Source organism: Prochlorococcus marinus str. MIT 9401, from assembly GCF_000760095.1.
GTDB classification, from domain to species: domain Bacteria; phylum Cyanobacteriota; class Cyanobacteriia; order PCC-6307; family Cyanobiaceae; genus Prochlorococcus_A; species Prochlorococcus_A marinus_I.
The window spans coordinates 1-84355 of sequence record NZ_JNAR01000004.1 but is presented as its reverse complement, the minus strand read 5'-3'; the positions used below and the strand labels follow the sequence as shown (position 1 = coordinate 84355).

118 protein-coding genes, 2 tRNA genes and 1 pseudogene are annotated in these 84355 nt (G+C 29.9%); 68 read left to right on the top strand and 53 right to left on the bottom strand.

Annotated features, from left to right (window positions below):
• From EV01_RS0108790 to EV01_RS07185, 4 genes and pseudogenes are all read left to right on the top strand, one after another.
• Nucleotides 1-224 (top strand): annotated as a pseudogene (locus tag EV01_RS0108790) (ketol-acid reductoisomerase); the annotation flags it as partial.
• Nucleotides 212-1234, top strand: coding sequence for an adenosylcobinamide-phosphate synthase CbiB (gene cbiB / locus EV01_RS07175; RefSeq protein WP_032518223.1), 1023 nt, complete (start codon nucleotides 212-214; stop codon nucleotides 1232-1234). The pseudogene EV01_RS0108790 and the gene cbiB, both read left to right, overlap by 13 nt.
• A gap of 51 nt (nucleotides 1235-1285) precedes the next feature.
• Entirely contained in the window at nucleotides 1286-1531 is a 246-nt protein-coding gene (locus EV01_RS07180) for a chlorophyll a/b-binding protein (RefSeq protein ID WP_032518222.1), read from the top strand.
• A gap of 2 nt (nucleotides 1532-1533) precedes the next feature.
• Nucleotides 1534-1746 carry a hypothetical protein gene (locus EV01_RS07185; RefSeq protein ID WP_032518221.1) on the top strand — a complete coding sequence of 71 codons (213 nt, stop codon included), beginning with the start codon at nucleotides 1534-1536 and terminating at the stop codon, nucleotides 1744-1746.
• Here the strand turns inward: EV01_RS07185 and EV01_RS07190 are convergent.
• From EV01_RS07190 to EV01_RS07205, 4 genes are all read right to left on the bottom strand, one after another.
• The gene (locus EV01_RS07190; RefSeq protein ID WP_032518220.1) at nucleotides 1741-1998 is read right to left on the bottom strand and encodes a hypothetical protein; all 258 of its coding nucleotides are present in this window, start codon (nucleotides 1996-1998) and stop codon (nucleotides 1741-1743) included. The two genes, EV01_RS07185 and EV01_RS07190, sit on opposite strands and share 6 nt — an antisense overlap.
• Nucleotides 1999-2054: 56 nt before the next feature.
• Entirely contained in the window at nucleotides 2055-2300 is a 246-nt protein-coding gene (locus EV01_RS07195) for a hypothetical protein (protein WP_032518219.1), read from the bottom strand.
• A gap of 54 nt (nucleotides 2301-2354) precedes the next feature.
• Complete coding sequence (locus EV01_RS07200) at nucleotides 2355-2717, bottom strand: hypothetical protein (protein WP_241433415.1); 363 nt, start codon at nucleotides 2715-2717, stop codon at nucleotides 2355-2357.
• Between the two features lie 87 nt (nucleotides 2718-2804).
• Nucleotides 2805-3080 (bottom strand): HU family DNA-binding protein, encoded by a 276-nt coding sequence (locus EV01_RS07205; RefSeq protein WP_011132955.1) that lies wholly within the window; start codon nucleotides 3078-3080, stop codon nucleotides 2805-2807.
• Nucleotides 3081-3704: 624 nt separating this feature from the next.
• Here EV01_RS07205 and EV01_RS07215 point away from each other — a divergent pair.
• Complete coding sequence (locus EV01_RS07215; RefSeq protein ID WP_032518217.1) at nucleotides 3705-5738, top strand: glycogen debranching protein; 2034 nt, start codon at nucleotides 3705-3707, stop codon at nucleotides 5736-5738.
• 1 nt (nucleotide 5739) lies between these two features.
• On the opposite strand, the gene EV01_RS07220 is transcribed toward EV01_RS07215, so the two are convergent.
• Nucleotides 5740-5810: transfer RNA gene (locus EV01_RS07220), tRNA-Gly, on the bottom strand.
• Between the two features lie 112 nt (nucleotides 5811-5922).
• Here EV01_RS07220 and EV01_RS07225 point away from each other — a divergent pair.
• Genes EV01_RS07225 through plsY form a run of 5 tightly spaced genes read left to right on the top strand, consistent with a single transcriptional unit; the run spans nucleotide 5923 to nucleotide 10088 of the window.
• Nucleotides 5923-7269: an MFS transporter gene (locus EV01_RS07225; protein ID WP_032518444.1), complete on the top strand. Its 1347-nt coding sequence runs from the start codon at nucleotides 5923-5925 to the stop codon at nucleotides 7267-7269.
• Nucleotides 7270-7278: 9 nt separating this feature from the next.
• Complete coding sequence (locus EV01_RS07230; protein WP_032518216.1) at nucleotides 7279-8034, top strand: MlaE family ABC transporter permease; 756 nt, start codon at nucleotides 7279-7281, stop codon at nucleotides 8032-8034.
• Nucleotides 8035-8038: 4 nt separating this feature from the next.
• Entirely contained in the window at nucleotides 8039-8443 is a 405-nt protein-coding gene (locus EV01_RS0108785; RefSeq protein WP_032518443.1) for a DUF3119 family protein, read from the top strand.
• A gap of 35 nt (nucleotides 8444-8478) precedes the next feature.
• Nucleotides 8479-9489, top strand: coding sequence for a DUF3086 domain-containing protein (locus EV01_RS07235; RefSeq protein ID WP_032518215.1), 1011 nt, complete (start codon nucleotides 8479-8481; stop codon nucleotides 9487-9489).
• A gap of 5 nt (nucleotides 9490-9494) precedes the next feature.
• Nucleotides 9495-10088, top strand: coding sequence for a glycerol-3-phosphate 1-O-acyltransferase PlsY (gene plsY, locus EV01_RS07240; RefSeq protein ID WP_032518214.1), 594 nt, complete (start codon nucleotides 9495-9497; stop codon nucleotides 10086-10088).
• Here the strand turns inward: plsY and pyrF are convergent.
• From pyrF to EV01_RS07255, 3 genes are read right to left on the bottom strand one after another with little or no spacing between them, the layout of a single operon-like run.
• The gene (pyrF, locus tag EV01_RS07245) at nucleotides 10072-10800 is read right to left on the bottom strand and encodes an orotidine-5'-phosphate decarboxylase (RefSeq protein WP_032518213.1); all 729 of its coding nucleotides are present in this window, start codon (nucleotides 10798-10800) and stop codon (nucleotides 10072-10074) included. The two genes, plsY and pyrF, sit on opposite strands and share 17 nt — an antisense overlap.
• Nucleotides 10801-10806: 6 nt before the next feature.
• Entirely contained in the window at nucleotides 10807-12045 is a 1239-nt protein-coding gene (tyrS, locus tag EV01_RS07250) for a tyrosine--tRNA ligase (protein WP_032518212.1), read from the bottom strand.
• Between the two features lie 19 nt (nucleotides 12046-12064).
• A complete protein-coding gene (locus EV01_RS07255) occupies nucleotides 12065-12388 on the bottom strand; it encodes a DUF1825 family protein (RefSeq protein ID WP_025937526.1) in 324 nt (107 codons plus the stop codon).
• A 151-nt stretch (nucleotides 12389-12539) separates the two neighbouring features.
• Here EV01_RS07255 and EV01_RS07260 point away from each other — a divergent pair, with 151 nt between their 5' ends.
• Both EV01_RS07260 and EV01_RS07265 read left to right on the top strand, forming a co-directional pair.
• Nucleotides 12540-13151 carry a hypothetical protein gene (locus EV01_RS07260; protein WP_032518211.1) on the top strand — a complete coding sequence of 204 codons (612 nt, stop codon included), beginning with the start codon at nucleotides 12540-12542 and terminating at the stop codon, nucleotides 13149-13151.
• A gap of 24 nt (nucleotides 13152-13175) precedes the next feature.
• On the top strand, nucleotides 13176-14648 hold the full coding sequence (locus EV01_RS07265) for a leucyl aminopeptidase (protein ID WP_032518210.1): 1473 nt from the start codon (nucleotides 13176-13178) through the stop codon (nucleotides 14646-14648).
• A gap of 12 nt (nucleotides 14649-14660) precedes the next feature.
• Here EV01_RS07265 and msrA read toward each other — a convergent pair whose 3' ends face one another.
• Genes msrA through purC form a run of 7 tightly spaced genes read right to left on the bottom strand, consistent with a single transcriptional unit; the run spans nucleotide 14661 to nucleotide 21522 of the window.
• Complete coding sequence (msrA, locus tag EV01_RS07270) at nucleotides 14661-15263, bottom strand: peptide-methionine (S)-S-oxide reductase MsrA (protein ID WP_032518442.1); 603 nt, start codon at nucleotides 15261-15263, stop codon at nucleotides 14661-14663.
• Nucleotides 15264-15279: 16 nt separating this feature from the next.
• Nucleotides 15280-16458 carry a lipid-A-disaccharide synthase gene (gene lpxB, locus EV01_RS07275; protein ID WP_032518209.1) on the bottom strand — a complete coding sequence of 393 codons (1179 nt, stop codon included), beginning with the start codon at nucleotides 16456-16458 and terminating at the stop codon, nucleotides 15280-15282.
• Nucleotides 16455-17297, bottom strand: coding sequence for an acyl-ACP--UDP-N-acetylglucosamine O-acyltransferase (lpxA, locus tag EV01_RS07280; protein ID WP_032518441.1), 843 nt, complete (start codon nucleotides 17295-17297; stop codon nucleotides 16455-16457). The genes lpxB and lpxA overlap by 4 nt, the downstream gene beginning before the upstream one ends.
• A gap of 4 nt (nucleotides 17298-17301) precedes the next feature.
• On the bottom strand, nucleotides 17302-17760 hold the full coding sequence (fabZ, locus tag EV01_RS07285; protein WP_032518208.1) for a 3-hydroxyacyl-ACP dehydratase FabZ: 459 nt from the start codon (nucleotides 17758-17760) through the stop codon (nucleotides 17302-17304).
• 17 nt (nucleotides 17761-17777) lie between these two features.
• Entirely contained in the window at nucleotides 17778-18614 is an 837-nt protein-coding gene (lpxC, locus tag EV01_RS07290) for a UDP-3-O-acyl-N-acetylglucosamine deacetylase (RefSeq protein ID WP_032518207.1), read from the bottom strand.
• Nucleotides 18615-20747: a BamA/TamA family outer membrane protein gene (locus tag EV01_RS07295; RefSeq protein ID WP_032518206.1), complete on the bottom strand. Its 2133-nt coding sequence runs from the start codon at nucleotides 20745-20747 to the stop codon at nucleotides 18615-18617.
• A 46-nt stretch (nucleotides 20748-20793) separates the two neighbouring features.
• Complete coding sequence (gene purC, locus EV01_RS07300) at nucleotides 20794-21522, bottom strand: phosphoribosylaminoimidazolesuccinocarboxamide synthase (RefSeq protein ID WP_032518205.1); 729 nt, start codon at nucleotides 21520-21522, stop codon at nucleotides 20794-20796.
• Nucleotides 21523-21658: 136 nt separating this feature from the next.
• On the opposite strand from purC, the gene purD reads away from it, so the two are divergent.
• Together purD and EV01_RS07310 are read left to right on the top strand one after the other, a co-directional pair.
• Nucleotides 21659-22990, top strand: a complete 1332-nt coding sequence (gene purD / locus EV01_RS07305) for a phosphoribosylamine--glycine ligase (protein ID WP_032518204.1) — start codon at nucleotides 21659-21661, stop codon at nucleotides 22988-22990.
• Nucleotides 22991-22994: 4 nt separating this feature from the next.
• On the top strand, nucleotides 22995-25064 hold the full coding sequence (locus tag EV01_RS07310) for a HAMP domain-containing sensor histidine kinase (protein ID WP_032518203.1): 2070 nt from the start codon (nucleotides 22995-22997) through the stop codon (nucleotides 25062-25064).
• Here EV01_RS07310 and kaiC read toward each other — a convergent pair.
• Together kaiC and kaiB are read right to left on the bottom strand one after the other, a co-directional pair.
• Nucleotides 25061-26590 (bottom strand): circadian clock protein KaiC, encoded by a 1530-nt coding sequence (gene kaiC / locus EV01_RS07315; protein ID WP_032518202.1) that lies wholly within the window; start codon nucleotides 26588-26590, stop codon nucleotides 25061-25063. The two genes, EV01_RS07310 and kaiC, sit on opposite strands and share 4 nt — an antisense overlap.
• A gap of 85 nt (nucleotides 26591-26675) precedes the next feature.
• Entirely contained in the window at nucleotides 26676-26984 is a 309-nt protein-coding gene (gene kaiB, locus EV01_RS07320) for a circadian clock protein KaiB (protein ID WP_032518201.1), read from the bottom strand.
• A 143-nt stretch (nucleotides 26985-27127) separates the two neighbouring features.
• On the opposite strand from kaiB, the gene rplU reads away from it, so the two are divergent.
• Both rplU and rpmA read left to right on the top strand, forming a co-directional pair.
• On the top strand, nucleotides 27128-27568 hold the full coding sequence (gene rplU / locus EV01_RS07325) for a 50S ribosomal protein L21 (RefSeq protein WP_032518200.1): 441 nt from the start codon (nucleotides 27128-27130) through the stop codon (nucleotides 27566-27568).
• A 9-nt stretch (nucleotides 27569-27577) separates the two neighbouring features.
• Nucleotides 27578-27838 (top strand): 50S ribosomal protein L27, encoded by a 261-nt coding sequence (rpmA, locus tag EV01_RS07330; RefSeq protein WP_032518199.1) that lies wholly within the window; start codon nucleotides 27578-27580, stop codon nucleotides 27836-27838.
• On the opposite strand, the gene EV01_RS07335 is transcribed toward rpmA, so the two are convergent.
• Nucleotides 27831-28505 (bottom strand): class I SAM-dependent methyltransferase, encoded by a 675-nt coding sequence (locus EV01_RS07335; protein ID WP_080725748.1) that lies wholly within the window; start codon nucleotides 28503-28505, stop codon nucleotides 27831-27833. The genes rpmA and EV01_RS07335 overlap by 8 nt on opposite strands.
• A gap of 142 nt (nucleotides 28506-28647) precedes the next feature.
• On the opposite strand from EV01_RS07335, the gene truB reads away from it, so the two are divergent.
• Entirely contained in the window at nucleotides 28648-29565 is a 918-nt protein-coding gene (truB, locus tag EV01_RS07340; protein ID WP_032518198.1) for a tRNA pseudouridine(55) synthase TruB, read from the top strand.
• 3 nt (nucleotides 29566-29568) lie between these two features.
• Here the strand turns inward: truB and EV01_RS07345 are convergent, their stop codons facing one another.
• Nucleotides 29569-30744, bottom strand: coding sequence for a SpoIID/LytB domain-containing protein (locus EV01_RS07345; RefSeq protein ID WP_032518197.1), 1176 nt, complete (start codon nucleotides 30742-30744; stop codon nucleotides 29569-29571).
• 89 nt (nucleotides 30745-30833) lie between these two features.
• Between EV01_RS07345 and rnz the strand changes: the two genes are divergently transcribed.
• Both rnz and EV01_RS07355 read left to right on the top strand, forming a co-directional pair.
• Complete coding sequence (gene rnz / locus EV01_RS07350; RefSeq protein ID WP_032518196.1) at nucleotides 30834-31772, top strand: ribonuclease Z; 939 nt, start codon at nucleotides 30834-30836, stop codon at nucleotides 31770-31772.
• A 74-nt stretch (nucleotides 31773-31846) separates the two neighbouring features.
• Nucleotides 31847-32407, top strand: a complete 561-nt coding sequence (locus EV01_RS07355) for a pentapeptide repeat-containing protein (RefSeq protein WP_080725747.1) — start codon at nucleotides 31847-31849, stop codon at nucleotides 32405-32407.
• A 9-nt stretch (nucleotides 32408-32416) separates the two neighbouring features.
• Here EV01_RS07355 and EV01_RS07360 read toward each other — a convergent pair whose 3' ends face one another.
• The 4 genes from EV01_RS07360 to serA form a co-directional block, all read right to left on the bottom strand.
• Entirely contained in the window at nucleotides 32417-32785 is a 369-nt protein-coding gene (locus EV01_RS07360) for a hypothetical protein (protein WP_032518195.1), read from the bottom strand.
• 77 nt (nucleotides 32786-32862) lie between these two features.
• Complete coding sequence (locus tag EV01_RS07365) at nucleotides 32863-33162, bottom strand: ferredoxin (protein ID WP_011376994.1); 300 nt, start codon at nucleotides 33160-33162, stop codon at nucleotides 32863-32865.
• A gap of 134 nt (nucleotides 33163-33296) precedes the next feature.
• Nucleotides 33297-34208: a 50S ribosomal protein L11 methyltransferase gene (gene prmA / locus EV01_RS07370; RefSeq protein WP_032518194.1), complete on the bottom strand. Its 912-nt coding sequence runs from the start codon at nucleotides 34206-34208 to the stop codon at nucleotides 33297-33299.
• Nucleotides 34209-34226: 18 nt separating this feature from the next.
• The gene (gene serA, locus EV01_RS07375) at nucleotides 34227-35813 is read right to left on the bottom strand and encodes a phosphoglycerate dehydrogenase (RefSeq protein WP_032518193.1); all 1587 of its coding nucleotides are present in this window, start codon (nucleotides 35811-35813) and stop codon (nucleotides 34227-34229) included.
• Between the two features lie 99 nt (nucleotides 35814-35912).
• On the opposite strand from serA, the gene EV01_RS07380 reads away from it, so the two are divergent.
• The 6 genes from EV01_RS07380 to EV01_RS09690 all read left to right on the top strand — a co-directional run bounded on the left by EV01_RS07380 (nucleotide 35913) and on the right by EV01_RS09690 (nucleotide 38868).
• Complete coding sequence (locus EV01_RS07380; protein ID WP_032518192.1) at nucleotides 35913-36479, top strand: hypothetical protein; 567 nt, start codon at nucleotides 35913-35915, stop codon at nucleotides 36477-36479.
• The gene (locus EV01_RS07385) at nucleotides 36480-37271 is read left to right on the top strand and encodes a photosystem II S4 domain protein (protein ID WP_032518191.1); all 792 of its coding nucleotides are present in this window, start codon (nucleotides 36480-36482) and stop codon (nucleotides 37269-37271) included.
• 48 nt (nucleotides 37272-37319) lie between these two features.
• A tRNA-Val gene (locus EV01_RS07390) sits at nucleotides 37320-37391 on the top strand.
• 67 nt (nucleotides 37392-37458) lie between these two features.
• Nucleotides 37459-38076, top strand: coding sequence for a methyltransferase family protein (locus EV01_RS07395; protein WP_032518190.1), 618 nt, complete (start codon nucleotides 37459-37461; stop codon nucleotides 38074-38076).
• The gene (locus EV01_RS07400; protein WP_032518189.1) at nucleotides 38069-38620 is read left to right on the top strand and encodes a pyridoxamine 5'-phosphate oxidase family protein; all 552 of its coding nucleotides are present in this window, start codon (nucleotides 38069-38071) and stop codon (nucleotides 38618-38620) included. Before EV01_RS07395 ends, EV01_RS07400 begins: the two co-directional genes overlap by 8 nt.
• Before the next feature lie 74 nt (nucleotides 38621-38694).
• A complete protein-coding gene (locus tag EV01_RS09690; protein ID WP_179852410.1) occupies nucleotides 38695-38868 on the top strand; it encodes a hypothetical protein in 174 nt (57 codons plus the stop codon).
• Here the strand turns inward: EV01_RS09690 and EV01_RS07405 are convergent.
• Together EV01_RS07405 and EV01_RS07410 are read right to left on the bottom strand one after the other, a co-directional pair.
• Nucleotides 38860-39411: a DoxX family protein gene (locus EV01_RS07405; RefSeq protein ID WP_032518188.1), complete on the bottom strand. Its 552-nt coding sequence runs from the start codon at nucleotides 39409-39411 to the stop codon at nucleotides 38860-38862. The genes EV01_RS09690 and EV01_RS07405 overlap by 9 nt on opposite strands.
• 135 nt (nucleotides 39412-39546) lie before the next feature.
• Complete coding sequence (locus tag EV01_RS07410) at nucleotides 39547-40701, bottom strand: FAD-binding domain-containing protein (RefSeq protein WP_032518187.1); 1155 nt, start codon at nucleotides 40699-40701, stop codon at nucleotides 39547-39549.
• 277 nt (nucleotides 40702-40978) lie between these two features.
• On the opposite strand from EV01_RS07410, the gene EV01_RS07415 reads away from it, so the two are divergent.
• Both EV01_RS07415 and EV01_RS07420 read left to right on the top strand, forming a co-directional pair.
• Nucleotides 40979-41728: an NAD-dependent DNA ligase gene (locus tag EV01_RS07415; RefSeq protein ID WP_032518186.1), complete on the top strand. Its 750-nt coding sequence runs from the start codon at nucleotides 40979-40981 to the stop codon at nucleotides 41726-41728.
• A gap of 108 nt (nucleotides 41729-41836) precedes the next feature.
• Entirely contained in the window at nucleotides 41837-42766 is a 930-nt protein-coding gene (locus EV01_RS07420; RefSeq protein ID WP_032518185.1) for an oxidoreductase, read from the top strand.
• On the opposite strand, the gene EV01_RS07425 is transcribed toward EV01_RS07420, so the two are convergent.
• A complete protein-coding gene (locus tag EV01_RS07425) occupies nucleotides 42761-43027 on the bottom strand; it encodes a hypothetical protein (RefSeq protein WP_032518184.1) in 267 nt (88 codons plus the stop codon). The two genes, EV01_RS07420 and EV01_RS07425, sit on opposite strands and share 6 nt — an antisense overlap.
• A gap of 100 nt (nucleotides 43028-43127) precedes the next feature.
• Between EV01_RS07425 and murD the strand changes: the two genes are divergently transcribed.
• Together murD and EV01_RS07435 are read left to right on the top strand one after the other, a co-directional pair.
• Nucleotides 43128-44558, top strand: coding sequence for a UDP-N-acetylmuramoyl-L-alanine--D-glutamate ligase (gene murD / locus EV01_RS07430; RefSeq protein ID WP_032518183.1), 1431 nt, complete (start codon nucleotides 43128-43130; stop codon nucleotides 44556-44558).
• 86 nt (nucleotides 44559-44644) lie between these two features.
• Nucleotides 44645-44959, top strand: coding sequence for a hypothetical protein (locus EV01_RS07435; RefSeq protein WP_032518182.1), 315 nt, complete (start codon nucleotides 44645-44647; stop codon nucleotides 44957-44959).
• Nucleotides 44960-44973: 14 nt separating this feature from the next.
• On the opposite strand, the gene EV01_RS07440 is transcribed toward EV01_RS07435, so the two are convergent.
• The 6 genes from EV01_RS07440 to EV01_RS07460 form a co-directional block, all read right to left on the bottom strand.
• Nucleotides 44974-45705, bottom strand: coding sequence for a pirin family protein (locus EV01_RS07440; RefSeq protein WP_072013474.1), 732 nt, complete (start codon nucleotides 45703-45705; stop codon nucleotides 44974-44976).
• 87 nt (nucleotides 45706-45792) lie between these two features.
• A complete protein-coding gene (locus EV01_RS10005; RefSeq protein ID WP_011863480.1) occupies nucleotides 45793-45921 on the bottom strand; it encodes a hypothetical protein in 129 nt (42 codons plus the stop codon).
• 82 nt (nucleotides 45922-46003) lie between these two features.
• Nucleotides 46004-46540: a DUF1643 domain-containing protein gene (locus EV01_RS07445; RefSeq protein ID WP_032518181.1), complete on the bottom strand. Its 537-nt coding sequence runs from the start codon at nucleotides 46538-46540 to the stop codon at nucleotides 46004-46006.
• A complete protein-coding gene (locus tag EV01_RS07450) occupies nucleotides 46537-47022 on the bottom strand; it encodes a DUF2214 family protein (RefSeq protein WP_032518180.1) in 486 nt (161 codons plus the stop codon). Before EV01_RS07450 ends, EV01_RS07445 begins: the two co-directional genes overlap by 4 nt.
• An 88-nt stretch (nucleotides 47023-47110) precedes the next feature.
• Entirely contained in the window at nucleotides 47111-47860 is a 750-nt protein-coding gene (locus tag EV01_RS07455; RefSeq protein WP_025922563.1) for a GAF domain-containing protein, read from the bottom strand.
• A 120-nt stretch (nucleotides 47861-47980) separates the two neighbouring features.
• On the bottom strand, nucleotides 47981-49225 hold the full coding sequence (locus EV01_RS07460) for an NAD(P)/FAD-dependent oxidoreductase (RefSeq protein ID WP_032518437.1): 1245 nt from the start codon (nucleotides 49223-49225) through the stop codon (nucleotides 47981-47983).
• Nucleotides 49226-49403: 178 nt separating this feature from the next.
• Between EV01_RS07460 and EV01_RS0108780 the strand changes: the two genes are divergently transcribed.
• Together EV01_RS0108780 and EV01_RS07465 are read left to right on the top strand one after the other, a co-directional pair.
• Nucleotides 49404-49640, top strand: coding sequence for a hypothetical protein (locus tag EV01_RS0108780; protein WP_032518179.1), 237 nt, complete (start codon nucleotides 49404-49406; stop codon nucleotides 49638-49640).
• 146 nt (nucleotides 49641-49786) lie between these two features.
• Nucleotides 49787-50659 carry a DMT family transporter gene (locus tag EV01_RS07465; protein ID WP_032518178.1) on the top strand — a complete coding sequence of 291 codons (873 nt, stop codon included), beginning with the start codon at nucleotides 49787-49789 and terminating at the stop codon, nucleotides 50657-50659.
• A 197-nt stretch (nucleotides 50660-50856) separates the two neighbouring features.
• On the opposite strand, the gene EV01_RS10000 is transcribed toward EV01_RS07465, so the two are convergent.
• Entirely contained in the window at nucleotides 50857-50991 is a 135-nt protein-coding gene (locus EV01_RS10000) for a hypothetical protein (protein ID WP_275040834.1), read from the bottom strand.
• Nucleotides 50992-51109: 118 nt separating this feature from the next.
• On the opposite strand from EV01_RS10000, the gene EV01_RS07470 reads away from it, so the two are divergent.
• Nucleotides 51110-51385 (top strand): cupin domain-containing protein, encoded by a 276-nt coding sequence (locus tag EV01_RS07470; protein ID WP_032518177.1) that lies wholly within the window; start codon nucleotides 51110-51112, stop codon nucleotides 51383-51385.
• A gap of 91 nt (nucleotides 51386-51476) precedes the next feature.
• Nucleotides 51477-51647, top strand: coding sequence for a hypothetical protein (locus EV01_RS09685; RefSeq protein WP_193741423.1), 171 nt, complete (start codon nucleotides 51477-51479; stop codon nucleotides 51645-51647).
• A gap of 66 nt (nucleotides 51648-51713) precedes the next feature.
• Here EV01_RS09685 and EV01_RS09995 read toward each other — a convergent pair whose 3' ends face one another.
• The gene (locus tag EV01_RS09995) at nucleotides 51714-51845 is read right to left on the bottom strand and encodes a hypothetical protein (RefSeq protein WP_257008698.1); all 132 of its coding nucleotides are present in this window, start codon (nucleotides 51843-51845) and stop codon (nucleotides 51714-51716) included.
• Nucleotides 51846-52125: 280 nt separating this feature from the next.
• Here EV01_RS09995 and EV01_RS07475 point away from each other — a divergent pair, with 280 nt between their 5' ends.
• The 3 genes from EV01_RS07475 to EV01_RS07480 all read left to right on the top strand — a co-directional run bounded on the left by EV01_RS07475 (nucleotide 52126) and on the right by EV01_RS07480 (nucleotide 53346).
• The gene (locus EV01_RS07475) at nucleotides 52126-52305 is read left to right on the top strand and encodes a hypothetical protein (protein WP_032518175.1); all 180 of its coding nucleotides are present in this window, start codon (nucleotides 52126-52128) and stop codon (nucleotides 52303-52305) included.
• Nucleotides 52306-52778: 473 nt separating this feature from the next.
• Entirely contained in the window at nucleotides 52779-52943 is a 165-nt protein-coding gene (locus tag EV01_RS09680; RefSeq protein ID WP_193741422.1) for a hypothetical protein, read from the top strand.
• 67 nt (nucleotides 52944-53010) lie between these two features.
• On the top strand, nucleotides 53011-53346 hold the full coding sequence (locus EV01_RS07480) for a DUF805 domain-containing protein (RefSeq protein ID WP_032518174.1): 336 nt from the start codon (nucleotides 53011-53013) through the stop codon (nucleotides 53344-53346).
• An 11-nt stretch (nucleotides 53347-53357) separates the two neighbouring features.
• Here EV01_RS07480 and EV01_RS07485 read toward each other — a convergent pair whose 3' ends face one another.
• Nucleotides 53358-53675, bottom strand: coding sequence for a hypothetical protein (locus EV01_RS07485; RefSeq protein WP_032518173.1), 318 nt, complete (start codon nucleotides 53673-53675; stop codon nucleotides 53358-53360).
• Between the two features lie 201 nt (nucleotides 53676-53876).
• Between EV01_RS07485 and EV01_RS07490 the strand changes: the two genes are divergently transcribed.
• The 3 genes from EV01_RS07490 to EV01_RS07495 all read left to right on the top strand — a co-directional run bounded on the left by EV01_RS07490 (nucleotide 53877) and on the right by EV01_RS07495 (nucleotide 55524).
• Nucleotides 53877-54095 (top strand): M protein, encoded by a 219-nt coding sequence (locus EV01_RS07490; protein WP_032518172.1) that lies wholly within the window; start codon nucleotides 53877-53879, stop codon nucleotides 54093-54095.
• A gap of 85 nt (nucleotides 54096-54180) precedes the next feature.
• Entirely contained in the window at nucleotides 54181-54336 is a 156-nt protein-coding gene (locus tag EV01_RS09675; protein ID WP_193741421.1) for a hypothetical protein, read from the top strand.
• An 81-nt stretch (nucleotides 54337-54417) separates the two neighbouring features.
• A complete protein-coding gene (locus EV01_RS07495) occupies nucleotides 54418-55524 on the top strand; it encodes a fatty acid desaturase (protein ID WP_032518171.1) in 1107 nt (368 codons plus the stop codon).
• Between the two features lie 3 nt (nucleotides 55525-55527).
• Here EV01_RS07495 and EV01_RS09670 read toward each other — a convergent pair whose 3' ends face one another.
• On the bottom strand, nucleotides 55528-55680 hold the full coding sequence (locus EV01_RS09670; RefSeq protein ID WP_193741420.1) for a hypothetical protein: 153 nt from the start codon (nucleotides 55678-55680) through the stop codon (nucleotides 55528-55530).
• 288 nt (nucleotides 55681-55968) lie between these two features.
• Between EV01_RS09670 and EV01_RS09665 the strand changes: the two genes are divergently transcribed.
• A complete protein-coding gene (locus EV01_RS09665) occupies nucleotides 55969-56127 on the top strand; it encodes a hypothetical protein (protein ID WP_193741419.1) in 159 nt (52 codons plus the stop codon).
• Nucleotides 56120-56272: a hypothetical protein gene (locus EV01_RS09660; protein WP_193741418.1), complete on the top strand. Its 153-nt coding sequence runs from the start codon at nucleotides 56120-56122 to the stop codon at nucleotides 56270-56272. The genes EV01_RS09665 and EV01_RS09660 overlap by 8 nt, the downstream gene beginning before the upstream one ends.
• Before the next feature lie 169 nt (nucleotides 56273-56441).
• Here the strand turns inward: EV01_RS09660 and EV01_RS09655 are convergent, their stop codons facing one another.
• A complete protein-coding gene (locus EV01_RS09655) occupies nucleotides 56442-56582 on the bottom strand; it encodes a hypothetical protein (RefSeq protein ID WP_193741417.1) in 141 nt (46 codons plus the stop codon).
• 567 nt (nucleotides 56583-57149) lie between these two features.
• On the opposite strand from EV01_RS09655, the gene EV01_RS07500 reads away from it, so the two are divergent.
• The 4 genes from EV01_RS07500 (at nucleotide 57150) to EV01_RS07505 (ending at nucleotide 59438) form a co-directional block, all read left to right on the top strand.
• Nucleotides 57150-58316, top strand: coding sequence for a fatty acid desaturase (locus EV01_RS07500; RefSeq protein WP_032523274.1), 1167 nt, complete (start codon nucleotides 57150-57152; stop codon nucleotides 58314-58316).
• A gap of 117 nt (nucleotides 58317-58433) precedes the next feature.
• A complete protein-coding gene (locus EV01_RS09650; protein WP_193741416.1) occupies nucleotides 58434-58595 on the top strand; it encodes a hypothetical protein in 162 nt (53 codons plus the stop codon).
• 595 nt (nucleotides 58596-59190) lie between these two features.
• On the top strand, nucleotides 59191-59298 hold the full coding sequence (locus tag EV01_RS0108770) for a high light inducible protein (RefSeq protein WP_011132751.1): 108 nt from the start codon (nucleotides 59191-59193) through the stop codon (nucleotides 59296-59298).
• Nucleotides 59298-59438 carry a high light inducible protein gene (locus tag EV01_RS07505; RefSeq protein WP_032518169.1) on the top strand — a complete coding sequence of 47 codons (141 nt, stop codon included), beginning with the start codon at nucleotides 59298-59300 and terminating at the stop codon, nucleotides 59436-59438. The genes EV01_RS0108770 and EV01_RS07505 overlap by 1 nt, the downstream gene beginning before the upstream one ends.
• A gap of 516 nt (nucleotides 59439-59954) precedes the next feature.
• Here EV01_RS07505 and EV01_RS07510 read toward each other — a convergent pair.
• Nucleotides 59955-60161, bottom strand: coding sequence for a high light inducible protein (locus tag EV01_RS07510; RefSeq protein ID WP_032518167.1), 207 nt, complete (start codon nucleotides 60159-60161; stop codon nucleotides 59955-59957).
• Nucleotides 60162-61124: 963 nt separating this feature from the next.
• Here EV01_RS07510 and EV01_RS07515 point away from each other — a divergent pair.
• Nucleotides 61125-62330 (top strand): LptF/LptG family permease, encoded by a 1206-nt coding sequence (locus EV01_RS07515; protein ID WP_032518166.1) that lies wholly within the window; start codon nucleotides 61125-61127, stop codon nucleotides 62328-62330.
• Nucleotides 62331-62413: 83 nt separating this feature from the next.
• Here the strand turns inward: EV01_RS07515 and EV01_RS07520 are convergent, their stop codons facing one another.
• Nucleotides 62414-62992, bottom strand: a complete 579-nt coding sequence (locus EV01_RS07520) for a DUF1543 domain-containing protein (RefSeq protein ID WP_032518165.1) — start codon at nucleotides 62990-62992, stop codon at nucleotides 62414-62416.
• A 137-nt stretch (nucleotides 62993-63129) separates the two neighbouring features.
• Nucleotides 63130-63273: a hypothetical protein gene (locus tag EV01_RS09645; RefSeq protein WP_193741415.1), complete on the bottom strand. Its 144-nt coding sequence runs from the start codon at nucleotides 63271-63273 to the stop codon at nucleotides 63130-63132.
• 350 nt (nucleotides 63274-63623) lie between these two features.
• Between EV01_RS09645 and EV01_RS09640 the strand changes: the two genes are divergently transcribed.
• Nucleotides 63624-63779 carry a hypothetical protein gene (locus EV01_RS09640; protein WP_193742573.1) on the top strand — a complete coding sequence of 52 codons (156 nt, stop codon included), beginning with the start codon at nucleotides 63624-63626 and terminating at the stop codon, nucleotides 63777-63779.
• A gap of 66 nt (nucleotides 63780-63845) precedes the next feature.
• Here EV01_RS09640 and EV01_RS07525 read toward each other — a convergent pair whose 3' ends face one another.
• Nucleotides 63846-64322, bottom strand: coding sequence for a hypothetical protein (locus EV01_RS07525; RefSeq protein ID WP_032518164.1), 477 nt, complete (start codon nucleotides 64320-64322; stop codon nucleotides 63846-63848).
• A 190-nt stretch (nucleotides 64323-64512) separates the two neighbouring features.
• On the opposite strand from EV01_RS07525, the gene EV01_RS07530 reads away from it, so the two are divergent.
• A complete protein-coding gene (locus EV01_RS07530) occupies nucleotides 64513-64893 on the top strand; it encodes a DoxX family protein (protein WP_050496399.1) in 381 nt (126 codons plus the stop codon).
• A 29-nt stretch (nucleotides 64894-64922) separates the two neighbouring features.
• On the opposite strand, the gene EV01_RS0108765 is transcribed toward EV01_RS07530, so the two are convergent.
• Nucleotides 64923-65117 (bottom strand): hypothetical protein, encoded by a 195-nt coding sequence (locus tag EV01_RS0108765; RefSeq protein ID WP_032518163.1) that lies wholly within the window; start codon nucleotides 65115-65117, stop codon nucleotides 64923-64925.
• Nucleotides 65118-65403: 286 nt separating this feature from the next.
• Between EV01_RS0108765 and EV01_RS07535 the strand changes: the two genes are divergently transcribed.
• The 9 genes from EV01_RS07535 to EV01_RS07560 all read left to right on the top strand — a co-directional run bounded on the left by EV01_RS07535 (nucleotide 65404) and on the right by EV01_RS07560 (nucleotide 71256).
• Complete coding sequence (locus tag EV01_RS07535) at nucleotides 65404-65790, top strand: DUF3804 family protein (protein ID WP_032518162.1); 387 nt, start codon at nucleotides 65404-65406, stop codon at nucleotides 65788-65790.
• A gap of 1643 nt (nucleotides 65791-67433) precedes the next feature.
• On the top strand, nucleotides 67434-67643 hold the full coding sequence (locus EV01_RS07545; protein WP_032518160.1) for a hypothetical protein: 210 nt from the start codon (nucleotides 67434-67436) through the stop codon (nucleotides 67641-67643).
• 342 nt (nucleotides 67644-67985) lie between these two features.
• The gene (locus EV01_RS07550) at nucleotides 67986-68189 is read left to right on the top strand and encodes a hypothetical protein (protein ID WP_032518159.1); all 204 of its coding nucleotides are present in this window, start codon (nucleotides 67986-67988) and stop codon (nucleotides 68187-68189) included.
• Nucleotides 68190-68265: 76 nt separating this feature from the next.
• Nucleotides 68266-68421, top strand: coding sequence for a hypothetical protein (locus EV01_RS09635; protein WP_193741414.1), 156 nt, complete (start codon nucleotides 68266-68268; stop codon nucleotides 68419-68421).
• Nucleotides 68422-68687: 266 nt separating this feature from the next.
• On the top strand, nucleotides 68688-68828 hold the full coding sequence (locus EV01_RS09630; protein ID WP_193741413.1) for a hypothetical protein: 141 nt from the start codon (nucleotides 68688-68690) through the stop codon (nucleotides 68826-68828).
• Between the two features lie 357 nt (nucleotides 68829-69185).
• Complete coding sequence (locus EV01_RS09295; RefSeq protein ID WP_072014672.1) at nucleotides 69186-69443, top strand: hypothetical protein; 258 nt, start codon at nucleotides 69186-69188, stop codon at nucleotides 69441-69443.
• Between the two features lie 202 nt (nucleotides 69444-69645).
• On the top strand, nucleotides 69646-69792 hold the full coding sequence (locus EV01_RS09625) for a hypothetical protein (RefSeq protein WP_193741412.1): 147 nt from the start codon (nucleotides 69646-69648) through the stop codon (nucleotides 69790-69792).
• Between the two features lie 77 nt (nucleotides 69793-69869).
• On the top strand, nucleotides 69870-70388 hold the full coding sequence (locus tag EV01_RS07555) for a hypothetical protein (RefSeq protein WP_032518435.1): 519 nt from the start codon (nucleotides 69870-69872) through the stop codon (nucleotides 70386-70388).
• A 1-nt stretch (nucleotide 70389) separates the two neighbouring features.
• Complete coding sequence (locus tag EV01_RS07560) at nucleotides 70390-71256, top strand: LOG family protein (RefSeq protein ID WP_032518554.1); 867 nt, start codon at nucleotides 70390-70392, stop codon at nucleotides 71254-71256.
• A 559-nt stretch (nucleotides 71257-71815) separates the two neighbouring features.
• On the opposite strand, the gene EV01_RS09620 is transcribed toward EV01_RS07560, so the two are convergent.
• Nucleotides 71816-71974 carry a hypothetical protein gene (locus tag EV01_RS09620; protein WP_193741411.1) on the bottom strand — a complete coding sequence of 53 codons (159 nt, stop codon included), beginning with the start codon at nucleotides 71972-71974 and terminating at the stop codon, nucleotides 71816-71818.
• A gap of 77 nt (nucleotides 71975-72051) precedes the next feature.
• Nucleotides 72052-72216, bottom strand: a complete 165-nt coding sequence (locus EV01_RS09615) for a hypothetical protein (RefSeq protein WP_193741410.1) — start codon at nucleotides 72214-72216, stop codon at nucleotides 72052-72054.
• Between the two features lie 298 nt (nucleotides 72217-72514).
• Here EV01_RS09615 and EV01_RS09610 point away from each other — a divergent pair, with 298 nt between their 5' ends.
• Nucleotides 72515-72685 carry a hypothetical protein gene (locus tag EV01_RS09610; RefSeq protein ID WP_193741409.1) on the top strand — a complete coding sequence of 57 codons (171 nt, stop codon included), beginning with the start codon at nucleotides 72515-72517 and terminating at the stop codon, nucleotides 72683-72685.
• Between the two features lie 27 nt (nucleotides 72686-72712).
• Here the strand turns inward: EV01_RS09610 and EV01_RS07565 are convergent, their stop codons facing one another.
• A complete protein-coding gene (locus EV01_RS07565) occupies nucleotides 72713-73021 on the bottom strand; it encodes a hypothetical protein (protein ID WP_032518156.1) in 309 nt (102 codons plus the stop codon).
• A gap of 319 nt (nucleotides 73022-73340) precedes the next feature.
• On the opposite strand from EV01_RS07565, the gene EV01_RS07570 reads away from it, so the two are divergent.
• Nucleotides 73341-74057, top strand: a complete 717-nt coding sequence (locus tag EV01_RS07570) for a dienelactone hydrolase family protein (protein WP_032518155.1) — start codon at nucleotides 73341-73343, stop codon at nucleotides 74055-74057.
• 196 nt (nucleotides 74058-74253) lie between these two features.
• On the opposite strand, the gene EV01_RS07575 is transcribed toward EV01_RS07570, so the two are convergent.
• From EV01_RS07575 to psbN, 3 genes are all read right to left on the bottom strand, one after another.
• Nucleotides 74254-74397 (bottom strand): high light inducible protein, encoded by a 144-nt coding sequence (locus EV01_RS07575; protein WP_032518154.1) that lies wholly within the window; start codon nucleotides 74395-74397, stop codon nucleotides 74254-74256.
• Nucleotides 74397-74513, bottom strand: coding sequence for a high light inducible protein (locus tag EV01_RS07580; RefSeq protein WP_011818671.1), 117 nt, complete (start codon nucleotides 74511-74513; stop codon nucleotides 74397-74399). The genes EV01_RS07575 and EV01_RS07580 overlap by 1 nt, the downstream gene beginning before the upstream one ends.
• 307 nt (nucleotides 74514-74820) lie before the next feature.
• Nucleotides 74821-75036 carry a photosystem II reaction center protein PsbN gene (gene psbN / locus EV01_RS07585; protein ID WP_032518153.1) on the bottom strand — a complete coding sequence of 72 codons (216 nt, stop codon included), beginning with the start codon at nucleotides 75034-75036 and terminating at the stop codon, nucleotides 74821-74823.
• Between the two features lie 351 nt (nucleotides 75037-75387).
• Here psbN and EV01_RS09605 point away from each other — a divergent pair, with 351 nt between their 5' ends.
• From EV01_RS09605 to EV01_RS07605, 6 genes are all read left to right on the top strand, one after another.
• Nucleotides 75388-75561: a hypothetical protein gene (locus EV01_RS09605; RefSeq protein ID WP_193741442.1), complete on the top strand. Its 174-nt coding sequence runs from the start codon at nucleotides 75388-75390 to the stop codon at nucleotides 75559-75561.
• Between the two features lie 23 nt (nucleotides 75562-75584).
• Nucleotides 75585-75740, top strand: coding sequence for a hypothetical protein (locus EV01_RS09600; protein ID WP_193741408.1), 156 nt, complete (start codon nucleotides 75585-75587; stop codon nucleotides 75738-75740).
• On the top strand, nucleotides 75737-76165 hold the full coding sequence (locus tag EV01_RS07590; protein ID WP_032518152.1) for a hypothetical protein: 429 nt from the start codon (nucleotides 75737-75739) through the stop codon (nucleotides 76163-76165). Before EV01_RS09600 ends, EV01_RS07590 begins: the two co-directional genes overlap by 4 nt.
• 745 nt (nucleotides 76166-76910) lie before the next feature.
• The gene (locus EV01_RS07595) at nucleotides 76911-77171 is read left to right on the top strand and encodes a hypothetical protein (protein ID WP_032518151.1); all 261 of its coding nucleotides are present in this window, start codon (nucleotides 76911-76913) and stop codon (nucleotides 77169-77171) included.
• 1 nt (nucleotide 77172) lies between these two features.
• Entirely contained in the window at nucleotides 77173-77553 is a 381-nt protein-coding gene (locus EV01_RS07600; RefSeq protein ID WP_152556199.1) for a hypothetical protein, read from the top strand.
• 262 nt (nucleotides 77554-77815) lie between these two features.
• The gene (locus tag EV01_RS07605; RefSeq protein WP_032518149.1) at nucleotides 77816-78274 is read left to right on the top strand and encodes an EVE domain-containing protein; all 459 of its coding nucleotides are present in this window, start codon (nucleotides 77816-77818) and stop codon (nucleotides 78272-78274) included.
• A 7-nt stretch (nucleotides 78275-78281) separates the two neighbouring features.
• On the opposite strand, the gene EV01_RS07610 is transcribed toward EV01_RS07605, so the two are convergent.
• The 3 genes from EV01_RS07610 to EV01_RS07620 form a co-directional block, all read right to left on the bottom strand.
• Nucleotides 78282-78533: a DUF2811 domain-containing protein gene (locus EV01_RS07610; protein ID WP_032518148.1), complete on the bottom strand. Its 252-nt coding sequence runs from the start codon at nucleotides 78531-78533 to the stop codon at nucleotides 78282-78284.
• A 313-nt stretch (nucleotides 78534-78846) separates the two neighbouring features.
• The gene (locus tag EV01_RS07615) at nucleotides 78847-79218 is read right to left on the bottom strand and encodes a DUF1818 family protein (protein ID WP_032518147.1); all 372 of its coding nucleotides are present in this window, start codon (nucleotides 79216-79218) and stop codon (nucleotides 78847-78849) included.
• Nucleotides 79219-79220: 2 nt separating this feature from the next.
• A complete protein-coding gene (locus EV01_RS07620; RefSeq protein ID WP_032518146.1) occupies nucleotides 79221-79457 on the bottom strand; it encodes a DNA-directed RNA polymerase subunit omega in 237 nt (78 codons plus the stop codon).
• 100 nt (nucleotides 79458-79557) lie between these two features.
• On the opposite strand from EV01_RS07620, the gene EV01_RS07625 reads away from it, so the two are divergent.
• Nucleotides 79558-81126, top strand: a complete 1569-nt coding sequence (locus EV01_RS07625) for an Hsp70 family protein (RefSeq protein WP_032518145.1) — start codon at nucleotides 79558-79560, stop codon at nucleotides 81124-81126.
• A 7-nt stretch (nucleotides 81127-81133) separates the two neighbouring features.
• On the opposite strand, the gene pyrR is transcribed toward EV01_RS07625, so the two are convergent.
• The gene (pyrR, locus tag EV01_RS07630) at nucleotides 81134-81670 is read right to left on the bottom strand and encodes a bifunctional pyr operon transcriptional regulator/uracil phosphoribosyltransferase PyrR (protein ID WP_032518144.1); all 537 of its coding nucleotides are present in this window, start codon (nucleotides 81668-81670) and stop codon (nucleotides 81134-81136) included.
• Between the two features lie 138 nt (nucleotides 81671-81808).
• On the opposite strand from pyrR, the gene gpmI reads away from it, so the two are divergent.
• Together gpmI and secG are read left to right on the top strand one after the other, a co-directional pair.
• A complete protein-coding gene (gene gpmI / locus EV01_RS07635; protein WP_032518143.1) occupies nucleotides 81809-83431 on the top strand; it encodes a 2,3-bisphosphoglycerate-independent phosphoglycerate mutase in 1623 nt (540 codons plus the stop codon).
• Between the two features lie 23 nt (nucleotides 83432-83454).
• Nucleotides 83455-83682, top strand: coding sequence for a preprotein translocase subunit SecG (secG, locus tag EV01_RS07640; RefSeq protein WP_011863548.1), 228 nt, complete (start codon nucleotides 83455-83457; stop codon nucleotides 83680-83682).
• 65 nt (nucleotides 83683-83747) lie between these two features.
• On the opposite strand, the gene EV01_RS07645 is transcribed toward secG, so the two are convergent.
• Nucleotides 83748-84355 (bottom strand): TCP-1/cpn60 chaperonin family protein (locus EV01_RS07645; RefSeq protein ID WP_032523273.1); only part of this gene is annotated, 608 nt, incomplete at its 5' end.

The following is an 84355-nucleotide window of genomic DNA, read 5'->3' as shown; positions in this document are numbered from 1 at the left end:
AATATGGAGATTATGTAAGTGGCAAAAGACTTATTAATAGTGATACGAAGAAAGAAATGCAGAAAATTCTAAAAGATATTCAAGATGGGACTTTCGCAAAGAATTTTGTGGAAGAATGCGATAAAAACAAACCCTTAATGACAAAATTAAGAGAAGAGAACTCAAAACATGAAATTGAGAAAGTAGGTAAAGGACTGCGCTCGATGTTCAGTTGGCTGAAATAAATTTATTTTTAATATTTCTTGGATCGATTGGTTTTGATTTATTGATTGGCGACCCAAGATCCTTAATACACCCTGTTCAAATAATCGGCTTTTACATAAAAAAACTATCTGATTACCTCATAAATAATTTTGAAGAAAATAAAAAAATATTATTTTGGGGTGGCTTCATTATCTCTATATCCACTATTGGATTAAGTTTTAGTTTAGGGAAATTGATAGAACTCAGTTATATACAATCAAAAAATCATTTTTTAGGTGGATTGTTTATTTTTTTTGGACTTTCAAGTTGTATTGCGACTAGGGGACTTATTTCTAGTGTAAGAGAGATTGCAGAGCTGATAGAACGCAAGGAAATTAATGACCAAAATAATAAAGTAATAAAAGAGAAGGTTCAAAGAATAGTCAGTAGGGATGTGAGTTCATCTTCCATAGAACATCTTTTGAGATCAAGTACCGAGAGTCTTACCGAAAATTCTGTTGATGGAATATTTGGGCCATTATTTTGGATTTTTATTGGAATCGTTTTTATGAAGTTTTCAATTTTCCTACCAGGGCCTCTGTCACTTGGTTTTTCTTATAAAGCAATAAGTACTTTAGATTCAATGATAGGTTACAAATATGATTACTTTAGGTATTTAGGTTTTTTCAGTGCAAAAATCGAAGATATTTTTACGTTTCTTCCTTCAAGATTAGTTTTAATCACACTGCCTCTAGTTAGTAGCAAATTTAATCAATATATCTCAATCATAAAAAAAAGTTATCTAGATGGTAAAAAATATGATTCACCTAATGCTGGGATTTCAGAAGCTATATTTGCCTATATTTCCGGGATTAAACTAGGAGGAAGAAGTAAATACAAAAAAGAAATTATTGAGAAGCCAATAATCAATGCGAATGGAGATACCTGTACTGGAGAGAAAATTAAATTAATTTGTCGATTAATTTTGAGATTACAGTTTTTATGGATAATAATTTTTTTTATCTTAATTTTTGTATTATCTAAAATTTAATTTAATGATAAATTAGTCTAAAAATTATTAATATATACAAAAAAAGAATCTATGCAAGAAAAAGACTCACCAATGGAAAATCAAAATGATGAATTTAATAATAAATCAGCAACTGATAATGAAGACTCAAAATGGGTAGACAATCAGGGGGACGAAGTAAAGAATGTTTTTGGATTTAATAGCAGCGCTGAGCTTGTGAATGGTAGAGCAGCTATGATCGGATTCTTAATGCTCATATTAACCGAGTTAGTTTTTAGGGGTAGACCTGTGACCTCCTCAATTTTTGGTATCAATTAAAAATGGAAGAAAAAAAATCTAACTCAATAAAAGTTATCTTATACATATCTGTTTGGGTAATAATTTGGGGAACATTAGGTTCTTTCATAGATTATCCTCTTTATAAAAATAAAATTTACCAAGAAGGCAGCCTATATCAATATCTTACTTTCACAATTACAGCAATAATATCAATAATAGGTGCAAAGTTTTTTTATAAGAAATTTGATTTATAAAAATTTGTACCTAAATTTCTTTATAATAGTGGCTGGTTCTTTTTTGTCATTTGACTCGTAAAGTATCCACTGATGTGTCTCAGTATCATGATCACATCCATAATTTCCAGATATGTTCTCGTAACTTGAAAGATATGAATGACAATTCTGGTCTGCCTCAAAAGCAGAGTCGTAACCTGTTAAAAAATATATTAAAAATAGAAGGGTTACTAACAACAAAAATACTTGAAAAACTAAATTTACTTCCTTCATAAGAATTTCTAAAATTTAAATATATCATTTAAATAATTTTTTCGATCTAAAAATATTTAACGACCAACATTAAAAACAAAGTCATGGAAATCTTGATTGTTTAAGTAAAGGATGACTAGCAATATTAAAATTAAATTTAAGCCTAATACTATTGATCCAAAAATATTGATTTGTTTTTTGCCTGGCAAAGTATAAGTAAATTTTTTACCTTTAAGAAAAGCTGCTAAGCCTTTTTTTTCTTTTTTTGATTCTTTTATTTCAGTATCAATTTTAATTTCATTATCAGAGAAACCTTTTACCATTACAAATTAAATTCCAAATTTATAATATTCCAAAAAAATAAAATTTTTCTATAGTTAACAATTTTTAATCACATATGGGGTCATATATGAAATTCTCTCATTTGAGAAATTTCTTAAAAAATAAGCTTCAACAATTGCCGACTGCAACCCCAATAAACTTGATTGACATTTGAATCTTTGTTGATCAAATACAACTAACTGAAGTTTTTCTATTTCATAAACTAACTCTTTACAAACTTGGTTTTGAGAATCTTTAATACAATCACTAGATTCCTTTAAAATCTTTGATTTTATTGGTATTGTCTCTGCCATAACAAAATTAGACACAAACAAAAAGTTAAGGAATAAAAAAGTCAAATGTTTCATTACTTCTTTAGACTTCAACATTTGAGTTACCTTATTAGGAGTTTTGGTCATTGAGCTAATAGCATTTTATTGAAATTCAAAAAAAAAGATGCTCTATAAGAGCACCTTGGTATTAAAGAAAGAAATAGATTAAAAAGTTTACCCTTGAACTCTATCCTTAAAAAGTTTACCTGCTGAAAATGTTGGAACTCTTTTAGCAGGTATTGCAATTTTTTCGCCTGTCTTAGGGTTTAATCCCTGTCTTGCAGAACGATCTCTTGGTTCGAAAGAACCAAATCCTAGTATGGAGACTTTTTTGCCTTCCACTACTGAATCAACAATAGTTTCAATAGCTGCATCAACAACTAAAGAAACATCCGTTTTTGTGAGCTCTGTACGAGCAGCAACAAGATTTACTAAATCAGCTTTGTTCATTGAATTGTTTGTAAAGCAGAGATTTAAAGACAAGAGTTTTAATCAAGCCTAAAAACCTCGAACTTGCATATCATATGGAGCAAATTCAAATACGGCAACCGAAAATGCCGGCGGCGCAAAGCTTTATACAAATCTTAGAGACATTTTTAGCTAAGATTTTTATTTTTATAGGGGCATATTTTTCTTATATAAAAAATAGCCTCTTTAATAATAAAACAGCAAAAGCCATTGGTATCACAAGATTTAGCATTAAAAAATCTAACTTTATTTATTAAAGGGAGAAATGTCAAAGGGTCATAAAGTTAAGAATTTGAAGTATTTATTATGTTTTATTAATTTTCAAAATATTTCGTTCTCATCACATGAAAAAGCAAGATTTGTATTTTGAAATCAAGAAAAATCTGGTTTTCTCATTATTAAACTTTCTCTTTAAATCGTTTTATGCACTGAGTAAATGGGTGAAAAAATTGTAATTAATTAGAAAATCTATACTCTCCAAGATCTAATAAAGTTGATTAGTGAAACCTTAATTTTAAGTTTTTTTTTCATTTTGCATCTATTATTCATATATCAGTTATTTGAATAAATTATCCCAATATTTGTTTAATCAATGATAAAGAGAAAGTGACTCATATCAATAAAGGTAACCCATTCCCTTTAGGAAGTTCTCTAACTTCACGAGGAGTTAATTTTTCCCTAATAGCCACAAATGCAGAATATGTAGAAATTTTATTCTTTGAAAAAGAAGACTCTATTTTCCCAAAAACTACATTGAAATTAGATAAAACCCATAATACTGGTCCCTACTGGCATGTTGAAATAAAAAATCTAAATGAAGGTTGTATTTATGCTTATAGAATAAAACAAAAAAATAATGAAATTAATAATAACTACGAAAAAAAAGTATTACTTGATCCATGTTCAAGAGGTATTTCTGGATGGGAAAGTTATAAAAGAGAAAATGCATTAAAAACTCAAGAAAATACTCATTCTTGTCTTAAAAGCGTTGTTTGTGATAGAAAATTATTTAATTTTAAGGATTATCCAAGACCGAAACATTCTTGGGAAGAAACAATCATTTATGAACTCCATATCAAATCCTTCACTGAATCAATTGATAAAAATGAAAGTTGTTGCAAGAAATTTTTAAAAAAAATTCCATATCTCAAAGAACTAGGTATTACAACAATTGAATTACTTCCAATTTTTTGTTTTGATCCAACTGATGCACCAAATGGTTTAAAGAATTTTTGGGGTTATAGTCCCATCAATTGGTTTACCCCTCATTTTGAATATCTTTCGAATGAATCTGCCCAAAAGAATAGAGAGGAATTCAGAAGATTAGTAGAAGAATGTCATAAAGCAGATATTGAAGTCATCTTAGATGTTGTATACAATCACACTTCTGAGGGAGATTCTCAAGGACCTGCAATATCTTGGAAAGGTATAGATGAAAATCTTTATTACTTTATAGGAGAAGATAAAAATTATCAGGACGTCTCTGGGTGCGGTAATACTATCGCAGCAAATAGAGGATTAGTTAGAAAACTAATAATTGAATCATTAAAATGTTGGTCGAGTGAATTTGGCATAGATGGTTTTAGATTTGATTTAGGTATTGCCCTATCAAGAGGAGAAAATCTTTCGCCACTCGATAATCCTCCACTTTTTGAAGATATAGAATGTGAACCAGAACTTGTTGATATAAAGTTTATAAGTGAACCCTGGGATTGTGGTGGTTTATATAAATTGGGTGATTTCCCATCTAAGAATACTTTTACTTGGAATGGTCATTTTAGAGATGACTTGCGTAAATTTTGGAAGGGAGATAAAGATACAGCTTGGAATATGAGCGATAAAATAAAAGGTAGTCCATCAATTTATAAAGAAGATAAAATTCTCCCAAAATCAATAAATTTTATTACTTCACATGATGGATTCACTCTAAAAGATTTAGTAACTTTCAATAGAAAACATAATTTTGCCAATAGCGAACAAAATAGAGATGGAGATAACCATAACAATTCTTGGAATCATGGTATAGAGGGACCAACTTCAAACTTATTAATAAATGATTTAAGAAAGAGACAACAAAAAAATCTTATTCTTAGTTTACTTATTTCTAAAGGTGTTCCAATGGTACTTATGGGTGATGAGATAGGAAGGTCACAAGGCGGTAACAATAATTCTTGGTGCCAGAATAATTTATTGGGCTGGATGAATTGGGAACATGGTCAACAAGATTTAGAATTATTGGAATATTTTAAATACGTCATAAAAATTCGAAAGAAACTAATAGATTTTTTTAATCCATCATTCTTCCCTAACAATCAACCCAATCAAAAGATTCCAACATATCATTGGCATGGAACAAAGTTAGATAGCCCAGATTGGAGTAGTTGGTCTCACACAATTGCCTTTAGCCTTAATAAAGGCAATACTAATCCGCAGATATGGATAGGTTTAAATGCATATTCAAATAGTATCGATTTCCCCTTGCCGAAATGTAAATATAATTGGTTAAAAGTTATTGACACTAGCATGCCTTCGATTTTTGAACCCTTAACTATAAATGAAAAAACCGTTTCAATAAAGAGTAGAAGCTCTTTATTAATCATTTCAGAAGAAGTATTTGGGTCAAAAAATAATATATTCTAAAAGCGGGCGGCGGGAATCGAACCCGCATCTTCAGCTTGGAAGGCTGAGGTTTTACCACTAAACCACGCCCGCATTAAGTAATAGAATTACCATTGCAATAATACATTATCAAACAATCAACAAAGTAAAAAGATTGGAAAATTCACACTCGAAAAAAAATATTACTCGATCAACAACAAGATTAATGTTCTCTTATGGACTAGGAGACGCAGGTACAGGTTTAGTCGCGACGCAATTTGGTTTTTTTCTGTTTAAATTCTTTATTTCTGCTGGTTTACCAGTAATTATTGCAGGTTCATTATTAATGTTAATAAAAATATGGGATGCAGTAAATGATCCGTTAATTGGATGGTTAAGTGATCGTACCAAATCTAGATGGGGGCCTAGAATCCCTTGGATGGTGGCAGCATCTGTTCCTCTTGGTTTCTCTTTAGCTGCGATATGGTGGACGCCCACTGGTTCCGTGCTAACCAAGACTATTTACTTTGCAATAATTTCTATAGTCGTAATGACTGCTTATACAAGTATTAATCTCCCTTTTGCAGCTCTATCTACTGAAATTTCTGAAAAAACAGCAATAAGAACAAGACTGAACGCATCTAGATTTACTGGCTCAATAATTGCAGGACTAACTGGTTTGATTATTGCTGGAATTGTATTAGGTTCTGAAGGATCAGCAAATAATGAATATTTTTTAATGGGTAAAATAAGTGGATGCATTGCAGTTGTTGCAACATTAATTTCTTGTTGGGGATTGGCTCCATTCGCAAAAAAAGCAAGAAGGCCTTCAGGAAAAGTTGAAGCAATAACACTTCAATTCAAAAGGATCTTCAGAAATAAAAAATTTCTAAAAGTTATTACTCTTTATATTCTTCTCTGGTGCGCCTTACAATTGATGCAAACGGTAGCGTTAATCTATGTAGAGGATGTACTGAATGTACCAACATATATTGCGAAGTGGATCCCGATACCTTTCCAAATTAGCGCTTTAGTGGGTTTACAAATATGGACCAGAGTATCAAATAAATTGAATAGGATTTCAGCTTTAAACTATGGATCGATTATGTGGATTGTTTCATGTACGGCGGCTTTATTTTTACCCTCTTTATCAAAAATTTCAGGAGTTGGAGATAGTTTATTCCTAAATGCAAGTAACATATTTCTGTTCATTCTCTTAATTTTTATAATCTGCCTTATTGGAATTGGAGCTTCAACCGCTTTTCTTATCCCTTGGTCACTACTTCCTGATGCGATAGATGAAGATCCAGAGAAACCAGCCGGACTATACACTGCTTGGATGGTACTTATTCAGAAGATTGGTATTGCATTTAGTGTTCAATTATTAGGATTTTTATTGTATTTATCTGGTTATCAATCATGCATTGTTGATAAAGACGGTCTAAATATTATTGAACAATGCTACTCAGCACAATTAACTATTAGATTATGTATTGGTTTGATACCCTCAATACTGGTAATAATTGGTCTTTTAATCATGAGAAATTGGGATCGAAAATTAATTACAAACTAATATAAAGATATGTATTACCTTAATTTTCTCAAAAGACTTCTAAGCAGCTTAATCATTGGAGGGCAAGCGATTAATTTTATCTTTAAGGGTAAAATTTCCAAAAATGATCTCTTTGACCAACTTATGGAGGCAGGTCCTGGAAGTTTGTTAATTGTATTAATTACAGGAATTGCCGCAGGTACAGTTTTTAATATTCAAGTTGCTTCACAACTTACAAGCATGGGGGTTTCAAGTGAAATTGGAGGTTTATTAGCAGTAGGCATGGCGAGAGAAATGGCTCCTCTTCTAACTGCTACATTAATGACTGGAAAGGTTGCGACTGCATATGCTGCTCAACTGGGCACTATGAAAGTTACTGAACAAATTGAGGCAATTACCATGTTAAGGACCGAACCAGTCCAATACTTGGTAGTTCCAAGGTTACTATCGATGGTAATAATGTCTCCAATACAGTGTCTTTTGTTTTTATCTGTAGCTTTATGGAGCGGACAAATTTGGAGCACAATTTTTTATAAAGTTCCTCCAATAGTTTTTTGGACATCTGTAAGATCAGGTAATGTAAGTTTAACTAGTACAGACTTAACTTCAATGTTAATAAAATCTGTAGTCTTCGGATTACTTATTTCAATCATTGCTTGTGGATATGGACTCACAACTAAAGGTGGTCCAAAGGAGGTTGGAACAAGTACAACAGGCGCAGTTGTGATGACTCTCGTTACTGTATCTTTAATGGATGTGTTTCTAACACAAATTTTATTTGGATGATCCTATGTTTAACACTAAATCAAAAAAAGAGGAGCCAGTAATCATATCTCCATCATTTCAGTTGCCAATCATTCTAATAGTTTTAAGTTTTATGCTTTTGTTTTTGAATATTGGTTCTTTGCCAACGATAGTTTTTGCTTCTTTTAGCTTTTTTTTATTACTTCAGTCATTCACCTTAAGAATAAAAATAACAAATGATGATTTTATCGTTTTACAATTAGGGAAGGAGATTAGAACTTTTCCATTCAAAAACTGGATTTCATGGAAATTCTTTTTCCCTTTTATCCCAGGTATTTTTTATTTTAGAGAAAAGTCCAGTCCTCATTTATTACCAATTTTATTTAATCCAAAGCAATTAAAAGATGAGCTCATAAAAAAAGTTGACTCCCTGGAAATTAAAAATTCTTAAAATTCAGACTTTGCCTATTCTTCAAAATTACTTAAATGACCAATAAAGAAATTTCCGACAATAATCCTGAAAAGGAATTAATAATAGATAAGTCAAGTTCAGATGATAAAACCAAACAATTTAGTAAGAAAAATACAACACAAAATAAAAAAATTACACCAAAAAACGACAAATCAAATAAATCTTTCGATGAAATTTCTAATGAAATTTTTAGAGATCTCGTTTCAAAAAAAGACTCTTTAGTTAAAGAAATAAAAGAATTAGAAACAAAAAAAAATGAAATAGAAAAAGATATTGAATCAAATTTCAAAGGACAGTCAGATAATATCGCCAAGAGAGTGAAAGGCTTTCAGGAGTATTTAACTGGAGCTTTGCAGAATCTTTCACAAAACGTTGAGAAACTTGAATTAGTTTCTCAACCAATAATCGTAAAGCCATCTCCACTCGATGAAAAAAAACAAGACAATGTAACGAGCAATGTGGTTAATGTTCCTGCTCTTTCTGAAACATTTAAGCCAGATGAAGAAATTATAAAAAGTTGCTTTTCAAGTTTTACAGAACAACCGGACTTTTATGCAGAACCTTGGAAATTAAGAAGGAGTCTTGATTCATCAGATATAGAAATTATGGATGATTGGTTCTTTAACATGGGCGGAAGAGGTTCTCTTGAAAGTAGAGGTTCTCGACAAAAAAATGTCTTGTTATCAGCGGGTTTAATATCTATTCTTGGCGAATTATATGGAGATCAGTTTCAGACTCTTATTTTAGCTTCGCAGCCTGAACGATTAGGTGAATGGAGAAGAATTCTTCAAGATTCACTTGGTCTTACAAGGGACGACTTTGGACCTAATAGTGGGATTGTTCTTTTTGAAAGGCCTGAAGGTGTCATCGAGAGAGCTGATAGATTAGAGGCGAATGAAGAATTGCCATTTATTATCATTGATGCTGCAGAAACCTCTGTTGAAATTCCAATACTTCAATTCCCATTATGGGTTGCATTTGCTGGTTCAGATAATGAAATTTTCGATGATCTTGAACTAAACTAAGCTTTATGAATATTTTAATAATTTTTACAAGTTATCTTTTAGGATCATTTCCGACAGGTTTTTTAATTGGGAAATATCTCAAAAATATAGATCTAAGAACTATAGGTTCTGGATCTACAGGTGCCACAAATGTCTTAAGAAATGTTGGAAAATGGCCAGCACTTTTTGTATTTATCATTGACGTTGGGAAAGGCCTTCTTGCAGTAAAAATTGCTCAATATTACACAGATCAAGGTTTAATAGAGGTTGTAGCAGGGATATCCGCTATCTCAGGACATATTTGGCCAATATGGCTTAGAGGTAAAGGAGGGAAAGCTGTCGCAACTGGATTAGGTATGTTTTTAGCTCTTTCTTGGAAAGTTGGACTCGCATCTCTTGGTATTTTTTTAATAGTCCTAACAAAAACTAAATTTGTTTCTTTATCCAGTATTTCAGCTGCAATCTTACTTCCTATTTTTATGTTTTTTTACCTAGGTAAATTTATTCACTCATATTTTTTTATAAGTTTAATTGTGGCATTATTAGTAATCTGGAAACATAGAACAAACATAAAAAGATTACTAAAGGGAGAAGAATCTAAAATTAATCAGAATCAATAGATTTAAATATTTCTATTAGAGCTTTGTTAGGATCTCCTGCTTTTGATATTGATCTACCAATGACTAGCTTAGAAGCGCCATTATCTATAGCTTCATAGGGAGTCATAATTCTATTTTGATCATCTTTACTGTCAATATTTAATCTGATGCCTGGTGTAATAAGTTCAAAATTATTTTTATAAATTGATCTCAACATTTTTACCTCCCATGGGGAACAAACACATCCATCTAATCCAGCATCATAAGATAATCTTGCAAGTCTCAATACATTTTCTTCAATTGAATTATTTCTATCAAGATCAGTTTGAAAATCTTTAAGAGAAAAACTTGTTAAAACAGTTATTCCTACAACAAATGGAGGTTTAACACTTACTGACGTAGCTCCTTCTAAAGATGCTTTCTTCGAATCCTTAAGGGCTTTTAAACCTGCTGAAGCATGAATAGAAATTATATCAACTCCTAATTTTGAAACTTCGAAACATGCCGAACGCATTGTATTTGGAATATCATGAAATTTTAAGTCTAAAAAAATTTTTTTATTTAAACCTTTTAATATTTCAACAGCTCTTGGACCTTCCCTAACAAAAAGCTCTAAACCAACTTTAACCCATTTAATATTAGGACATTTTTCCAGAAGTAATTTTGCTTGATTTACATCTAATCCATCAATTGCCAATATTATTTTATCTTCTGAATTAAATCTTTTATTCATGAATTTTCAGTTTTCAAACCTCTTAATTATTTTTTTCCCAATTTGCAGAATTTTCCCTTCCAAATCATTTTTTGAATTAAAAACTAAATCAGGATTGATTACTTTCTGACTATCAATTTTTACACCCCCACCTTTGATAGATCTTTTGGATTCGCTGCTAGATTTGAAAAGTTTTAGCGCACTTAGCAAGTAAAAAAACTTAACTGGAAAAACTATTTCTTTTAATGAAATCTCTGGAATTTCTCCAACTTTTTCTTTGTGCCCAAGAAATAATTTTTCGCAATTTGATTGCGCTTTTAATGCTTCTTGAGCCCCGTGGAACAAAGTAGTAACCTCTAAAGCCATTCTTCTCTGTAATTCACGAGGATTTGTGTTATCAAGCAAACTTAAATCTAATTCAGTAAGTAATTCAAAATAGGTAGGTATAATATTATCGGGTACTTTTTCTAATTTTGAATACATTGAAAGAGGATCATCAGTTAAACCGACGGTGTTAAATTCAGATTTACTCATCTTCTTAATTCCATCCAAGCCTGTCAAAATTGGCAACAGGACACCAAATTGAGGTTCTTGTTTAAAATGCCTCTGAAGATCTCTTCCTATTGCAATATTAAATTTCTGATCTGTACCTCCAAGCTCAATATCTGATTGAACAACCACCGAATCGTAACCTTGTAATAATGGATATAAAAATTCATGCAAAGCAATTGGAACTTGTGAAGTGTATCTTTTATTAAATTCCTCCTTAGCTAGCATTTGACCAACTGTTGCACTCCCCATTAACTCAATTATCGAATTAAGATCTAATCCTTTTAACCATTCACTGTTGTATCTAATTTCTATCCTATCTTTTGAATCAAAATCCAAAATAGATTCATTAGCTGATTTACCCATTCCTAGTTGGGTTAAGTATGTTTTTGCATTATCCTTAACTTGTTTTTCCGATAACTGCACTCTTGTTTTATTTTTTCCAGTTGGATCACCAATTTGAGCAGTAAAATCTCCAATAATTAAAACCGCAACATGTCCATTATCTTGGAATGCCCTAAGTTTTTTGAACAATATGCTGTGCCCAAGATGAATATCTGTTCCAGTTGGATCGATTCCTAGTTTAACCCTTAATTTTTTATTATTTTTTTTCGCATTATCGATTATCTCCGAGAAAGTTTGGTCTGTTCCCTTAATTGGAAAATATTCTTCTATTCCTCTTGACAGCCATGATGGCAATATTAAATTATCTGACATGAAGCTTTAAAAGTTAAATTTAAGAAGTTTTATCAAGTTCATCCTTCATTCTTATTAAGGTTTTATTCATCTGATCGAACATTTGATCAGGAGTAATCCCAAATTGACTTAACTGTGTCTTTAATTGTTCTACTGTCATTTTGGCTTGGAAATCTTCAGACAATTCAAATCTCTTCATAAAAACCTTGTAACGATCCATAAGAGATTCCATTTTTTTAATAAACAATTTTTTCCCTTCTCTATCAAATTTTCCATAATCAGAGCCAAGTTTCATAAGTTCTTGGTAATCCGTAAAAAGCTTTTTAGCTTCTTCTTGAACAATGTCTGACTCAAAGAATCCCATTTCTATTTTTTTACTTCGCAAGATTAAGGCTCAATTACAAGATAACAAGAATCTTTTAAATTGATTAGAACATTAATAAATTTTAGTTTATAAATAATTCTTTGATTTATATTTTTTCAGAATAAAATTAAGTAGACATGTTTCATAAATATTGGAAAAATTTAACGTAAATAATATTTCAAATCAAAATAGACAATTTGAATTATTTGGTTCAAATGTGAATACATCAATTAATTTTCAACACTCAAATAATCTAAAAATCAAAGGCAAAATCCTTACTCAATGGAGAACTAGAATCCATAATCATCAATTTAAAATTTCAAAGGATGCTCACAATAAAAATTTGCACCAAACTAGTCTTGCCATAAATACAATTTCCAATGAAAGAAAAATTGATCCTTTTTCTCTGCAGCCATTATCATTAAACTTTTGGAGAACCAATCAATATATACACAATGGTCCAGCGATGTATTTTGTGATTGACTCGATGGAGAGTTCAAAAATAATACTATATATTGGTGAAACAAACCTAGCAAATAAAAGATGGAAGGGAGAACATGACTGTAAAAATTATCTCAATAATTATAAAGAAGCCCTAGCCGATAACAACCTCTCAAGTCACCAAGATATTCGTTTCTTCTTAGATGTACCTAAAGAAGTAAAATTAAGACGTAAATTAGAACAGCAACTGATATATTTATGGTTACCACCTTTTAATAAAGAAACCCGAGATAGGTGGGCAACTACTTTCACAAACAACTAAAAGTTAATTAAATCCATTTTACAAATGCAATTTTCTACATTCAAAAAAAATCTAGATGACTGGCAAGGTGATTCATTAATTTTTGGAGTTTTAGAGGAAGAAATTGCAAGCCAACTTGAAAAAATAAAATTTGTTGTTGACCCAAAATTACTACTAAAAAAAGTTTCTCAAAAAAAATTTAAAGGAGAAAAAGGAAAAACTCTAAGTTTTGAATTTTTAGATCAAAAATTAGAAACTTTAATAATAGTTGGTCTTGGCAAATCGAAAGACCTAAAAAAAAGTGATATAGAAAACTCCATAGGAAATCTTATTAGGAAAACTTTTGATAAAAATGAAAAAATCAGCATCTTGCTACCTTGGGAATTAATAAATTCAAAATTAGAAATAAATCAATTAGCTGAGTCAGCCAGATTATCTGCTTATAAGGACAATAGATTCAACAAGAAAAAAGATGAAGAGAAAGTTCTTAAAGAAATAGAGTTTTTAAATTTTAATAAATTTGAGAATATTAGCTTTGAGGAAACAGAAAAAATATGTGAAGGGGTAGAACTAGCCAGAAGACTTGTAGCCGCTCCTCCAAATAGTCTTACACCAAAGGAAATGTCTATGCAAGCCTCTCAAATAGCTAAAGATCATGGTTTGGAAGTAAAAATTTTAGAGGCAAAAGATTGTGAAGATTTAGGAATGGGTGCATATTTAGCTGTAGCAAAAGGTTCTGATCTAGATCCTAAATTTATACATCTCACTTTGAAGTCAGATGGGCCTACAAAAGAAAAGATTGCGCTTGTTGGGAAGGGTTTAACCTTTGATTCTGGAGGATACAACCTGAAAGTAGGAGCCTCTCAAATTGAAATGATGAAATATGATATGGGCGGAAGCGCTGCAGTTTTAGGAGCAGCAAAAGCACTTGGAGCAATAAAACCAAAGGGACTAGAAATACATTTTATTGTTGCAGCTTGTGAAAACATGATAAATGGATCTGCAGTACATCCTGGAGATGTAGTTAAAGCATCAAATGGTAAGACAATTGAAATAAATAATACTGATGCAGAGGGTAGACTCACATTAGCTGATGCGTTAACATACGCATCCAATTTAAAGCCTGATTCAATAATCGATCTTGCCACTTTAACTGGAGCTATTGTTGTTGCATTAGGTAACGATGTGGCAGGATTTTGGAGCAATAATAATGATCTAGCAAATGATCTGAAAGCTGCATCGTCTCAGGCTGGGGAGGATTTATGGCAAATGCCTTTACAAAAATCCTATAAAGAAGGGTTAAAGTCTCATATAGCTGATATGAAAAATACAGGTCCTAGAGCAGGTGGGTCTATTACTGCTGCTTTGTTTTTAGAGGAATTCTTTGATAAAGAAATTAAATGGGCTCATATTGATATTGCTGGGACTTGTTGGACTGATAAAAGTAAGGGGATTAATCCATCAGGTGCAACTGGATTTGGAGTTAAAACTCTTGTTCAATGGATTAAAAATAAATAACTATATTTAAAATCATTCAGCCCAAAGATTTGTTGATCTAGCGTTTTGCCCCCATAATTTATCCAATTTCTGATCCCTCCCACAAGAGAATCTATAAAAGTTATATTTTAATTCATTTCTATCAGCAAAATCCTGATGATATTCTTCAGCTAACCAAAATTGACCTTTTGGTTTTAGTTCTACAGATATTTTTTCTAATGGCACTCGCAACTCATTAGAGGCCGATTTAATTGCATTTCTTGCATCACTTTTCTCAAGTTCATCTTTAAAAAAGATTACTGGCCTGTAAGAATCTCCACGATCGCAAAATTGACCTTTGCCATCCAAAGGATCAATATTTCTTAAATAGAGCCTTAATATCTCAGGCAAAGTGACCAATTGGGAATCATAGTCCACCAAAACCACTTCCTGATGCCCTTCATGATTTTCGTAAGTTGGATTTTGTAAATCCCCACCTGAATAGCCACTTTGTACAGAATTAATTCCTTTTAAATACTCTAAGTCATGTTCTAAACACCAAAAACAACCTCCTGCAAGAACCAATTCTTCCGCAACAGCATTTAAAGGGTTTATTAATACTGAAAGTGCAACTATTAGAGGTAAAAAATATTTCATTTTTTTATTATAAAATTCATATAATAGAGTTGATAATTTCTTTAGCAGTTCTTTTAACAACACCCTCTTCGCCTAATTCTTTTTTTAAAAAAGCATAACCTTTCTTAATTTTTACTTTTTCTGACTTCCCTTCAATAATTTTACAAGATTTATAGAAGATCTTATTTTCCTCGAACTCACTCTGTACAAATTCAGGGATTATTAATTTATTAACTAACAAATTTACAGGAGAAATAAATCTAACTTGAAAATTGAGAATTTTTTTTGCAATAAAAGCAGTAATCCTACTGACTCTATAACCAACAATCTGTGGTATTCCATATAGAGCTAATTCCATATTAACTGTCCCAGATTTGCAAAGAGCAATTTTTGTAAGCGAATAAATATAAGGCTTTAATCTTGCATTATCTTGTTGAGAAATCACTTTTCCTTTAATTTGATATTTTCTGAAGGCCTTTTTGAATCTTTCATCAAAAACTTTCCTACAGGAGGGAATATAGACAACTAAACTTGGATATTTTTGTTGTAATTTTCTAGCCGCCAACATAAAAGTAGGTAATATATATTTCAATTCTTGGGGTCTTGATGCGGGCATTAAAAGTAGAATGCTTTGATCTGGACGAAGACTTAAAATGGCTCGGGCATCTTTTTTAAAAGGAAGTTTTTTTGTTAAATCAATCATTGGATGTCCCACCCACAAAACATTTCCACCCCTCTTTTTATAAAAAAATGCTTCTTTCTTGAAAATTGCAAAAATCTTATCAGAAAAATTTATTAAATTTGTCGTAGTATTATTTCCAACCCTCCAGGCCCATTCTTGAGGAGCTATGTAGTAAAAAATTGGAATTTTAGTCTTTGATCTTTTCAATTGAGTTCCAATTTTTATATTCGGACCCATATAGTCAATCAAAATTAAACAATCTGGAGGATATTTTTTTAATAGTTTATAAAATCTTCTTTGAATTCTTATTGTTGGCAGAATAAGAGGTAAAGCCTCCCAAATTCCTATTGCACTTATGGATGTAGTATCTTGAAGAATTTTTACACCTTCTTTCTTCATCCTTTCACCACCTAATCCGCAAATTTCTAAATCAATGGAGTTATTCTTTGCTTCATCTAATAATGCTTTTGATAACAAACTTCCGTGCAAATCTCCAGAGACTTCTCCAGTACTTATAAATATCTTTTTATTCATAAATTCATTACGGGCATTGGTCCGCGCCTTTCCTTCGATATTGATTTTTTTAAAAAAATACATAATTTTGAAGATGAAAGATCTAATTCTCCGTTCATTGCTTTGTCTAATGAATTTGTAATCGCGTCATTAGATTTAAATAGAAGATTCCAAGTAGTTTGAAGTAATTTTAAGTCAAAATTGTTGTTTTCCATCAAACCACTTCTTTTAATTCCTATCCTATTCAAACCTCTCAACCTTCCGGGATGTCCTTCGGCTAAACAAAAAGGAGGGACGTCTCTATCAACCCTTGTCATTCCCCCAATCATTGCAAGATATCCAATATGTACAAATTGATGAATACCCAAACAGCCGCCAATAATTGCATTATCTTCAACCTTTACATGACCTGCTACTTGGACACTATTTGATAAAACGATCCTATTGCCAAGTTCACAATTATGGCCAATATGTGTGTATGCCATTAACAAATTATTATTTCCAATAACAGTTTTTTCTCCTTCATTGGTTGCCTTATTAATAGTTACGCATTCTCTAAAAGTATTATTATCCCCAATAATTACTTCAGTAGAGGCTCCTTTATATTTAAGATCTTGAGGATCCAGGCCTATAAAAACATTCGGGAAAACTTTATTATTCTTACCAATTTGAGTTTTCCCCGTTATGACAGCATTCGGTCCAATTTCAGTCCCATTACCAATAATGACATCAGGACCAACTATAGCTCCCGGAGAGATAATGACTCCATCATGTAATTCGGCACTCGGATCAACAAAAGCGTTTGGATGCACCTTAACACCTTTCATGTTTGATTTAAATTCAGTACTTTTACTATCCATATCCCTAATCAACTAATGAGAACATTAATTCTCCAGCACAAACTAACTTCCCATCAACGTGTGCCTCACCTTTGACCTTACCAAATCTTTGTCTTTTAATACTCAATAATTCACAAGTAATTATCAATTGATCCCCAGGCACTACAGGTTTTCTAAATTTAACATTATTTATTCCGGCAAAGACAAAAAGTCCTTTAGGTAGATTAGGCATTTGCGTTACTATTATTCCTCCAACTTGAGCCATCGATTCAACAATAAGAACTCCAGGCATTAAGGGTCTTTCAGGAAAGTGTCCTTGAAATTGAGGCTCATTTAAAGTTACATTTTTTATTGCAACAGCTCGCTCCCCAGGAATGTGCTCCAATACCTTATCAACAAGAGCAAAAGGATATCTATGAGGTAATAAACCTAGTATTTGTTCTGAGCATAGCTGATTATTTTCAGGTGATAATTTCTTTTCCAAAATAATTAAAGATAAAGTTAAATTTTAAGCGATGAGGCCAATAAAGCATTTAAAGAATGCGATCCTTTATAAACTAAAATTTGAGCCTTAGGTAACCCTACCAAAGCCAAGTCCCCAATAAGGTCCAAAATTTTATGTCTTATTGGTTCATCATCAAATCTTAATGGCGGATTAACCCATTCATCACCATCGCAGACAAGGGCATTTTCCAAACTTCCTCCCTTAATTAATCCAAGTTCATTTAATTCTTGAAATTGATCCTTAAAACCAAATGTTCTAGCTGGAGCAATCATTTCAACGAAATTTTTTGGATTTAAATCAATTACAAAGGTTTGATTTCCAATTGCTTTATAGGAAAAACTTATAGTGGAAATAATGATAGTTTTTTCAGAGGGGGTTGCTGCTATTACTGAACCTTCTTTGTTTAAAATTATTGATTTATTAATCTGTCGAAAAAAATTATCTGGTTTAGGTGCTTTTTTTATACCAACTGCTTCAAACTCTCTAACCCACTGGATTGCCGATCCATCTAAAAGTGGAATTTCTTTACCATCAACCTCAATATGAATATAACTTAACCCACACCCAGCCATTGCAGACAACAAATGTTCAATAGTGTATAAATTTCTCCCTCCTAATTTAACTGCTGTACAAAGCATCGTACTTCCAATTAAATCTTGACTAAGTTTATAAATCTCATTAGGTTTGTCCTTAAAAGAAACATGATATCCTTCTTTTTCATAACTTGAAATTTTTACTCTTGTTTTTTCTCCACTATGAAGGCCTATACCCTCTCTGGAAATATCACCAGCTAAGGTATAGCAAGAATCATAACTAGTAGGCCAAGAAAACACTTAAAACTTCCATCCCACTCCAAGTGTATATCTCCATTCTCCACTTAAGTCCTTACTAGCAACATCTAATCTTAATGGCCCAATTGGCGTTTTAACACCTATCCCTCCACCAAGAGAAAAACCTGAACCTGATTTTTTTAATAATTTACCTGGTTTCCCTGGGACATCATCTTGAGAGCCTAAATCACTTCCCGCATCAGCGAATAAAGCCCCTGAAATCATCCTCCATACAGGAAATCTATATTCTGCTGTTCCTTCAACAAAGGTCTTGCTTACAGCCAAGTCGCAAGAAGACCATCCTCTTACAGATGAGGTGCCTCCCATACAAAATGCTTCATAAGGAGGCAATTCACCAATAATTGTTCCACCTTTTAATTGAAAACCAATAGCTTGAGGGCAATCATTATTGGATAGATCGCCAGACCTACAACCTTTTGTTAAATTTACTAATCTCGTAGGAATGAAAATTGCATATGAGGCACTCATGCGATTAAAAGTTGGAGAATTTTCACCAAGTGGAATAAACTGCTCACTTCCTAAAGTAAGTTTATTTCCGGCAGTTGGATTTATAGGATTATTCAAATTATTCCTAGATGTATTTGCCACAAAACTTACTAGGGTGTTTTCATCTGGACACGAGCCATCTGAAGGTGTATAACCTATACAAATTATTTCACTAATGTTTCCTGTTGTAGGGGTCATGTCTCCGTGAGGCTTTCTATTACCACTACTATCAATCATTCTTACTCTTTTAAAGTTCATTCCTGCAAGGACCTTCCATTTTGTAACTTTGAATGGATCTCCACCATTAAGAGGCCTAGAGAAAGAAAAACCCCCTCCTGTTTTTTCTAGAATAATTGATGAGAAAGTATCGGAACTAGAAGTATTGGTGTCATCAACTGCATATATCTTTCCGTTACTTTCGCTTCTAAATTCTTGAGGATAATTCCTACTTAAGAATAAATTAGTTCTGAAAGAAGTCTTATGCTTATCTCCTTTAATCCATGGATCAATTAAAGAAAAATTATAAGTCGTCGAATATTCACCAAAATTCAAGTTTAGATTTGTTGACCATGCTCTACCAAGTGCATTCGTTTCCTGAAAACCCAATGATGCGAAAATACCAGAACTATTGCTATATCCAAGGCCACCAGTTAATGATCCTGTTCTTTGCTCACTTAAATCTAGATAAATGATTACTTGGCCGGGATTTAAATTATCAGGACCAAGAGACACTTTGACATCATCAAATAATGATGTTGAATAGAGTCGACTGATATCAGCTTCTAATATCTTTCTGTTAAATATGGTACCCGGTTGTGTTTTTAATTCTCTTTTTATGACCCAATCTTTTGTTTTCCCTTTTCTAGGTTTTCCATCGATAATAGATTCTCCATCAGATCCTGGGAATCTTAATTCTATTTTTGATACTATACCCTCTAAAACATTTAAGGTTATGATACCGCTTTCAGAGATTCTATCTGGTCCACTAATCCTAGCTAAAGAATAACCTTCACTTTCATATCGCTTCTTTATTATTTGGATTTTATTTTGTAATTCTTTGAGGTTAAGAGTTGTACCATAAAAATTATTAAAAATACTATCTAAGTATTCACTAGAGATAACAGAGTTTTTTGGCTTAATTTCAACTTTTTTCAAAATTGGATTAGGTACTACATTTACAATCAGTCGCACCCCTAGTGGCCCATCTTGGGACCTTATTTTGACACCTGAAAACCAACCACTAGCATAAATCGCATTAAGATTTCTATTTAATATTTCGTTATCAACAATACTTCCTGGCTTTATACTCATAGAATCATATGCTGCTAATTCAAGTTTTCTGCCCTCAGGATGATTTTCCCAACCTTCAATAATTATTTCTGAGATAAGAACACTTTCTTGATTAAGGTTTTCTTTGTTTTCTGCAATTAAGAAATTCTTTGCTTGTTTATTATCGAAATCCTCAAAAAAATTATTACTAATATCTTTATTTTCAAAAATGTTGATTGATTGCTCAAGATTTTCAGGTAAGTACTTAGCTGCCAATTCTGAATTATTTGATATCAAAATCAAAGGAGAGCAAGCAATATTTGTGAAAACCTTTCTAAATTTTAAAAATTTTTTTTGCATAATATTTTTGATTTAAGATCAATTAATCTTTATTAATTTAAGAGTGTTAAGTGAAATCATTAATTCTACGATTGATTTCACTATAAGCTTCAATTAAACCACCTAAATCATTTCTAAATCTGTCTTTGTCTAGGCTTACAATTGTATCATTTTTCTGATTGAGATCCCACAATCTGCAATTATCAGGACTTATCTCGTCTCCGAGAAGAATATTTTTTGAAGAATCATAACCAAACTCCAATTTGAAATCTACAAGTTCAAGCTGAATGTTTTTAAAAAAACTTCTCAGGATTTCATTAATTTTTAAAGTTAGATCTATTATTAAATTTAAATCTATAGGGCTTATTATTTTCATTAATTCAATCCTGTCTTTTGTAATTAACGGATCATTTAGTTGATCATTTTTAAGATAAATATCAATTAATGGCTTTACCAAAATTGTCCTGGGTTTAATAGTAGTTTGTTTACACAAAGAGCCATAAGCAATATTTCTCAAAACAATTTCTAATGGAATTACTTTTATTTTCTTGGCAATCATTGTATTTTCATTTTTAAGTTCAATAAAGTGAGTTGGAATATTATGCTTTATGAGAAATTCAAATATTCTTGCACTTATCATGCAATTAAGTTTGCCCTTCCCTTCAAATTTAGATTTTTTCAAAGAATTAAAAGCTGTAGCATCATCTTTAAATTCAATTATTACTTTATCTAGATCATCATGAGAAAATACTTTTTTTGCTTTACCTTCATAAATCAGTTCATATTTATTATTCATTAATTTAGGACCTCGATTGATTACTAAAAGTATGATTTGTAATTAACATATTTATTAGGATATCAACTTTTCAAATTAGTTTTTCAATGTTAACTAATTTTTTATCGAAACCTAATAACCTTCAAAATACAAATTTATGCATATAAATTCAACAAGTTCCAAAAGCTTCAATAGATTAGAAAATATCTTAATAATTGGGAATGGTGGGAGAGAAAATTCCTTAGCCTGGGTTATCCAAAAAAATGAATTAGTAAAAAAAGTTTATTTAATCCCTGGCAACGCAGGATCAGAAAGAATAAATAAATGTGAAAGAATAAAATTTGATATTAATAATCAAAAAAAATTAATCGAAAAACTTAATTTATTAAAAATAGATTTAATCGTAATAGGTCCAGAAATACCTTTGGCAAATGGATTGGCAGATTTTCTTCGAGGAAAAGACTTTAAAGTATTTGGTCCGGGTAAAGATGGAGCAAAATTAGAATATAGCAAATCTTGGGCTAAGGAATTTATGCAAGAAGCGAAAATTCCAACTGCAAACTTTTGGAAAGTTAATTCTCTAGAAGAAGCCCAAAAAATTATCAATTCAGCACCGGTTCCCTTAGTAGTGAAAGCAGACGGGCTAGCTTCAGGAAAAGGTGTTTATATCCCTGATTCAAAAAATGACTGTTTAAGAGCAGCAGAATCAATCTTTAATGGCAAGTTTGGTGACTCTGGAAATGTGGTGGTTCTAGAAGAAAAAATTCAGGGTCCAGAAGTTTCAGTTTTTGCTCTTTGTGACGGGAAGAGATATGTATTACTCCCAACAGCGCAAGATCACAAACGTCTAAATGAGAAAGATAAAGGTCCAAACACAGGAGGAATGGGAGCCTATTCTCCTGCTCCGCTATTAACAAAAGATAACCTTGACATAATTATCAAAGAGATAATTGAACCTACAATAAACCAACTAAATAAAAAAAATATTGAATATAAAGGGGTAATTTATTTTGGATTAATGATCACAAAATCTGGGCCCAAAGTTATAGAATATAATTGTAGATTTGGTGATCCAGAATGCCAAACTATAATGCCTCTGATGGATCAAAGTTTTGTATTGCTTTTAGAAAAATGCTCGATGGGAAATTTAACTGGTGACGAAAAAATTAATACTTCTGATAAGGTTAGTGGCTGTGTAATAGCAACTTCAAAAGGTTACCCTAACGAATATAAAACCGGTTTTCCAATAAAAATAGGTAAAGTTGACTCAAGTAATTGTCAAATTTTCGACTCAGGTACTTCCTTAAGTAAAAATGGCGAATTAATAACTGATGGGGGAAGAGTATTAAGTATTGTCTGTCAAGATAAAGATTTCGATTTAGTTTTTGAAAAAGCATACAAAAATTTAAAAGAAATTAATTTCGATGGTATTTACTTCAGAAATGACATTGGTCATCAAGTGAGAAAAAAATTATCTAAAGGGAATTAAAATCATGATAGATAGTAATGACAGAGAAAGTAGAGAATTTAACTTCGCTGATAATGAAGACAATAACGATAACTATTGGATGAATAGACTACTTTCTTGGTGGAGTGGGTTTAGTTTAAGAACAAAATTACTGGCAATTGCCACGCTGGTAGTTAGTCTTTTAATGACAGGCATAACATTTTTTGCACTAAATAGTATTCAAAGAGATGCAGGAATGAATGATACTAGATATGCTCGAGATCTAGGATTATTGCTATCTGGAAATGTTACAGAATTAGTAGCCAATAATCAAAAAAAAGAAATTTCAAATGTTGCTGAAAAGTTTTGGCGATCAAGTCGTAATCTACGTTATATTTTTTTTACCGACGCTGAAGACATCGTTCAACTTGGGATACCAATAAGTGCCACCCCAACAAGTTCAGATAGTCAGTTTCAGCTCACGAGAAGATTAAAACTGCCCTCAGAATTAAAGAAAAGGCCTCAATTCCCGCTTGTTAGGCAGCATCTTACACCTCAGGGACAAGTAACTGATGTGTTTGTTCCAATGCTTTGGAAAGGGAAATATCTTGGAACTTTAGCCTTGGGGGTTACACCTAATAAAAAAGCCCTAGCCAGTGCTGCACTAACAAGAGAGGTTACAATAGCTGTTTTTATCTCCATTTGGGTTTTAGTAATACTGGGAGCTGTATTCAATGCACTTACAATAACAAGACCTGTAAGGGAATTAGTAAGAGGTGTTCGAGAAATTTCTAAAGGGAACTTTAAATCCAGAATTTCTTTACCGATGACGGGTGATTTAGGAGAACTTTTAAATGGTTTTAATCGAATGGCAAATCAGTTAGAAAATTATGAAGAGGCAAATATTGAAGAACTTAAAGCTGCTCAAATAAAGCAGCAATCATTAATAGCAACTATGGCTGATGGTGCAATATTATTGGATTCCAGAGGGAAAATTGTACTTACTAATCCAACAGCAAAGAGATTATTTCGTTGGGAAGGAAGATTATTGGAAGGTAAATATTTTTTAAATGAGATTCCCGAAATTTTATCTAATGATTTACACACAAATGTTGAATCAATTTTGAACAGAGAGAAGGAGAAAGACGATTTAAGGTTTAGTTTGGGGGAGCCAGCTAGAACTTTAAGAATTGTATTACAATCAGTTTTAGATACAAACAAAGTTGAATTAAAAGGTATTGCTGTCACAATCCAAGATTTAACAAGAGAAGTTGAACTCAATGCGGCACAAAATAGATTTATTAGTAATGTTTCGCATGAATTAAGAACACCACTTTTTAACATTAAAAGTTACGTAGAGACATTGCATGATTTAAAAGATCAGCTCTCTAATGAAGAACAACTTGAATTTTTGGGTATAGCAAATTCTGAGACCGATAGATTAACAAGACTTGTAAATGATGTATTAGATTTATCAAGATTAGAGTCAGGTAAAATAATTCAACTAGAAGAAATGGATATAAAACCTGCAATAGAGCAAACCCTGAGAAATTACAGACTTAATGCTTCAGAAAAAAATGTTTCATTATCATACGAAATAGAAGAAAATATCCCTTCAATTCTAGGAAATTTTGATTTGCTTTTACAAGTATTTGATAATTTGCTTGGTAATGGATTGAAATTTAGTCCCAAAAACAGCAATTTAATGATAAGAGCTTATACTTGGCCAGATTCCTGTCCTGCTTTTCCCCCAATTAATAATAGTAATGATAAAGCTCCTCAATGTGAGTTGGTTTCACCGCTACCAAGAGTAAGAATTGAGATTGCTGATACAGGATCAGGAATATCACAAGCGGATCAGGAAAAGATATTTGACCGTTTTTATAGGGTAGAGAATTCCGTTCATACTGAGCAAGGAACAGGTTTAGGTTTATCTATAGTTCGAGGGATAATTGAAAAACACGGCGGGGAAATCCGTATGGCTAGTGAATTAGAAATTGGAACAACCTTTTGGTTTGATTTAGCTCTAGCACAATCTGACAAAGACGAATTATTGACTCAAACTATCAATAATACAGGTACATTTTCAGACTCTGAGATCAGTGAAATTATCTAATCAATATCTAAGCCTTTAAAAACATTCGGTATATTTGAATCAGGAACAACTCTATGAGGGGCACCACTGAATATCTGTTCAAAGTTAGAAAAAGAATCTTTTATTTCAGGGCCTTTATTTGTGATAACGAATTCTCTGATTCGTTTATCATGCCATGAACCCCGCATTTTAAAAACATTTAAGGCTCTAGCCATTTCTCCCTTTATTTCAACATATTGCAGCAAAAGTATAGTGTCAGTAATTGTTGAGATATGAGAATCAGTAATGGAATGACTTCCCATAAATTCTTCTGCAGTATTTGTAAAAAACCCTGCTATTTCCTCTTGTTTTGTATAACCAGTAACTGCAATTACAAACTGTCTAAATGCATTTAAACTTACACCTCGAGCCAATGCTGAGAGAGAATCTATTGCCATTCTTTTTGGTTTAAATTGGTTAATTTGTGTTTTTATTATTTGTAAGTGATCTTCCAAACCAGTTGATTCAGGATATGCACAAATAATTTTTAATAAACCATCACTTTCCATCTTTTCAAAATCTATTCCCCAACTAGTGGCATTTCTAAGCAATTGAGCCCTAGATTCTTCATATGCGAAGAGTATTGCTCTCTCATTATTGTTATATGCATCTTCAACAAATTTTGATACAAGCATTGTCTTGCCGGTACCAGTAGCTCCGGTAGCGAGGATTATTGAATCTTGAAAATATCCTCCACCACACATATCATCAAGATCTTTAACTCCAGAACTAATCCTAATATTTGAGGATCTCTGTGTTAATCTCATTGCTCCAAGAGCAAAGACACTTATGCCATCCAAACCCATGGTGAATGGATATTCACCTTTCATATGTACAGTACCTCTTAACTTTAAAACTTCTAATGTTCTTCTTCTCTTCTCCGACTCAAGCACATTTCTTAATAAGACAACATTATCAGATACAAATTCTTCCACGCCATATCTAGCAATTGGTCCGTAATCATCAACCCTTTCTGTTGTCATAACCGTTGTAACGCCAATTTCCTTTAATCTTGCTATGAGTCTGAAAATTTCTCTTCTAACAACATAAATAGCGTCATACTGTTGGAAGACCGCAGTTATTGAATCTATAGCAACTCTTTTTGCTTTATATTTTCTTATCGCATAACTAATTCTCTCAATCAATCCAGATAAGTCAAAATTACCTGCAACATCCTGTCCATCAGGATCAGGAGAGGCATCTAAAATAAATAACTTATTTTGATCAATTAATTCTTGTAAATCCCAACCAAAACTTGCGGCATTTCTAATGATATCTAAAGGTGACTCCTCAAATGTGACAAAGATACCAGGCTCGTCAAAATTACAAATCCCATGGTGTAAATATTGCAGAGAAAAAACAGTTTTTCCAGTCCCTGATGTACCGCTTACGAGTGTACTTCGAGAGACAGGTAAGCCACCCCTACAAACATCATCAAACCCCTCTATTCCAGTAGGCAGTTTTTGTACCTGCATTTTATTAGACTTAGTTAATTTCTTATCTTTCATAGTTCAGCTAAGAATAATTAATTAAAAACAAACGTTTAAGCAACCTTTAAATAAATTATAAAAGTTTTTCTTTATGTTACTCATATCAACTATATTCACTTTCCGATAATTCATCAAAAAGAAGATCTAAACCAATTAAAACTTTCTCTCTATCAGAAAGATCGCCAATAATTTTTCTTACAGGTGGGGGGAGTATCTTAGCTAAAGTTGGTGTAGCCAATATCTTATCTTCCTCGGCAAGTTGTGGTTGCTTAAGCACATCAATGACCTTTAAGGCATATACTCCTTTAAATTCATTTTCTAAGATTTCTCTTAAAGTATTTAAAGCTCTCATTGAATTAGGAGTATTTCCAGCAACATAGAGTTTTAAAATATATGTTTTTCTTGCTGCCATTCCTTAGCTCCTCAAATTGATATCAAAAGATTTAGAAAAACCCTTGACTTATTACACTACAAAATAAGAAAATATACAAACATTTATGATTGCTTCCTAGGCTTAATCAAATTATAAATTTGAGCCTAATAGCGTCTCAACTTATGACTAATTCTAAAACCTCCTCTAGCAATTCATCTAAAAGTAATGAATTGTACGCAATAGCAGAAACTTCAGGACAACAATTTTGGTTTGAAGTTAACAGATATTATGACATTGACAGACTAAATGCAAAAGAGAAAGATAAAATTACACTTGAAAAAGTTTTACTTTTAAAGAACAAAGATTCAATAACTATAGGAAAACCTTATATTAAAGATGCCAAAATAGAATTAGAGGTAGTTTCCCACAAGAGAGATAAGAAAATCCTTGTATATAAAATGCGTCCCAAGAAAAAGACGAGAAGAAAAATGGGTCATAGACAAGAACTTACAAGAGTTATGGTAAAATCAATATCGATAGGTAAAAGTTCTTCTAAGTCATCCTCTAAAAAGGAAACTATCAAAAAAGAAGCTAAACCAAAATCTGAAAAAGCAACAAATTAAACATTTATAATGGCACACAAAAAAGGAACTGGCTCCACCAGGAACGGAAGAGATTCAAATTCTAAAAGACTTGGTGTAAAAGCTTATGGAGGAGAAAAAGTATCAGCTGGTTCAATTCTCATACGCCAAAGGGGTACATCCTTTTTGCCTGGAATAAACGTTGGGAAGGGTAAGGATGACACACTTTTCGCACTTAAAGAAGGAACTGTAAGTTTCGAAAGCATTAAAAGAAATTTAAAAAATAGAAAAAGAATTAATGTAGTTATCTAATTTTCTTATAAGCTCTAGTGGTGATAAGAATAGGATGGAAAACTTCTAAAAACTTCGATTGAAGAGTATTAAAAAACTTTTCAACAATCTTATCATCATCGATATGGAAAGGATATTCATTTTTTTCACCTTTATAAAAGTACCAATTGAATAAAGCAATTGCATTACTATCCATAATCTCATTGAAAGTATTAATTTGAGAAGCTGGATCTGCAAGATGTTCCAAAACATCAAGACAAACTACCGTATCAAATTTCAATATTTGTGTATCTTGAATTGTCTTGCAAAAAGTAATTTTTTTTTCGACTCCTAATTTCTTTGCCCTGTATTCAACAAAATTTCTATTTGTTTGATTAATATCTACAAAAAAAACATGCTTAACTTTTGAAGACATAGCGTTAGCTAAGGCATGTGTACCAATACCTCCTCCAAAATCTAAAACTAAATCTCGTGAAAATCTCTGTTGAAGTTTTAAGGTATCAGCTATGTAGTTCCTACTTGTAATATGCCAAGCCGCTAAATCTGCTACATGGCGATCTCCAACAATCTCAGTATAAAAATCTGACACATCATTCAAAGCATCCCCAGGATGTGAATTTGCCAAATTCATCTTTGCATTTGCAAGGAATCCATCTAAATCACATTCTTTAATGGATAAGTATTCCATTAAATGTGATTTCAAATTAAAAGCATTGTCTAAAAACTCTTTTAAAATAGAACTATTATTTTTCAATTTTTTAGCATAAATTTCTAATACAAAAATCATAGAATGGTTGTAAATCTTTCTCAAAGTATTCTTAATATTAAAAATGGAAACTAAAGATGGATTCTTAGTAATAAATAAAGAAAAAGGCTGTACCTCCCATGATTGTGTTAAACAAATAAGGAAGTTACTAAACATAAAAAAGGTTGGGCACACAGGTACTCTTGATCCAGAAGTCATAGGAACATTACCAATTGCTATAGGAAGTGCAACAAGATTTATTCAATATCTTCCTCAGGGTAAAACTTACATAGGACAAATTAAATTAGGTATAAGAACTAACACTGATGATATTCACGGCGAAATAATTAATCAAAAAAGTTGGCCCAAACTCAGCGATGAGAAATTGGATCAATATTTAAATAAATTTAGAGGAATAATAAAACAAATTCCGCCTAAAGTATCTAGTGTGCATATTAGTGGTGAGAGAGCCTATAAAAAATCTTTCAGAAATGAACATTTTGAATTAGCACCAAGAGAAGTAAAAATAGACGAACTTACTTTAATGAAATGGGACCAAATAAAAGGAATTATAGAAATAAAAATCAAATGTTCAGGTGGCACATATATAAGAGCAATTGCAAGAGATTTAGGAGAAATTCTCAATTCCGAAGGTTGCCTTTTAGAGTTAAAAAGAATTTCAGCTTGTGGCTTTGATGAACAAAACTCGATCAAAATATCTGATATCGAAAAAAGGGGTGGGGACACAAAAAATTTTATTATTCCAACAATTTCTGCTCTAAATCACATTTCATCATTTGTCTTAATTAATGAAGAACAAATCAATTTTTGGCAAACAGGAAGAGCTATTCAAGTTGATCTTAATTACTTTAAGGAAAGAGAGTCTTTTGATTTTAAAAAACCTATAAAAGTAATAGATAAAAAACAAACACTACTTGGGATTGGCTTCTTAAATAAAAATCAATCATACATAGATCCAAAATTAGTCCTTAATGCTAAATAATCTTTATAGGTAATCTTTTCTAAAAGGTTTAATCTGCACTCCCCTATAAAAATACTTTAGTATTCTTTCAGCTTTTTGCCCTCTAGACGCCAAATATTTAGCACCCCATTGACTCATTCCTACTCCATGACCTGACCCCTGTCCAAAAACTATCAACCCTTTTTTAATAGGAAAATTGTTGTTTAACTCTTCCTCATAAAATTTAAATCTCACGAAATTACTATTGAGGCCTAATCTTTTTCTTAAAACTACCCCAGACATTTGATCAGAACCATATGCCCCAATAAGTTTTACATTTTTTACCCTCCCCGTACTTGTAATATCTAGAATCTCTATATTTCTTAAACCTCCAATCTTGGGGAATAAATTTATTAATTCATCACTCGAAAATTTTTTTTGCCATCTAAATTTTGGATTATTATCATCAAAGTCTTTCACACTTGATAAATATGTATATTTGTTCTTCCATACATCTTGACTATTTTCTGTCATTCCACCTGAGCTGCTATGAAACAAAGCATTAATTAATTTATTTTTATAAGTCAACACCAATGATCTTGTACTTTTAACTGCTCTGATAGTTTTATAAGTTCTTGACTCCAAGCCATTATAGACTTGATTTTTCTGGGTTGAATCAATATCAAATAAATTATTTCCCTTTTGCTTTAAAGCATAAGTTCTAGAGGCAATTGCTTGTGCTTTTAATGCTTCAATAGGCCATTTGGTTGGCATCTCTGAACCCACTACACTACTAAGATATTTTTCTATTCCTAAAACATTTACTACCAATATTTCAGAGTCAAGTATAAAAAGATTAAGCTTACCAGAAAATCTCTTCTGACCTACCCATATACCTCTTCCATCAGCAGATCTAACTTGAAATTGTTGATTACTTTTTAAGTCATATTTTTTTTGTTTATTTTTATCAAAATATAAAATTTTTCTATTTTTCTCATTTTTTAAAGTTAAACCTTTTACTTTCTTATTTGAAAAAAATCCCCCCTCTATAGTGATAGGAATTGATCTATCTGATCTAATCCTTAAATTATTTTTTTTTGATATCAAAACTCTAATTATTGGCTCTCTAGATCCAAAAGCACTTTCACTCTGAAAAACACAAATCAACAAAATAGTAATCAGGCAACACTTACTAAAATTATTTTTGAATTTAAGTATCACTTTGTTTAAAAAACAAATGCTTAATTTGCCTAAGTTTGACTAAAAGTCTAGATTTAAGCCAGATATAAAAATAAAAATATCATAAATAAGTGAATATCACCTTCTTAGGAACAAGCTCAGGAGTACCATCCTTAACGAGAAATGTTTCTTCCCTAGCACTTAAATTATCACAGTCTTCAGAAGTTTGGCTTTTTGATTGTGGTGAAGGAACACAACATCAAATAATGAAAAGCAATATTAAATCTTCACAAATCAAGAAAATATTTATTACACATATGCATGGAGATCATATTTATGGTTTGCCTGGCCTTTTGGCTACCCTAGGTTTATCAGGAAATAGTAAAGGTATTGAAATTTACGGTCCTTCAGAGTTACGTAGTTTTGTAAATTCTGCACTTAAAAGTAGTTTTTGCAAATTATCTTTCCCATTGCATTTTGTAGAAGTTGAAAATTTTGCATCAGAAAATAAAATCCTATTTGAAAACAACAAAATAAAAGTAAATTGCGCCTGCCTTAAACATAAAATACCTGCTTATGGTTATCGAGTTAGTGAAAAAGATAAGCCAGGTATATTTAATATCAAGAAAGCAGCGTCTCTAAAAATATCACCAGGACCAATTTATTCAGAGCTACAACAAGGTAAAAAAGTAATATTAGAGGATGGCAGGACATTTGATGGGAAAGAGTTCTGTGGACCTCCTAGAAAGGGTGAAAGTTTTGTTTATTGCACAGATACAGTCTTTAGCGAATCAGCTGTTTCATTATCAAAAAATGCCGATTTACTAGTACATGAATCGACATTTTCAGAAGAGGATGAAAGCATGGCCTACGAAAAACTACATTCCACAACAATCATGGCTGCCAAAACAGCATTAATGTCTAACTCAAAAAAATTGATTATTACTCATTTAAGCCCAAGGTACACCAATAAAAATGCAATTACGCCAAGCGATTTGCTTAAAGAGGCTCAAAAAGTTTTCCCAAATACTCAGCTTGCAAAAGATTTTCTAACGACAGAAATAAAATAAACTGCAACAGTTCGTTAGAAGAAGGGTCGCAAATGACCAACCCATGGAATAATAGTCATAGGTTTTCTATATTGATGTTGATCGAAATGGTTTCTATTTTTTCATCACTACATAAGTCTTGTAAAAGACTATTTATTTTTCTTCCACTAATTATTGGTTTAATTATTAATCCAATCTCTGCAAACGCACTCTATCCTAGTGATCCTTCATCAGTTGACGTACTAAAAGATGATCTTCACGGTGCCGACCTTCATAATACTGAATATGTTAAATATGATTTATCTAATCAAGATTTAGGAGAGGCTAATCTTCAAGGCGCATATATGAGCGTAACAACTGCAAAAAACTCTAGTTTTAAAGGAGCCAATATGACGGATCTAATTGCATATGCAACACGCTTTGACAATGCTGATTTTACAGATGCAAATCTTACCAATGGTGAGCTAATGAAAAGTGTTTTTGATGGAGCAATTATTGATGGGGCAGACTTTACTGATGCAAATCTTGATCTTTCTCAAAGAAAATCATTATGTGAAAGAGCTAGTGGAACTAACTCACAAACTGGGGTTAATACAATTGATAGTCTTGAATGTACAGGCTTAAAAGGTTACATGCCTCCAAAACCAAAAGCATAGTATTTAAATCTAAGTAACTTCAGAGGGAAAGATATTACCAGGCTCTTTTGAGCCTGGTTTTTTGCTATACCACCATTCTTGTAAATCAGAAGAAAATTTCTTTGAAAAAAGAGTTACAACTGTCTCAACAGGTTTTGATCCAGGCTCCAAAATCTGTACTGAGTAAGAAGGGCATTTTCTTGAAGCCATATCAGCTACGAACCTAGAACCAATTCTTCTCCAACTTGGCTCCTTACTTCTCCAGGCAAGCCTTGAACAGGGCCAAGGTAACTCTTCTCTATCGTATAGCCTGCAACATGGTCCAATTACCTTATAACTGTACTGACCTCCATAACTTGAATGAACACTTCCAGTTTTGAAAAATTCAAATTTATTCATTCCAAAAAAAAGCCACCTTTATAGAGGGTGGCAGATAAACAATGAATAATCAACTTAAAAAAATTAATTTTTTCTAATTAATACAATTCTTCCTCAGCATGAGTAGTAATTGTTACGTCAGATGTTGGATAAGCAACACATGTAAGGACAAAACCAGCTTCTAGTTGGTCATCATCCAAGAAGCTCTGATCTGATTGATCAACACTACCTGAAGTAACTTTTCCTGCACATGTTGAACATGCTCCAGCTCGACAGGAATAAGGAAGGTCAATACCTTGTTCTTCAGCCGCATCGAGGATGTACTGGTCATCAGGTACTTCAATAGTAGAATTGAGTCCTTCACCTTCGCTGATGAGTGTAACTTTGTAAGAAGCCATTTAAATAAAAAATTGTTGGTAATTAATACCTATCAAATACATTTTTAACATCGATTGAGTCGATATGTGAGTTTTTGAAGTAAAAAATGACACAATAAAATGTATTAAAGAGTATCTATAAGAAAAACTTATACTTAGATTAGATCGTTGGTTTTTTGAGCAGAAATGCATGCCCAATCTTTTTTAGTTGATACATCCAATAATTTCAAGTTATTGTGATTTAATATTTTTATAATTTCATCTTTTTGTGAATTAAGAATTCCACTGAAAATCACTTCCCCATTGTTTCTTAAGGACTTATTAATATTTGGAATCATTTCTTTTATTACTTCAGCAAGAATATTGCATAAAACAACATCAAATTGTTTAAGTTTATTTTTAATAATTACCTCATTAAAAGATCCCAAATATGTATTTAAGTTTTTCAAATTGCCGAAATTTAATTGAAAATTTGAGTTAGTTGAATTTATAGCTAGATAATCATTATCCACTGCACAAATCTCATTAGCACCAAGCAATCTTGCGGCAACACTCAAAATCCCGCTACCACTCCCAATATCTAATACGCTTTTATCAGATAATAAAATATTCTCCATTTTTTCCAAGCATAGATAAGTCGAAGGATGACTTCCTGTACCAAAAGCTGCTCCAGGATCAATTTTTATGACTTTTTTATCTTTAAATTTTTCATGTAAATCTATCCAACAAGGCAATATTAAAAAATAATTTCCTACTAATTCAGGAGCCCAATATTTCTTCCAGCTTGTCAACCAATCCTCCTCTTTAATTATCCTCCAGTGAAAAAATTGATTCTTAGATTCATTAATATCAAGAAGTTCACTAATTATTTTTTCAAAACTACTTCTAGAACTCTTGCTCCATTCATTAATGGGAAGCCATATATTTACCTCTTTTTTATTTTCATTTTTAATTAAATATTCAAATGAAAAACTAAATATTCCCAGCTCATTTAATTTCCAAATAATAATTTCTTCTGAATCACTTTCTATCTCAAAAGTTAGTTTATACCAATCTTTAATTGCCATTATTGTAAATTCAGTCTTTTACAAAGTCACTGGATTAGCGCTGGTAATTCCCTCTACTTCAATAATGGTATCAAGCAACTTATTAGGTATTGGATCATCAATACTTAGAACCATAACAGCTTCCCCTCTAACTATTTTGCGCCCAACTTGCATAGAGGCGATATTTACATTGTTGCTACCTAATAAAGACCCCAGCTTGCCAATAATGCCAGGCATATCTCTGTGCCTTGTAACCAACATATATCTGCTTGGCGACACGTTAACTGGGTATTGATCAATACTAATAATTCTTAATTCCCCATCAGCAAAAATGCTTCCCGCTACGCTGTGGTCGCCATTATCTCCATAAGTAGTCAACTGAAGCGAGCCACTAGCAAATTCAGGTCTTGCCTCATCTTTATTTTCGACTACTGAAATACCCCTTGAATCTGCTTCTAGCGAAGCATTCACATAATTAATCCTATCTCCCAAAGCTTTACTCAGAAGGCCTTTTAGACTAGCTATTATTAATGGCTGAGAAGGATGTTGAACAAATTCCCCTTGAAGCTTTACTTCTAGTTTCTGTATCTGTCCACCTGAAAGTTGGCTTATAAGCAGACCCATTGTTTCAGCCAACTGCAAATGCGGTTTTAAACTATCCATAATATCAGGGCTCAAACCTGGAATATTTACTGCAGTTCTAGCAGATAAGCCAAGCAAGACATCTCTTATTTGTTCTGCAACATCAACAGCTACATTTTCTTGTGCTTCCCGAGTAGATGCTCCCAAGTGTGGGGTAAGGATAAGATTCTTTTCAACCTTCAAAAGTGGTGAATTAGATTCTAAAGGTTCTTTAGAAAAGACATCTATTGCAGCGCCTGCAATCAATGATTTATTTAAAGCTTCTGCTAATGCCTCTTCGTCAATTAAACCTCCGCGAGCACAATTAATTAACTTTGCGCTACTTTTCATACTTTTAAGCACCTCTATATTTACTAAATTCTCTGTCTCTGGAGTTCGAGGCAAATGCAAAGTTACATAATCGGATTGTTTGAATAAATCCTCTAGTTCAGATAGTTTAACTTGTATTTGTTGAGCTCTTTCAGTTGATACAAAGGGATCATATCCGTAAACTTCCATCCCTAATGCATTAGCAACTTTCGCTACATGAGCACCAATTTTCCCTAAACCTACTACACCTAATTTTTTCTTATAAAGCTCATTACCAACAAATTTCTTTCTTTCCCATTTACCTGACAAAGTACTAGTATTAGCAATTGGAATATGTCTAGATAAAGCCAACATCATAGCTATAGTATGTTCAGCAGCAGCTATTGTGTTGCCCCCAGGAGAATTAACAACAAGAACCCCTTTTTGCGTAGCAGCCTTAACATCTACATTATCAACTCCAACTCCTGCTCTTCCAATAATTCTCAGTTTACTTGAAGAGTTAATGATCTCTTCAGTCACTTGAGTACCAGAGCGAATCATTAAAGCATCATAATCTTTAATAATGGATGCTAACTCAGATTCTGAGATTCCTATCTTCTGATCAACCTGAGCAACTTGGGAAAGAATATCGATTCCTGTTTGATCAATTGGATCTGTAATGAGAACTTTTGTCATTTAAGATTGGTTCTTTAATCTTTTACTTTAACTTAATCTATAGTGTATGTATCTTATTTTATTAATTTGAATAACACACAAACATTTGAGGATTGAAATTTGACAAAAAGTATTGTGATATTTGAAGACATTGATAAATGTATCCAGCTATTTGATGTTTTCAAAGAAAAATCAGTAATGCTCTCTGAAGCTATTTTGATCCCACCAATAACTGAGAAAATATCATCAGACGAAAAAGAATTGCTCAATGCGAAAGTAAATACCTTATTCAAATCTCAAAATTTTGAAGATATAAGAATCTTAAATCCTAAACTTGATAGGAAGATCAGACAACAAGATATGAGTAGATGGCTAATGCCATTTGGTTTTATCGCTGGAATAGCTTTTTCTAATATGACAAATTTATCTACCTTCAGCTTTCTTGGTTTAAATAACATCGGGGAATCATTAATTGGAGGTCTTTTAGGAATGGGTTCAGGATATTTAGGAAGCATTGTTTCTTCTGCAAGTATCAACATTAATAGAAATAAAGAGTTAAGATCAATCATTAATTTTAATAAAGAGGGTAAATGGCTTGTTCTTCTTGAAAATCAAATTGGAGCAGAATTACCATGGGCTTTGATAAAACAATCAGAAGCAAAAGATATAATTTTTCTAGAAGGCTAAATGATTGACTTAAAAGAGATCTTAATAAATTCAAACTACAAAAAAGAAACTGGGGAATTAATAAATATTGCTAACTTAGCCTACAAAAACTGGGAAACTTATTGGACTGGGTTTAATTCAACTTATGTTTGCGAAGAGATTTTAAAAGATTTTGAAAATTTAAATGATTTCAAATTTTTTATTTATGGCGGATTCTCCTCTTCTCAAAGATCTAGGATAGCTTGCTTTAGAGGAGATAATATTCCTGAAGAGGATGCGCTAAAAAGTAATTTTCCAGCTCAAGGAATAAAAATTAATGGAAATTTTTTATTTGATAATGCCACACAAGACGACTTTAGATCCCTCTTAATTGAAAATGGGGTTAATCAAATAAAAGTTGGAGATATATGGACTATTGGCGATAGGGGAGCACAAGGGATAATTGATAATTCAAATATTAAGCATCTAGATGAAAAGATTTTTTATTTAAGAGACGTAAAAGTAAAAGTTAATGTAGTAGGTATAGATGAATTACAAATACCTTCTGGAAGATCAAAAAAACTTGTCAATACTGTAGAAGCTTCAACAAGATTAGATGCTATAGCTTCAGCTGGTTTTAGAGTATCACGAACCAAAATCATTGAAAGGATAGAAAATGGAATGCTCAGATTAAATGGAAGCAAAGTTAATAAGCCAACAATTAATCTAAAAATTGGCGACAAATTAGAACTTGAAAATAAAGGATTTATCGAAATTCTAAATTTAGAAATAACCAAAAGAGAACGATGGAAAGTTAAATTACTTAGAAAATGAAACGCAACCTGCTATTTTCTTATAAGGGGGATTAAAATTCCTCAATTGGGGCGATTAGCTCAGTGGTAGAGCACTACCTCGACACGGTAGTGGCCACTGGTTCGAATCCAGTATCGCCCATCAAAACTTTTGACGAACTAGGTTATATCCACAGAAAATAATTTCATTTTTTAGATTATTAAAAAAGATGAAACTTAATCAAATAATTAATCTACATAAGGGGCTCACTGCATTTGTAGTGATGGGTCTTATGATTTTTTTTGATAATTTTACGATCGCTCCTTACGTTTATCTAGCTCTGCATGGTACTTATGGACTACTTTGGCTTCTAAAAGAAAAGATATTCCCAGATCCTTATTTTAAAGAAAAAATCAATTTTTTAACTTCAGTTACTGGTTTTATTTTCCTTGGAAGTTACTGGGTAGCTCCCTACATTCTTATCTCGTCTCAGAAATCTGTTCCAAATATCGTAATAGCTGCATCTGTATCTATAAATATAATTGGTGTGTTTCTACACTTTGCTAGTGATGCCCAAAAATATTTTTCTCTTAAATTAAAAAAAGATCTTATTAAAGAAGGATTTTTCAGAAATATAAGGAATACAAATTATCTTGGAGAAATACTAATTTATCTATCATTCGCCATACTTTCAATGAGTTTCATACCATTAGTAATTCTCGCAATATTTTTCTTTATAGTTTTTCTACCAAGAATGATAAAAAAAGATAAATCACTCTCAAAATATGATTCATTCGAAGAATACAAAAAGAAAAGTGGTCTTATATTGCCTAAATTAAATGCCTGATAACAACTTACCCAGTTGGAGGCAAGATTTAAAATCTTCTAGAAAAAAAGAGGGCAAATCACCCTCTAATAGATGGATACAGCTCGCAACAGTCAGCGAAGAAAATGAGCCAAGAATAAGAACAGTTGTTTTCAGAGGATGGCACAAAGATAGTTCAATGATTATTTTTACAGATAGAAGAAGTGAAAAAATTAGGCATTTAAAATCTAACCCTAATGCAGAAATATTATGGTTCTTTTTGAAAACCAAATCACAATATAGATTCAAAGGAAAAATACATGAATTAAGTGATAACAAAAATTATTGGGATTTATTATCAGAAAAATCAAAATCTTCTTGGTTTTGGGGATCTCCTGGAGAGAAAATAAACCCAAAAGTCCAATCTACTTATGAAATATTATCCAATGTTCCCAAGTCAGAAAATTTTGCAGTTCTAAATTTTGAAATCGATTCAGTAGATCTTCTTAAATTAGAACAGCCTGTTCATAAAAGATATCTTTGGGAAAAGAGTAAGAAGTGGGAAAAAGTTGAAATTAATCCTTAAATATTTCTAAATTGTATATTTAGGTTGAAAAACATATAGTGATCAGTCAGTTTTAAAAAAGAAGTATAATTCATATGAATTTCTCAGAAATTCCAGAAAACCCCTTTATTTTTTTATCTTGGGTGACTGCTATAGGTCTATTTATAAGTCTTTCTGAAGCAACAATTAAGATAAAACTTGAGAAGAGAAACAGTTATAGAAAAAGGTTAGAACTAATCAATAACCTTTATCCTAAAAAGTTAGCTTGAAGTATCTGAGAGTATGTTTGCTTGCAGAAATTGAAATAAGCCACCTTTACTTGATTCTTCTTTAACTTCGACTTCCCTAGAATTTTTTGAATTAGTTGAAGGAATGATTTCTTCATCTTCTTCTGATTTCAAAATTCTGATTATAACTTCATCTAAAGAGAAATTACCAGGCCCTGTTAATGCAATAGAAGTTGCTGAAGCGAAATACAAAAGTAAAAGCTCTAGTAAGAAAATATTAAAACCTGAAGTAATAAGTGCATGGTATATGGCGACAGAAATTGTTCCCACAATCGCTAAAGCCCCGAATCTTGTAGCTAATCCGATAATTAGTAGCCAACTACCACCTATTTCGGAGAATGCCGCTATGTATGATAAAAATATTGGGAATGGAAGATGTAAAGGTCTGACAAAAGCATCAGCAAAATTTTCAATATTTGCTAATTTCTCATAACCGTGATGAATAAGAACAGTTCCAGTTATAACTCTAAGAATTAATAAAGCAGTATCTTTGCTAAACGACTTGGTAAGAATTGTTGAAAGCACTATAAAAAAATTATCCTTAAGTAAAAATAACTAGTCACAGTATCCATCGTGGATTAAAGAGCAAAAGTCGTCTCTAATTAAGTATTTATACCTAAATATCAAAAGTATCCCTTTCTGATTAATAATTCAACAAAATTAAAAATTATTTTTTGAATAATTTTCTAATATTCTCTGATTGATTTTCGGAATATTTTCTTTAAATTTGAAAAACCCTTTTTTGGCGAATTTCCAAGCAAATAAATCTTCATCTCTAACAAGGTTAAAAATCTTTTTATGGTGTAAATTTTTAAACTCAGTTATGAAATCATAATTTTCTCCCACTCCAGGATAAATAATGTCTATTTCGATAGTATTTTTGAAAGTATTTTCCAACGAATAAGGATCAATCTGTTCAACATTACCAAATTGCTCTACAAATTCAGAGACCAAATCTTGTTTAAATTTCAAAACAGATTCAGACAATTTAATTTGTCTTTGTTCATTTTTTAAAAGGATAATAAATACTTTTTTATAGCTTGGAAGTAAATTTTTAAGGGTTTCAAGGTGCAGATCATTTTCAAACATAATCAGATTATCTGATTTAGGATTCATGTCATTTTTATAAATCTCATCTTCAAATGGTATTTGATTAGATTCTTCAAGAAAAATTTGTTGATTACTTATTTTTTCTACATTAAATCTATTATTTGAAAACTTTCTGAGGTTTGATGATGAAAAAAGATATTGTTTTCCCTTCGTTTGCAATCCTCCGACCCATCTCCAGCTGAGGAGATTTGATGAAGCATCTCCATCAAAAAGATATTTAAAGAAAAACTTTGCTCCCAATTGCCATGGGAGGCCTAAATTAAATATCCAAGTACTCGCAAACCACATTCTTGTATGATTATGCAAATAGTTGTACTGCTTTAATTCATGGACCCAAGAATTAAAAAAATCTAATTCTGTATTGCCATTAGTTGCACTTTCATATAGCTCATAATCAAAATCGAGATTGTTTTCTGAAATAAAATTTCTCCAAACTTTAGGTCTATTTTCCATCCACCCTTTCCAGTAAACTCTCCAAAATATTTCTTCAACAAATTTAGTTGAATTTTTAATTTTGTACTTACTTTTAATATCATGGATCAGATCATATTCCGATAATATTCTATGAGTGATGAAGGGCGATAATTTTGAAACTGAACTTTCGTTATTTGGCCCAAAATCAAAATTTCTTAACTTTGCATAATCATTGATTTTGTATTTCGCAAAATTTTCCCAGGTATTTTGAGCTTTTAATAAAAATGACATTTTCTCATAACTTTAAAAAATTTTTTTTTGTATTGATAGAAATTTCAAAAATTTGCCTTCAAATTAATTCTTAAAATTTTCTATTTCACTTTTAAGTAAATATGTTTGATTGAAGTATTTAATTTAAACCCCTTATCTGTACATTTTATACTCTTAAATCTCTCTCTGCGTAGGAGGATATTTAGTGGTCAATTACTTTTTAGATCTAATTTTAATTTTCAAATCTTTATTTAAATGATTTTTTCTAAAAGATTTTTAAATATTTATCAAAATTATTATGAATAATTTATTAGTGAGAGATGTTAAGTATCTTGATGAACAATACAGAATAGGTGAAGGCATAATTTCGGATGATGCATTTAAGCAACTTGAAAAGCTCTTTATTCCTGTTGATCCAGAGCCTGACTACTTTAATCAAAAAAATAATAAACTTTTGCCAAAATTAGCCAAAGAAAACTATGAAGAATTTTTGGAAAGTTTATTAACAAAAACAAGATTAAGCATTCAACCCAAAATTGATGGCTGTGCTATTGCAATTAGATACATAGATGGCAAGTTTAATAAAGCTATTACAAAAAAAGGATTTGATGTCTCAAGCAAAATTAAACAAATTAAAAATGTCCCCGATTGTATTCCTATCAAACGAGATTTTCAAATTAGAGGTGAACTATACGCTACAAACCAAGTTGCCGGTATTTCCCAAAGAATTACAAGAAAATACCTCAATGATAAGAAAGGGATTGGAGAAAGTCTCCGCTTTTGCTGTTTCCAAATACTTAATGGAAGACTTAATCAATACGAAACCCTTAACTATCTTAAAAAATGTGGCTTCAGCACCCCTGACAGTTACTTCACAAATCATACAAGCGAAATCCAAATATATAAGAAAAATTGGTTAGAGAAAAAAATATTTGCGAAATATCCAACTAATGGGATAGTTATAAAAATAAATAGTAGGAAATTACAATTACTTAGGGAGAAAAGTTTATCTCAAAATAACGAATGGCAATATGCAATTGAAAAATAATATTGAATAGTACCTTCAATAAGAACTCACGATACTGACTTCCAGTATTTACAGTGGAAAAGTAATTAAATTTTGGTTAAATTCCAAAGCAATTTGCAGGATTACTAAATGACTGCCACTATTTCAAGACCTAAAATCTCTAACTGGGAAACATCTAATATTCCAAACCTTACAGGCAAAACAGCGCTCATTACTGGTGCGAATAGTGGTCTTGGATACTACACTGCAAAGGCCTTAGCAGAAAAAAATGCTCATGTTGTAATAGCTTGTAGATCGCTTGAAAAAGCTAATCAAACTATCAAAAAACTTAAAAGTCTTAATCCTGAAGGATTATTTACACCTTTAGAATTAGAGTTGTCAGATTTAAAAAATATTGTTGAAGTTCAGTTCAAAATTTTTGATAATTTTGAAAATTTGGATTTACTAATTAATAATGCAGGCATTATGCATCCGCCTAAAACTCTTAGTGCCCAAGGATATGAAATACAATTTGCAGTTAATCATCTAGCTCACATGCTTTTGACTCTAAAGCTAATTCCAATTATTGAAAAAAAAGAAGAATCTAGAATAGTGACGGTGACTTCAGGAGCACAATTTTTTGGCAAAGTTGGTTGGAAAAATCTGAAAGCCGAGAACTATTACAACAAATGGGAATCTTACTCCAATAGCAAATTGGCGAATGTAATGTTTGCATTGGAACTAAATGAGAACTTAAAGCATAAAAATATACTTTCTTTAGCTGCCCACCCAGGAATTGCAAAAACAAATCTCTTTACTGCTCAAAAACCTAACCCTGGTCCATTAGAAACATTCTCATTGGAATTATTTAGTCCTATTTTTCAAACTGCTGAGATGGGTGCTTTACCTCAGCTTTTTGCAGCTACTTCACCAGACGCAAGAGGCGGTGATCATTATGGTCCTAGATTTAATTTCAGAGGTCATCCAAAACTATCCCCTACTTCACCTTTCGCCATGAATAAAAAAGAAAGAAAAAATTTATGGGAAAAAAGCTTCGAAATACTTAATAACTTCTTATAAATTTTTCATTTTTACTAACTTTAGAAAATACTTCAAGATATGTAATTCACTCTCTGAGAGTTTCATAAATTCTGTTAAGGCATCATAATTTTTTTCATCAATTTTTTTTGACAATTGAATAAAACTATCATGGTTTTCATTAACAAAGCGCTCAGCAATCTGAGACGGAGTTAAACCCTGTTCAATTAAATCACCTGGAGCATTTTTCTCCCACTTTTCATAAAACCAAGAGAACCAATATTTTGCAGTATTATCTTCCATTAATTAACTTTTCTTGGGCGAATACTATAAGTACTGAAGAAAAATCTCATGATTGAATTACCCTTTAAACACAATTAATATAAATGCAATTATAAATTTAATGATAAATAATCATTCAAGTAAAAGAAATATTAATCTTGTAATTGGATTAGGTAAATCTGGATTTTGGGCTGCCAAGTATTTGAGAAGCATCAATAAGAGAGTAATTGTTTGGGAAAGTAAAGATGGGATAGAATTCTTAGAAAGAAAAACAGCATTAGAAGAGCTTGATATAATAGTTTCTCTGAATAAAGAATTTGTATTTGACGAAATTCAACCTTTTGTGAAAGAGATCGAATCTGTTGTTGTAAGTCCATCAATACCTTATGACCATATAACTATTATTGAATTAAAAAAAAAGGGAATCAAAGTAATTGGAGAAATTAATGTTGCATGGGAAATTTTAAAAGACACAAATTGGATAGGTATAACTGGCACTAATGGCAAGACTACTGTTACTCATCTACTAAGCCATATACTCTGCGATACTGGATTATATGCTCCTTTTGCTGGAAATATTGGTACACCTTTATGTAAATATGCTCACTCCAAACAACATGAAAAAATTGATTGGGTTGTAGCTGAATTAAGCAGTTATCAAATAGAAATATCTCCAGAAGTAAAGCCTAATATTGGAATATGGACAACCTTCACAGAAGATCATCTTGAAAGACATAAAACACTTGAAAACTATTTCAACATAAAAAAAAGCTTGTTGGAAAAATCTGATTTTAGAATTTATAATTATGACGATAAAAACCTAAGAAATTACTATAGTTCGCTATCAAGTGGGGTTTGGATAACAACTAGTTTCGATAAATCAAATTTTATTCATTGCGATTATTGGATAGATGATCAAGCATACATTGTTGAGAGAGGGAAGAAATTATTCAAACTTGAACATTTTTCTTTAAAAGGAATGCATAATCTTCAAAATCTTTTATTGGTAATTGCAGCAGCAAGAAAAGTTGGTTTATCTGGCAAGAGGATTAAAGATTCTTTATCTAATTACAAACAATTACCCCATAGGATGGAAACAATTTATAAAAATAATGATCTGGAAATCATTAATGATAGTAAAGCTACAAATTTTGACTCATCTATTGCAGGAATAAGTTCAATTGAAGGTCAAATAATAATCATTGCTGGGGGGAGATTAAAAGGCAATGAATATAGTGAGTGGATAAAAGTTTTAAAGAAAAAAGTTAAATGTGTTTTCCTTTTTGGAGAAAGCTCAAAAGTCCTTAAAATGGCGCTTATTAATCAAGGATTTAAAAAAAATATTTTTGAATTTTCAGAACTAAAAGAGCTTTTAAATTTTGTTTTTCATTATTTACAAAATAACAGGGTTGGAACATTATTATTCTCACCTTCATGCTCTAGTTTTGATCAATTTAAAAATTATGAAGAGCGTGGAGATTATTTCAAGAAACTAATAAGTGAAAAATTAAAGGTTAATAAATCCAGTTTTTGTTCAAGTATCAATTCGTAATTTTCAGGTCGGTCATCACAACCCTTTGCCCTCTAGCAAATATTTACTTAATTAGTTAGATTTTGATTATAAATTAGCAACCAGCAATGAGTGAATCTAACAATTTACCTCAAGCAATAAGTCATAAAAAATTAAGTTACTTGATGCGTAAGGCACAAAAGGATGCTCATTTTTCTGATGAATTAGCAGAAATAGAAAGCCCCGAAAAAAGAGAATTTGAAGAGTTAATAAACAATTGGGAAGCTTCAACTAAGAAGGTAGTTAATGAGTTATCAAAAAGAAAAGAGAATTTACTAAAAGATAAATCACCAAATTCCTTAATTGCACTTGGTGCAATGGAAGTTCACCTTAATATGGCTTTGCAAGCCTTAAATACATTTAATAAAGGAGTTGATGGGTAAACGTAACAGATAAATTATAAAGAAGGCATCGAAAATAAGAGAAAATCTAAGTCTTTTTCAGTATCTATAAAGACATCATCATAATAGTTAACTTCAAAACCTAAGCCATCTCCAGATTCGAGAATTATATTAAAATTTGAGTCTTTACTTTTTAATAAAAGATTACCTTCTATTATTTGTATCCAATTATATTTATCAATTTTTAATGGCAATTTTTTTTCTTTAATTGGCTTATATTTACAACGCCATAAAGAGATACTTTGATTTAGAAAAAGCTTATTATTTTTACCGTCTTTGTAATTAAAAATAAGGTTGTCCCACAACTTTTCGTTTAATGAAATTTGATCATATCGAGGTTTGATATTTTCTTTTTGAGGGTATATCCAAATCTGGAACAACTTACAGTTCTCATTTTCTTCATTCTGCTCGCTATGAGAGATTCCAGTGCCTGCAGACATAACTTGTACTTCATCTTTGTGAATTTTTCCAAGATTGTTTAAAGAGTCTCTATGAGTTATTGCTCCTTTTGTTACGACAGTAATTATTTCCATATTTGCATGAGAATGTGTATTAAATCCTGCATTAGGAGAAATAATATCTTCGTTTATAACTCTAATTTTCCCAAAATTATCCCAATTTGGATCTCTATGCTCTGCGAAAGAAAATGAATGCATCGAATTGAGCCATTCTCTAGTCGATCTAAATCTTTCGTGCGATTTTCTTATTTTAATTATTTTCAAAGACATAAATAATAAGAAATAAATATGGTGTATTTGTGTAAATTAAATATTTTTGAAAACTATAAATTATGAATAATTGAAATTACTTTTTATTTATTTGTTGATTTTACTTTGTGCTTTATTTGCTTTATTAATTATTTTTTTTGCTTCTTCTCTTGTTGAACATTTTTCTGCCTCAACATTCAAGTTTTTTAATTTATTTAATTGCTTTGAAATTTTCATATTAGGTTAACTTAACAAATAGAAATTAACACATATTTAATGGAATAGCTAAAAATACTGGTTTGCATTTGAGCCTTACTACCTAAAAATAAGATTGGAGGATGGAATTATCAGAGCAATATAGAGGGTGTATTGGATTATCTTTGATTGTTTTCTTAATTAAAAGCGGTCCAAGAGGATTATCAAAATTACTTTTCCTAATTGAGTTATATTGCATTATTTTTTTTGAGATTCTTTTATTTCTATTTAGAAATTTACCTTTGTTACCCCAACCTAACCATAAATCACAATTTTTACTTTCAGACCAGTGTTTTAAGTTTTTATAAATATGATCATTGTTTAGATAACCCACAGGGTTTTTATGTTTAAAAAGTTTTTCTGGTTTGCTTGAAATAAGAGCAAATAGATTTATTAATTTTAATTTGCCGTAATTATTGTTTTTAGAAATTTTAATTATCTTTTTTGTTGTGTTGTCCAAGAAAACTTCATCCGATAATGAGGGATTTAAACCAATAAAGATAATCTCTTTTTTAGATTTAGAAATCTTATAACTTAAACTCCATCTATATAGTTTGTTAGCACTTATTAAACAATTTCTTTCTAGAAATAGATTATTCAACCTAAACCTACTCCTCTAGCCATGAGAGTGGCAAACAAAGGTATTGTTGCAAAGCCTACTAATTCAGTAGTAATGATTAGTCTGAACCTCTTAACTAGATTTTCAGATATTTCAGGTAATTTATTCTTACTTAATGGAATTGCCCATAAGATATAGGTTGTTGTTGGATATAAAGAAAGTAATCCCACCAGAATATAAAGAGAAACTTTTATCCAAAAAACAGGATTAGCTGTATAAAAATCACCTCCTTGACCAAAATACTTAACACGCAAAATCCCGGTAACCAATATTGCAACTCCCGCCAAACCATAGACTACATCTGCAATTATCATTGAAATCGTCTCATTTCTATTAAGACCTACTTTGAGAGTCAATCTTTCAAATAAAAGGGAACCGAAACACAATATAATTCCTAAATAATGAATATATGCTACTAATGCACTTTTAGCAATTTCACCTGTTAATAAAGTTCCTAATAACATTTACTAGTTAAAATTTATACAATACTAACCACCAAATAATGAATTTGTTTAGAAAATAGATTAAGCAATAAAAAGTAGGTAATTAATTCTAGGACTCTAAAAACCTTTTTTGACCATCTTCAAAAAAATCCTTTTTATTCCACACTTCGATTACATCTGGGAAATGTTTTTCCATACAATTATCACAAACCCCATGACTGAATCTAATATCACTAATTTTCGAAAGATATTTTTCTAAATGCATCCAATCGCCCTCCTTATTTTTCACTTCTCTGCAATATGAACATACAGATAAAATACCTTCCTGTTTATGCAAATTAGATAAAGCATCTAGCAAATTTAATGACTTTTTTCTAAGCTCTAAAAATGAAACTATTTGCTTGGATAATAATTCCATAATATTAAATTGTTGTGTAGTTAGATTTCCTGGCTTTCTGTCTATTACACACAGAGTTCCAAGCTTATTACCATCGCTATTTCTAAGGGGAAAACCTGCATAAAAACGAATCTTTGGATCTCCAGTTACCAATGGATTATTTATAAATCTTTCATCTTGGAAAGCATCATGAATAATTAATGGACTATTTTCTTTTATTGCATGTGTACAAAAAGACCAATCTCTTCTAGTTTCTGATATTTGAAGTCCTATTTTGGATTTAAACCATTGTTTATCTTTGTCTACCAAAGTCATTAAAGAAATAGGCACATTACAGGTTGTAGCAGCAATTTTTGTAATATCGTCATAACATGATTCTGGCTTGGTTCCCAAAATCCTATATTCTGCTAAAGCTTTTAATCTTCTTTCCTCTTCTTCTTTTTTTGATACAAGATTCTGCATTAATCTTCACCAATTAATTAAAACTTTAAAATTAAAGTTTCTACAAAAAACTTTTTCCGTTTAATACTTAATAAAAAAAAGATAAACTTATTGAATTGTTACTTACTGATTTATTACTTATTAATTTATTATTGATTGATTTAACTTTGAGACTGCCATCCCAGCGATCCATCCACTTGTCCAACAATGTTGAAAATTAAATCCACCAGTGATCCCATCAACATCCAAAACTTCTCCAGAAAAAAATAACCCTGGACAAATTAAGCTCTCCATACTTTTAAAATTAACCTCATTAATTTTTACGCCTCCTGAAGTAACAAATTCCTCTCCAAATGGACCTTTGCCCGAAATTATATATTTATCCCTCATTAGAGTATTTATCATTTTCTCTCTTTCATCCGCCAGTAAATCAGCCCACTTTTTATCTTTATCAATTCCTATTTTCTTTAATAAAAAAATCCATAATCTTTTTGTTAATAGTGGAACAGGTCTAATATTAATAAGATTCACCTTCCCTTTATTTAATTTTAAATAATTAACTTTTTCTTTTAACTCCTCATAACTTAAAGAAGACCATTTAATGATTAGATTAAATTTATATTTTTGGCTATAAAGCTCCCTTGCTGCAATTGATGAAAGTTTTAATACTGCTGGCCCACTAAACCCCCAATGCGTTATTAGTAAATCGCCTCTATTTTGAAAATTCTTATTGTTTAATTTAATTTCTATATCTATGCCCTTTATCGATACTCCACTACATTCATCCAAATTTGGTTCTTTTGTTGAAAAAGTAAAAAGCGATGGTACAGGTTTAACAATGGTATGTCCAAGATTTTGAGCTAATTTATATCCGCTTGGATTACCTCCAGTTGAAAGAATAATATTTTTTGCAGTTACCTTAGCTTTTTTAAGACTAAAAATATTGAATATATTATCTGGAGTTTTTGAAATTTCATTTACAAAAAATTTTGTTAATATCTCTACGTTTTTTGATAAAGCACTTTTTCTCAAACAATCAATAACATCTGAAGAAGAATTAGATACTGGAAAAACTCTTAGATCTTCCTCAATTTTTAATTTTAATCCTTTTTTCTCAAACCAATCATATACATCTCCAGCAGCAAAACGATTAAATGATTCCAAGAGCTGAATTCCACCTCTCGGGTAGTTCTCAACTAGTTCATTCGGAATCCATGTCGCATTAGTGACGTTACATCTTCCGCCTCCACTAATCCTTACTTTCTCCATAAGTTTTGAGGTACCTTCAAGAATTATTATTTTTTTTACTCCATTTTCAGCAGCAGTTATTGCTGTCATAAAACCAGCTGCACCGCCTCCCACAACTGCTAAATCAAAATTTTCCAAAAAATTATCATTCAATACGCTTCTATCTGATAATAGCAAGGAGTTATAAAGAAAAATTATTCCAAAAACTATCAAAAAAATAAATAAAAAACTTCATAATAAATAGCTGCAATTCAATAATTTTTAAATATCAAACAAAATCAACGCAGTCGTTATTTTTATGCTTTAACTTAATTAAATGAGTCTAATATTTTCTTACGTCAAATATTCTGAGGCCAGTTTTCCTATGACTGGTCAATATACGGCTCTTCTTTTAATAACTTCTATTATTTGGGTTTTACTTTGGTTTGGTTACAGACAAAATAAGATAAATGATGAGATAAAGAAAAAAGAAAAAGAAGAAAGAATTAACGCGAAAGTTCAAAGGAGAAAGAAGTTAGAAAGTTTATATCCTAGTAATAAAAAAACTGTTTAAAATTAATTAATTATTTTAATTAAATATGAAAAAAAATAATTTGAAATCTCTAATTCAATACTTACCAGGGATTTTGATTCTTATTTATGTATTCTTTTTAGCATTTACTCAATTTATAAAATAAAAATTTCTAAAAATTACTCGTTTTGATTGGAATCCTATCTGCTTTTGGAGCTGCTGCATCATGGACTTATGCATGCTTTATTTGGCGCTCGCAAACTCAGAAATATAAAACAATAGATATTAATTTAATAAAAAATATAATAGCTTTTTTAGTTTTTACACCTGCCTTTATCAATATTAGTTCTACAACTGAATTAAAAAACATCTTTATCCTATTAGTTAGTGGAATAATAGGTATTGGTTTAGGTGATACTTTCTACCTAAAGTCATTACAAACAATCGGCACACGAAAAACTTTATCTGTAGAAACCCTTTCTCCGTTAATGGCTGCTTTTTCAGGAGAAATTTTTATTAATGAAGATTTAACAATTAAATCATGGATTGGGGTAATCATAGTATCGATTTCGCTGTTCATAATTCTAAAAAAAGGGAATGATATTAAAGATGAAAACTCACCTTTCTCAGAAAAAAATAATTTTAAGATTTTTGCTTTTCCTTTTTTATCAGTTTCATGTGCTGTTCTTGGAGGTCTTTTTTCAAGGATGGTTTTCCTACAAAGCAATTTATCCCCTTTTATTACAACTGAGATAAGACTATTAGGTGCAATAATTTTTTTAATAACTTTAAAAGGGTTTAAGATCAATTTTTTCTTAAAAAACATAGAAAAACAAGAACAAAAAAGATTTTTGCTTTCAATAATTCTTGGAACGAATATAGGAATATTGCTACAACAAATCGTATTTAAAACTCTTCCAATAGGAATAGGTTGGGCATTATTAAGCACATCTCCAGTACTTTCTTTACTTTTCGCTAAGAATGAGGAAAGAGAAATTACCAAAAAAACAATATTTTTTACTTGTTTTTTATTTTTTGGCTTAACATTAATAATTATTTAATCTAGGAGTTAATGTAATAAATACTCATGTTAATAGAAATCAGATTTAATAAAATTATCATGTAAAAACTCAGAAAAAATGAAAATTTTAAAGAAAAAAAGACTTGGAACAATGGAGGTTTATTTTATTTTTTTAAGCTGTATTTATGTAGGATTTATAGGTTATAAATCTCTATTAAATATTTTATTTACTTGAGATTAATTAATTCTTTGGAATGATTTAATCAACTTACCTCCATCTTGATCATCATCATCGTTTGACGCGAAAAAAATAAAAAATATCCCTAGAGAAGCTATAGATAATGAAATTGATAATACAGAAAGCTCGTCCATAATTTTTAATTTTTTCTATGATAAACCAAAAAAAATAAAAGACAGTAAACAAATACACATTCTTGCAAAAAAATAATTTCCTTTATTTGTAGAATAAAAAAAATATTCGAACTATATCGTGAAAGTTATAATCACTTCCCCTTGTAGTGCAAGCACAATAATTCAGTATGGAATAAAAAGTTGGCCTATTTGGGAATGTGAGCCAAGTAAATTTCAATGGAATTACGATGATAAAGAAATTTGCTTAATTATTGAAGGCAAAGCGAAAATTAGTACTAAGAACGGTGAAATTTATTTTATTAAAGCTGGAGATCTTGTTGAGTTTCCAGCTGGACTTTACTGCGAATGGGAAATAACCAAAAGTATTAAAAAACATTATCGATTGGGCAGCTAAATTTAAGAAATAAGGGTTTTTTTTCTTTACTGCCAAGTCAATGCAGATAAAATATGGTTAATAAATAATTTTCACAAGGGGAATTAATATTATGCCTTTTACTGATCAAGACTATTTTGAGGTAATTGAAAAAAACGAAATAGTAAAAAAAGCTTATGAAAATATTAAGCAAATTTGCATTGATTTGCAAAAACAAACAAATTGTCCTGAAGAGGACCTAAAAGATTTTCTTGAGTTTATTTCTAAACAATGGAATAACTAATAATTAACAAGCCTTTTAAGAATACTAGGTTTAAAATCTCAACTTAGTTTTCTCACAGAATCAGTCCTAATCTAATTCCTTTTTTGGTTTTGTATTGATACTGGAAGTTCCCTTAGCAGCAGAAACAAAGAAAAAGAAGCCTACAATTCCTGATATACCAAATATCGCAGCCAAAGGATCAAAAGTGAAAGAAAACATAGAATTTATAAAATTAAGGTAAATAATAGTTTTTGAATCAAAATTGTACAATTATTGTTAAGTATAAAAAATAACAATAACGCGATTCATTATGTCATTATAAGTTTCTTATAAGGTTCAACAAAATTATTTTCACATTCTTATTGAAGAATAAAAACATCACTAAATACTAAAGATTTATTCATGGGACAGAGAAAAGTTTAAAAAATATTATTAGAAATATTGAATAACACTTCCCGAAGAATCCACAATTATTGTTTCTTTAGATTAATATCTATCCATGACAGATTTTTACTCGGCCTCTTCAGCAGTAAGTCCATTTACAGCAATATTATGGTGTCTTTATCCAATAACTGTCCTTGTAATCATTGAGTTACTTCTAGGTGGTGGATTTGATGATGATAACGATGATCAAGATGGCGGAATGCTTATACCTGCTTACTCTAGATCTGACGTTTGAAATTTTTTAGATTTTAAATTACAATTTCTGAAAAAATCTTAGTAAATTGATTAACAACATTGATACAACTCATATTTCCCTAATTACACTTACCATTCTTATCATTTCCTCTCTTTCTTTGCTTATCTTGAGAACCCTTAAAGAAGGTAGAAAAGCTTTAACAGATTTAAATAAGGATAAATCGTAAAAAACTTAAATAAATACTAGAATTTGAAGGATTACTAAGTTAAACAACTACAAATTTATAGTTTTTCCTTTTGGTGACGGGGCTCTCTTACTAATTACTTTAATAAATAAAAATGCATCTAAATTCTTTACTTTATATTTGTTCTATATCTTTATTCATTTATGTAATGGCGCTATTTTGGAGAGACTTGCCAAATCAAAAAAAGTAAATAATTAATATTAAATTTATTGCTTATTAAAATTAATTGAGTTATTAATAAAATATTGGATTTAATTTTTTTATATAAATGCTGAAAGAATCTACAAATAACAATAACAATAATATATTCTCAGAGACTACAAGTATTGCAGAAGAAAAGATGATTTGCAAAGACGGATTCTGTTCATTACCAAATAAAGATGAGATCCCAAAACAAGATTCAAATGATATAAATTTATTTGATCCTGTTTAGGAAATAAATAACATTTTAATAAATTAAAGATTTAATAGAATATGTTCAATTTTTGAAGTTTTAATTTATGCTTAATAACTTTTTCGGAGCATATAAAGAGTTTTGGATTAAAGCTACAGACTTCAAAGGATTCACATCTCGTTCTGACTGGTGGTTAGTTCAACTAGCGAATCTTATAATTTCTTTTCTAACTATCCCAATATTTTTTAAAACGTTTGGTTTTAATGCTTATGGATTAGTTTGTATTATTCCTCAAATAGCTATTGATATAAGAAGAATCAGAGATTTTGGAAAAGATTGGAAATGGATTTTTATTAATTTAGTACCTATCTTCGGATGGATATTGTGGTTCATTTGGTTAGGCTTTGGGAAGACAGGTAATGGGAAAAATAAACTTATATAGAAATTAACTCTTTATTTTTTTCTTTTTTTAAAATCTACAAATCTTATCTTATTTCTTAATTCTATTTGTTTTTCAAGAATCCTAAACACATGCATCTCGCATTCAGTTAATTTAATAAACTGATCGAGTGTATCTTTATCTTCTTCATCAAAATCTTCGAAAATCTCAGATATAGCAATACTATTTATCGAAATAAAATCCTCTGCAACATCTCGTGGATTCTTGCCTGATTCAAAATCCTGAAAAGCTTCATAAGAATTAAGTTCTCTCGTTAACCATTTAAACCATGGTTCATTTTTATTGTGTTTTTTATTTATGATTTTCTTCATAAAAAATTTTTACTAGTTTAATCATTATTAGTTATTGATTCTTTGACAGCTGTAAAATTACTTATTTTTGAAATTTAATTATAAACCTTATTTATTACAAAATAACTAGCAAAATTGACCATGAAACTCTCTAAAGAATAAGTATTTATTACTCATTATTTTTTCTATAAGATAGCTAGCATTAGATTTTATTTAAGTACATTGTCAATCCCATTTTATGACTTTCCTTCATCTCCAATTTTAATAATTGGTGCACTTGGTATTACAGTAGCAATAGCAGTTTTTTTTGTCTCTTACCAAAAATATTTCAATTCTCCTTTGAACAAAGAGCTTGCAGAAAAGAAAAAAGCCTTAATTAAGGAACAAAAAGAATTAAATGAAAGATTAGAAAAAATAGAACAAGATTTAAAAAATTTATAAAAAATTACTCTTAGTAGATAATAATTAATGATCTCGAATTCAAGACCTGATTTTTTTTAACAGGAATTTTGGTCTATAAGGGGTTATGGATAAAGATCATCTTATTGAATTAATCGCCAATAGTCTTCTATACGAGAGTAAAAATTCTGACTCTAATAAGAATCTTAGTGACTTTAAAAATTACTTAGAGAGATTAAATTTAGATCAATTGAGAACTATGTCTAAAGAATTTATTCTTTAGTATGATTTTTAAAATATTTTTTTGTTTATTAAATAATCAATACTTTTTAAAAATTGTTAGTATCAAAAAAATAAGAGAAATATGCCTAAAGTTAATAGAGGTGAATTTTTAATAAAGCCATTTCTAAAAAGAAATAACATTAAAGCTTCTTATCAAATTATTTCTACCATCTTTCCAATATTCTCTATTTGGTTAATTATCTACCACATAATAAATCAACCTTTTCCATTATTGATTAAAGGATTACTATTAATACCTTTTATACTTCTTCTGACTCTTTTCTCTTCTCGAACATTCTCATTAATGCATGATTGCGGTCATAATTCTCTTTTTACAAAACGCAAATTAAACCGCTTCTTTGGATTTTTACTTGGCTTGGTTAATGGTATTCCCCAGAAGTCATGGTCGATTGATCATGCATTTCATCATAGAAATAATGGAAATTGGGAAATTTACAAAGGGCCGATAGATGTTTTAAGTCTTGAAGATTATGAATCCCTTACAAAAAGAGAGCAAATATTTTATAAAGTAAGTCGAAACTGGATGATGCTTTTCCCTGGCGGTTTTTATTACTTAGTTTTAAAACCCAGATTAGGACTTGTTATCGTTATTTTTAATTTAATTAAAGATATATTGGAAGAGACTTTTATCAAAATAAAAAACAGAGAAATTTCTCAACTTTTAGCTATTAATTCAAGAGTTAAACCACCTTTTTCTGATTATGGAGATAATTTCAGTGAATTAAGTGAATTAATAATCAATAACATATTAGTAATACTAGGGTGGATTTTTATGTGTAAAAGGTTGGGTTTAGTTTTTTTCATATCATTTTATTCCATTGTTTTAACATTATCAGCAGCAATTTTAATATGTGTTTTTTTCGTGCAACATAACTATGAGAATACATATGCTAAAAATACAAAAAATTGGGATCTCATCGATGGGGCTATTTTAGGTAGTAGCAATTTAGATATCCCTAATTGGTTAAATTGGTTTTTAGCAGATATATCCTTCCACAGCATTCATCATCTTTGTGAGAGAATACCAAATTACAACTTAAGAGCTTGTCACAAAGCAAACATTCATTTGCTCCAACAATCAAAGTTCTTAAAATTAAGCGATTTTTCAAACTGCTTAAAATATATTATTTGGGATAACAAAAATGAAAAATTAATTCCACTAAGTTAATACCTAATTCAACCTTCTTCTCAATTTTCTTTTTAGAGGAATACTGCTATATGAATGAGTACCAATAGATGGGGGCAAGTCATTCTTTAAAGGATGCATAAAAGCATTTGCCATACTCTCTAACATTTTCGAAAGCCAATTAATTACTGATTTCATTTGAAAATTGAAAAGTGTACATTTTTATCTTCTAACTAAATTACTGAAAAGTAAATCAGTCTTTATGCTGATTTTTTTGGAAGATTACCTCATAAAATTAATATTAAAAAATCAAAATTATTGTTTTTTTGGTTTTTTTTTAGAAGAATATTACTTTCTTTTAAAAGGTAAAACAGTTGCAAAATAAATTTAGTAAATAATACTTATTTTTTCTTATTAACTTAATAAATTAAATAAATTAACATAATTTTGTGCTATATCTCTATTCCAAACAAATCTAACAATACTATGAATGATTCATTTGTTTCTTCAAACCAGAATACAGAAATAGATTCTATTAATTCATATTTCGAGTGTATTACTGAATGCAGTATTGTTGATGGTCATCAAGAATGTATTACTCGTTGTTTAGAAGTTCATTTAAAAGGAGGCGATCAAAATGAATAAAAAAAATTCACCTCAAAGGAAAACAACTTTAAAATGGAACTCAAATGGAGAGCTTTCCGAAATTGATATGTTAAGAATTTTAGAAAAAATATCATCGCATGATCTTAATCAATGTGAATTAACATGCGATTCTGATCAAGGTTGAAATTTATTATTTCTAGATCTTTTTAAATTATTAATTAAGCAAAAATTTGATACTAGTATTAAAAAATTATTTCTAGTAAGCTAAATTTGTAATGATCTGTAGTCAGCCTAAATTTAAAAATTTATTTTCAATATTTTTAGAATATCTTATAGGTTTTATTTTTAAAAAATTAGTTTTTAGAACTCCCACCTTTTTTTAAGAATGTTTTACTAATTTCTTTTTTTGTTAGTTGAATCGGTTTTACTAAACCTGAATCCCCATGAGTTGGACAATAATAAGTCATAAGCATCCACTTTTTTTCTTGGTCCATAAGTACTTTTTTCAAATAATGGTTAAGTTAATAGGACGACTTATGAAAAAATTGATGTTTTTTAATCTTTTTTTCTGTTTTACTTAATAATTTTAAAAAATTTTGAATCTATTCTCACTAAATAGATATAAATACGCATGACTTTTAAGAAAAATCCTGCTATTTATTAATAAATTCAAAATTATTCATGTCTCTAGAATCTATATTGATGGTAGTCGCTCCAATCTGTCTTTTTACTGTAGGAGTCATTGTTTTACCTATCCTAGTAAAGCCACGTAAACAATCTGGTTTATCTAAGAGGTATATACGCGGTCTGTAAATTAATTAAGCTTTAAAGAAGAGCAATAACAATCAGCATAAAAATAATTAAATAGTCAAATAAAAAGATTGCGATAAAAAAATTAAATAAAAAAGTTTGGCGCAAATAATTTTATTTAAAGATCAAGTTCAAATCGTTACAACTTTATCCAAAAAACATTATGAATTCTTTTCATTATGAGATCCTGTGATGGATAATAGAATATATAAATTCACTTTTATTTAAAAAATTTTTAACCAAAAAAAAATTTGAGTAATATAAAATTTTCAGGTCTTAAAGGCCAAGCGCTTGTAATAGAGGATAAAGATATTCCAAGCATAAAAGAATTTCAGGATGTTATTCCAGATCACTACTTTAAGTGCAATACCAAAACTTCTTTGAGGTATCTTTTACAATCAGCGTTAATCCAATCATTAGTAATTGCGATAGGTTTATCTATTCCTTTTACTCCAAAAATTATCCCAATTTGGGTTATTTACTCATTACTATCAGGTACCACCGCAATGGGATTCTGGGTAATTGCCCATGAATGTGGGCATGGAGCATTCTCTAAAAACAAGACATTGGAATCCATAACAGGTTATTTACTACATTCATTACTTCTTGTGCCTTATTTTTCTTGGCAGCGCTCCCATGCAGTTCATCATCGATTCACAAATAACATAACCAATGGAGAAACTCACGTCCCTTTAGTCATTAAAGGGAATGGAGTTACAGAAAAAGTTGGCGGAGAAAAAGAATTACATTTTTCAAATTCCTTAGGTCAGAAAAATTACGGAATTCTTCAACTTGTTTTACATCTAATATTTGGCTGGCCTGCTTATTTGCTTACGGGAAGTACAGGAGGTATTAAATATGGAACTTCAAATCATTTTTGGCCAATTAAACCATTTTCGAAAGCATTATGGCCATCAATATGGGCCAAGAAAGTTTGGATATCAGATATTGGTATCGGTTTGACATTATTGGGTATTGTTTATTTAGTTTTAAAGTACGGATTATTTCCAGTAATTGCTCTGTATTTTGGCCCTTTATTAGTGGTTAATTGTTGGCTGGTAGTTTATACATGGCTTCATCATACAGATTCTGATGTGCCTCATCTTTCAAATAAGGAATTTTCTTTTATGAGAGGCGCATTTCTATCTATTGACAGGCCTTACGGTAGAGTTCTTAATTTTCTTCACCATAATATAGGTTCTAGCCATGTCGTTCATCATGTATGTCCAACGATCCCTCATTATCATGCAAAGAAGGCAACTGTCTTAATTAAGAAAGCCTTTAAAAAAGCATATCTTTACAATCCTGATCCAATACACAAAGCTCTCTGGAATATTGCTTGCAATTGCGTTGCTGTTAAGTCAGATCTCAAAAGAGGAAAATATATTTGGCAATCTTCTTACAAAATCGTGGATTAAATAGACAATAATATTAATTTTTTTACCACATTAATTTACGCAAATCTGAAAAGAATATAAAAGAATGAGCATTATGAAATTTTTCATCTTAGAAATGATTTTAATTATTGCAATTCTATGAGTGGTGACAATTTGCATGGTCAGCAGCCTATTAAATTTTATTCAGAAAAAATAACACTTACAAAAGTTGAATTATTAGAAAAACAGTTGAGTTTAGGCGAAAAAGTTTCAGATTTAGATGAAAAGCATAAAGAATGGAGCAGAAAGCTCTCAGGTTAGCGATATATTGAATACCCTTTGAAATTGATTGATAATTTAAGTTATTTATAAGGAATTTAAGCTATTTAACTTTTCTCAATTTTGGAGTGTTTAAAAACATTATCTTTAAGCTAAAGAATAATATTACTACTGTAAGAGCCGGCAGTATATATAGTATTAAATCAGAACTAAATAAAGAAGGAATTCTTGCAAAAATCAAATGCAAGTAATAGGTTTCAAAAGACATTTAAATATCTGTATATCTTGTTTATTAATAGCAATTATTTGACTAGTAAAAAACATTCATTATCCAAGATAAAACAATTTAATTCAAAAGAGTCAGCCTGTATCCCTACTAGCTGACTCTTAGCTTAATATTAATTTAAATATTCTTTAAATGAGGATTTATCCTGAGCAATAAAAAGCTATTGATATATATTTTTTTATCCCTAAAAATGTAAATACTGACTCCAAAACAAGAGATCAATAGGGTATAACTTGATACATATTTGTAACATGATTGATATTTTTCATGTTCGTAAATAGTTTATTTTCAATTTATCTTTACATAAATAAATAAATATGTTATATTTGTTTACAAATACTTTTAATAAAAATGACTCCAGAAGCAGAACGTTTTAATGGTTGGGCAGCTATGCTAGGTTTCGTAGCAGCAGTCGGCGCATATGTAACAACAGGGCAAATCATCCCAGGTTGGTTTTAATGAATAATAGCGAACCAAAAATTGTTGAAAAAGAAAAAATCATAGCTGAAAAGCTGAATGGTAGATTCGCCATGTTAGGTTTTGTTGCTTTAGTAGGAGCATACTTAACAACGGGTCAAATAATTCCAGGTTTTATCTAAGGAAACACACAAAATTAATCTAAGAACCGAATTAATTTACTTAATTTGGTTCTTTTTTCATGGCGAAACTTATATTTGGCCTTAATATTTTCGGCTAATTTTCCTAATTTATATTGGTATAAGAGTAACTTAAATCAAGACAAACTCTAAATAATAATATTTAAAGAGGAAATAAAAAAGGTATTGGAAAATTAAGATTGATTAATTATTAACAGTAAAAGAAATAATATTAATTTTAATTTTTTTCTTCTATAAGTCTTAAAACATTAATTAAACAATGCTACCGTAGTCAAAATAATTCATGATTGTTATGAGAGTAAAACTTGAGCCTGAAACAGCATTTATTGGAAAAAAATTTGCTTACTTATTTTTTGGCATAATATTTAGCCTTAATGCAGTAACTTTCATTTGGTTCTTCAAGTTAATTTCAAGTTAGGGAATTAAAGTTTAGTAATCTATTTGATTAATTAATAGAGATATAAAAAACAGAAATGAATATAAACCTATAAATCAATCTTAAAAAATTCCAGGGATTATTTGACCTGTTGTTACATAAGCACCAAGCAGTGCAACAAAACCAACCATTGCCCATCTTCCATTTACTTTTTCAGCATTTTGAGGGTAACCATCATAAGAAACCGACTCATCTATATAAGGTCTAGTTTCGGAAGGAAACATATTTTGTCTACCACCTGATTCTGTTGTAACTCCTGAATTTGACATTAATTTTTTTTATAATTGTTAACTAAAGTAACATAAATATTAACTTATGTAAACCCAATATGGGAACATATGCTGCAACGAATATTTGAAACTGAATGCATGACAATTTTGTCAAAAGATAAGGATTGCTAAAAATTTTTAATCGAATTGATAGAAAACCCCAAAATAAGCATTTATACTCACGGTAAGTAATTTTACTTATTATTATGTATTTATAGCATTTAGGAAGTGCTTAGCTTGTTAACATCAGGAAAATCAAAACTGAAGCTAACTCGTTTGTCATGAGCTTGCCGGTGGGATACTTGCAAGCTCTTTTAATTTTTAAAGTCAGATACAAAACTATAATAATTTTTTACTAAAAAAGGATTTGAAAAGATATATAACCCTGTCAAAAATTCATTTTATTGCTAAAGAGAAAATAGAATAACTAATATTTATGTCGATTGATTTTATTCTCATTCCTACTTGCATTTTTACCATCCTTTTTCTTTTAAATCGAGAAAATAAAATTTACAAAAGGAATCAAAAAGCAAAGTAATTAAAATTTTTACAAGAGCATTTAACAATAAGATTTAATAAATTTATTGCTTTTGATGTCAATAATTTTGGGGGTTGTTTATTTAAATAGTTTTGAAAAATGAAAGTTTTACGAAAAAACTAAGTTAAATTTTTACTTAAAATAAATTTGTCCCAATATAGTCTTGAATTATTAATTTGATCTAATTTTTGTTGGCAGTGTAAACATTTACACTCTTTTAATAAAGGCTTATTTTTCATTAATCCCCCTTTATTTCAAGTAACCAAATTTTTTAATTAACTGCAAGTATAAATAAATTCTTTTTTGATAAATTTTGCAAATTTATATTAATAATCTTTCTACATAACCAATAATTTTTTATTGGTCTCTAAATCATTGATATTTTATAATGCTAGAAACGATAGTAAAAATTAAATAAAACACTTTTGAACCTTTCAAATCGATCACTAATAAAAAAAAATATCAAAAAAATATTTGCTCCTTGGTATTCAATACCTTTAATAGATAGATGGTTATTAGGACAGCTTGTACCTCCAATGATATTTGCTATTTCTGCATTTACTGTTATTTCATTATCTGTTGGGGTTATGTTTGATCTCATAAGGAAAATTGTCGAGTATGGATTACCTATATTACAAGCTTTACAAGCCTTAATTTATAGCCTGCCTAGCTTTTTAGTTTTATCATTTCCAATGGCTGTTTTATTGTCTACATTATTATCTTATGGAAAACTATCAGCTAATTCTGAATTGTTAGCTTTAAAATCTTTAGGAATTACAAATTCTCGAATTATAGCTCCAGCCATTGCAGTTTCAATATTCATGACAGGATTAACTTTTTATTTCAATGATAATTTAGTTCCTACTAGTAATAAACTTGCTGAATCAACTTTAAGGTCTGGGATAGGAAGTTCATTTAACAAAGGGAAAAATAAGAATAACATTATTTTTACTAGAAAAGGATCAAGAATAACTTCTAACAAAAATAAACCAACAAAAGTAAATACATACTTAACTCATATTTTCTATGCCTCTCGATTTGAGAACAATTTGATGAAAGAAGTTACTGTTTTAGACTTTTCCAGAGAAAATATAAAGCAGATTCTCACTGCAAATAGTGCTAAGTTTAATAAAGATAATTCTTCTTGGATCTTTTCAGATGGAAGTATTGTTTCAACTGACTCATTAGGTCAAACGACGAACATTAAATTTAATCAATATATATACCCTTTTGTTGAAGGCCCATTAGATCTTGCAAAAGTCCCAAAAGATGCAAGAGATATGTCTCTAAAAGAAGCTTTTGAGGCTGAACAAATATATAAAAAAATAGGAAACCTTAAGGAGATTAGAAAGATTCAAGTACGAATTCAAGAAAAATTTACTTTACCTTGCGCATGTTTGGTTTTTGGATTGATAGGTAGTATTTTGGGATCTCAATCTAATTTAAGATCTTCAAAAAGTCAGGGATTTGGATTGAGTGTAATTCTCATTTTGTTTTATTATATTATTTCATTTATTTCCAGTTCTTTTGGCGTTAAAGGATTACTTCCTCCTGTAATTGCAGCTTGGTTTCCAGTAATAATTTCTATATTAGGTGGAATTTATTTCTTAAGAAAATCAAGTTCTATTTAATAATATATTTAGGCACTTAAAAATATCTTATATGGCAGAAAAACTTCCATAATAATGAATTAATTAAAAGGTTCCATGTTGTTTTAGATCTTATCTAATCTTTGATATCCATACCAATCAGGATTATTGTTTTCTTCAATAAAATTATTTTCTAAGGTTAATTCTATTTCCCAATTACCAATTTTCTTGACAATTTGAGAATCATCACAACAAATTAATTTTTTTAATGAGGCCATATCATCTTTATGCTTTTTTTTACATCCCTTGAGCCATTTAGATTTTGCTATGTTTTTTGCCTCAAATTTACTTGAAGCAACAACTAAACCAAATTCATGTTTTTCTTGCATAGAACTTGGATCATAGCCTCCAATATTAACAAACCATAAATTTTTATTGTTATGGTTTTCCTTAAGGAATTTATTATTTTTTAATTTCTTATTCTGAATATTTTTAAGATTAATCTTATACCCATCTACATATTTTATTTTTTTATAGCTATCAATATGTAATCCTTCAAAGATTCCAAACCAATTTCTTCTTAGTTCATCATAAGTATCCTCAATTTTGGAGCCTACAACCCATCTAACATCGTGTAATTCTACATTAGCCAAATTTGCTCTTCCACCAAGAACAACCAAAAAAAGATAATTTTTCTCGATCATTTTCACTTTATATAGATAGTGTATTGATGCTTTTCAATATAAAGATTGATATTTATAAATTACTGAAATAATTTATATAGTTACTTAAATTTTAAATATGTCCTGCAAATAAATTATTAAGTAAATAAAAAAGGTATTTAATTAAACCAACCTTTCTTCTTTGTTTTAACATCTGGGAAAGTTTCAACCTTTGGTGCTTCATCAGTTCTTCCTTTAATAATCATTAAAGGAACAATTGCCCATAGGCCCAAAAATAGTATCCAGAATAAATAAATGTTCATAATATTCAAAATTAATATGCATATAATAAACTCGATAAAATTACAACTGTGAGTTTCTTTTTAAAGTTCAAATTTCCATGTATGATAATTTGTTTACTCTTTTAGAAGCTTAGTAAATTATTTTAAGAAATATTTTTAAGGAAAAGAATAATCAAATTAAAATTTTTTGGATATTTTATATGAAAAATATATTGAAGATCAATTTAAAGAATTTGTACTCTAGATGACCACTGCTTTGCATCAGAAGTTTAGAGTACTTAATTATAATGACAACATAAAAAATTATTCGTGAATTTTATTTAAACAAATTTACCTTTCATTAAATATTTCTTTAGCAATAGTTCAAATAAATGAAAAAATGTGATTTATGTCATAAGCCAGGTAAAGTTCATTACAGGGTTAAATCCATAATTCATAAGAATTGGATTTTTTGTTGTAAAGAATGTTGGAATATTATTTCAAAACATCATAAATATTCCTACGGAGGAACGAGAAAGTCAGAATAATCTCCTAGCAAAATGACTTAAAAAACTAGTAAAAAATGATTTGATTTTGAAAAGGAGTTTAATTTTTTAAAAAAAATTGTATATTTCTTTTTCTATAGATTTATATTCAGAATTAATATCTTTGATAAATTCATCGACTTGTTTTTTAGTATTTTTATATTCATTAATTTTTTGTTTGCTTTTCTCATAGAAAATAGATTCAAATGTTCCTGGTTTTACCTTCTCAATCCAATATCCTGCCAAGCAGTAAAATTGATTAGGAACTAAATTTGTAATATATGTATTCTGGGTGTTTTTATATTGATTAATTATTTTATTAACTAAGGCTCCTTTAGTTTTGTTAGCACCAAATAAAGCAAAATCTTTTGCAAAAGTCTTATACTTCTGCGAAACATTTTTATTTTTTTCTAATGTATTTCTAGAAAGTATCTTTTCAAAGGGATAACAATAATCAAATAAATTAGTCTTTTCTTTTTTTGAAGGATAAATAGCTATGAAAGAACCAAAAATGAAAAAAAAAGTTAAAAGTAAATTCTTAAACATTTTTAATAAGCACTAAATATATTATTACATCAAAATAAAATTCAAAAAGGGTTCTTAATTTTCTTTTGAAGATTTATGTTTATTAAAAAGAATGCCTAGAATTGAGACGAAAATCAATGTAAGAAAATTCTAAAAGTTTTACTGACTCATTTATTATTTATCTAAAAAATATTTTTCTTATGATTAAGTTATGAAAAAGTCTATTTTTAAAAATAAAAGTATCAAATCTTTTTTAGATTTTTTTTCAAGATTATTAATCACTTCATTATTTATCTCTGCCATACCAGGCAAAATAATTGGTTTTGAAAAAACAGTTGAATATATTTCTTCAAAAGGTATTCCTGATCCAATTGCATCTATTCTCTTAGTGGGGGCGATTGTATGTCTTATCTTGGGTTCTGGATTTTTTATATTTGGAGAAAATCAAAAAATAGGTTCAGTCTTTTTATTACTTTTTATTATCCCAACAACAATAATTTTTCATGTATTCCCTTTCCATCAAAGAGCGGTGCTTATGAATCTCGTATTGATAGGAGCATTAATTAATGCTGCCTTAAGGGAACCAAAATAAATAACTTAAATAAAAAAACTAAATATTTTTTATTTTTTCTCTCTTAACTCTGGGAAGCAATTAGCAATATGAATTAATTCATAAACCTCTTTGCTATCATATTTTTTGTTGGGAATTCCACTTCCTACCTCAATTCCTCTCTCTTTCATCTTCTTTAATATCAATTCTTGTCTTTGCATACTTGACATAGACTTAAATCTTTTAATTCGTTCTTCTTTATTCATTAGATATTAAGTTAAATTTTATTGTTAATGTTATATCAATTATTGATTCATTAAATAAGTAAGAAAGCCAGTAAATGTAAGTAATTTAAATCCAATAAAAAAAGGCAAATATTTTTTGAGTTTTTTGCCAACGGGCAATAATTTGTTTAATGAATTGATCATGATTTACATTAAAAATCTAATTATTTCAAACATCTTAACTAATTTTTTTTAGAATTATCCCATCTCAATTTGTACACTTTAATAGAGTAGGCCTAAACTAGAAAAGTCACTTTCCTTTTTTTAAATGAATGATAAAGAAACAATAATTTCATTATTAAATGAGTTTGCTAATCCAAAAAAAATGGCCTCATTTTTTGTCGGCAATGCAACTCCAGATTTTTTATTCATCAGACCGAGTGGTAATCCTATAGATGCAAAAGGGTTCGAAAAAATGATTACTGGTGATATAGTTCAAGAAAAGGCAGAAATAACCAAAATTCACAGATTTGAATTTTTAAGCGAATATATAGTAATGTGCATTTTTACACTAGGTTCAAAATTTACTTATAAAGGAACAGCTAATGATGACTTACCTACAGTTACGTCAATTTTTAAAAAAGTAAATAATGTTTGGAAAATTCACTGGATGCAAAGATCTACAGGAAATTCGGATTTATCTTTATGGGTTTAGCTAAGTTAATAGCTCTTTTAATTGTACTACTACCTAAAGGTAACTCTTTTATTGGTTTAATTATTTATTTCATAAAATAAATAATTAAATAAAAAAACCTATTAACTATTACTTTTTTAGAAAACAGTTGCTTCTTCTTTGCTAAGAAATTTATTTTTCAGGTAAAAATAAAAACTTTAGACAGACTAACGCCTATATCTAAAGCTAATAAAGCAATTAGTAACTTACTCATTTTTTAGAACTCTCAACTATTTTTTTGTAAAGTTCTTCTGAAATAGGTTGCATAACCTTTTAAAAATCTAATTACAAATTAGATATTTCTAAATTAATTTCCCGTTACTAAATATACGAATATATGAATTTTTAAATAGGTAAAAAAAATGTTCACAATAAGTTTTTCTTATAACGTATTAATTAATACTTGATCGCAAAAATTAAATAAACTCTAAAGTTTAAAAAAAGAAATTAGAAACTTATTTCAAGTAAATAGATCCTCTATAAGTAAGCTTTATCAACTTTTCTTCTTGTTTTCTACAATATACGAATGACTTACCATTGAAATACATGTTTACCATGGTGCAGTTCCTGAACTTGCTCAAGTCCCCGTCCTATGGCTTGAGTCGTACTGCGGTCTATCAGATGGTAGATCGGACGATTATGTAGTATCTACTACAACCTATTTATAAAGTATTTATACTTAGATGTCAACAATTAATAGAAACTAAACTTCAATTTAAAATTAGATTCTGTTCTCACAAATTCTCTAAAAAGAATAAAGAACATATAACTACGAGTAACTCCCATAAAAACTGAAACAAATGCTAAAACCACACAAATAGGGCAATGTGGAAATCCAATTATTTATTTTCTAATATAAACTTTAATTCAGCCTCTGCATTAAGAATATCAATTCTTCTCTTCAGAAGTTTAAAAAATTTAGTTATTTTTTTCAAAATCAAATCTTATTTAGGCATAAATAATAATATTATTCCAAGAATTAATATATCAATGAGCAAAAATACTGAATCCATTGATATAACAAAAGTTTTGTAGCAAAGTTATACATTAAACAATACCAACCTTTGCTTAGATACTCTTGATCAATTAACCAATAATGGCTAATTCAGAATTAAACATAATAATTGGTGAGCTAGTTACCTTGCAGTGCTATTTTCTTTTGTTAAAAAAATAGAGCGGGCTAAAGTCCAACACTCCACGAGGATTTAGTCTGCTGCCTAAACCTTGAAAGTGCAGATTTCTCAATTAATAATATGCAACTATGCTTTATAAAGTAAATATATTGATTAATTGATAAATTTATTTTGTATATTGCTATTACAAAAATTATGAGGTTATTTAAATTAGTTACTAAATCCTCGTGGAGAAAGCTTTAGTAAATTTCTTTTACTTGTTACTAATAAGATCAGCCGAATCTCATTTTGGAGAATCATTTGTATCTTTAGAAGTTCCATCTAATTCAATTAAAAGATTTTCTTGATTTTAGAAAGTTTTTAATACTTAAATTCATAGCTTTCTTAACGTTCAATAACTAATTTGAGTTAGGTTGGTTAATTATCTCTATTGCAATTAAAGATAAGGTTGTTAATCTTGCACTTAAAGAAGAAACTTAATTTCTTAAACTGATGCAATTAAATAATTTAAATTTCAACGAAGATGATGGCTTCATGTCAATAGAAGATTTAAGGGCTTTACGTCTTCGAAAAAAGAAAATTGAAAGTGATAAGAAAGCTAGGCAATATATCCTTGATATAAATCAAAGATATAGAAATATGAGTGCCCGCAAAAGTAATAACTTTTTAAGGAATATGAACCCTTTTAAAAAGGCCGCATAAATTGTTAACCTCGATTCCGTTAATTTGTTTAACTTTGCAAATTTCAGAGTAAGATTTTAATGGTGTTTCTTTGGAAGAGTTTCAACAAGAGGGGGCAATTTTGGGCCCCTTCTTTCTGAGATATTTTTAAAATGAAAGTCTTTCTAAAATAAAAGTAATACTTTCCTAGAAGTCGAAAGTCATGTAAATCTTTTGTTTAAAGTTTTTTATTAGCACTTAATGAAAACCCTATATCTTCAAATAAATCATCTTTTTAAAAAACAAAAGTTTTAGCTCATGGACCATATTCCTAAATTTATAGAATATTTTCAGCAATTATAAAATTTTTCATTAGTGATTTTTATGGCTACACCTACAAGTTGGCAATTCTACAAAGAAGTTGAAACTAAGATTCTATGGGTCAATATTTGTACGCAAAATTTAAAAAAAGTAGCTATTTCGATCAATAAATGGTGGAAGACAAGATATCCAGCTTACAAAATCAGAATAGTTTCTAAAAAAGAATTTGAACTAGTAAAAATGCAAGCTGAGAAAAAAGAGCAATAAAATTATTATTTGGTAAATATTGATGCTAAACATTTTAACTATTCAGCTAATATAATTTTACAAAATTAATAAAAAAATGAACTCTGCATTTGCAAAAGTCTCAAATTTGAAAGTTAACAGGACTTCTAAAATAGCTATTACTCTCGCATCATCAACTTTCTTTTTGTATGCATTGGGTCAAGCGCCAATTTTTAAAAATTTACTTGCAGGTGCCTTCTCTTGCTCTGGCTAAATAAAATACTATTTTTTTAAGAGAAGCTAAAAGCTAAAGTAGACATTGATTGACAGTCGATCTACACTTAGAGGGATAAACCCCTCTTTTTTTAATGTTAAATATATTTATTTATGAAAAGATAATGACTCTTCTTATTTCTATTTTCAGCTGATGAATATTTCCCCGCACCTATTAATTGATACTGTGATATTAAGCGCTGCCCTTACTATAACTTTGGTATTAAGAGCAAAAGGTAATACTGCCAGAAAAGAATAAGAAAATAAATGATTACTAAAGAAGAAGAAAAAGGATATAAAAAACCTGAATTATATAGATTTTGGAACTTTCTTATTTATGGAAGTTCCATTGCTATTGGAGTTTTCTTAGTTTATTTATATTCTGCTTATGTCTTTATAAATAAATGACGTACATGTACGGCATAGCAATTACTTATGGGGTTGTGAGTCTTTTATTGCTTGGTGGGTTTGCATACTTTACTTTTAAAATGAAACGCTAATTTTTATGTCATCTTCAATGAAAGATTTCTTAGATAAATTTTTTGATTTATGTAGAGAATATCAACAAAAAATTCCACCTCAAAATATGGCTGAGATTTTAAGAGAATATGCAGATAGATTAGATGAATAATAGATACTATAAGACCTGAGAAAATATTAAATAGATACAATTTCTAAGCAAAATTTATACAAATTTTTTTTAAAGTTGGAATAAATTTTTTGAAGATATTTCCCTTGCAATTATTTATAATTTGAGATTTTTTTTTGATCCTTAATCCGTACAATTTTGTTCCTCTAACCGCACACATAAAACTTGAAATTAACTATACAAATGAATTAGAACATAGGTGTAGTCAAGGGGTAAGTCTTATGGCACTAAATGAAACATTTACTATCCAAGAAATTAATTTGGATAAAAAAGACCTTTCATATGATAATAACCTCAATGCAATCGAAGCTTATTGGAATTACAAATGTGCAGATCATCTGAGTAACAAACATTGCAAGATTTTTTACGATTAAAGCTTTAACTTTTAGGTATTCTTACGCTTGATTTTTATATCATAACCATACTAAAGAATAATCAGATAGAAAGGAGGCCAAGCAAATGACTAATTTAGGTATAGAGATTTTATTTTGGACAATCTTAATTTCTTATTTGGGATTAAGGTTTTCTCAAACTTGGAATGGATTCAAAAAGCAGTATTAATTAGGAGAATAGAAAATGAAACTACAAACTCAATTCACAGTGCCAAACAAAGAATTAAAAGATCATGATTATGTTAATAAGGTAGATTTTTTAGAGGAAACTTTAAATAAAGAATGTATAGATTATCCAAATCAAGAAGATTGCTTGGTTTGTTGCGATTAAAAATAAAAAATAGCTGTTTTTTAAAAGTAAATAAATTTTTATTAGTATTTATAAATTTTCTAAAAGGGGTTAGCACTATGGAATTAAGATTCTTTCCAATAAATGTTTTTAGAGAGACACCAAAAGTAACATTCTTCGATGCAGGCATAGATACTTCCAATGGTTCTGATGTTGTGATCCATTCTGGGGAAGCTATATCTCCTCCTGATGATTTAAAAGATGAGCAGTATTACGTTCACAATCATCAAATTGACCACAATTTAGTTATCACCGGAGAAAGGAAATTTGTTTTAATAAATCCTTCCTGGGATGAACCGCATCATGTGATTTATTTAAATAGACGTATGGGAGCATTAGAAATTCCTGTAGGAACTTATCACAGATCAATCTCAGGTAAAGAGGGTAGTATTGTTTTAAACCAACCCAAAAGAGATAAATTTTTTGATCCTGCTAAAGAATTTATTCCCCAAAAATTAAACAAAATTAGTTTAATTAAGGCAAGAAAAAGTCTGCCTGTCTATTGGATTTACGAAAACAATAAAATCAAAAGAGTTTGTTTTAATCCCCTAGAAAGAAAAGTAAAAACTCTTTTTTGAAATGAAAAAAACAAAAAAACATATTTCATCCAAAATTAATAATTTGAAAAATCTGAATTTAATTATTAATTCAGATAGTTATAAATTGGCTCACGAAGATATTAACTTAATTAGTCGAAATGAAATGCGTGGAGTAAGAATGCTTCTTGAAATTACTAAACCAGATTTAATTCTTGAAGAAAATAAAATTCTTTCAACAATAATTATTTTTGGAGGCGCAAGTATTACAGAAGAGTCAAATACAAAAAAGAGAATAGAAGATATAGAAGATTTAATTAAAAAAAATCCCAAATCTATACTTCTTAAACGCAATTTAAATAGATTAGAAAATTTACTACTAATGAGCCACTACTATCAATCTGCAAGGGAGTTTTCAAAGCTTGCTTCTATTAGTAATCAAAATAAAAACTGCAGTTCTCATGTGATTGTGACAGGTGGGGGGCCAGGAATTATGGAAGCTGCCAATAGAGGTGCATTTGAAGCAAATTGTAATTCTATAGGTTTAAATATAAGTCTCCCTAATGAACAAATCCCAAATGCTTTTATAACTCCAGGTCTTTGCTTTAAATTCAATTATTTTGCATTAAGAAAGATTCATTTTGTTATGCGATCAGTAGCTGCTGTATTTTTTCCTGGAGGTTTTGGAACACTAGATGAATTATTTGAACTATTGACACTTTGTCAAACTGGCATGAAAACTAAAATCCCAATTATCCTTTTTGGCAGCGAGTATTGGAATAAGATAATTAACTTTGAATATTTAGCTGATCTTGGATTAATTGAAGATGAACATTTAAATCTTTTCCAATATGCAGACACTGCATCTGAAGCATGGAAAATTATCAAATCATCAAAAATGCCAGCCTAGAAAACTACAAGCTGTCTTCACATCAAATGTAAAAGAAGATTGATTAATAAGAATTTGATATTTTGTTTTTCATGCTTTCAATTTTATTGATTAATTCATCTAACCATTCTGTATTATTTTGCTCTTGTCTTTTATGGCTTTGACTTTTTTGAGTACTCATAAATTTCTTATATTAAGATTATCCATTTAATATATCTTTTGAAATTACAGGAATCAATAAGCAATATTACCAAATCAATTGATAAGACAAGCTTTAGTAGCATTTCATACAAACCTAACCAACACAAATTAACTAAGAAAATCTAAATCTCTTCTATTAAGTATTTTTTACGATGTTTTTATTTGATATTCTGATTTGAATTAGAAAAGAGTAAAAATGTTCCTATGGAAAAATCATTTCTAAATTTTATTTATTGGATCCTATTAAAATCAGCAGAAAGTTACTACGGAGATTCATTAAAAACAGAAATACCTTATACACCTTATTTTTAGTTTTGGTGAACCTTAACTTTTAATATTAGATCTCTAGTTTGAGTGTTATTAGTTTGGAATTAATTTATCAAAAAACACAATATGGGTTACTTATAGATTCACTACAAAATAATCTTTTACGTTGAATTTCTTTTATTGATTGTGAATAAATTTTAGCTGTAAGAATCGCTCCAAAATTAACTAAAACTAGAATTAAAAGAAGTAGCTCAATTGCGAGGTTGGTCATAAGATTACCCTCCTTAAATTTATATAAAAACCTTATAACGTCAAAATAGGTATTGAATAGAGTTTAAATTCCTATTTTTAGCTATTGAGATTTTTTGGCAATGGTCTTGGTTCACAATGTTCTACACATTCTTCTAGAGAATTTTTAGAATTACTCTTAATTTCGCAACTACGAAGACAATCATAAAAGGCGTACTTGGGATCTAATTCATTTTTGAATTGTTTATTTCTAAATGTATTCATGATCAAACTCCTTTTGATTTTTTTTCAAGTTGATTAATTAATTTATCCAACCAAAGAGTGTTGTTGATCTTTTTTGTGTTTTTAAAGTATTTCATTTTTAACGAGTTCATGAAGTTATACCTCAATCAGTGGATCCAACTTAGGAGTGATAATTGAAATTTCCTAGAGCAAAAATACTGATTATGAATATAGTGAAATATTTAAAACTGCCTAAATCATGATTTATTTTTTAGGTATTACAACTCTTGATTCTTTTATATTACTCATACTAAATAACTTCTAAAAAAGAAGGTAAATTATGACTTACGGAAATCTAATTAAAAATAAAATTCAACATGTATTTGGTGTTTTGTTTGATTCGTTATCAATTGAGAGAAAACTAACTGATTCTCAAATGGAATGTATGCAATTCGGAATTTGTGATTATGCTCCAAGACAAGTTGAGGAAGTTCCCTTTTTTCATTATTAATCTAAATTCATTTTAAACTAAAGGCAATTAGCTCCTCCTGACCCAATCAGGAGACCCACTAAACCAATCAGCAAGATCATCATTTTTGGGATCGAAATGATTTTCAGTTTCTAAACCATCAAGGCCAAGATTTTGTATGAGCCCATTTATTCCATCTGATTTTTGCTTGCCATATCTCCTTAAGCTATTAGCTTTCTTAAGCCATGTCCATATAGTTGAATTATGTTTTGCATATTTTTCTACATAAATTCTTTCTTCCAATGCAACAGGTTCATCTAATGAAATCCTCTTTACAATATCCTTAATTTTTAAACGAGTTTTGTTGGTTAGAAACATATTCATAAAAGAAGTTAATGTTTTATAAAAGTTTTTTTTATGAATGTCTTGTCAATCTTTATTTCAAGAAAAAGTATTTTTTAGGAGCTTTTCAAGGTCAAATATATTTATTTAACAATAGTTGTATTCAATTGGTAAAAAAGACTACTTAATTCGATTTATATAACTTATGTAAGAATGAGTTCCATATAAGTTTCTCTGTATAATTTAAGATTTAATTTATAAAATCGAACAAGGAAAATTTACATTGACAATCTATCTAAACTAAGAGAATAAATAAGCATCTTTTCTCTGACACAAACTTTTTATATAATCACAAATGAAAGGTCAATGGATAAACATTTATAATGACGATTTACCTCTTAGATCTTGGTGGGTAGATTCAGGTAGTGAGTGTGAATATATATCTATAGTTTTACCAGAGGTGTTTGGGATCAATCACTGGATAAGGAGTTTTTCTGAAAAATTAGCCAAACAAAATGTACCTGTATTAGCCATACCCCTTTACGGTAGAACAGCTCCAAAATTAGATTTAGCATACAGCGAAGAAGACTTGAAATTAGGCAGGCATCATAAAAATTTAACCACTTCAAAAAATATTATTAAAGATATTTCTGCAGCACTAAATTGGGTTAAAGAAAAATATCCAAAAAAGAAAATCTCAATTATTGGATTTTGTTTTGGGGGTCATGCAGCAGTTATAGCTTCTTCGTTAAAAGGAATAGATAGTACATTTTGTTTTTATGGAGCGGGAGTTACAACCCCAAGATCCGATACTAATTTTGCACCTATAGATTTACTAGAAGAAGTTTCTGGAAAATTAAATTTTATTTGTGGTTCTTCAGATAAATTAATTCCCTTACAGGATAGATTAGAAATTAAAAAAAGATTTAAGAAATTAGATCCATTAGAAAAGAGATTTATTTACATTAATGTTAAAGGAGCTGATCATGGCTTTATGTGCGAGGAAAGAGAATCCTTTAATAAAGATGCATCATTAATTGGTTGGAATTTATTGAAGCAAGAATTTAATTAACAGAAAATTAATAGCTGCTATCCTTATTGGCAAATGGCAATTAAGTTTTAATGAAGGAATTATAAGAAAACACTATTGATTAAATAAGAACTCTTCTTAGGTATTTAACGGAAACAGAACTCTTAAATTATAAAGAGGTTCCTAGATGTTTAGATGTAATAGCAAGAGAGCATGGCGGAGAGGTAATCTACAAAAATTAAATGATTCCGGGTACAATTTGACCAGTTGTTATGTATGCTCCAACAAGAGCAACTAGACCAACAAGAGCAAATTTGCCATTTAAATTCTCTGCTCTTATTTTTTGAGGATCAATATTTCTTGATTGAATTTTATTTTCCATTAAAAAACACCAGGGATAAGTTGACCGGTTGTTAAATATGTTCCCACTAAGATCATGAAAGCCATCATTGCTGGTCTTCCAATAGCTCTGTTGAGAATATCTTTATTTGAGTCCATTAAGAATAGTAATTATTAATAAAATATTACTTAATGTAAAGATCAATCGAGCGATGGATGTATAAAATGATTCATCCTATACAGAAATGTAGTAAAAATGTCGCAATTCATAGTTTTAAAAATCTAAATATCGACGTTATTTAAATTCTCAAAAGTAACTTTATTGCTTTTTAAAAATTGCATTTTGATTAGTCAACCAAAATAATAGGAAAATAAAGAATGATAATAATGCTCCAGAAAGAATTGAAATAAAAAAGAATTCAGTTGTTAATTCTGAATCAAAAAAATATGAATACATTTATATTTCTCAGTGAATATGTTCTGCTTCATTATGGTTATGATGATTGTGACCATGAGCAATACCTAATTCATGCATCCTTGCATGTTCTTTTATTGTGTCTCTTAACTTATATGATGATGGTCCAACTGTTGTATAAATACCATATCCGATTGAGCCAAATAATAAAATTCCAACACTACTCAAAAGAAAAAATAAGGTTGGATCTTTGATGGTTCCCAGCATGATCTATAAATAAATTACAAAACAACCATAAATATTTTTAAAGATTTGTTCAAGTGCAAAATTTATAAAATAAAGAGGAAAAAAGCATCCTTAAATATAAAGATTAAATGCTTAGATTGTAATTTAAATAATGAATATTAAAATTAATAATCACCAAAATAATGCTTTTAAAATATTTTCCTTAGTAAAATAAATAACACTTTTAGGTTATGATCTATCTAAATAGATTGATATTAAAGAATTTTATATTTTAAATTTGATTAAACGAAATTTACTCTAATTTGTATTATTTGATGTTGATTAAATTAAGACCTCTAAACTAATTTAGATTTAATTAAATGGTGTTAGCAAATGGAAGTTTTACTTTTTGCACTTTTTTTTATTAGTGCACTTATTTTCTTTATTGCAGGTAAAGATGATTTTGGAAGAACCGAAAATAAATTAATCATTAAAGATATCGAAAAGGAAAAGGTTAAAGAAGACGAAAACATCGAAACCGCTGTAGGAGTAAAAAAACAAGCATAATAAAAAGAAAATTTAAATTAGTTATGATTTATGGTTTTGCCTACCTAGGGATGATTCTTGCTATAAGCGCAGGCTGGATTTTTCTTGCAGTCTTAAAAAAACCTGATTTTATTGAAAAGCCACTAACTGAACTGAAGAATAAAATAAGACCTTTTCTAAATCCAAAAGAAGATCAATGAAATTTGTTCTTGTTTCATTTCTCTTAATTGTATGTACCGTAAAAATTAACCTCATAAATAGCCTACCTATATCAGGAGAGATATATATAAATAACAAATTAACCAATAATCAATTGGCTAAAAAATATTGTGATGCTTTAGAAAAAAATCTTTTCAAAGGGCTTGATAAAGAATCAATATTAAAATATGAATATTTCTTTTCATCCATACCTGATAACTATATAAAAGATGAGGACAAATTTTTAGAAACTTTCAAATCTGATATTAAATCAATCTGTTCATATGATATTGCGGAATCTAATGAAAAAGAATTTAAATCTTTTTTAAAAAATTATTTTAAAACTAAAAGTAGTACTCCAAAAACTAAAGTTGAAGCGATAAATCCCACACCAATTAATCCTGCAATGATTCCAGTATTAAGATAAACCTTCACAGTGGCTAATTCTTTACCTTCTTTTTTAGTCATAGTTTTTTTACCTGAATAAGCACATCCAAACTACCAATGAGAACATCATTAGAGCAAGGCTAAAAATACTTTACTATTGGCTTTGCCTTTTTTATTAGTAAATTTAAAAGGGATTAGAGCCATAACACTTCATAAAACAAAATTATTTCATGTTTTTTTTATTTATCAAGAAATTTTTATACGTAAAAATGTATTAGTAAAATAGCAAAGTTGTAGCAATACGTTTAAGGAGAAAATAGTAATTTGAATGACTATTAACTCGCGAGGATTAAGCTAAATTTTTAGTATTAGAACAATTATTTGCTTATTGGTTATTTAATGGAAGAAGAAAAAAAAGATTAGAACAGTTATATCAAGAACCTGCTGCTGAGATACAGATGGCAGCAGAGATTATAGACAATTACTTATTAGATAAAAGATTTATGAGAGGGCTTGAATATGATAAAGAATATGATGCTGCTTAATTAGATAAAGTACCTATTTTTTCCTATTTATTTAAAGGTTATTCTTTTGAGCAAATAACAGGATTAAAACAATGATGAAACTTGCAATCATTTTTTTACCAATTTTATTTGCAGTTATTTGGGCTGCTTTTATAGGTTTAAGAATAAATAAAGTAGAAACTAGAGATGGAAAAAGAAAATTAATTAATTACTAATTGATTGACAGTCGATCTAACATAGAGGGATAAAACCCTCTTTTTTATGAATACCTTAATAGTTTCTACTTTTGATTGTTCTTTTGAAGATTTCGAAAAATTTGTAGAAGATTTCCATGAAAAGGAAGGACATAAATATGTCGAAGAATATGAACTCATCAAGGTAAATGACCATAAAAGTCACTTAATTCTTAAAGTCAAGGATTTAGAAGGATTTGCTGCTGCTACAAGTACTACAGAGATGAAAGAGTGGGATAAAGAAAATGGTTATAAAGACATTTGTTATTCACTAACTCCAGTTGAATAAATTGAAAAGCTTACTACTTGCTCCTTTTTTATTGGGATTAATTCCTTCAGCTAATGCAGGGATATATATTTATCCATTTTTTAATGAGGGTATAGAAGTACGCTGTGCAGATAATGAACCAAGACATTTAATTTCTTTTAAAGCTGGCAGAGTTATGAAATTTGAAGATGATGGAGATGAAAAATATAAATTCCCTGAAACTTATCTTTTTCCAGAAAAACCTAATGATAAGTATTCTTATTTTCCTAGTACAGCAGGTACACAATGTAGCTTTAGAAAATTAAGTAAAAAAGAAAAAATGTTCTTTGTTAAAAGAGCATTTGAAACTTGTATTGCTTCAGATTTAGAAATTAGAAAGAAATATTGTTATGGGTGGAATTAAATGAAAAGCTCTCTGGATAATAAATTTCTAAGGGATCTGCCGTCCAGCTAAAGAAGCCCGCATCCAACCCCTATCTATTAAATTAATAAGCTCCTAAATTTTGGCAGAAGTTTGTGAATATTATTTATACATTTTTGAAAATAGACTTACCCAAATACCGCCCATTACTTTCCTAAATAGGAACTTTAATGGATAATAAACATAATAATAAAATTCTGATTCTAGCAAAATCTAGCAGATAAATTCCTCCAAACCCCTTGACATGACAGAAGAAAAGTTTTGGCTAATGAAAAGTGAGCCTGACGCATACAGTATAGATACTTTAAAAAATGAGAGTGTAACTTTATGGGACGGAATAAGAAATTATCAAGCTAGGAATTTCATGAGAAAAATGAATGTAGGTGATAAGGTTTTTTTCTATCACTCAAACTGCAAACCTCCAGGAATTGTAGGACTTATGGAGGTAATAGATCTAAATATTATTGACCCTACTCAATTTGATAAAGGTTCAAAGTATTTTGATCCAAAATCTAAACCTGAAAATCCTAGATGGGATTGTGTAAAAGTTAAATTCATATCCAAATCAAATAAGATTTTAAGTTTACCTGAATTAAAGATTTTATTTAGTGAGGAAGAATTATTAGTTGTAAAAAAAGGAAATAGATTATCAATATTACCTGTTCAAAATGATATAGCCAAAATACTATTAGAGAAAATCTAAAAAAATTTTAGTCCTCAAAACTCATTGAAAACATATTTCCAATATAAAGCCTGGTTAAGTCCCTATTTTGAAATCCTTTTTGCATCAAAAATCCTGCGATGGCTGCTTGCAGTATCCTGTATTGATCCCAATTAGGATGTTCTTCAACAAATTCTTTCATTGCCTTTTGTAGATTTTCATGAAGTTCACATTTGAAACTAATTACTTCTTTTTTCTGACTTAAAACTAATGGATTTTTGTCGTAATTTAATTCTTGCATATTGAAAAATTTTTTTGAAATTCAAATCTACAAGATCTAGTTTTCTTCAAAATTACTAAATCGTCAACAAGTATTATTAAAAGGCAGTCTCAAGCTAAAGAATAATGAGAATCAAGTCATAAAGTGGGTATTCATTAAAATTGATTTTCATAAAATCAATTCTCCTCGAAATATAAATAATTATATAAAAACATAAGTTTTCCACATCCTTTAGGTAATTAAATATTTTTATAAAAATAGTTGTGGAAAAGTTGTGGAATTTTTTTTCCCCCACGGGGAAATATTTTAAAAAATTTCCAATTTTATTTATCTTTTAATCCATTGATTCCCACATTTTTTTTATTTCATAAAATAAATTTTTTGCTATTGGTATAGGCCAATACATTTCGAAAGATCTTGTTTGATCTTGACTTTCAAAAACAAACCTCAAACTCCATTCATTTTTTTTTCCTTCTAACTCAATGTACCAAGGTAGTTGTTCTAAATTTAAAGTAATCAACTCCTCATCCAAGAGTTCATTCTTAATATCTAATAGTTGTTTATTAATTCTTACTAGTAGAAGATAAAGTGAATGAAATTCACTTTTTTGTAACTCTATTGACCAATTATCAACTCCAATTAAAAAGCAAAATTTACCTTTTCTGAAATCTCTAAGTAATCTCCATCGTTTTTGGTCTTTTACCAAAATTAACCAGGAAGTAAATCTGGTTGGTCTTGCTCATCGCTCAATTCAATAATTGACCTTTGAACAGGTTTAATAGTTGATTCCTCTAATAATCCATCAAAATCATCAAAACGTCTTTGTTTTGCTCTGAAAGCAATTCTCACGGTAGTTAAATATCTATTTGTTGATTTTCTTATTAAGCTTTCACCTCTTATTGCCAAATCAGTAGAGTCGACTCCTGCATTATTTGATATGTTCATTAAAAAAGTTTTTTATTACTAGGATATATTTTACAGTTTACTGGACCGATTCAAAACATAAATTACAAAAAGCACTTAATTGATTCAAAAAAATTTCTACATGAAAGAAAATTTATCTGGAACTCTTGCTATTGATTTAGGGAATACTAATACTGTAATAGCTTTTCAAGATCAAAAAGAAATAAATCCTGTTTTGATTGAAATACCGAATATTACGTCCTCACCAGGAGTTATTCCTACAGCAATTTGGTTCGAGGAAAATTCTTCAATAGTGAAAATTGGTATAAGTGCTTTACATATGAGAAACAGCTCTAATTCAGATTTATACTTTCATTCAAATTTTAAAAGATTAATTGGAAATCCTGTTGAAAAATTTAACCCAAAAAATATCCTAAGTCCTAATGAATGTGGCGAAAAATTTTTTAAATTTTTGTGGGCAAACATTCCTCAAAAATATGAGATCAAAAGACTTGTTTTAACTGCTCCTATTGATACATATCGAGGTTACAGAGCATGGTTAATTAACCTTTGTAGTCAAATGTCTGTAGATGAAATAGCCCTAGTTGATGAACCTACTGCGGCTAGCTTAGGGATTAAGGTACCTTTTGGCTCGAAAATAATGACATTAGATATTGGTGGAAGCACAATTGATATGAATATAGTGAAAATAGAAGGTGGCGAAGGGAAATCTGGCCCAATTGCTGAATTACTAAAATTCAAAGGAAATGATGTTAGCTCAATATCAAAACAAAAATTAAGGTGTGCAGAAATAATAAGTAAAACAGGCTCAAAAATTGGAGGGAAAGATATTGATCAATGGATTGTTGATTATTTTATTCCAAATAATCAATATGCAATAAATCTTTTAAAGGCAGAAGAAATAAAATGTAAACTTAGCTCATCTTCAATTAAATATGAAAATAAATATCCAACCAAATTATTCATTGAAGGATATCAAGAAAAAGAGTTTTATCTAAGCCAAGAAATATTTGAGAAAATTATGATTAAGAATAATTTTCTAAATCACCTTAACTCCTTATTTAAAGATTTATTAAATGAAGCAAGAGGTAAATTTTGCACAGTAGATGACTTAAGTTCAATTATTTTGGTTGGAGGTGGAACTCAAATACCATTAGTTCAAGAATGGATAAGGGAAAAGATTCCAAAAGTCGAAATAAAGTCACCCCCTCCTATTGAAGCAATAGCTTTAGGAGCTTTATCGATGACCCCAGGGGTAAAAATTAAAGACATATTAGCTAAAGGCTTATCAATAAGATTATTTAACAAAAGAGCACAAAAACACTTCTGGCATCCAATTTTTTGCAAAGGTCAAACATGGCCAACTGAAAACCCATTTAAGTTGATCCTTCAAGCTAGTAAAAGTAATCAGAAAATATTTGAAATAATTATTGGAGAAACAAAAACAGAAAGAGAATATGACGTAATATTTGAGGATGGATTACCAAAATTAGCACAAGTACAAAGTGAAGAGGAAATAGTTAAATGGGATAATATACCGCTCATAATTGAATTAAAAAACAATTCTAATCTTGGAGAAGACAACTTAAAACTTTTCTTCAAAATTACAAAAAAGGCTGATTTATTAGTTGAGTGTTTCGATATTAAAGATGAATTTTTAGGAGAATATAATTTAGGTAATATTTTCTGAACAATAGCTATTCTAGAAATACTCCTTCCTCATTATCAACATTTTTTAGTCTTAAACTAATACTTTCATTTTTACTGGTTGAAACTTTTTTACCGCAAAAATCTGGTTGAATAGGCAATTCTCTATGACCTCTATCTACCATTACCAGTAACATCACTCTTTTGGGTCTTCCCCATGAATATAAGGCATCTATTGCAGCTCTAATTGTTCTGCCAGTATAAATTACATCATCTATCAAGATTATTTCTTGTTTCTCAATAGGAGTTGGAATATCAGTCGCTTTTATTAATCTAGTTCCAACTTTATTTTGATCATCTCTATAAAAAGTTGGATCAATTATTCCATTTTTTATTTTTAAACCTGTCTTAAGAAATATTTCTTTTCCCAAAACTTCCGCCAAATCAATTCCCCTAGAGGGAATACCAACCAAAAGAAGGTTTTCTAGAGCCTGCACTTTTTCAATAATTTCTGAAGATAAACGTGAAAGAGTTTTTTTAAGTTCAACTTCATTAAGTATTACTTTTCTTTTTGTTTTATTGGACATTATTTATCAATAAATAAAATTCATTCAATATTTTTTATAAATTAGCAAAAGCTAACTATGTTAAATATAGATTGTTAAAGAGTAGCTTTTAAAGCTAAATTTAATGTTAGATCACTTAAAAACGAATTTGATCTAAATATGCCAAAGATTAGTAGCAAAAATATAAATAATTTCAATGCCCCGCAGAGCCCTGTAGTTCTTGCGATACTTGATGGCTGGGGACATCGAGAAGAAATATCAAATAACGCTATAAAGACCGCAAATACACCAATCATGGATTCATTATGGCATGCGTATCCTCATACCCTAATAAGCGCTAGTGGATCTGATGTAGGCTTACCAGATGGCCAAATGGGTAATTCAGAGGTTGGGCACCTTACCATCGGTTCGGGAAGAATAATTCAACAAGAACTTGTAAGGATTTCGAATGTTGTAAAAAATAATAAGTTAGGTTTGATCGATGAGTTAAATGAGATGGCTACCTCATTAAAGAAAAACAATTCTACTTTGCACATAACGGGATTATGCTCTGATGGAGGAGTACATAGTCATATTGACCATTTATTAGGTTTGATTAAATGGGCATCTGATAATGGCATAAAAAAAGTTGCGATTCATATTATTACTGATGGAAGAGATACACCTGCAAAAAGTGCGCTTAAATATTTAGACCAAATTGAATCATGCATTCAAAAATACAATACTGGTGAAATAGCCTCTATTTGTGGTAGATATTGGATAATGGATAGAAATCTTTTATGGGACAGAACGGAAAAAGCACATTCCAATTTAACTGATCCAAATATAAAAGCAACAAATATTTCTCCACAGGATTACATAAAAAAAAGTTATGACAAAAACATAACTGATGAATTTATAGAGCCCATACGAATTTCTGAAAACTACATGAAAGATGGAGATAGTTTGATTTGCTTTAACTTCCGTCCAGATAGAGCTAGACAAATAATAAAATCCCTTTCACAGAAGAATTTTTTAGATTTTGAAAGAAAATTTTTCCCAATTCTAGATTTAATTACATTTACTCAATACGATGAGAACTTCAATGTTAAGATTGCATTTCCTCCTGAATCTCTAAATAATTTTGTCGGTCAAATAGTTTCAGAAAACGGCCTCAAGCAATATAGAACAGCAGAAACGGAAAAATATCCTCACGTAACATATTTTTTTAATGGAGGAGTAGAAATTCCTTTACCTGGAGAAGATAGACATTTAATTCCATCTCCAAGAGTAGCAACTTATGATATGGAACCCGAAATGTCTGCGGAAGAGTTAACTATTTCTTGCTCTAAAGCAATTAAAAGTGGAAAATATGCTTTTATTGTAATCAATTTTGCTAATCCTGATATGGTGGGTCATACAGGGAATATGAATGCCACAACGAAAGCTATAGAAACAGTAGATAAGTGTATAGGCCAAATAGTTAATTCTACTGGAGAAATGGGTGGAAGCATACTCATAACAGCTGATCATGGCAATGCAGAGGTTATGAAAGGGCCATCAGGAGAACCGTGGACGGCTCACACTACAAATAAAGTTCCATTAATTTTTATAGAGGGTGAAAAAAGAAAAATTCCGAATATGGGGAATGAAATTTATTTAAGAGATAATGCTGGCTTAGCAGATATTGCACCAACTTTATTGCAATTATTAAATCTTCCAATACCAAAAGAAATGACAGGAAAGTCTTTAATTAAAGAGGTAGAATTAAAAGGTTATAATAAGGTGGTTCAACACGTTTAAAGCGAATAAAAGTTTTTTAAGCAATGATTCAAATTATTAGTTGGATTTGGGTATTTTCTGGAGTTCTTCTCATTCTCTTAGTTTTACTTCATAGTCCTAAAGGTGATGGAATGGGAGGAATAGCCGCCAGTGGAAGCTCTATGTTCAACAGCGCAAGTAGTGCAGAAGCCTCTCTTAACAAAATAACTTGGACTTTTTTAGTGATATTTTTGTCTCTAGCAATTATTCTTAGCGCTGGTTGGATTTCGTAAAAGTTCAATAAAAAGGGACCATTTTGAATGATCCCTTTTAAAAATTTACTAAAAACTATTGTTAGTTAGTAATCAAAGTCACCGCCCATACCCGGAGCGCCTGCTGGAGCAGCTGAATCTTTTTTCTCAGGTAGATCTGCAACTATGCATTCGGTGGTTAGAACCATTCCTGCTATTGAAGCTGCATTTTGCAATCCTGAACGTGTAACTTTTGCAGGGTCAACTATGCCAGCAGAAGACATATCCACATATTCTCCAGTAGCAGCATTGAATCCATCATTAAATGGTTTAGTTTTTACATTTTCAGCAATCACAGCTCCATTAGAACCTGCATTCTCAGCAATTCTCATAAGAGGAGCAGTAAGTGAAGCTTCAACAATGTTAGCTCCAATTAATTCCTCTCCTTCTAAATTTTTATCAGCCCATTCTTTTAGAATAGGAGATAAATGAGCGAGAGTTGTTCCTCCTCCAGGTACAATTCCTTCTTCAACAGCTGCTTTTGTTGCATTAATAGCATCCTCAAGACGAAGCTTTTTATCCTTCATCTCAGTTTCAGTAGCAGCCCCAACCTTAATCACTGCAACACCTCCAGCTAGTTTAGCGAGACGTTCTTGAAGCTTTTCTTTATCATATGAAGAATCTGTTTCATCCATTTGCTTCTTAATTTGTTCAC

Bases quoted from the DNA above. Each gene is read 5' to 3' on its own strand.
- psbN (WP_032518153.1), bottom strand. From the start codon at position 75,036: ATGCTGGGAACCATCAAAGATCCAACCTTATTTTTTCTTTTGAGTAGT.
- EV01_RS09605 (WP_193741442.1), top strand. From the start codon at position 75,388: ATGGAAGTTTTACTTTTTGCACTTTTTTTTATTAGTGCACTTATTTTC.
- EV01_RS0108765 (WP_032518163.1), bottom strand. From the start codon at position 65,117: ATGAATAAAGAAGAACGAATTAAAAGATTTAAGTCTATGTCAAGTATG.
- EV01_RS07605 (WP_032518149.1), top strand. From the start codon at position 77,816: ATGACAGAAGAAAAGTTTTGGCTAATGAAAAGTGAGCCTGACGCATAC.
- EV01_RS07205 (WP_011132955.1), bottom strand. From the start codon at position 3,080: ATGAACAAAGCTGATTTAGTAAATCTTGTTGCTGCTCGTACAGAGCTC.
- EV01_RS07560 (WP_032518554.1), top strand. From the start codon at position 70,390: ATGAAAAAAACAAAAAAACATATTTCATCCAAAATTAATAATTTGAAA.
- kaiC (WP_032518202.1), bottom strand. From the start codon at position 26,590: ATGAAAGATAAGAAATTAACTAAGTCTAATAAAATGCAGGTACAAAAA.
- EV01_RS07495 (WP_032518171.1), top strand. From the start codon at position 54,418: ATGCCTAAAGTTAATAGAGGTGAATTTTTAATAAAGCCATTTCTAAAA.
- secG (WP_011863548.1), top strand. From the start codon at position 83,455: ATGATTCAAATTATTAGTTGGATTTGGGTATTTTCTGGAGTTCTTCTC.
- EV01_RS07555 (WP_032518435.1), top strand. From the start codon at position 69,870: ATGGAATTAAGATTCTTTCCAATAAATGTTTTTAGAGAGACACCAAAA.
- EV01_RS10000 (WP_275040834.1), bottom strand. From the start codon at position 50,991: ATGGACGAGCTTTCTGTATTATCAATTTCATTATCTATAGCTTCTCTA.
- EV01_RS07230 (WP_032518216.1), top strand. From the start codon at position 7,279: ATGTATTACCTTAATTTTCTCAAAAGACTTCTAAGCAGCTTAATCATT.
- EV01_RS07355 (WP_080725747.1), top strand. From the start codon at position 31,847: ATGTTGATCGAAATGGTTTCTATTTTTTCATCACTACATAAGTCTTGT.
- lpxB (WP_032518209.1), bottom strand. From the start codon at position 16,458: ATGAATAAAAAGATATTTATAAGTACTGGAGAAGTCTCTGGAGATTTG.
- EV01_RS09670 (WP_193741420.1), bottom strand. From the start codon at position 55,680: ATGAAATCAGTAATTAATTGGCTTTCGAAAATGTTAGAGAGTATGGCA.
- serA (WP_032518193.1), bottom strand. From the start codon at position 35,813: ATGACAAAAGTTCTCATTACAGATCCAATTGATCAAACAGGAATCGAT.
- EV01_RS07235 (WP_032518215.1), top strand. From the start codon at position 8,479: ATGACCAATAAAGAAATTTCCGACAATAATCCTGAAAAGGAATTAATA.
- EV01_RS07400 (WP_032518189.1), top strand. From the start codon at position 38,069: ATGCCTGATAACAACTTACCCAGTTGGAGGCAAGATTTAAAATCTTCT.
- EV01_RS07440 (WP_072013474.1), bottom strand. From the start codon at position 45,705: ATGTCTTTGAAAATAATTAAAATAAGAAAATCGCACGAAAGATTTAGA.
- EV01_RS09615 (WP_193741410.1), bottom strand. From the start codon at position 72,216: ATGAATACATTTAGAAATAAACAATTCAAAAATGAATTAGATCCCAAG.
- tyrS (WP_032518212.1), bottom strand. From the start codon at position 12,045: ATGTCAGATAATTTAATATTGCCATCATGGCTGTCAAGAGGAATAGAA.
- EV01_RS07435 (WP_032518182.1), top strand. From the start codon at position 44,645: ATGAGTGAATCTAACAATTTACCTCAAGCAATAAGTCATAAAAAATTA.
- EV01_RS07570 (WP_032518155.1), top strand. From the start codon at position 73,341: ATGAAAGGTCAATGGATAAACATTTATAATGACGATTTACCTCTTAGA.
- EV01_RS07550 (WP_032518159.1), top strand. From the start codon at position 67,986: ATGGCTACACCTACAAGTTGGCAATTCTACAAAGAAGTTGAAACTAAG.
- EV01_RS09600 (WP_193741408.1), top strand. From the start codon at position 75,585: ATGATTTATGGTTTTGCCTACCTAGGGATGATTCTTGCTATAAGCGCA.
- EV01_RS07365 (WP_011376994.1), bottom strand. From the start codon at position 33,162: ATGGCTTCTTACAAAGTTACACTCATCAGCGAAGGTGAAGGACTCAAT.
- EV01_RS07505 (WP_032518169.1), top strand. From the start codon at position 59,298: ATGAATAATAGCGAACCAAAAATTGTTGAAAAAGAAAAAATCATAGCT.
- EV01_RS09610 (WP_193741409.1), top strand. From the start codon at position 72,515: ATGACTTACGGAAATCTAATTAAAAATAAAATTCAACATGTATTTGGT.
- EV01_RS09640 (WP_193742573.1), top strand. From the start codon at position 63,624: ATGAAAAAATGTGATTTATGTCATAAGCCAGGTAAAGTTCATTACAGG.
- EV01_RS07455 (WP_025922563.1), bottom strand. From the start codon at position 47,860: ATGCAGAATCTTGTATCAAAAAAAGAAGAAGAGGAAAGAAGATTAAAA.
- EV01_RS09995 (WP_257008698.1), bottom strand. From the start codon at position 51,845: ATGTTTTCTTTCACTTTTGATCCTTTGGCTGCGATATTTGGTATATCA.
- EV01_RS07530 (WP_050496399.1), top strand. From the start codon at position 64,513: ATGAAAAAGTCTATTTTTAAAAATAAAAGTATCAAATCTTTTTTAGAT.
- EV01_RS07525 (WP_032518164.1), bottom strand. From the start codon at position 64,322: ATGTTTAAGAATTTACTTTTAACTTTTTTTTTCATTTTTGGTTCTTTC.
- lpxA (WP_032518441.1), bottom strand. From the start codon at position 17,297: ATGGATAGTAAAAGTACTGAATTTAAATCAAACATGAAAGGTGTTAAG.
- truB (WP_032518198.1), top strand. From the start codon at position 28,648: ATGGAAACTAAAGATGGATTCTTAGTAATAAATAAAGAAAAAGGCTGT.
- purD (WP_032518204.1), top strand. From the start codon at position 21,659: ATGCATATAAATTCAACAAGTTCCAAAAGCTTCAATAGATTAGAAAAT.
- EV01_RS07195 (WP_032518219.1), bottom strand. From the start codon at position 2,300: ATGGTAAAAGGTTTCTCTGATAATGAAATTAAAATTGATACTGAAATA.
- EV01_RS07225 (WP_032518444.1), top strand. From the start codon at position 5,923: ATGTTCTCTTATGGACTAGGAGACGCAGGTACAGGTTTAGTCGCGACG.
- prmA (WP_032518194.1), bottom strand. From the start codon at position 34,208: ATGGCAATTAAAGATTGGTATAAACTAACTTTTGAGATAGAAAGTGAT.
- EV01_RS07385 (WP_032518191.1), top strand. From the start codon at position 36,480: ATGATTGACTTAAAAGAGATCTTAATAAATTCAAACTACAAAAAAGAA.
- EV01_RS07185 (WP_032518221.1), top strand. From the start codon at position 1,534: ATGGAAGAAAAAAAATCTAACTCAATAAAAGTTATCTTATACATATCT.
- EV01_RS07190 (WP_032518220.1), bottom strand. From the start codon at position 1,998: ATGAAGGAAGTAAATTTAGTTTTTCAAGTATTTTTGTTGTTAGTAACC.
- EV01_RS07620 (WP_032518146.1), bottom strand. From the start codon at position 79,457: ATGAACATATCAAATAATGCAGGAGTCGACTCTACTGATTTGGCAATA.
- EV01_RS07535 (WP_032518162.1), top strand. From the start codon at position 65,404: ATGAATGATAAAGAAACAATAATTTCATTATTAAATGAGTTTGCTAAT.
- EV01_RS07565 (WP_032518156.1), bottom strand. From the start codon at position 73,021: ATGTTTCTAACCAACAAAACTCGTTTAAAAATTAAGGATATTGTAAAG.
- gpmI (WP_032518143.1), top strand. From the start codon at position 81,809: ATGCCAAAGATTAGTAGCAAAAATATAAATAATTTCAATGCCCCGCAG.
- plsY (WP_032518214.1), top strand. From the start codon at position 9,495: ATGAATATTTTAATAATTTTTACAAGTTATCTTTTAGGATCATTTCCG.
- EV01_RS07545 (WP_032518160.1), top strand. From the start codon at position 67,434: ATGCAATTAAATAATTTAAATTTCAACGAAGATGATGGCTTCATGTCA.
- EV01_RS07510 (WP_032518167.1), bottom strand. From the start codon at position 60,161: ATGTCAAATTCAGGAGTTACAACAGAATCAGGTGGTAGACAAAATATG.
- EV01_RS07420 (WP_032518185.1), top strand. From the start codon at position 41,837: ATGACTGCCACTATTTCAAGACCTAAAATCTCTAACTGGGAAACATCT.
- EV01_RS0108770 (WP_011132751.1), top strand. From the start codon at position 59,191: ATGACTCCAGAAGCAGAACGTTTTAATGGTTGGGCAGCTATGCTAGGT.
- EV01_RS09660 (WP_193741418.1), top strand. From the start codon at position 56,120: ATGAATAAAAAAAATTCACCTCAAAGGAAAACAACTTTAAAATGGAAC.
- EV01_RS09630 (WP_193741413.1), top strand. From the start codon at position 68,688: ATGATTACTAAAGAAGAAGAAAAAGGATATAAAAAACCTGAATTATAT.
- EV01_RS07425 (WP_032518184.1), bottom strand. From the start codon at position 43,027: ATGGAAGATAATACTGCAAAATATTGGTTCTCTTGGTTTTATGAAAAG.
- EV01_RS07200 (WP_241433415.1), bottom strand. From the start codon at position 2,717: ATGACCAAAACTCCTAATAAGGTAACTCAAATGTTGAAGTCTAAAGAA.
- EV01_RS07295 (WP_032518206.1), bottom strand. From the start codon at position 20,747: ATGCAAAAAAAATTTTTAAAATTTAGAAAGGTTTTCACAAATATTGCT.
- EV01_RS09655 (WP_193741417.1), bottom strand. From the start codon at position 56,582: ATGGACCAAGAAAAAAAGTGGATGCTTATGACTTATTATTGTCCAACT.
- EV01_RS09625 (WP_193741412.1), top strand. From the start codon at position 69,646: ATGAAACTACAAACTCAATTCACAGTGCCAAACAAAGAATTAAAAGAT.
- EV01_RS09675 (WP_193741421.1), top strand. From the start codon at position 54,181: ATGGATAAAGATCATCTTATTGAATTAATCGCCAATAGTCTTCTATAC.
- msrA (WP_032518442.1), bottom strand. From the start codon at position 15,263: ATGAAATATTTTTTACCTCTAATAGTTGCACTTTCAGTATTAATAAAC.
- EV01_RS09690 (WP_179852410.1), top strand. From the start codon at position 38,695: ATGAATTTCTCAGAAATTCCAGAAAACCCCTTTATTTTTTTATCTTGG.
- purC (WP_032518205.1), bottom strand. From the start codon at position 21,522: ATGAATAATAAATATGAACTGATTTATGAAGGTAAAGCAAAAAAAGTA.
- EV01_RS07335 (WP_080725748.1), bottom strand. From the start codon at position 28,505: ATGGAATACTTATCCATTAAAGAATGTGATTTAGATGGATTCCTTGCA.
- EV01_RS07415 (WP_032518186.1), top strand. From the start codon at position 40,979: ATGAATAATTTATTAGTGAGAGATGTTAAGTATCTTGATGAACAATAC.
- EV01_RS07610 (WP_032518148.1), bottom strand. From the start codon at position 78,533: ATGCAAGAATTAAATTACGACAAAAATCCATTAGTTTTAAGTCAGAAA.
- EV01_RS09635 (WP_193741414.1), top strand. From the start codon at position 68,266: ATGAACTCTGCATTTGCAAAAGTCTCAAATTTGAAAGTTAACAGGACT.
- pyrR (WP_032518144.1), bottom strand. From the start codon at position 81,670: ATGTCCAATAAAACAAAAAGAAAAGTAATACTTAATGAAGTTGAACTT.
- EV01_RS07310 (WP_032518203.1), top strand. From the start codon at position 22,995: ATGATAGATAGTAATGACAGAGAAAGTAGAGAATTTAACTTCGCTGAT.
- EV01_RS09685 (WP_193741423.1), top strand. From the start codon at position 51,477: ATGCCTTTTACTGATCAAGACTATTTTGAGGTAATTGAAAAAAACGAA.
- EV01_RS07395 (WP_032518190.1), top strand. From the start codon at position 37,459: ATGAAACTTAATCAAATAATTAATCTACATAAGGGGCTCACTGCATTT.
- pyrF (WP_032518213.1), bottom strand. From the start codon at position 10,800: ATGAATAAAAGATTTAATTCAGAAGATAAAATAATATTGGCAATTGAT.
- EV01_RS07595 (WP_032518151.1), top strand. From the start codon at position 76,911: ATGAATACCTTAATAGTTTCTACTTTTGATTGTTCTTTTGAAGATTTC.
- EV01_RS0108785 (WP_032518443.1), top strand. From the start codon at position 8,039: ATGTTTAACACTAAATCAAAAAAAGAGGAGCCAGTAATCATATCTCCA.
- EV01_RS07480 (WP_032518174.1), top strand. From the start codon at position 53,011: ATGCTTAATAACTTTTTCGGAGCATATAAAGAGTTTTGGATTAAAGCT.
- EV01_RS07590 (WP_032518152.1), top strand. From the start codon at position 75,737: ATGAAATTTGTTCTTGTTTCATTTCTCTTAATTGTATGTACCGTAAAA.
- EV01_RS07360 (WP_032518195.1), bottom strand. From the start codon at position 32,785: ATGAATAAATTTGAATTTTTCAAAACTGGAAGTGTTCATTCAAGTTAT.
- kaiB (WP_032518201.1), bottom strand. From the start codon at position 26,984: ATGGCAGCAAGAAAAACATATATTTTAAAACTCTATGTTGCTGGAAAT.
- EV01_RS07520 (WP_032518165.1), bottom strand. From the start codon at position 62,992: ATGATCGAGAAAAATTATCTTTTTTTGGTTGTTCTTGGTGGAAGAGCA.
- EV01_RS09645 (WP_193741415.1), bottom strand. From the start codon at position 63,273: ATGAACATTTATTTATTCTGGATACTATTTTTGGGCCTATGGGCAATT.
- murD (WP_032518183.1), top strand. From the start codon at position 43,128: ATGATAAATAATCATTCAAGTAAAAGAAATATTAATCTTGTAATTGGA.
- EV01_RS07475 (WP_032518175.1), top strand. From the start codon at position 52,126: ATGACAGATTTTTACTCGGCCTCTTCAGCAGTAAGTCCATTTACAGCA.
- EV01_RS07255 (WP_025937526.1), bottom strand. From the start codon at position 12,388: ATGGGATTCTTTGAGTCAGACATTGTTCAAGAAGAAGCTAAAAAGCTT.
- rpmA (WP_032518199.1), top strand. From the start codon at position 27,578: ATGGCACACAAAAAAGGAACTGGCTCCACCAGGAACGGAAGAGATTCA.
- EV01_RS07575 (WP_032518154.1), bottom strand. From the start codon at position 74,397: ATGGAAAATAAAATTCAATCAAGAAATATTGATCCTCAAAAAATAAGA.
- EV01_RS07180 (WP_032518222.1), top strand. From the start codon at position 1,286: ATGCAAGAAAAAGACTCACCAATGGAAAATCAAAATGATGAATTTAAT.
- EV01_RS07625 (WP_032518145.1), top strand. From the start codon at position 79,558: ATGAAAGAAAATTTATCTGGAACTCTTGCTATTGATTTAGGGAATACT.
- EV01_RS10005 (WP_011863480.1), bottom strand. From the start codon at position 45,921: ATGAAAATTTCAAAGCAATTAAATAAATTAAAAAACTTGAATGTTGAG.
- EV01_RS09620 (WP_193741411.1), bottom strand. From the start codon at position 71,974: ATGACCAACCTCGCAATTGAGCTACTTCTTTTAATTCTAGTTTTAGTT.
- EV01_RS0108780 (WP_032518179.1), top strand. From the start codon at position 49,404: ATGAGTCTAATATTTTCTTACGTCAAATATTCTGAGGCCAGTTTTCCT.
- EV01_RS07580 (WP_011818671.1), bottom strand. From the start codon at position 74,513: ATGGACTCAAATAAAGATATTCTCAACAGAGCTATTGGAAGACCAGCA.
- EV01_RS07450 (WP_032518180.1), bottom strand. From the start codon at position 47,022: ATGTTATTAGGAACTTTATTAACAGGTGAAATTGCTAAAAGTGCATTA.
- EV01_RS09650 (WP_193741416.1), top strand. From the start codon at position 58,434: ATGAGTGGTGACAATTTGCATGGTCAGCAGCCTATTAAATTTTATTCA.
- rplU (WP_032518200.1), top strand. From the start codon at position 27,128: ATGACTAATTCTAAAACCTCCTCTAGCAATTCATCTAAAAGTAATGAA.
- EV01_RS07265 (WP_032518210.1), top strand. From the start codon at position 13,176: ATGCAATTTTCTACATTCAAAAAAAATCTAGATGACTGGCAAGGTGAT.
- EV01_RS09665 (WP_193741419.1), top strand. From the start codon at position 55,969: ATGAATGATTCATTTGTTTCTTCAAACCAGAATACAGAAATAGATTCT.
- EV01_RS09680 (WP_193741422.1), top strand. From the start codon at position 52,779: ATGCTGAAAGAATCTACAAATAACAATAACAATAATATATTCTCAGAG.
- EV01_RS07485 (WP_032518173.1), bottom strand. From the start codon at position 53,675: ATGAAGAAAATCATAAATAAAAAACACAATAAAAATGAACCATGGTTT.
- EV01_RS07410 (WP_032518187.1), bottom strand. From the start codon at position 40,701: ATGTCATTTTTATTAAAAGCTCAAAATACCTGGGAAAATTTTGCGAAA.